The sequence below is a fragment of the Caenibius sp. WL genome (genome assembly GCF_019803445.1).
Classification (GTDB): Bacteria; Pseudomonadota; Alphaproteobacteria; order Sphingomonadales; family Sphingomonadaceae; genus Caenibius.
Genome location: NZ_CP081844.1, coordinates 1002966 through 1118308 on the forward strand (window position 1 = coordinate 1002966; position 115343 = coordinate 1118308).

The following is a 115343-nucleotide window of genomic DNA, read 5'->3' on the forward strand; positions in this document are numbered from 1 at the left end:
TCGATATGGCGGGTTTCCTTGGTCGATCCCCGGCCGACGATGGCGATATTGTTGACCACGGTTGCCGGGAACGGATTGCGCTTGTCATAAGCGGAGGGCGGGGCGGCGGAGGCCACCTGTCCGGCGCTGGCCACCGCGGGCGTGGGGGCGGCTTCGGCTTCGGCCGCCAATTGCGCGACGATGGCCTCGATCCAGGCTTCGGCCGGTTCTTCGTAATCGACATCGCAATCGACCCGCTCGGCCAGCCGCGCGGCGCCAAGCTCCTCCAGCCGCCGGTCGAGCCGCTTGCCCGCCTGGCAATAGTATTCATACGTGGAATCGCCCAGCGCCAGCACGGCAAACCGCGCATCGCCGAGCTTGGGTGCCTTGCGGCCTTCGATGAATTCGAAAAAGCCGGTCGCAGGCTGTGGCGGATCGCCTTCACCATACGTGCTGACAACGATCAGCACATCCTGTTCCTGGCCCAGTTGGCGAACCTTGTAGTCCGCCATATCAGCCATAACGGGGGTCAGCCCTTTGGCCTTGGCCACCGCTTCGAGCGCGCGCGCCAGTTCCGCGGCATTGCCGGTTTCGGTGCCGTAAAGGATGGCCAGCGATCGGGTGGCAGCGGGGGAGGAGGGCGCCGGTAGCGGTAGGGGGGACTGCATACCGGCGCCGATCCCGGCGAAATAGCCGCTGAGCCACTGCGCCTGCATTGGTGTCAGAGAACGGGAAATCTCTTCTATCAATCGCCACTGTTCCGGGGCGAAAGGACCTCCCGGCGATACCAAAGCCGTCATGCGCGTTTTTCCTCGGCGTTTAGCTCCCTTTCCTGTGCTCCGGCCTGATGGATGGGATCCATCAGCATCCTCTCCGGGCACCGTTGTCATGAAGCACGTTTCACTCTTCGGGCAGTGTGCGATTTCCCTCTTTGCAAGGCAAATGCATATTATTGCGCCTTAATATGAAAAAATATGGTCTTAATAGCCGAGCGGGCAAGGGTGCCCTGCCGATAGCCGTTCATAGCCCTGAATGAAGTTCTGGCCGGGAGCAGGAACTGCCCCCGGCCAGCGGAGAACCCGGTAGAGATGGTCTATGTGTTACCCGTTGAGATCGACAATCCGCAGATAGGGTTTCAGCGTCTTGTAGCCTTGGGGGAACTGCCGCGATGCTTCCTCGTCCGAAAGCTTGGGCGAAATGACTACAGGTTCGCCCGCTTCCCAATTCACTGGTGTGGCGATGCTGCGCGTGTCGGTAAGCTGGAGGCTGTCGATCGCACGGAGGATTTCGGCGAAGTTGCGGCCGGTGCTGGGCGGATAGGTGAGGATCAGCCGTACCTTGCGCGTCGGATCGATCACGAAGACCGAACGAACGGTGACAGTGGGATCGCATTCGGGATGTACCATCCCGTAAAGCGTGGACACTTTCCCATCGGGATCGGCCAGCATCGGAAAATCGAGCGCCTGGCCCTGCGTTTCCTGGATGTCCTCTTCCCATTTGTGGTGCGCTTCCACCGGATCGATCGACAGGCCGATCGGCTTCACGTTCCGCTTGTCCCACTCGGGCCGCAGCCGGGCGACTTCACCCAGTTCGGTGGTGCAAACCGGGGTGAAATTCTTGGGATGACTGAACAGGATCGCCCAGTCCGAGCCGATCCATTCATGGAAACGGATGCGGCCGTGAGTGCTATCCTGTTCGAAATCGGGGGCGATTTGGCCCAGTTGGATGGTCATGGTAACTCCTCAGCGATGGCGGTTACTATGCCGCAGGGATTTACAGCGAACAAATGAATGTTATTGATGGTTATCTATCGTTATTTTGCTTGAAGATGCGATCAAGCGAATGCCGAGAGACAGGATGGAAACGTGCTGACGAGCCGGTCATAATTCCTCTGGAGGTGCCTCGCGGTATCGCTTTTCTCGCAAAACGACGCATAAATAAGATAGTTATAATTTGGGATTGAGCGGAAATATCTTGCTATGGATATCAATGTTGCGCGGACTTTTCTCGAAGTGGTCAAGACCGGCAGTTTCGTCAGTGCCGCCGCCAATCTCAATCTCACGCAAACGGCGGTAAGCGCCCGTATTCGTGTGCTGGAAGACCAGTTGGATCGCCCGGTGTTCGTACGCAACAAGGCGGGGGCCAGGCTGACTCCGGCGGGTGAGCAGTTCCTGCGCTTTGCGACCAGTCTGGTACAGGTGTGGGATCGCGCGCGGCAGGCGGTTGCTCTGCCGCCCGGCCGCGAATCCGTGGTGACGGTTGGCGCCGAACTCAGCCTCTGGAGCCCGCTGCTGCGCCACTGGCTGTTGTGGATGCGGCGCGAATGCCCGGAAATCGCCGTCGACACACAGATCGACAATTCCGAACGCCTGATGGAACGGGTGCAGGATGGTTCGCTCGATGTCGCTGTCCTTTATGCCGCGCCGCGCCGTCCAGGGGTGATTGCCGAACTGCTGTTCGAGGAAAAGCTCGTGCTGGCCCGCACCACTCCGTCCACCCAGCCGCTCGCACCGGAAGATCATGTGCAGATCGATTGGGGGGAGGATTTCGCTGCCAGCTATCAGGCTGCGTTCCCCGATCAGCCGAATCCGGTCGTCTCGATCAGCTATGGCCCACTGGCACTCGAATACATTCTCGCCACGGGCGGTAGCGGCTATTTCCGGCAGGGTTTCATTCGGCCCTATCTGGAAGAAGGGCGGATGACCGTGGTGCCGGACAGTCCGGAATTTTCCTATTCGGCTTACGCCGTGCACTCGACCAAGGCCGACCCGGGCGTGATGGCCCGCATTCGCAGCGGGTTGCGCGTCGCAGCGGCCATCACTGCCTGAGCGAGATGCGCGGGATCAACCACGTTTCATTGGGCTTGCACCGGCCTCTATGACCCTTTGCACTGGGATCGCGCAGGTGGTTCAGAACATTCCATGGCTGCCGCCGACTGCGCCGATCACGGCCACGAGGGAGGCGGCAAGAAGCACCCGGTGCATGCGTTCGATGCGGGCAAAATCTTCCGTCGGGCTGACGGAATCGGCCATTCGCCGATGAAGGAACAGCGGCTCGATCACGAACAGCATGGCGGCAAACACCAGCCAGACGGCCACCATGGCATGCATCCACCAGAAATGAGCATCGGCAAAGCGATGCCACATCTGTCCCTGCCAGATCATCCAAAACCCGCTGATCCCTGCCAGAGCCACCCACAGGCGTGCTTGCGGGGCAAACCGATGTTCGATCTTATGGAAAGCTGCCAGCCGTTCGGCGGGGGGATGCGTCAGGCGGACGGACGGCATCACCACCAGCGTGACGAACGCCACGCCGCCGATCCAGAACAGGATCGCAACGATGTGGACGATCCGTGCGATAGTGATGCCGTCCATAGCCGCTCCTATGCCGCCAGCAGTTCGTCGGCCGGGCCGAAGAATTCATAGTGAATGCGGTCCGACGAAACCCCCGCCAGCGACAGCGCGGAGACCGCGTGGCGCAGGAAGGGGCGCGGGCCGCAGATATAGTAATCGGCTTCCGCGACCGGAGTCTCGGACACCAGCCATTCGTCGGTGATGATGCCGGCGATATCGTAGTCACGGCCAGCCACTTCATCCGCCAGCGGGGTCTGATGGAAATCGGTCACCCTCACGGCCTTGCCCCGGGCGGCCAAGGCGCGGACATGATCGCGCATCGCATGCGTTTCGCGATCGTGCGTACCGTGGATGTAATACACCGGCCCTGCGTTGTCCTGCGCGACCAGCGTTTCGAGCATCGCCACCATCGGGGTGAGGCCGACGCCGCCCGAAAGCAGGACCACCGGGCGCTCGGGGCGGTCGGCAAGGAAGAACTCGCCTGCCGGGGCCGCAACCTTGAGCACGGTTCCGGCTGCCTGGTCGTGAAGCCAGCCGGATGCCAATCCATGCTCTTCACGTTTCACCGAAATGCGATAGCTCTGGCCATCGGCGGCGGAGGAGATGGAATAGTTCCGTTTCACCGGCGGCTGGCCCGGGATTTCGAGCCAGAAGGTCAGGTATTGGCCGGGCTTGTGGATCATGACCGCTTCGCCATCGACCGGGCGCAGGACGAAGGATTTGATGACGCTGCTTTCCTGCACGACCTCTTCGATGCGGAAATTGCGCCATCCGTTCCAGCCGCCGGCCGTTTCCTTCTGCTCCGTATAGATACGGTCTTCGCGCGCGATCAGGATGTTGGCGAGGAACCAGTAGGCCTCACCCCAGGCGGCCAGAATCTCGTCTGTGGCGGCATCGCCCAGAACGGCCTTGATCGCCCCAAGCAGCGCTTCGGCGACATAAGGGTAGTGCTCGGGGAGGATTTGCAGGCCGACATGCTTCTGCGCAATCCGCTCCACCGCAGGGGCCAGGGCGCCGAGATTGTCGATATTGCTGGCATAGGCAAGAATTGCCCCGGTCAGCGCGCGCGGCTGCGATCCGGCATCGCCGTGATGCGACTGGTTGAACAGGTCGCGGATATGCGGATTCTGGAACATGCGCGAATACATTTCGTGCACGATATCGAGACCGTGGGCTTCGAGGGCAGGAACGGTCGCTTTGACAAGTGCAATGGTCTGGTCGCTGAGAGGTTGCGCCATAGAGAACTCCTGTAGATGGACGGATGGTGGTGAAAAGGATGCCGCGATTCAGACAGTGGGCGGCTGATCGTAGAAATCGACCTGCATCTTCATGGGGCCGAGCGGGGTGACGAAGTGCGGTTGCTGCGGGCGAATGAGGCCGGGCTGGCCTGGCGTTAGAAGAACTTCCGACGGAGGATCTTCGAGGTAAGTCAGACGGAGTTCGCCTTCGAGCACCCGGATTACACCCCACACGCCCGCTTTGGTGTTATGGCCCGCGCGCAGGGCCTGCGGCAGGGTGTCCTCATCGAAGATGGGCGTCGAACGATAGGGTTGCACGGGCAAAGCCATATCAGGCAGCGATCCTGATATCGTCGGGATAGGGGGGCCGCTGGCTGACAAGGGGTACCTCGATCATGGCAAGACACTCCTTGGAGCAAGGTCCGCCGCCGCGGCGGGCCGGGGGACCGGCTGATCGTCCAGCCGGAAAAACATCGCGAGTTGGAGGCTCTGGGCGATACGCGCAGCTTTCGCTTGGAGAATTGTGGCGGCTTCGGGCACCATCAGTTCGTCCGTCGTGCGCGCCCAGAGGGCGAGCCATCTGTCGAACAGTTCGGGCGTGATCCGGGCACGGTGCCGCATATGAGCGGGCACGGGTTGACCCTTGTAGCGGCCACTGGTGAGCATGACGGATGACCAGAAGGCCGTCAGTTTATCGAGATGTTCCGGCCAGTCGTCGATCGCATCGTTGAAAATGGGGCCGAGCCGCGCATCCACGCGGATGCGGGCGTAGAATGCGGCAACGAGCAGTTTCAGCCCTTCCTCATCTATCGCAAGACCCGCCATCGCGCCGACTCCTAAACATGTATTATTGATGCATCTATACGGGCCGCAAAAAACATGCAAGAATAATGCATCATTTAAGGACGAGCTATGCGGCTGACGCGCTACACCGATTATGCGATGCGGGTGCTGCTCTATCTCGGGCAGAAGCCCGGGCGGCTATGTGCGATAGCCGAGATCGCGCGGGCCTATGCCATTTCGCAGAATCATTTGATGAAAGTGGTCAACGACTTGGTCAACGCGGGCTATCTGGAAAGCGTGCGTGGCCGCAATGGGGGCATTCGTCTGGCCCGCCCCGCTGCGGAGATCAACGTGGGAGCGCTTATCCGCCATACCGAAGACGATTTCGATCTCGTCGGTTGCGGCTCGTGTATCATCGCGCCAGCCTGCGGTCTGACCTGCGTGCTCGACGAAGCGCTCCGGGCTTTCATGGCAGTGTTGGACCAGTACTCCTTGGCCGACCTTCTCGCGCGCAAGGGCGATTTCTCCCATCTGTTGAACTTTACCGCTCCGGCTGTAACATCGGGGCGGCAGACGGACGCGTAGATTGCGCAAATTGTTGGGAGGGGCAGGGGCGTCTCGACAGAAGAAGACGATACCGCCGCTGCCGCAATAAGCGGATCAGCGGCGGTACGGCGGCCGGGGTAATGGGCTCAGAAGCTGATCTTGGCTTCAAGCCCATAAGTCCGGGGCTCGTTCATAAATGTGGACAGCACATTCGCGAGGCCGGGGCCGGTCAAGGGGAACTGGAAGACTTTCCATTGCGTATTGGTGAGATTCTTTCCCCATAGCGAAATCGCCAGCTTGGCCCCGTCAGCGCCGATATCGAGATCGCCCAACGTCAGCCGGCCATTGACCATGGCGTACGAGCCCGTCGGGGGGGCGGTGATGCCGCCGGTGTAGAAACTGCTTGAATAGACCGCATCCAGGTGGGTGGACAAAGTTGCGCCGTCGAAAGGCGAAAACTCATGATCGAGAGCAACCGATGCCGAATGCTTCGGCGTATAGTTCACCACGCCTAGCTGGATTACACCGCTGAACGGATTGCGATCCTTCACAGCCTGCCATTCGGTATAGGAATAGCTGCCCGTCAGGGTCAGTCCGGCAGCCAGCTTGGCCGTGAGATCGAATTCCAATCCCTTGATCGTCGCCTTGCCCGGTGCATTCAGCGTTTCGACGTTCGAAGGATTCGCCGGATTGGTGAAATCGACCTGGCGATGGCTATAATTCGTGTGGAATGCAGCGACGTTGAACCGGACACGCCGGTCGAACAGTTCCGTCTTGGCACCGATTTCCCAAGTGGATACCTGCTCTTCGCCGAAAGGAACAAAATTCACCGATCGCGCGTTCGAACCGCCGGCGCGATAGGCCCTGCCCCATTTTACGTAAGTATTGACCGTGTCGGTCCAGTCAAACGCCACCGTGAAGGCCGGATCCACTCTTTTCGAGGAGAAATCGGACGGCTTGTTGATCGCTACCCCCCGGGCCAGCGTCAACGCGCCGTACTTGTGATCATGCGTCCAGCGGAGACCCGCTGTCAGATGCAGGCGCTCGTCCAGGATCGGCGGTGTATAGGTGGCTTGGCCGAAGATCGCCTTCGAACGGGTATGTATCTCGCTGCCGCGATCCGGGAAACGCGGCCCCGAAAGCACTATGGGAAGCAAGGTGTAACCAGTGCCGTCGCTGGTGAACTGAGCGGAGAAGGGGCTATGCGCAAGGTCGTGCGCATCTTCCTTGAAGTAGAAGCCGCCGAGAACAAACTTCAGATGATCGAAGTTTCCAAGGACCTGGATTTCCTGGCTGAACTGGTCCTGATGGACATCGGCATAGCTCACCCGGCCGAAAACGCCGTTCGGCGCATAAGGCGTAAGCAGGCCCCCGCTGTTTTCGAACTGCTCTTGCGAAAGTTTGCGATAAGCGGTGATCGAGCGCAGGGTCAGATGTTCGGAAATGTCCCAATTGGCGTGCAAGCTGTGCCCTGAGACCTTACCGACACTCGGCTCCAGCGGCACTCCGACACGCCCCTTGCGAACCCTCTTCTCTTCCACCGAGAAGAAGGGAGGCAAGGGCATGATGGGCTTTTGCAAGGCACCGATCTGTCCATATCCCGCAACCGAAGCATCGCGCGACGTGTCGAAAGCATACAGCAATTCGATATTGCTCGCCGGCTGCCATAGCACGCTGATCCGCGCGCCGCGGCGATTGATGGCATTCCAATCCTTCGCTCCGGCGAGCGAGTTCTCGATCCAGCCGTCGCGCTTGTTCCACACCCCGTCCAGCTTGATGCTGAAGCCCGCGAATTCGGGGAGATTGAGATGGGCCCGCACGCTGCGCCCATTCCAGTTCGAGATTCCCGCGGTGAGATCCAGGCCGAGTTCGCCAGTCGGGCGCTTGGCCACCATGCTGATCGCACCGCCGACGGCGTTGCGCCCGAACAGCGTGCCTTGCGGCCCGCGCAATACCTCCATCCGTTCGAGATCGAGCAATTCCGCACTCAACCCCTGCGCACGCCCCAGATAGACGCCATCGAGATAGATCCCCACTGTGGAGTCCCGGCTGATCTGCGTTGGGTCGCCCGGATTGATGCCACGCATCGTGATGTTCATTGTCGAAGGCCGGGAGCCGCTGAACGGCACGACGCGCAACGAAGGGACGGAGCCGCTCGTAAAGTCGCCCAGTGTCGTTATGCCCCGCTTCTCCAGGTCCTCACTCCCCAGGACCGCGATGGCGATCGGCGTGCTTTGCAGCGATTCCTCGCGCTTCTGGGCCGTGACGATGATTTCATCGAGCCGCGCCGAGGCCCCGGCTGATGCGGTATCTTGCGCAAAAACGGCTGCGGGCGTCAGCAGGCTGCTCCCGGCAAGCAAACCCAATCCCCATGACAAATGGCGGTGCATTTTTCCCTCCCCTTACTTTCTTAGAACGGACGGTAGGTAAAATTGAACGTTCGTTCTGAGTAATGTTATTTTTATTACTAAAATATAACAGATATTAATCTGTTATGGAAATTGCATTCGATCAATCTTGTACACTCGTTCTGTATTGCGTCAAGCGGGGTTTTTCTGCATGTACATGGCCATGGCAGCCGTTCGAAAAGCCTCGACGGAAAGAATTCTCGATGTCGCTTGCGATATCGGTGTTCGCATGGGAATCGATGCAATCGGCGTGCGTGCCGTCGCGCGGCAAGCGGATATCAGTCCCTCCTTGATCAGCTATCATTTCAAGGGGCGTGATGTGCTTCTGGCAGCGCTGCACGAGGCCATTATGCGGGATCACTATGCGGACTTGTTGCAGCAGCTCGACAAGGTGAGGGCGCTGCCGGGCCATATGCGTTCGCCCTCCAGTTTCCTGACCGCAAGCATCAGCCGCCATGTGCACAAGTTCAAGCCGCTGACTCTTCTGCTTCTGGAACTGCGCATGCATGCCTTCCTGCTGGACGATCTGGTTGACGTTGTCATGGCTTGGGATTTCTGGCGGGAGTTCGGCGTTGTTTTCGACCTGCCGGACCGGATGATCCACCTATGGGCGGTTATCGCCGATGCCATGCTCTGGTATGCGATTCTCGATGACGATCCGCTTGTAAGCCAGACATGGATAGGGCGCGCATTAGGGCGATTTGCCGCTCGGCTTGAAGGCTTGCCGGATCATCCCGTCTCAACCGTCCCAGCCTTGCCGGATGTCGCCGCAGTTTCGTCTGAGGATGGGAAGCAAGCCGACGATACGCGGGTTTCGTCGCGTCCTCAGGAAATCACGCAAGCAGCGATCCGCCTGATCGCACGTGGGGAAAAAATCTCCCATCGTACTATTGCCAAGGAAGCTGGCCTTCCGCTTGCCGCGACTGTCTATTTCTTCGCCAGTAAGGATGACATTCTGGCGGATGCGTACAAGATGATATATGAAATGATGATCGGCGATCTCAGAGTGGTCGTGGGCAAATCGTCGCAGATTTCGATCCTGTCCGACGGACGGGTGGCGCCGATCCCGGCCCTGTTCGGCAAATTGATCCTGCATACCGCACGCAACGGAGAGGGCGGCGCGTTGGCCCGGCGCATGAGGGATGCACGGGGCACGTCTTCGCTCAAAGTTCTCCGGCAACAGGGTGTCGATGCCGATCGGCTGGATGCCTTGGTTTGGTCGCTGAGCCACGGCCCCTATTCGCCACTCATATTCGGCCTGCCCGCATCGGAGAGGATGGCCCGGTTCGATGCGCATATCGCCGATGTGTCGAACAAGGTGTTCGGTTTGTTCTAAGGCGCTTTTATCCGCCGTTTTATCCGCCGTTTGAGATGCTAACGCACTGTATCTGCGCCCCATCAGCGTGCAGTTCGATCGTTTTCCCGTCAATGGAAAGGGTGAGGAGCCAGGACGCATGCCAGTGCCGGGGCAGATCGGTGCCGGTAATATCGGCGCTGCCATTGGCAAGGTCGGTGACGGCCATGTGCCGATCATGCGGAATATCCCAGCCGCGAAGACCCATGAGGCGCGCGCCGGACAGAAGATTGCGTCTCGCGGCCCGATCAGGAGGCAGCGCGATTGCGCGCCCGATCGGCTGAAAGCGCAAGGATGTGTTTTGGGTTCCGTGGACGGTCGGCAGGCGTGAAGACTGGCAATCTTCGACGATGCCGGGTGGTGTGCCGGGGTGAGGGGGCACGAGCCAATGAAGTAGCCGCACACGCCCGGCGAACGGGATCGTGGTGTCACTACGGAGCCCTAGCCCCCAATGTGTCCCCCGTCCGAAGACCACGGAGAGCGGGGCAAACCGGCTGGGTGCATCCTCGGGCAAAGCGCGCGCCCATTCACACAGCAGGGCATCCAGGGATGAAGCGGGCATAAGGGCGCAAGTCCAATGCGGGAGGTGCCCTGTGTAGCGCAAGGCGGCTATCCGGTCACTCGTCCGGGCGGGCCATGCCTGACAGCAGCTTGATGAGCCATTGAGTGTTTTCGTGATAGAAATCGGGAGAGGCGGTTTTGGCGGCAATTTGCGTACGCGTACCGAAGACCCAGTTGGAAAACAGCGCCTTGTCGGTCTGGGTAGGGGTTACGCCGGCAGGCAGCAGGCATTCGAGAAAGCGCTTGGACATATGGCCGCCGCGATAGCGCAGTTGTGGGTCAATGGCCTTGAAAGACGAATCGCGCGCCACTGCCAGATGGAATTCCAGCCAGCCGATGACTGACCACCAATCCGGTCCTGGCGGATTGAACACGGTCATCAGCGAAAGCATTTTTCTGTCGGATGGGGACGCGCCGACCGCATTCCGCGCGCGGGTGAGCGACTGCCAGTAGATGACCGCAAACGCCCCCTGCATCAGATCGTTGGCCGTACGAAAATAATGGGCCACGGCCCCGGTCGAAACTCCGGCTTTTTGCGCAACGCTGCGATGCGTGACTTCGCCGCCGCCTTTCTCGATCAGCAATTGCGCCGCGGCTTCGGCCAGTGGCAGGGCCTTTCCGTCAGGTCGTTCGATAGGAATGCTTTCGCGCTCTGTGGTGTGGAGCGCGAAATGGTGCCACTGCTCGTCCCCCGCCTGCTTGCCCTGAACCCAGTTTACCCATCCACGGCAGGCCTCTTCGACGCAACACCGGTCGATTGTCGGGCGCACGCGGATAAGATGGGACAGGCTGAGCCCGGCGGCGACCGCACCCGTTCCCTGGCCTGCGGCGCCCATGCCGCAGTGTGCGGCAATCGTTTGCCAGGCATCGCGCCAGAGATATTCCCACCGCGTGGCCCGGTCCGTAGGCTGTCCTTGTCGTGTGGCGTCAAGCAGGCATTCGAAGCGGACAAAGGCAAGATGGCGGCACTCGTTGCACCACCGGTCTATCAGTTCCGCCATCAATGCGGGCAGCGCGTGAGGACCCAGTACCGGGCCCGCGAGCAGTTCGTCCAGCCGTGCGCCGAACCAGGCCCCGGCGCTGGCCAAGGCATGCTCGTGCGCTTCGGCGTAGAGGTGCTGAAGCGAGTCGAAATGATGATAGAGCGCCGGTGCGGTTATCGCGCTTTTTTTAAGGATAGCCCGCATTGATGGGCCGGACGCATGCGGCTCGGCCCACAGGGCGATCGTATTTTCGATGATGGAATTGCGTGTACTCATGAGGCTGGCCTGCAACTTCGCGGCGCTTCTAGGCCGATTGGTGGGCCGCCGCTAGAGGCCTCCAGTGCAATCCCCCGGTATAACAGCGAGCAGATGCGGTAGGGTGAAGCTTCCACACGTTCTGGCGTCCATTCCGCCGTCATCGTGTTCGGTATAGGTCCAATGCATGGTCTCCGAAATTTAAATACTAGCGATACATAATATCTTGCACGGCCGGTCTGTGAAGGGGAAAATCGGGTCTGCCTTCATTTGCGCCATCGGCATGTAAGCACCCTATCCAGATGGTTTCTGTAAAATTTCCCATTGATATATAACAAAAAATAGAAATATTTCCGAAATATTTCTTCGGTTGCACTGAGGAGGGTGGCCCGCATCCATACCCGCCGTGCGATAGTTCGCAAGGCAGTTTGGTTGGGCCGTACAAACGATATATTTGTTGATCGCTCTCCGCTTTTTGGATAGCGTCGCAGGAAACAATAGAAGGCCGTGGATGCGAGTAATACGCGTGGCGGTTTCAGGGGGAATTGCGTGAGCGAAGCATTCAGCGGAAGTTCTTATGGCAGATCGGCGCCATGCGTTGGCGCGCGGTCTATCCGCTTGGCAGAAGCGTGCGGCCTCCACGTCATTCGATAATGTTTCTTTACTCCGTCAAAAAGGGGCGGAGGTAATCTCGTTTCCGATAATCGCAATAAAATCAAATTACTATATAAGGAGGGAGTATATGCAAACTCGATCGCTTCAGGGGAAATGGCCTGCGCGTTATCGGGCGATGGCCTTGGCGACGACGCTGTTATCCGTTGCCATCGTGCCGGGCCAGGCGCTGGCTCAGGAAAGCGCGCCTGCCAATGAAGGCGGTATCGCCGATATCGTCGTTACCGCGCAGAAACGCGAAGAATCGCTTCAGAAAACGCCGATCTCGATTGTTGCCTTCACGGGTGACGATCTGGCCAAGGCGGGGATCAACGAAATCAGCGATCTGCGCAGCCAGGTGCCTTCGCTGCAGATCGTACCGCATCCCAACAGCGGCACGACCACGCGTATCTTCATGCGCGGCGTCGGCAACAATGACGATCAGATTACCCAGGATCCCTCGGTCGCGGTCTATGTCGATGGCGTCTATCTCGCCCGTACGCAAGGTTTGGTGACCGAAGTCGCCGAACTGGAACGGGTCGAAGTGCTGCGCGGGCCGCAAGGTTCGCTTTACGGCCGCAATGCGACCGGTGGCGCGATCAACTTTATCACCCGTGCGCCGGATCTCGATGATCTGCGGATCAAGCAGACGTTTTCCGTCGGGAACGACAACTATTTCCGTTCGCGCACCAACATCAACGTGCCGATCGGTGAAACGCTCGCGGTGGAAGCGGGCTACATGTACATGCAGCGCGATGGCTATGTGAAGAATCGCGGCACGGGCGTGAAGCGCTTTGGCGATCAGCGCCGTCAGGCATGGCGCGGTGCGTTGCTGTGGCAGCCGAGCGACAGTTTCAATATCCGCTACAGCTACGACCGTTCGGAATTGAAAGATACGCCAGTCTTCATGGCGGCGGTTCCGCTTTACGGTCAGAAACCCACTCCGCCCACTTCGCCCAATCTGTATCCCGTTTCGGACAAACGGCCCACGGAAGGTTCGAAATACGTCAACAATCTGCGCCGGAACGATGCCGTTTCTCAAGGTCATAATCTGACAATCACTCTGGATGTGTCAGATGCGCTTACTTTGAAATCCATCACCGGATATCGCAAGCTCAACAGCTGGACCACCCAGAACTACCTTGCTGGCGTGCGTGGGCCATTCGCTCTTATTGAAAGCGATGGATCGCTAAAACAGAAGCAGTTCAGCCAGGAATTCCAGGCCATCGGGAATATCGGCGATAGGCTGCAATATGTCCTGGGGCTGTATTATTTCGAAGAGAAGGGCAACGGGTACAGCATTAGCAACAGCCCGCCGCAGTCGAAGCGCGACGATCGCGAACTGCATATCAAAAACAAGGCCTATGCGGCCTACGGCCAAGCGACATTCACACCCGCGATTCTGGATGATCGCCTGCATATCACGGGTGGTTTGCGCTGGTCGCAGGACAAGCGGCGCGCGCGAATGCAGGACACAGTCATCACGCCGGGGAGCACGGTTATCGGCCCGATGACACCGGCGGCAACCTCGTTCGATAACGTGAGCCCCAGCCTGATTATCGCTTTTGACGTCAATCCGGATGTCAATCTCTACGCCAAGATGGTGCGCGGTTACAAATCAGGCGGTTTCAACGTCCGGGCAAGCTCGCTCGAACGTTTTTCTGCTGGCTTCAAGCCAGAAACCATCACCTCTTATGAGGCCGGGTTGAAATCGATGCTGTTCGACCGACGTCTGCGTTTCAATATTGCCGGGTTCATCTCGGATTATCGCGATATTCAGATCAACACGCGTTCGGATCCCAACAATGTCGGCATTACCGATGTGCTCAATGCCGGCAAGGCACGGGTTAAGGGGATCGAACTGGATGTGACGGCAGAGCCGGTCGACGGGCTGAACTTGAATGTCACCTATTCGTATCTCACGGGCAAATATCTTGAAGTCGTTGGTGCTGACGGTGTGGACCGGGCGGGGACCATGAAATTCATCAATATGCCGCACCATACGGTGAGCGCGAAGGCGGAATATCAGTTCCCGCCGATGGCCATCGGGCAGTTGAGCGCTGGTATCGACTACTATTATCAAGGCCTTGTCCAGACATCGTCGTCCGATTTGCGTTACAAGGCAGCAGGCTATGGGTTGCTGGATGCGCGGATAAGCCTGTCCGATATCCCGATCGGCGTCGGCAAATGGCGCTTGTCGGCCTATGGCCGAAATCTCACCGACAAGGAATATTATGTCGCGCACTTCAGCGCGGGGTCGCCGGCCGCATTCTATGGCCAGCCCCGTTCCTATGGACTTGAATTGTCGTTTGAATACTGAGGGGGGGCGGCACGCCGCATCTCTCAGGAGATAGCGGCGTGCCGCGGTGCTGCGGGCAGGTGCGGTGCGCGCCGCCTGCAGCACTCATGCATCGCCGTCACGAGGCGGCTTTTGCGCTCACGGGCAATCTGACATACGGGGTGCTAGTATGCTGAGCCGCCGACCGTTGTTTTGATCGGCGTGGGTTACTGCCGATCACGATATGGTTAAGTGGCCTGGCTGGTCAGATCAGGAGTGGAAGCGTTTCAAGAGCGTTCCACATCCACGGCAAACATATAACCGAAGCCGCGTACGGTCCTGATGATTTGTGAATCGCGATCGTCGCCCAATTTCCTGCGCAGTCGGCTGACCAGCACGTCGATGCTGCGATCCGATGAGCCGGGAAGGCGGAAACGTGCCAGTTCCAGCAGCCGTTCGCGAGCGATGATCTGTTGGGGATGCTCAATCAGATTGGCAAGCAGATCGAATTCTGCGGCAGAGAGCGTGACGGTTGCCCCCGAGGGGGCGAACAACTCTCTGCGACGGAGATCCATGGTCCAGCCCGCGAAGCGGATCGTGCTCGTCTTGGCTCTGCGCTTGCCGTCCTCCAGCGGCGGGCGGCGCAGCACCGCTCTGATGCGCGCCAGCACTTCGCTGTGGCTGAAGGGTTTGGCGATATAATCGTCCGCACCTAGCTCAAGCCCTGCAACCAGATCGGCCTCCCCGCCGCGTGCGCTGATCATGATGATGGGAATGTCGCCCCAGCCTCCTCCTCTAATTTCCCGGCATATATCCATGCCGGTGACGCAGGGAAGCATGACGTCGAGCAGGATCAGGCGGATGCTCCTGGTTTCGAGTTCCTGAATCATCTCATCATAGTCAGCCGCCGTGGTGACCTCAAACCCGTTCCTGCGCAGAAGATTGGAAAGAAGCACACGTATCCCAGGGTCGTCGTCGACGACGAGAATGAACGGCGCAGATATCTGGGAAGGCTCCCCAATATTTCTCTTTTGTGTCTCATCCATATCAAAAGTTTTCCCTGAACTTTTCAATAAGTTAGCCATTGACAGCCCACTGATTTCGCCGCCAAGCGCTATTGCGAGTGGTTATCATTAGATTCAGGGAGGCGTAACAATGCAAGAAATCCATCATGACGAACAGATTGAGGTTGGGCAAGGAAGTAGCCGGCGCCGATCGAGTACATTCCTGGCATTAAGCTGCGTTGGCCTGATCGCTGCGCCCACCGTCGCTCAGGAAGCTGCTTCGGAAGAACCCGGGTCTCGGCGGCTGGGCGGTGTTACCGTCACCGATACCGCGATCGATGAAAGCTATGATCGTAAGGAATCTTCGTCGGTCAAATTCACGCAACCGCTGCTCGATACGCCCAAGAGCGTGACCGTCATTCCGCGGGAAGTGATCGAGGATCGCGGTTTCACATCGCTGGTCGACATTCTGCGCACCACTCCCGGGATTACGCTCGGTTCGGGTGAAGGCGGCACGCCGATGGGCGACCGTCCTCTCGTACGCGGTTATGAATCGGCAACCGATATGCAGATCGATGGTTTGCGCAGTGTCGGCCGTTTCAGCCACGAAGTTTACAATCTGGAATCCGTTGAAGTCGTCAAGGGCCCGGGCGGCGCGCTTAATGGCCGTGGATCAACCGGCGGTGCGATCAATCTGGTGACGAAAACACCGCATGCGGACGATTTCGTCGTGCTTCGGGCGACGCTGGGCACCGACGAAACCAAACGGATCACGGCAGACATCAACCACCAGCTTTCCGAGGGGATAGCGGTGCGTCTCAACGTGATGGGGCATGATGCGGACGTTGCCGGACGCGACGCTCTGAAAGTGAGCCGCTGGGGCTTTTCTCCGTCGATCGCTTTCGGTCTGGGCAGTCCCTTGCGCGCTACGCTGGCTTATTCCTATCTGAAGACAGACGATATTCCCGATTTTGGTCATCCGTTCCAGAACTCGGGAACGACGAGCCCGCTCAAGCTGAAGCGCAACAATTTCTATGGTTTTGCCAATCGTGATTTTCGCGAGACGGAAGGGCATTTCGGCTCCGCCATTCTCGAATATGATCTGACCGAAAGCATCACGCTGCGCAATGCGACGCGTCTCGTCCGTACGACCAACGAGTATATTGTCAGCCGCCCGAGCTTCAACACGACCACGGCCACGCCAGAGACCGGCCGTGTGCTGATTGATTTCCGTTCCGCGAATATCCTGACCGAGGGCTTTCTCAACCAAACGGATCTACGCGGCAAATTCAATACCGGCGGTATCGAGCACAGCTTCATTGCGGGTGTCGAATACAGCAAGGAAAAGCAGAGAAGCCGCCCGGCATGGGCCCAGGCCGCCGGGGCGGTGCCATTGCTGCAATCGCTCCACGACCCCGATCCCTATGCCGCGTTCAACCCGCTGGTGAAGACTCCGTTTACGACCCCAGCTGTCCCGATCAAGCATAAAACCATGGCCGCATTCCTGTTCGACACCTTGTCTCTTTCCGAACAGTTCCAGATCAATCTCGGCATCCGCTACGATGATTATAAGGTGTCGGATGGGACGCGCACGGCGAAGAATGATTTCTGGAACTATCAGGCCGGACTGGTTTACAAGCCGCTACCCAATGGCAGCATCTATCTGTCTTACGGCACGTCATCCAATCCCTCGGGTGAGTGCGCGGGTATGGCCGGCGGTGCGGAGGGCGCCGGTGCCTGCACACTCAACAACAACAACGTGAATCTCAAGCCGGAGCGGGCCAGGAGCTGGGAACTGGGAACCAAGTGGGACCTGTTCGACGAGCAGCTTTCGCTGACGGCAGCGGTGTTCCAGACCAAGAAGAGTAACGCCCGTGCAACCGATCCCATTACTGGAACGGTGCAGTTGATCGGTAACAACCGTGTTCGGGGCTTCGAATTCGGCGTGTCGGGCAACATCACTCCTGAATGGAACATTTTCGGGGGCTATACCTACCTCAACGCGAAGCTCATCGACGATGGAACCGGGGCGAATGCGGGCAACAAGATCAAATTTGTGGCACCGCACAGCTTCAGCGTCTGGACCACGTACAAGATCACGCCGGAATTCGACATCGGTGGCGGCGTCAACTACACCGGGAAGCGTTATGTGAACGACGCCAATACCCAGTGGTTCAAACCTTATGCCCGTATCGATGCCACGATCGGCTATAAGGTGAGCGACAATCTGGATCTTCGCCTCAACGTTCAGAACCTGACCAACAAGCTGTACTACGACGCATCGCATGTCGGCATTTTTGCCAATGTTGCGCCCGGGCGTTCGGCTCTGTTGACGGCAAACCTGCACTACTGATCGCATAGAAATGTTCTTGCGGAGGGCCTGTGGGGATACCCCTACAGGCCCTTTTTGTTGCCCAAAAGACACAGGAACAGATCGGGGAGGCAAAAAGCAGCAATAAATGGGAAAGCTTCTTGCAATTATCGCGATCCATTCTCATTAGCTGGAGAAACTTGAAACTCATTCTCAATAAGGGGGTCAAATGTCTCGGCTACGTCAGAATACCGTTACCGCAGTTCCAGCCTATCTTGCTCTGAGTTGCGTCGGTCTGATCGCTTCACCCGCGCTGGCGCAGGACAATTCCTCCACTCAGGCCAGTTCCAACCGGCTTGGGGGCGTGACGGTCACCGACACGGTTATCGACGAACAGGGATACAAGGTCGACAAGGCGGATTCGCCAAAATACACCGCGCCGCTGCTCGATACGCCGAAAACTGTCATCGTCCTCCCTTCGCAGGTGATACAGGAAAGCGGGTCGACCACTTTCGTCGAAGCGCTGCGCACTGTGCCTGGAATCACCTTCGGCGCCGGTGAAGGCGGTAATCCGCAAGGGGACCGGCCGTTTATTCGTGGCTTCGATGCGCAGGGCAGCACCTATCTGGATGGTATCCGCAGTATAGGCGGCCAATCGCGTGAGATTTTCGCGATCGAGCAGATCGAAGTCGTCAAGGGCGGCGATTCCACGATGGGCGGGCGTGGCAGCGCCGGTGGCAGCCTGAATCTTGTGAGCAAGATGGCGCATCTGGGCACGGAAGCGCGCGCGGACTTGAGCTACGGCACGGACGACTACAAGCGTGCGACGCTGGATGCGAACTATCAGATCGGTACAACGGCGGCCGTTCGCCTCAATGCCATGTGGCACGATGCCGATGTGGCGGGCCGCGATGTCGTTACGTACAATCGTTGGGGGATCTCGCCGTCTTTCGCGATCGGTCTGGATACACCGACCCGCGCTTTCGTGAATTACTACCATCTCGAAAGCGACGATATCCCCGATCCGGGCATGCCGTTCGAGCGCCAGGGCAATGCCAACCAGGTGAAGACCGCCGATCAGCTTCATATCGGGCCGGCGGAAGTGATCAACGGGCGCAAGATCAAGCGCTCAACCTTTTACGGTCTGGCCGATCGCGATTTCCGCAAGACCAACATAGACGAAGTGTTGTTTCGCGTTGAACACGATCTCAGCGATACCATCCGCATCCGGAACACGGCCAAGTACGCCAATGTGAAGCAGGCCTATATCCTTACGCAGCCGGATGACAGCCAGGGCAACGTCGCGAACGGCAAGCTTTGGCGCCGTGTGAACAGCCGCCACAGCAGCGTCGATTCGGTGGTCGATCAGATCGACCTTTCCGGCACTTTCGAAACCGGGTCGATCAAGCACAGCTTCTCGGTCGGCTTCGAAGGAAGTTGGGAGCGCTCGAAGCGCGGCAACTATAATGTCAACACATCGCCGCGCTGTGTGAACAGCGGTGCCGGGGCAACCGGTATGAGCGAAGTGGGCGCTGGTTCCAATTATAACTGCACGGATCTGTTCAATCCCAATCCGCATGATCCCTGGGTCAATTATGCGGCCGATGGTGTGACGCCTGAGCCCATCGTGAAAAGCGGTATCACCGGCATCACCAAGGCGACGACCTACGCGCTCTATGCCGCCGACACGATTACCATCACCGATGCACTGCTGCTGAATCTGGGTCTGCGCTATGATTGGTATAAGACGACCAGCAAATCGATCGCGGCGGCCGGCACCACGTCGCTGAAGGTCAAGGATAACTTCCTGAATTATCAGGTGGGCTTGGTGTTCAAGCCCCGGCCGAACGGGAGCCTGTATATTTCCTATGCCAAGTCGACCACGCCTCCGGGCAGCCTGGTGGGCGAAGGTTCGGAAGGCAATGCTATCGCAATCACCACGCTGAACGACCTGAAGGCCGAAGAAACCAAATCCTATGAAATCGGCACCAAGTGGGAGTTCTTCGATGCGGCGCTGGCTCTGAACCTGGCGCTGTTCCGCACCGAAACCACCAATGCCCGCACGACCGGTTCGACCGGGCTGCCTGAATATGTCGGTGAGCGTCGTATCGATGGCTTCGAGATCGGGTTCAACGGCAAACCGCTGCCCTTCTGGAGTATTTTCGGCGGTTACACCTACATGGATTCCGAGGTCAAGAATGCGGGCCTCAATCACGCCAACAATGGCAAGCCGTTTCCGAATACGCCCAAGCACAGCTTCACGGCCTGGACGACTTTCGACATCGCTGATCGTTTCCAGATCGGCGGCGGGGCTATCTACAACTCCAAGCAATATGGCAACTTTGCTACGGTTGCCGGTGTGGGCACGGTCGAGCGGACCATTCCCGGTTACTGGCGCTTCGATGCAACGGCGGCGGTCGATATTACCGAGAACGTGGCACTGCGGATCAACGTCCAGAACCTGACCAACAAGCGCTACTATGACCGGACCTACACGACGCATTTCGTGTCGCTCGCTCCGGGGCGCTCGGCATTTGCGACGCTCAGCCTGAAGTATTGAACTGATCGCGAAAAGGCAGCCCGTCCCCTTGGGGGCGGGTTTTGCCATGTCGGTTACATGGAACGGTCCCCCAAGCACGCTGCGGCAAACGGTGTGGCTGCTGCGCGTATGCCGGGCTTTGATTCGGGAAATCAGGAGCAGCGATACGCTCCGGGCAATTTCATCTCGACCCATCGTCAGGTCTTGGCTATGCGAATGCCTCGCAACAATGGCATAGGGACCATATCTGATCGGGCGCGCGGGAATTGAAGGACGGGCCAGCTACAATTCTTCGTGTGTCCGACGTAAAGCCGTGGCCGCTATATGCCCTGTCGTTCGTAATGGATCACCCCGCGCATGATGCTCAAGATACCGGCGCTGCTTTCCAGCGATGATGTGCGGCAATGCCGTGAAGCGTTGGACCAGGCTGCATGGCAGGATGGCCGAGTGACGGCGGGGCATCAGGCAGCCCATGTCAAAAGCAATCTTCAGTTGCCACTCGATAGCCAGGTGGCAAGACAACTGGGCAGTCTGGTTCTGGATCGGCTTGGCCAATGCCCGCTGTTCATTGCCGCGGCCCTGCCGCTGCGTGTCCTGCCGCCGCGGTTCAACCGTTATGAAGGCGGTGGCGCCTATGGCAATCACATCGACAATGCGCTGTTTCGCATGCCTGATGCCGATGCCTACGTCCGCACCGATATTTCCTGCACCGTGTTCTTCAGCGATCCGGACGAATACGAAGGGGGCGAACTGGTGATCGAGGACAACTATGGCGATCATCGCGTCAAGCTTCCTGCGGGTGATATGGTGATCTACCCGGGGACCAGCCAGCACCGCGTCACGCCAGTATCGAAAGGCGTTCGTCTGGCTTCCTTTTTCTGGACTCAGAGCCTTGTGCCATCCGATATCCAGCGCCGGACATTGTTTGAATTGGACGGCGCGATTCAACGGCTGGTGGCGGACCATCCGCACCATGCGTCGATCAATCCGCTAACAGGCGTCTATCACAATTTGCTGCGGCAATGGTCGGTGACATGAGCGGGACGGGCGCGGATGACACGCAGACTGCGTTGCCGCCTTTGACAGCCATTCCGAACGATATCCGAAGCTTGCCGGATTACGAGCGCCGGGCAGAGGCTCATTTTCCCCCCGCTACCTGGCGTCATATCCAATCCGGTGCGGGTCCAGAAACCTCGCTGGCGGCCAACAGGGCGCAGTTCGACCGCTATCGTCTGGTCCCACGGATGTTGGCGGATATGCGCGGGGCAACGACAGAGCTGGAGATGTTCGGCCTGCGGCATGCCGCCCCGGTCCTGCTGGCGCCTGTCGCCTATCACCGCCTTGCGCATCCGCACGGCGAACTGGCAGCGGTGAGTGCCGCAACCGCGCTCGATACCACTATGGTGGTGAGCACGCTGTCCAGTATCCCGCTGGAAGACATTGCCGCCGCGGCTCGCGCTGCCGCAACGGAATTGCGCATGCAGGCGCCTCCACTTTGGTTTCAGCTCTATTTCCAGTCGGACCGGGGATACACTGCCGAACTGGTCAACAGAGCCGAAGCCGCCGGTTATCAGGTCCTGGTCTTTACCGTGGATGCGTCGGTAAAAAGAAGCGAGTTTGCTTTGCCGCGCGGGGTTGAGGCTGCAAATCTTCAAGGGATGCCGAGGCTTTCGCAGAATGCCGATGTCGCAGGCGGAAAGATCGTATTCGGGACAGCCCTGCTGGATGCGGCGCCGACCTGGGAAAGTCTTGCCTGGCTGCGGTCGCAGACCCGCCTGCCTATTGTGGTGAAAGGGTTGCTTTCGCCGGAGGATGCACGTCTGGCGCTTGAGCATGGCGCTGACGGGATCATCGTATCCAATCATGGCGGCCGGGTGCTCGATGGCCTTGCTTGCCCTCTCGATATGCTGCCTGCGATGGTCGATGCGGTGGAGGATAAGCTGCCTCTCCTGCTCGACAGCGGGGTGCGTCATGGGACGGATGTTCTCAAGGCGCTTGCCCTCGGCGCACGGGCGACGCTGGTCGGCCGTCCGCAGTTGCATGCGCTCGCCGTCGGCGGAATGCAGGGCATTGCGCACATGCTGCATATTCTTCGCGCCGAACTGGAACTGGCCATGTCGCATGTCGGATGTGCGTCACTCGCCGCGATCGAAAAATCGATACTGCTTGAACAAAGTCGCGGATAGATCAGGCTTGACCCATCGATGCGTTGTTCCGGGCTATGCAGAACAGAAGTACGCTACCAAAATCAGAAACCGCCTCGCCCGCGCGGGTGAAGGTGCCCGAAGGCAATGATTGGTTTTGTTGCTGCTTTGATTGGTGCGGTCGAGAAGACTCGAACTTCCACGGGCTTTCGCCCACAACGACCTCAACGTTGCGCGTCTACCAGTTCCGCCACGACCGCATAATCGATAAGGGCCCCTTTTTCCGGGGCCCCGCAGGGTAGGAGCGGGCCATTAGCAAAGGCATTTGCGCCCTGCAAGCGCCCTTGAGCACCTGAATGAAAGATTTCTTGGCTTATCCCGGTTTACCCGGTGCTTGCAGGGGTTATCAGCTTGGTTTCCAGCCGATTTCCGCGAATTTGGCCGAGCGGGGGACATCGGTGACTGCTTCGTTGATCGTCACGCTTTCACCGGGGGCCAGCTTGCTTTTCGGCGGTGGCACTTCCCAACTGTAGACGATCCGTTCCTGCCCATCGCGTAGCACGATGAGAATCGGCGGCACCGTCTGCACTGTGGTGCCGATATTGGTCACCACACCGCTGGCTCCGAAAAATTCCGTGCCATTGGGCAGAGTGCGGCGATCCTGTTTCTGCGGCGGAAATTCGAGACGGAGATCGGGTTTCGCCTGGGCGAAGACCGGCCGGTTCACCGGCACCCAATCGGGCAGGCCGCGATAGCTGACCGCTGCGATGATGCCCCCTGCGGCCAGTGCGAACAGGACCGCCCCGGCGGTCCACAGGCGCAGGCGATGACGGCGTGGGCGGAACGGTGGGCCATGATCGAACTGGGACACCGTTTCATCCCCCAGTCCACCGCTCGCCGCGTCGGTGACGGTAGCTTGCGTACGCGGGCTGGCTTGCGGTTCGGAAACGGGCGGTGCATCCTGCGCCGGAGGAGGGGCGGCTGGAGCGGGCGCTTCCTGCGCGGGGGTTGGCGGCACGGCAACAGGCGCGGAAGCGGTCGCATCTTGAGCCGCTGCGGCAACGGTAGGCGGGGTGAGTTCGGGACCTTCCTGAAACCAGCTATGGTGGCATTTCGCACACCGCACAGTGCGGCCTTCCACGCCGATCGCGTTGTCGGGGACAACATATCGCGTCGCGCACGCAGGGCAGGATATGATCATGATCCATGTAAAGCATGAGCCATCGCGGCCAACAAGTGTCCCACTGTGAAGTGGTGTTGGCAGATGCCTTTTTTCCACATCGATTGGCGGCTATAGCCCCCGCACGATGCTTAGTTCGTTTGCAGCCAGACCCCGATGAACGACACGGGGGGGAATATCGTCCAGTTCGACAATGTCGGGCTGCGTTACGGCACGGGCAAGGAGATATTGAGCGACATGTCGTTCACGCTCCATCCCGGCCGCTTCTATTTCCTGACCGGGGCGAGCGGGGCGGGCAAGACATCGCTGCTGCGCCTGCTCTATCTGGCCCAGCGCCCTTCGCGCGGAATGATCCGGATGTTCGGCACCGATGTCATCACCATGCCGCGCGACGATCTGCCTGCCTTCCGCCGCAGATTAGGGGTGGTGTTCCAGGATTTCCGGCTGGTGCCGCATCTGTCGGCTTTCGATAACGTGGCTCTGCCATTGCGTGTGGCAGGCTTGCCGGAGCAGGAAATCGCCAAGCCGGTGTCCGATATGCTCGACTGGGTCGGGTTGGCCGACCGGGCGGCAGCGCGCCCGGCGACGCTTTCGGGCGGGGAGCAGCAGCGCGTGGCGATTGCCCGCGCGGTGATCGGCAGGCCCGATATGCTGGTGGCGGACGAGCCGACCGGCAACGTCGACCCGGAAATGGCGTTGAAGCTGCTGCGGTTGTTCGAAGCGCTCAACCGCTTGGGAACGACGGTGGTGGTGGCCACGCACGATCTGCATCTCCTCCAGAAAGTGACCGATCCGTTGATCATGCGGCTCGACAGGGGGCGGCTCAGCGATCCCACCGGGGCGCTGCGTTATCCCCCCCGGGGCAAGGGCGGGCCATCATGAGCGCATTTGCCGCCATTGCCGCTGCCGCAAGGCGCGGATTGCCTGTGGTGAACCGGATGAGGGGCGAGCAGTTGCTGACTCAGGCCCGGCTCGCGGGGCCGATGCCGTGGGTGATCGCGATCATGATCGCGCTGACGACTATCGCGGCAGGCGGTGCCCTGGCGCTGAACAATGTGGCCAATGCGGCGCGGGCCGAACTGGCGGGGGGAATAACCGTCCAGATCGTCGAAGCGTCTCCAGCGGAGCGGGATCGGCAGGCACGGGCCGCGCTGCGGTTCCTGAACGCGACCCCCGGTGTGGAGAATGCGGCGCTGGTGCCCAAGGAGCAGGTCGACAGATTGATGGAACCCTGGCTCGGCGCGCAGGGTGAAGGCGACGAGGCGATTCCCCTGCCGGCCCTGATCGATGCCAGCCTCGATGGGCAAGCGACGCAGGACAGGCTGGCGCAATTGCGCCCGCGCCTGCTGGCTGTGGCGCCCGCGGCACGGATCGATGCGCAGGCGAGCTGGCTTCGCCCGGTGGTTTCGGCCATTCGTTCGCTGCAATACCTTGCACTGGCGCTGATCCTGCTCCTGGCGGCGGCGAGCACAGCGGCGGTGTGGCTGGCCGCGCGTACCGCGCTGGGCGTCAACCGCGATACGATCGAGATCGTGCATCATCTGGGGGGGACGGATGCGCAGATTGCCCGGATATTCCAGCGGTCTGTCGCTCGTGATGCGGTGCTCGGCGGAATTGCCGGGCTTGCGGCGGGGTTGATTGCTATTGTCGGGCTGACGCGGCAATTTGCAGCGCTGGATTCGGGCATGCTTGCAGGCGGGGGACTGACAGTGATGGACTGGCTGCTGCTGGTGTTTATTCCGCTTGTCGGGGTGATACTGGCAACATTGACGGCGCGTTTCACAGTGCTTTCGGCGCTGCGGAGAATGCTATGATCCGTCGCATTCTGGCAGCCGGTTTCCTCCTGTGGATTTTCGGTTTCATATGGTTCGCCAATTTCCTGCCGGGCCCGGCGGGCGCGCAGCGAACCGATGCGGTGGTGGTCCCCACGGGTAGCGGGGGCCGGATCATGCGCGGCCTGCAGGTGCTGCGGGCGGGCCATGCGAAAAAGATGCTGGTGACCGGGGTCGACCCCGAGGTGAAACCGCGCGAGTTCGCGGTGGCTTATAAGGTCGAACCGCGCCTGATGCAGTGCTGTATCACTTTAGGGCGCGATGCGGTCGATACACGGGGTAACGCGCAAGAAACCGCCAATTGGGTCACCGCGAACAAGGTTCGTTCGATCCGTCTGGTCACGGCGGACTGGCACATGCGGCGGGCGGCGGCGGAACTGGGCTACGATTTGCCCGGGCAGGTCAGTGTGCTGCGCGATGCGGTGCCTTCGCCTTTGCCGCTGCGCAGGCTGTTCCTGGAGTACAACAAGTTTCTCGCCAGCCAGCTTCTCCGTCTATGGAACGCGGTGGCTTGATCGTGGCGATCGTGCGCAGCTTGCTGTTCTATGTGGTTTTCTACAGTGTGACGGCGGTTCTGGTGACAGGCGGGCTGCTCTCTCTGCTGTTCGGCGGCAGGGGCGTGGTTCCGATCACGCATGCATGGGCGCGGTGGCATCGCTGGTGCGTGCATCATCTGCTGGGCATTTCCCTGCGTGAGGAAGGCAGCCCCATGGCAGAGCCCGCGCTTTATGCGATCAAGCATGAAAGCTTTTTCGAAGCGATCGAGACTCCCAATCTGTTTTCGCGCCCGGCGGTTTTCGCCAAGGCCGAACTGTTTCGCATTCCCGGTTGGGGCCGCCTTGCGCAGCTTTACGGGCTGGTTCCCGTCGAACGCAGCCAGGGCGCCAGGACGCTGCGCGCGATGATCGCCGGGGCGAAGAAACGCATCGAAGAGGGCCGCCCGCTGGTGATCTTTCCCGAAGGGACCCGGGTTCCCCATGGGCAGAAGGCGCCGCTGCAATCGGGCTTTGCCGGGCTTTACAAGTTGCTGGGCCTGCCGGTGATCCCGGTCGCCGTGGACAGCGGGCCGCTATATCACCGGCTCTGGAAACGGCGCGGGACGATAACCGTGCGATTTGGCGAACCGATCCCGCCCGGGCTCCCGCGTGAGGAGATCGAAACGCGCGTGAAAGCTGCGATCAACGCGCTGAATGGCTAGGCAGGCCCACACTGACGGGCCTCACCACCTGTGGTTCAGGCGGGGCGTTCGTGGTCGCTGCGGCCGAAATCGGGCCGATCATCATCCTGGCCTTCTTCGATGATCGAACGGCGGATGGCGCGCGTGCGGGTGAAATGATCGAACAACTGTTCGCCATCGCCCACGCGGATCGCGCGCTGCAACGCGGTCAGATCCTCGGTGAAGCGCTGTAGCATCTGCAATACGGCTTCCTTGTTGTTGAGGAAGACGTCGCGCCACATCGTCGGGTCAGACGCGGCGATGCGGGTAAAATCGCGGAACCCCCCGGCCGAGTACTTGATCACTTCGCTGCGGGTCACGTTTTCGAGATCGGACGCGGTGCCGACGATAGTGTAGGCAATCAGGTGCGGCAGGTGGCTGGTGACGGCAAGCACAAGATCGTGATGGCGCGGGTCCATCACTTCCACATTCGCGCCCAACGCGCTCCAGAACGCGGACAGCGCCTCGACTTGTGCCGGGTCGGCACCTTCGGGTGGGGTTATGATGCACCAACGTTGGCGGAACAGGGCAGCGAACCCCGCGTCGGGCCCGCTGTGCTCCGTCCCGGCGACGGGGTGTGCGGGGATGATTGCCGTGCCTTCGGGCAGGGCTGCGCTGAGAGCGGTGAGGACGCTCTGCTTGGACGAGCCGACATCGCTGATCACGCAGCCGGGCTTGAGCGCCGCGGCAATCTCCGCGGCAGCGGTACCCATGGCCCCCACCGGCACGCACAGGATGACGAGATCGGCATCGGCCACGGCATCGGCCGCGCTGTCGCAGATCGTATTGGCAAGACCGCGTTCGGTCGCGCGCTGGCGCACGGCGGGATCGGCATCATAGCCGGCGGTGGCTGTGCCGGGCAAATCCTGTGCCACGGCAAGGCCGATAGACCCGCCGAGCAGGCCAAGCCCGATGATCGCGACTTTGTCGAAACTCATCCGGCCGCCTCGGCCATATCTCGCAGCCCGGCGATGATATCGTTCATCTGTTCGGCCGTGCCGATCGTGATCCGCAGGCCCTGGGCCAGATCCTGCCCCGGCAACCAGCGCGTGGCATAGCCGCGCTGAGCCAGGCCTTCCTGCGCGGCTTCGGCGGTCAGCGCACCTTCGAACAGCACGAGCACGAAATTGGCCTCGCTCGGCAGCGGGCGCAGTCCGTGATTGCTCATGCCACGGATCGCTTCGATGAAGCGGGCGCGTTCGGCACGGTTGTGTTCGCGCGAGCGGGTGACGAAAGCCTGATCGTCCAGTGCGGCCACAGCCATGGCCTGTCCGCTGTTGGTGACATTGAACGGCAGACGGATGCGGTTCAGCATCGCCACGAGATGCGGCGCACCGGTCGCCCAGCCGATCCGCTGCCCGGCCAGCCCATAAATCTTGGAGAATGTGCGGGTAACGAGCACGTTTTCGTGTGCGGCGGCCAGCGCCAGCCCGCCATCGTCATTCTCGGTGCTGACATATTCGCCATAAGCCTGATCGAGCACGAACAGCACGTCGCCCGGCAGCGCGGCGTGCAGGCGGGCGATTTCGCCGCGCGGCAGGAAGCTGCCGGTGGGGTTGTTGGGATTGGCGATGAAAACCGCGCGGGTTTTTTCGTTCACCAGCGCTAGCAGGGCATCGACATCGGTGCCGAAATCCTTGTCGGGGGCGACAACCGGGGTCGCGCCGCAACGCCGGGCGGCGATGTCATACACGGAGAAGCCATAGCGGACGTAGATCACTTCGTCCCCCGGCCCGGCATAAGCCTGCGCGGCGAGATTGAGCAGTTCGTCCGAGCCTGCGCCGCAGACGATACGCGCCGGATCGAGGCCGTGGACCGCGCCGATCTTTTCCCGCAGAGCGAGGGAATCGGGATCGGGATAGAGGAAAGTCGGCTGGGCGTGATCCGCCGCCGCCAGCGCCGCGGGGCTGGTGCCCAGCGGGTTTTCGTTGGCGGACAGCTTGATCAGCGGACGGCCATCCGCGGTCTTGCTCTTGCCGGGGACATAGGCATGGATCGCTTCGATCCACGGTTTGGCTATGGGGCGCATGTCAGTCACGGGCGCGCGCATAGCCTTGTTCGGGGCGAATTGACAGCCATTGTATCGCCCATGGCAAGCCACGCTTCGATTTTTCGGTACCGGGTGTTGCGGGAAATTCCCGCCAAACGCGCGCGCCGCAATTGACAGCGCGGGGCATGTCCCCCAATTCGCGATCACCATGGCAGGCTCTGCGACCATTACCGCCAGCAAAGTGCTGGAATTGCCCGACCCGTTGCCGCTCGATGGGGGGCAACGGCTGGAAGGCGTGCGGATCGCGTATGAAGCCTATGGCACGCTGAACGCGGCGCGGGACAATGCGATTTTCGTCGCCCATGCGACCACCGGCGATCAGCATGTCGCCAGCCCGCATCCGATCACCGGCAAGCCGGGATGGTGGGATCGCTCGGTGGGGCCGGGCAAACCGATCGATACCGACAGGTTCTATGTCCTGTGCGCCAATGTGATCGGCGGCTGCATGGGTTCCACCGGGCCGAGCAGCATCGCCCCCGACGGCAAGCCTTATGGCATGCGTTTTCCCGTCATCACCATTCGCGATATGGTGCGCGCGCATGTCGCGCTGTTCGAACAGCTGGGAATCGAAACGCTCCATGCCATCGTCGGCGGGTCGATGGGCGGGATGCAGGCGCTCAGCCTGGCCGCCAACTGGCCGCATATTCCCCGGCGGGTGCTGGCCATCGCCAGCACCGCGACCATGGCGGCCCAGAACATCGCCTTTCAGGAAGTGGGGCGGCAGGCGATCATGGCCGATCCGGATTGGCAGGGCGGCAATTACTACGGCACTGGCAAGGCCCCCGATGCGGGGCTGGCGGTGGCGCGCATGGGCGCGCATATCACTTATCTTTCGGAAGAAAGCCTGACCGAGAAATTCGGCCGCCGGCTGCAGAATCGCGATGCGAAAAGCTTCGGCTTCGATGCGGATTTTCAGATCGAAAGCTATCTGCGCCATCAGGGGTTGAGCTTCACCACCCGGTTCGACGCCAATTCCTATCTCTATATCACCCGCGCGATGAGCTATTTCGATCTGGAGGAAGAACACGGCGGCAAGCTGGCCGAAGCTTTCGGCCGGACGGAGGCGCGTTTCTGCGTGGTCAGCTTCGATACCGATTGGCTCTATCCCACCGAACAGTCGCGCAGGCTGGTCCATACGCTCAACGCTTCGGGTGCGCCGGTCAGCTTCGTCGAACTGTCCGCGCCTTTCGGGCATGACAGTTTCCTGCTTGATGTGCCCGCGCTCGACCGGGTCATGGCCGGGTTCCTCAGCCAATGAGCGGCCTTTCCCCCGGTTATGAACTGATCGACGATCAGGCTCGGATCGATCCGGCGGCCGCGCATGCCTTCCTCACCCGCAGTTATTGGGCGAAAGGTATCGCGCGGGAAACAGTGGCCAGGGCGCTCCGCAACAGCTTTTGCGTCGCCGTGATCCATGAAGGGCAACAGGTCGCCATGGCCCGGGTCATCACGGACTATGCCTCGATGGCCTATCTGCTCGATGTCTATGTGCTGGAGGCGCATCGCGGGCAGGGCCTGTCGAAAGCCATGGTGGCGCATTTGCAGGACCATCCCGATTTACGGGCAGTGCGTGCCTGGCTGCTGCGCACGGCGGACGCACACGGGCTTTATCGCAAGCTGGGCTGGGCTGCCGTTGCCGAACCGGGCAAGATAATGGAACGGTTCTCCGCGGATATCTCGTCATGAAAGCGCTTCGCCCCGATCTTGCCCTGATTGCCGATCATGTCACGCCCGGTTCGCGCGTGCTCGATATCGGATGCGGCGATGGTGCGTTGATGGCCGCCCTGCGCGACCGGAAAGGCGTGGATGCGCGCGGAATGGAGATCGATCCGGCCAAAGTCGAACAGTGCGTAAGCAAAGGCCTGCCGGTGATTCAGGGCGATGCGAACAGCGATCTGGCGTTCTATCCCGACGATGCGTTCGACTATGCCATCCTCAGCCAGACCTTGCAGACCACCGCGCGCCCCGATCTGATGCTGGACGAGCTGCTGCGCGTTGGCCGCAAGGCGTTCGTCAGCTTTCCCAATTTTGCCCATTGGCGCGTGCGGATGGCGTTGCTCTGGCGCGGGCGCATGCCAGTGACCCGGCAATTGACTTACAGCTGGTACGATACACCCAATATCCATCACCTGACGATTGCAGATTTCCGCGATATGCTGGCGGCCAAGGGTGTAAATGTCGAACGGTGCTGGTTCGTGTCCGATGGCCGGGTGGTCGGCGCGGGCATGGCCAATTGGCTGGCCCAGCACGCGGTGTTCGAAATCGCACGCTAGCCACCCGTCCTTGCGGACGCATCGGCCGGATCGGTGGCGGTGTAATTTGCAGGGCTGCGGTTCAGCGCCCCTCTGTTATAGGGGCGGGATGAATTTCAGGACCACGTCTCTCGCCACCGTTCTGTTGTGCGCCACGCTTGCCGCCTCGTCTGCGGCCGTTGCGGCGGGCTCCCTAACGCCCGCCCAGCAGTTCAAGCTGCGCTGTGCCACCGCCTTTGCCTTCGTCGCCGCGGCGCAGGAACGCAACGATCCGCGCGGGGCCAGCTATCCCCCGATGGAAGAGCGGGGACGCGAATATTTCCTCCGCGCGGTCCATGGCGCCATGAAAAGCGCGGGGATGACCGAAGAAGAAGCCAGAGCAGCATTGACCGCCGAAGCAAAAGCCCTGGCCGAGCCGGAAGCTTTGGGCAAGACCATGCCGCTGTGCCTCAAATCGCTGGAAGCCTCGGGGCTCTAGGCCGCTCCCCGCGATAAATTCCTGCTTGCCAGTGGACTGGCGCAGCCGCTTGCGGCAAGAGTTGCCGCCATGTGGCAAATCTATCAATTCCCGCTCTGTCCGTTCAGCCGCAAAGTGCGCCTGCTGCTCAGCGAAAAGGGCGTCAGCTATGAACTGAAGCGTGAAAATCCGTGGGACGGGCGGGACGAATTCTTTCATCTGAACCCGGCGGGCCGGACCCCGGTGATGGTCGAGGCCGACAAGGGTACGGTGCTGGTCGATAGCCAGGCGATCTGCGAATATTTCGAGGAAACGGTCGACAAGAACCCGATGATCAACGGGTCGGCCGCCAATCGCGCCGAAATCCGCCGTTTGGTGGCGCTGTTCGATGAGAATTTCTTTGTCGATGTTACCGCCCCGCTGCTGCACGAACGGATGAAGAAGCGGCTGGTTTATCGCGCGGCCCCGGATTCGCGCATGCTGCGCGAAGCGATGAAGCTGGCGCACGATCATCTCGATTATGTGGATTACCTGATCGACAATCGCCCGTGGTTGGCCGGGGCGCAGATGAGCCTTGCCGATCTGGCGGCCGCGGCACAGATTTCGGTGGCGGACTATCTCGGCGGGATCGACTGGAAAGGGCACGAACAGTCGAAAGGCTGGTATTCCCTGTTCAAGAGCAGGCCGAGCTTCCGCCCCCTGCTGGCCGAACGGATGGACGTGATTCAGCCGCCGGCGCACTATGCCGACCCCAATGCCTGAGCAGGCGGCCCTTGCGCGCTGACCGGCCGACGCCATATTCGCACCACCAGAAGGAGACGCACACATGGCTGACAAGCTGGAGTTGAGCGAAGCGCAATGGCGTGAAAGGCTGACGCCGGAACAATACCGCATCCTGCGCGAAGCGGGGACGGAACGGGCTTTCACCGGCGCTTACGAGAAGAACAAGGCGGCGGGCGAATATCGCTGTGCCGGGTGCGGGCAACCATTGTTCGCGTCGGACACCAAGTACGACAGCGGATCGGGCTGGCCGAGCTTCTATCAGCCGGTGGACGAGAGCGCGGTGGATGAACATCGCGATAACTCGCATGGCATGGTGCGCGTCGAAGTGCGTTGCTCCGCCTGCGAAGGCCATCTGGGGCACGTGTTCCCGGATGGGCCGCAACCCACGGGCCTGCGCTATTGCATCAACAGCGCTTCGCTCGATTTCCGGCCGCAGGAATAGGACGTGCGGCAGCGTGCGCCGATCGGATGGTGTTGGGGCGTTAACGCTGTGTTACAGATCGGCGAGGCAGGACAGCCCCGCCGGTGCGGGCCTTTCCCCGCGATGTTTTTGAGGTAAGCGCGCTAGATGGCAAGACGGGATGTGCGCCGCGAGCCTGGCAAGTCCGATGCGCAGCCGCCACGGAAGAAAAGCCGCTGGCTGCGCCGCGTGCTTGTCTGGGGTGCCGCGTTTGCACTGCTGGTGGTGTTGGCGTTGGGCATTGCAGTGGCGATGGCCGCGCGGTCGATGCCGGGCTTCAGTGAACTGAAGGAAACCGCAGCCGGGCAGACCATCGTGGTCCGCGCCCGCGATGGCAGCGAAATCCTCACCATGGGGCCCAGTCCGGGCACCTGGCTGCGATCCGATGAAATTCCGCAAGTGATGAAGGATGCGATGGTTTCGGTCGAAGACCGGCGCTTCTATTCGCATTTCGGCGTCGATCCGCTGGGGCTGGCCCGCGCGTTGTGGGTGTCGTTCACCGATGACAAGCGGATCGCGGCAACATCCACGATCACGCAGCAGTTGGCGCGCAACGTCTTCCTCAACAACAGCCGCAGTTTCGACCGCAAGGCGCGCGAGGCGGTGCTGGCCATGGCGCTGGAAGCGAAATTCACCAAGGAACAGATTCTCGAACTGTACCTCAACAAGGTCTATTTCGGCGGCGGCGCTTATGGCGTGGATGCGGCCAGCCGCAAATTCTTCAGCCATTCGGCGCGCGATCTCAACATCGGCGAAGCGGCGATCATCGCCGGGCTGGTGAAAGCGCCGTCGCGCTATTCGCCCACGGCCGATGTCCAGGCGGCGGTGCAGCGCGCCAATATCGTGCTGCAACTGATGAAGCGGGAAGGGGCGATCGGCGCGGCGGAAGCGGATGCGATTGACGTGTCCACCGTGCGGCTCAAGCCTGAAGCCGGGCAGAATTCCGCCCGCTATTTCACTGACTGGGTTTTGCCGCAGCTCGATATCCTGTTGCCGGAAACGCGCGAACCGATCGAAGTGTGGACCACGCTCGACCCTGACATGCAGCGTTCGGCCGCCACCGCCATCCAGGCCAACGTGCCCAGGGGCGCACAGGGCGCGCTGGTCAGCCTGGACCGGGACGGGGCGGTGCTCGCCATGGTGGGCGGCACGGATTACGTGTCGAGCAATTACAACCGGGCGATCCGCGCCGTGCGCCAGCCAGGTTCGGCGTGGAAACTGTTCGTTTATATGGCAGCGCTCGAAGCCGGCTATCTGCCCGATGACCGGGTGGTGGACGAGCCGGTGACGATCGGTGGCTGGAGCCCGCGCAATTCGGGCGGCAGCTATGCCGGGCCGATCGATGTGCGCACCGCTTTCGCCTATTCGAAGAACACCGTTGCCGCGCAACTGGGCAACGAAGTCGGCTTTGGCACGGTGGCGTCCATGGCGCGGCGTTTCGGCATCACCACACCCATCGCCACCAACCCCTCGATGGTGCTGGGCACATCCGATGTGCGGCTGATGGACATGACCCGGGCTTTCGCCTCGGTTTCGGCCAAGGGGCTGTCGGTCGAACCCTACGGCATTGTGAAAGTAACGACGGCGCAAGGCGCGGTGCTGTATCAGCATCAGGGGACGACAGCGCAGCAGCTCGTGCCCGATTATGTGGCGGCGGGCATTACCGACCTGCTGCAAACGGCGGTCAATGTCGGCACCGGCAAGGCGGCGCAGATCGGCCGCCCCGTCGCGGGCAAGACCGGCACGACCAGTTCAAACAAGGACGGCTGGTTCCTTGGCTTTTCCAGCGGCATCACCACCGGCGTGTGGATGGGGCGCGACGATGCGCGGGCGGTTCCCGGCCTGCAGGGCGGGGCCGCGCCCGCACGCGCCTTTGCCGCTTATATGAGAGTGGCGGTGGCCAAGCGGCCGGTGGAACAGTTCGATACCGATCTGAAACTGCCCGAATGGCAGCTCGAACCGGACGAGGAACACCTCTACGGCGATCCCAGCGAATATTATTATGTGGACGAGCAGGGCAATCTGGTGGACCAGAACCGCCGGAACGACTGGCGCGACGATCCCTATCCCCCGCCCGATCAGCAACCGGCCGACAAACCCACGCCGCCTGCCGCCAGCCCCGACTTCCTCGAACGGGCCATCGGCGGCGCGATGGAGCAGCGCGGCGGGGATAAAGGCCCGCAGGGCGGTGGACAGCAAGGCGCACTCGCCGGACGGGGAGGCCGCCCGGCGCCTCTGCTAAAGCCGGAAGATATCGCCCTTCCTCCGGGCCCGGCCCGCTGATCGGATCGTTGCTTGCATCGGGGCGTGCCCCGTTTATCTCGCAGTCCCCTGACCTTGCCTGAGGATTCAATCGGGCTTCACTGATGGGGGAAATGGATGCTGAGACGCGTTCAGCATGGCGCAGAAGGATGACGCTGCATCGTCCCGCCTGATCCGCAACACAAAAGGCGCGATCCGCTCGGGACCGCGCCTTTTTTGTCGTTCCGCTGCTGTCAGCGCAGGCGGATCGGGAGATAGGTGGCCGGGCCGCCGCGCCGCTGCACTCTGAGAAGCAGCGCTTCGCGCTTCGCGCTCTTGGCTGCGGTAACGGCCTGTTGCAGGTCCGCCGGGCTGGTGAGCGGCTTGTAATTGGCGGTGAGGATGATGTCCCCGCGTTGCAGCCCCTTGGCGCCCGCATCGGAACTGGGATCGACCCCGGCGATGACGACGCCCTGCGTGCCTTCGGGCATGCCGAGCTGGCGCGCGATCTGCGGCGTCAACGGGATGACCTGAATGCCGAGGCTCTTTTCGACCACACCGCTGGAATCGGCCCCACGGCTGTCATCCCCCGGCGGGGCGGTGTCCGGATCGAACATCTGCTGGCGGGCCAGTTCTTCTTCGCTCGGGCGCTTGCTGACAACGGCAGTGACCGTGCGCGGCCTGCCATCGCGGATCAGGTCGATTGCGATCCGGCTGCCAGGCGTGATGTTCGCCACCAGATAGGATAGCGTCTGATCCGGCGTGACATCCTTGCCGTTGACTTTCAGCACCACATCGCCCGCTTGCAGGCCTGCCTTGTCGGCCGCGCCGCCCGGTTCGACCGCCTGGACGAATTCGCCGCGATTGTGCGCGATGCCGAGCGATGCCGCGAGGTCTTCGTTGACCGGCTGGATGCGGATGCCGAGATAACCGCGCTCGATCGCCTGGCCCTTCATCAGCTTTTGCACGATCGGCTGGGCGATTTCGGCCGGAATGGCGAAACCGATACCGACGCTGCCGCCGGAGGGCGAGAAGATCGCATTGTTGATGCCGATCACTTGGCCCTGCATGTCGAACATCGGGCCGCCCGAGTTGCCGCGATTGATGCTGGCGTCGGTCTGGATATAGCGGTCATAGGCGCCGCCCGATCCCGTGTTGCGGTACACGGCCGAAACGATGCCCGAGGTGACCGTGCCGCCGAGGCCGAAGGGATTGCCGATGGCGATGATCCAGTCACCCACCCGCGCGCGCGACGAATCCCCGAACTTGACGAAGGGGAAGGGCTTGGATCGCGCGATCTTGAGCACGGCGAGATCGGAGGCTGCATCGCGCCCGATGAGTTCCGCCGGATATTCGCTGCCATCGGGCATGGTGACAGTGATCGATTCGACCTGTCCCTGTCCTTCGGCGGTGATCACGTGGTTGTTGGTGACGACATAGCCATCGGCGGTGATGATGAAACCGGAGCCGAGCGATTGCGCCTCACGCGTCTGCGGTCCATCTGCGCCGGGCATGCCGAAAAGCTGCGCCAGCGGATTGTTCGGCACTTTGAGCCGTTGCCGCGTGGAAATGTTGACCACGGCGGGGGCGAGTTGATCGGTCAGATCGGCAAAGCTGGCCGGGGCTCCGGCCCGGGGCACGACATCGCGCATTTCGCTGGCGTCGTTCTGCGCCACCTGCGCACCGGCAGGGACCCCGGTGACCAAGGAAACCATGGCGCCGCCGAGCAGCAGCGCACTTGTCACTCCATAAGCATAACGCACGGGTCTCAAATCCTCTTCGTTGGTCCGGCCGCCGCATGTGGCGGCCGGGGTAAGCAGTAGCCGTGCCGATTCAGGCCGTGCGGCCTTAACCGGAATTGAATGGTTACCGCGATCCGCGGAACTGGTGGAGATACTCGTTGTCCGGCGAGAGGACCATCGTGCTTTCGCCTTCACCGGTTTCGAATGTCGTCAGATAGCTCTGCATGGCGCGGTAGAAATCATAGAACTGCGGGTCCTTGCCGAAGCTGGCGGCATAGGTCTTGGCGGCCTGTGCTTCCGCTTCGGCGCGGATGATCTGGGCATCCTTGCGGCCTTGGGCCCGGATCGTGGCGGCTTCGCGTTCACGATCGGTCTGCATGCGGGTGTAGGCTGCTTCCAGCGGCGTGCCGTCTGGCAGGTCGGTGCGCTTGATCCGCACATCGATGACCTGCGCGCCGTATCTGCGGGCCTGCCGGTCGAGATTGGTGCGGATATTGCTCATCGCCGAGCCGCGTTCCGCGGTGAGCAGCGAAGTGAACGAGCGCCGCCCGAGTTCCTGCCGCAGGACGGAGTTCAGGATCGGCTGCAACTGCGTCACCACCTGGTCTTCCGTACCGGCGGTTTCCACCATCAACACGGGATCGATAATGCGGATGCGGGCATAGGCATCGACCTGAAGCCGCTGCTGATCGGCCGAAAGTACCTGCTGACGTTCCATGTCCAGCGGGATCACCCGCTTGTTCACCCGTTGCACGGTTTCGAGGAAGGGGATGCGCAGCACCATGCCCGCCCCGGTCTTGCCATAAGGCACGTCCGGGCGGAACCGGTTGATGACACGCACCGGTTCACCCGTGCGGACGATGACCGCCTGTTGCGTTTCCGGCACGACGATGACGCTCGACATCAAGGCCACCACAATCACGGCGAGCGCGATCAGGGGAAGCTTGTAGTTTTCCCAGATACGTTCCATCGCCTATTGCCCTTCCGCTGCTTTCTTGGCCGCGCGCTGCTTCACTTCGGGCAGCGGCAGATAGGGCGTAACACCCGGGGCCTCGATGATGGTCTTGTTGGTCTTGGCCAGAACACGTTCCATGGTTTCGTAATACATGCGGCGCTTGGTCACATCGGGGGCGAGGCGGTATTCCGCGTACACCTTGTCGAAAGCCGCCGCTTCACCTTCCGCTTGGGCGCGAAGCTGCTGGGCCCAGGCGCGCGCGCGGTTGATATCCGCGTCGGCATCCTGCTGCGCGGCCGATACGTCCTTGAATGCTTCCACCACGCGTTCGGGCGGGTCGGTCTTGTCGATTTCGACACCCTGCACGGCGATCCCCGCGCGATAGGCGTCGAGAATGCCCTGCATCCGGTCGCGCACCCGTTGTTCGATTGTCGCGCGCCCCGCGCCCGAGAAAGTATCGTCCAGCGTCTGTTCGGCGACAGAGGCGCGCATGGCGGCTTCGGCCACTTCCTGAATGGTTTCTTCCGGCTGGCTTATCTGGAACTTGTACTGTTTCAGATCCTTGATGTTCCAGCGGATGAGATAGCTGAGATCGACCAGATTCTGGTCGCCGGTCAGAATCAGCCTCTCCTGCCCGCCTGCCGGCATGCGGAACGAACGGATCGTGCTGACCGGTTCGATATCCACCTGCTGTATGGGCCAGGGGAGCGTGAAATTCAGGCCGGGCTGCAATGTGCGGGAATATTTGCCGATGGTGGTGACGATGCCCTGTTCCTTGGGCCCGACCTGATGGATCATGCTGATGCCAAGGCCGACGAGCACGATCGCGCCCGCCGCCAGCGGGAACCAGCTTCCACCGCCGGGGCGTTCGGGCAGCCGCAGATTGGGGCCGCCCGGTCCGCCGGAGCGGCGGCGCGGCCCTTCGGGGCCCCGCGTGCGGAACAGGTCTTCCAGACTGGTCGGGCGGCGCGGGCCATCCTTGCCCGGTTTGCCGTCATCTCCGCTCCCCCCGCCGGGAAGCCAGGGGTTGCGCGGGCCGCGCGGGGGCGGATTGTTACCGCCGCCCTGGCCGTCTTCCGCGCCATCGCCTGCGCTGGGCGGCTTCGAGCCGCCCTGATCGTCATCGTTTCCGCCGCCGGAGCTTCCGCCCCAGGGGCTGCGTCTGCCGGACATGGCCAGCGCTATCTGGTCAAAAAAACCGCCCATTCGTCTCATGGGTCCCTTTATAGGTATCGAGAGCGACAAAAACAGTGCCTTGCACGCGAATTTCGCTAGGGAGGCGATGTGATGGACGAAACCGAACTGAAATCGAAGCTGCCAGAACCGGTGGCACAGCGCCTCCAGTCACTGCGCTTGACGGATGCCAGCGCCACCTTGGTGCTGGATGCGGCGGGACTGGGCCGGGCGGAAGCCGCTGCCTTGGAAGATCTCGCGCGGCAGGCGGTGATCGATGCGGGCGGGCCGCAGGAAGTGCGCGTCGCGCTGATGGCCAACAAGGTGCACCGCCGGATCATCGCCGTCGCTTCGGGCAAGGGCGGGGTCGGCAAATCGACGCTGACCACCAATCTTGCCGTCGCGCTGGCGCGGCTGGGGCATAAAGTCGGGCTGGTCGATGCCGATATCTACGGGCCGTCGCAGCCGCGTCTGCTGGCCAACGAAGGGCAGCGGCCCGAAGCGGTGGACAAGAAACTGGTCCCGGTGCCCAGCCAATATGGCGTGCCGGTGTTGTCTATGGGCCATCTGGCGAAACCCGGGCAGGCGATTGCCTGGCGCGGGCCGATGGCGGGCAACGCGCTGGGGCAATTGATCGATGCCGAATGGGGCCCGGTCGATACGTTGCTGGTCGACATGCCGCCGGGCACGGGTGATATCCAGCTCACCATGATGCAGAAATTCCGCCCCGATGGCGTGGTGGTGGTGTCGACCCCGCAGGATCTGGCGCTGATCGATGCGATGCGCGCCATCGATCTGTTCGGGCAGGTCGATGTGCCGATCATCGGGCTGGTGGAAAATATGGCGGGCTATCTATGCCCGCATTGCGGCAAGGGCAGCGATCCGTTCGGGCAGGGCGGGGCGGAACAGGCCGCCGCGCAGAAAGGTCTGCCTTTCCTCGGCCGGGTGCCGCTGGCGCTGGAAATCCGGGAAGCGAGCGATGCGGGCGTTCCGCCGGCGGCAGGCGATGGCCCACAGGCGGAAAGTTTCGCCGCGATCGCGCGCCGGCTTGCGCAGTGGCTGGCGGCACAGGGGCACGGCTAGGCATGGCCATCACGCGGCGCGGATTGTTGATCGGCGGCGCGCTGGGCGGCGGGCTTCTTGTTGCCTGGGGGCTGGGAAACAACCCAGAGCCTGCTCCGCTGGCGCCGGGCAAGGGCGAATATGCCTTCGATGCCTGGCTCAGGATCGCGCGCGATGGCGTGGTAACGGTTGCCGTGCCGCAACTGGAAATGGGGCAGGGGATCACCACTCTGCTGCCGCAGATCGTGGCCGTGGAACTGGGGGCGGACTGGCGGATGATCGCGGTCGAACCCGCCCCGCCCGGTGCGGCTTATCCCAATGTGCCGCTGGCCGCGCGCTGGGCGCCGCTGTGGATGCCGCTGGGCGCGGGGCTGGCGGACAGTCCGGATAGCTGGCTGGCGCGCCGTTTCGCGCAGAGCAGCCATTTCAATACCACTGCCGAAGGGATGTCATTGGCCGCCTACGAGGCCCCGGCACGGGCGGCCGCGGCCTGTGCCCGGGCGATGTTGGCGATGGCCGCGGCGGCGCGGTGGGATGTGCCATGGGATGCATGCGACGTATCGGGCGGAACGGTGCGCCATGGGGGCAAATCTCTCCGTTTCGGCGAACTGGCGGAAGCGGCAGCGGGCTTTGCCCCACCCGACCCGCCGCCGCTGCGCAATGCGCCGGCGGAGGAAGAACCGGTCGATCCAGTGCGCGCCGCGCCGCGCCCATTCCCCCGGCTGGACCTGCCTGCGAAAGTCGACGGCAGCTTCGTCTTCGCGGGCGATGTCCGCCTGCCCGATATGGTCTATGCGGCGATCCGCCATGGCCCTCTACCCGAGGCGGAACTGAGTGAATTCGATGCGCAGGCCGCGGCCGGTACACCCGGCCTGATCCGCACCGTGCGCGGGCAAGGCTGGCTGGCGGCGGTAGGGGCGAACTGGTGGGCGGCAGAGCAGGCGCTGGCGGCGCTCGATCCCCATTTCTGCGTGAAGCGGCCGTTCGGTAGCGAGGCGATCGACGATGCGCTCGATCGCGGGGTGCGGCAGGAGCAGGGGGAACGCATCGTCGAACAGGGCGATGGCGATGTCGGGCTCGACAAGCCAAGTCTGGCGCTGCGCTACGATGTCGCGCCTGTCACCCACGCCACGCTGGAAACCGCCAGCGCCACGGCGCGGCTGCGCGATGGCAGGCTGGAATTGTGGATTGCTAGCCAGGCGCCGCAGCAAGCCCGCCGCGCGGCGGCGCGGGCGCTGGGCATGGCGGAACGCGACGTGGTGATCTATCCGATGCCCGCCGGGGGCAGTTTCGACCGGCGGCTGGAAAACGATCAAGCCGTCGAAGCGGCCCTGATCGCAAGGGCGGTGGACCGGCCGGTGCAGCTGGTCTGGTCGCGCTGGCAGGAATTCCTTGCCGGGCGGCCGCGTACCCCTGTGGCCGCCGTGCTGGCCGCTCGCACCGATGCCAGCGGCGCCATCGCCACCTTTCGGGCCCGGCTGGCGTTGCCCGCCACGGCGCGGGAATTCGGCCATCGGATGTTCGACGATGCCACCAGCACGGTGGCGATCGCCGATGCGGCGGGCAAAGCCGATCCGCTGGCGGTGGAAGGGGCCGCGCCGACTTATGCCATTCCCAATATCGCGGTGGACCATGTGCCGGTGGCATTGCCGCTGGCCACCGGGCGGATGCGCGGCAATGCCCATGGCTACACCGCGTTTTTCGTCGAAAGCTTCATCGATGAACTGGCGCGCCGGCATAAGCGTGAACCGCTGTCCTATCGCATCGCCATGCTGGAAAACGATTTGCGCCTTGCCGCTTGCCTGCAAAGGGTGGCCCAATTGGCGCAGTGGGATGGGGGCAACGACCAGAGCGGACAGGGCCTTGCCTGCCATCGGATCGGTGACGGCTGCATCGCTGTGATCGCTACCGCATCGCGCGGGGAAGGCGGTGTGCGGGTGGACCGGTTGACGGCGGTTGCCGACATCGGGCGGATCGTCAATCTCGATATCGCGCGTCAGCAGATCGAAGGCGGGCTGATTTTCGGGATCGGTTGCGCATTGGGTTCGGCGCTGTTCTATGGGCAGGGGATACCCCACACCGCGCGTCTGGCCGGGCTCGATCTGCCGCTCCTGGCCGATTGCCCGCAGATTACGGTCGATTTCCTGGCAAGCGATGCCGATCCTTTCGATCCGGGCGAACTGGGCATGGTGGCCGTGGCCCCGGCCATCGCCAATGCGCTCTATTCCGCCACCGGCTTGCGGTTCCGCCGCCTGCCGCTGCTGTCGGACGGATTGTGACCATGGCGGCGGGCGATCAGAACAAGGGGGCGAGCGGGATTGGCGTGCTGCTGGTCAATCTGGGCACGCCCGATGCGCCGACTCCGGCGGCGGTGCGCCGCTATCTGGCGGAATTCCTGTCCGATCCGCGCGTGGTGGAAATTCCCCGGCTTATCTGGTGGCCGATCCTGCACGGGATCATTCTCAACACCCGGCCAAGGAAATCGGCCCATGCCTATCGGCAGGTGTGGACCGAACAGGGTTCCCCCCTGGCCGCCATCACCGCGGCGCAGACAAAGGCCCTGCAACATCGGCTGGGCGATGGGGTGCGGGTGGACTGGGCGATGCGCTATGGTAGCCCGTCCATCGCCAGCCGGATTGTGGCAATGAAAGCGGCGGGGTGCGAACGGATCGTGCTGGCCCCGCTCTATCCCCAATACTGCGGCGCGACGACGGCCACGGTGGTGGATGCGGCGGGGGCCGCGCTCCAGGCAATGCGTTGGCAGCCTGCCCTGCGCACGATGCCTGCGTACCATGACGATCCGGCCTATATCGCGGCGCTGGCGCAGGATATCGGCGCACAACTCGATCACCTCGATTTTCTGCCCGAGGTGCTCCTGTTGAGTTTCCACGGCATGCCGGAACGAACCCGGGTGCTGGGCGATCCCTACTTCGATCAATGTCACCGTACGGCGCACCTGTTGAAAACGGCGCTGGCACGGCCGGATCTGCGGATCGAAACCACATTCCAGTCGCGGTTCGGCCGTGCCAGATGGCTGGAACCGGCCACCGATGTGGTCCTGATAGCGGAAGCGCGCCAGGGCACGCGGCGGATTGCCGTGGCCGCCCCCGGCTTTGCCGCTGATTGCCTCGAAACATTGGAGGAATTGGCGATCCGGGGGCGGGAACAATTCAGCGAGGCCGGAGGCGAACGGTTCGCCGCGCTGACCTGCCTCAACGCGGGCGATGCGGGGATGGCCATGCTGGAAATGCTGGTGCGCCGCGAATTGGCGGGCTGGGTCTGAAGCGGCCCGGCGGATCAACGCGCGCCGGTGAACATGGCATGGATATAGGCCATGGCCAGGATAAGCAGAAACAGCACCAGCAGCACGATCACGAACAGCACCGCCAGCGGCAGATAGGTGCCGGCGCCATTCTCGTAAGCTGCAACCAGCAGTAGAAATCCTGCGATCAATCCGATGATGCCCACCAGCGGGGCGATCCATACCAGCCCGGCCGCCGACAGCAGCATTCCCAGAGCGAACCGCTTAAGGCGAAAGGACGGACCGGATATGGCGTTGCCTCAGAAATCGATGGCGATTCCGTCCTTCACCCAGTCGCCATAGCGGGTGGGGGAAAGGCCATCGGGGTCTTTCTCGCCCTTTTCGTTGGGTTCGGGCTTGGGCGCGGGCGCATTGTTCCAATAGGCCGGTTTGGTGAAGCCTTCGGGACGTTGGGTGGCACGCTTGGTCATGCCGCTATTGTGAGCCGTACGCCGCACGATTGCAATTGCCGGTTTGCGCAGGGTGCGGCGGGGTGGGAAAAAGCCGTTACCACTTGCTCCGAAATCGCTCCAATTCCTTGTTGCCGCATCGTTTGATGCGGAAACCGGTTCCCACTTTTCTGCGCGATGCTCTAAGGCCGGGCGATGAACGATATTCCCGGACTTCCCGCCCGCCGTGCCGCGCTCAAGATGGGCGATGCCGTGCTGCGCCGGGGCGAAACGCTGGATCAGGGGGCTGGGGCGGCGATGCAGCACCTGCGCGCGCCCGCGGATCGTGCGTTGGCCCGTGCGATTGCGGCGGAAGTGCTGCGCTGGTTGCCCGATCTCGATGCGCTGATCGATTCTGCCACACGCCAGATTCTGCCCGAAGACGCCAAGCCGCGTGCGGTGCTGCGGCTAATGCTGGCGCAATGGCTGCGGCTGGAAACACCGCCCCATGCGGTCATCGCCACGGCTTTGCCACTGCTCACCGGCGGCCCCCGCAGGCTGGCACACGGGGTGTTTTCCGCACTGGTCAAGCGCAAGGCGGCATTGCCCGCCGTGCCTACTCTGCCTGCCGGGGTGCTGGGCCGCTGGGGCGAACGGGCCGTGGCGATTGCTGCCGGGCTGGCCTTGCCGCCGCCGCTCGACCTTACGTTGCGCGATCCTGCCGCGACGGCGCAATGGGCGGAAAAGCTGGGCGGCCTGTCGCTGATGCCCGGTCATGTCCGGCTGCCGCGCGGCACGGCGGTGGAAGATCTGCCCGGCTTCGCCGAAGGGGCATGGTGGGTGCAGGATCTCGCTGCCAGCCTGCCCGCGCGACTGCTTGGTGCCGGGGAAGGGCGTAGAGTGCTTGATCTGTGCGCGGCGCCGGGGGGCAAGACGTTGCAACTCGCGGCCTCTGGCTGGGCGGTCACCGCGCTCGACCTTAGCGCCAAGCGGCTGGCGCGGCTGCAGGAGAACTGCGCCCGCACCGGCCTGCCGGCGGATGTGGTGGCCGCCGATGCCCTGGAGTGGGAGGCAGAGGCGCCGTTCGATGCGATCCTGCTCGATGCGCCGTGCACGGCCACCGGCACCTGCCGCCGTCATCCGGATGTGCTGCACCGGATCGGGCCGCGACAGATTGCGGAAATGGCGGATTTGCAAGCCACTCTGCTGGCGCGCGCGGCCGCGTGGCTCAAGCCGGGCGGGCAACTGGTCTATGCGGTCTGTTCGCTGGAACCGGAAGAAGGCGAAGCACAGGCCGCGCGCGTCCCGCTTCGCCCGGTGCCGATTCTGGCAGAGGATCTACCCGCCGGTGTCGTGCCCAACGCGGCGGGGCAATTGCGCACCGACCCGGCCATGCTGGCTGCATCAGGCGGGATGGACGGGTTTTTCGTCGGGCGCTGGATCAAGGATTGAGCACGGCGAGGAAGCGGCTGCTCTCTTGCTTCAGTCCTGCCGGACCTTGTTCTGGAAACTCTTGCGCAATTTCATCAATTTGGGCGGGATCGTGGCGAGGCAATAAGGATTGCGCTGGCCTTCGCCCTCCCAATATTCCTGATGATACTCTTCCGCCGGATACCACGGGGCCGGGCCTTCGATAGTGGTGACGACCCGTCCGCCATGGTCGGCGTTGGCCCGCGCGATGGCCGCTTCGGCCTCGGCGCGTTGCGCATCGTCGAGCGGGAAAATGGCTGAACGGTACTGGGTGCCGACATCGTTGCCCTGGCGATTGAGCTGCGTCGGATCGTGCGTGCCGAGGAACACGTCGAGAATCTCGGCATAGGAAATCACGGCCGGATCGAATTCCACCTTGATTGCTTCGGCATGGCCGGTCTGGCCGGAACAGACCGCGCGATACGTGGGATCGGGGACAGAGCCGCCGATATAGCCGCTTTCGACGCCGCTTACCCCAATAACATCGCGAAACACCGCTTCCGTGCACCAGAAGCATCCGCCCGCCACAATTGCCGTTTCCATGCCGTTCATCCGTGGTTTGCCAATCGCCGCATCCGCAGCCCGCCCTAGATAGGCATCCGCCTTGCGCTTGTCATGCTCTCTTGCCACTCTCATACTCATGCGCACTTGCCGGGAGAATGGAAAATGCGCCGTGTTCTTGTGATGATTGCCGCGATTTTCGGCCTTTCCGGCCCGACATGGGCCGCGGAGGAAGCCGCCGATCCGGCCGCTGCGGATGCCTCCGTCTGCTCAGCCTGCGAAGCGGCGCTCGAACTGGCCTTGGCCAATCCCCGCCGCGCGGAAGACAGGCAGCGCGATGCCTATCGCCATCCGGCGCAGACGCTGGCGTTCTTCCGCGTCAGGCCAGGCATGACCGTGGTCGACTATGCCCCCTCCGGCGGGTGGTACACACGTATCCTCGTGCCCTATCTCGGCACCGATGGCCGCTATATCGGGCTCAATCCCGATGTCCGGCAGGGCGACGAACAGCAGAAGCGCTATTTCGCCGGGCTTGGGGAAACGTTCCCGGCAAAGGCTGCCGAATGGACCGGTGTTTCGGCCAGCACTATCGGGGCCTACAATTCGGACGATCTGCCCGCCGCGCTCTATGGCACAGTGGACCGGGTGGTGGTTTTCCGGATGATGCACAACCTGCTGCGCATGGGCATGCTCGACCGTGAGCTTGATGTGATTCACCGTCTTCTCAAGGATGACGGGCTTCTGGGGATCGAGCAGCATCGTTCCAGGGCGGATGCACCCGCGGCCTATGTCGATGGCAGCAAGGGCTATTTGCGGCAGGCCGATGTGGTCCGTCTGCTCGAAGCGCACGGCTTCACGCTCGTCGGCACGAGCGAGATCAACGCCAATCCCGCCGACAGCGCCGACCATCCGGAAGGTGTGTGGGAACTGCCGCCTACCTTGCGGACGAAGCGGGAAGAATTGAAAGCCGTGGGCGAAAGCGACCGGATGACTCTTCTGTTCCGCAAACGGACCTGATAGAGCGCCGCCCATGCCCGAAATCACCGTTGCCGCATTGCAGCTCGCCCTTGGCTCGGACGATGAACAGACGAATATCGCTGCCGTCTCCGCGCTGGTGGAGGAAGCGGTCGGGAAAGGTGCGCAGATCATTCTCCCGCCGGAGCTGTTTTCCGGCCCCTATTTCTGCAAGGTGGAGGATGAAGCGCTGTTCGCGCTGGCCCGCCCGACGGTGGAGCATCCCTCCGTCGTCGCGATGCAGGCCTTGGCCGCGAAATTCGGCGTGGCGATTCCGACCAGCTTTTTCGAGCGGGATGGGCATCACTACTACAACACGCTGGCGATGATCGGGCCCGATGGGGCGATCATGGGCACCTATCGCAAGAGCCATATTCCCGATGGCCCGGGGTATGAGGAAAAGTACTATTTCCGCCCCGGCAACGACGGATTTAAGGTGTGGGACGTGTTCGGGACGCGGATCGGGGTCGGCATCTGCTGGGACCAGTGGTATCCCGAATGCGCCCGCGTAATGGCGCTGATGGGGGCGGAACTTCTGTTCTATCCCACCGCTATCGGTTCCGAACCCTACGATGCGGATCTCGACACCAGCCGCATGTGGCGCCGCGCCATGCTGGGCCATGCGGTGTCGAACTGCATGCCGGTGATTGCGGCCAACCGCATTGGCAGCGAGCAGGGCCAGCGGTTCTACGGTCACAGTTTCATCGCCGATGAATGGGGCGATTTCGTCTGCGATTACGGGGCTGAGGAAACCGGTGTGCTGATCGCGACGATCGACCTCGCGCGCGCCGCAACGCACCGGGCGGGCATGGGGTTCTTCCGTGACCGGCGACCGCAGCTTTATGGGCGGATCGCGCAGGATATCTGATCGCTTGGGCGCGCAGACCTATCTCGTCGCGCTGGGTTCCAACATGCGGCATCCGCGCCATGGGCCGCCGCGCCGGGTGCTGAAAGCGGCGATGGCCGCGCTCCACGGCAATGGCCTGGATTGCGCAGCGGCATCGCCCATTATTGAAACCGCGCCGATCGGCCCATCGCAGCGCCGATTCGCCAACGCGGCCTGCCTCGTCCGCACCGATCTCGTGCCAGAAGCCATGCTTGAACGGCTGCATGCGATTGAAAGCGCTTTCGGCCGCCGCCGCATGGGAATACGCTGGCGGGCGCGGGTGCTCGATCTCGATATCATCCTGTGGAGCGGCGGTTTCCACGCGGGGCCAGGGCTGACCATCCCCCATATCGCCTTTCGCGAACGGGCTTTCGTGCTGGCCCCGGCCCGCCGCATTGCCGGGACCTGGCGCGATCCAATCGGTGGATTGACGGTGCAACAGCTTTTTGCCCGCTTGACCAAGCCCCATCCGCTCCGTAGGGGCAGCAACGTGGTGGGGCCCTTAGCTCAGTCGGTAGAGCAACTGACTTTTAATCAGTAGGTCGCTGGTTCGAACCCAGCAGGGCTCACCACGCAAATAACTGAATTTGCAGGATTTTTAATCTTGCATAGAACGGTGAAGTTCTCCCCGAGTTTCCGGGACTTTGCGCAAGCTATCATCGCAAGGTGCAGGACAAGAGACATTTTGCCCTCGTGGGACACTCGAATTTGGGGGCACGTGTCTCCCTAGTCGAAAACGTGACCTATTTTTGGTGACGGGATGGAGGGCGCCTTCAGAGCTAATCCGGTCCACCATATCTGATAGCAATCGTATGGCATTCCCGCTGCTTTGTGGGTCACTCCGGGGCGGCAGGTTTCACTTCGCGATGGCCCGCGCTATGTCCAGACCGTAGCGGTTTAGCAGTGCTTTTCGGTGTTCTTGTTGAGGTATGGTTATCTCTGGCCTAAAGCCCCACATTTTATCGCGTAAATTCCGTGCCTTAAAGACAACCATCTAGCGCAGGTCAAAAGTTCGCATTCAGTAGTGCTCACCACTCAGTCCGCCGATATCCGCGGATAATGCGGCCTCTGCGGCGAACCTCCCAAATCCCCCGCATTTCCCGCAGTTTTGTGCCACGCCTGAGCATAAATCGTGGCCCAGAGACACTTTGGCACCTGCCTGAACCGGAAAACGGCGGCATTTTCTCTGCCACCGTTTTCGTGTCTTAAAAGTGTGATGGGATTTATGTTGCCGGGAAGCCCAGCATGGCGCGTTGCTTGGTCCAGCAAAGCGGAAGCGACCCAATACGCGAGAGATAGCGTCTAGTGATCTGCCGGGGGTGCTTCCCGTCCATGATGGCTCGAACAATGTCCGGTGCAAGATAAGCGAGTCGAGCCGTCCGCTCGATGTGCCGCAAGCGTGTGGTTGGCATGGCGATCACATCTTCGTGCGTCATCGCCAGAAGTTGGTCGCGTGCTGCAAAGCTCCTTGCAATGAGCTCCATCAGACTAGTGTCTCTTGGTGTGATAGTACCTTGGGGAGGATCGAGCCGCAGCCGCGTCTCATGCCCCCAAGTGGCCGAACTGGTCCTGATGGATAGCGTTACCATTTGATTGGGCTCGGACTTGGTATCGAGATTGAACTGCTTCAGCAGATTGGTGATGTTCAGAACGATAGATATCTCGCCCTTGCTGACGGTAACCATCAAATCGAGCTTTTGCAGCAGCCCACGAAATTCCGCGGTGCTCATGGCCTCAATGCTGTGGGCCAAAGCGGAGCAAGACGTGATGAATTTGACCTGCTGCGATGCTGGGAGATGGTGTCCCAGTTCTCTGATGCGGGGAAGGTCGATCAACAAGGAGCGTAGTTCTGTTTTGACTGCATCGTCCAGATTTACTGCTGGCAATCTGAAGGCTGGTTCGGATGAACCATCACCCTTGTGTGAAGCGTAATAGCTGTAGCGCTTTCCCTGCTTGAGCGTGTGCGTCGGAGACATCGGACGACCTTGCTCATCCTGTATCATGCCTGCAAGGAGACTGATGCAACGCCGGGCATATTGTGGATTGCGCGGGTTGGTCCGTTCGGCAAGCCTTGCCTGCACGGCATCGAACAGCTCGCGATCGACTATCGCTTCATGCTCTCCGGCATAAATCTTCCCATGATGAACGATCTCGCCAACATAAACGCGATTGGCCAGCAAGTGATACACTGCACCGCGGCTGAATGGAACACCACCTCTGGTCCCGCCGTTGCGTTTGAGAACTCTCTTGCTGACCACACCATCACGCCTCAGTTCGACGAGTAGCTCGCGTACGCTGCTGCTTGCCAAGTAGCGGCCCATGATATGCCGAACAGTGGCTGCTTCGTCGGGAACGATGACCAACTTCTTGTCGATGGCGGTATAACCAAGAGGAAGGGAGCCTCCCATCCACATCCCTCTGGCCTTGGAAGCGGCGACCTTGTCGCGAATGCGTTCTGCAATTACCTCGCGTTCGAACTGGGCAAAGGAAAGCAGAACATTGAGCGTCAAACGCCCCATCGAATTGGTGGTGTTGAAGGCCTGCGTCACACTCACAAAGGAGGCGCCCGATGCATCGAGCACCTCAACGATCTTGGCAAAGTCGGCAAGACTGCGGGTGAGACGATCGACCTTGTAGACGACGATCACATCGATTTTGCCATTGCGCACATCGGCCAGCAACTGCTGTAGTCCAGGTCGGTCCATATTGCTGCCGGTATAGCCGCCATCATCATATAGGTCTGGCAATAGCATCCAGCCTTCATGACGCTGTGACAGCACATAGGCTGCACACGCTTCCCGCTGGGCATCAAGGCTGTTGAAGGCCTGCTCCAAACCCTCTTCAGTCGATTTGCGGGTGTAGACTGCGCAACGACGCCTGGCGGGGCTACTGGCCATTGGCGCTCACCACGAGTTTGCCGAGGCGGGGACTCTTCAGGCCAAAGAAGCGCGGGCCTGACCATTGGGTGCCCGTGATGTACCGGGCAATCTCGCTCAGCGACGTGTAGAGGGCTCCCCGATATTCGAACCCATTCTCCAGCACCACGACCTGATGAACTTCGCCATGCCATGTGCGTGACAGCCAGGTTCCGGGTTTCAGGTCGGTTGCCGGTGTGCTTCCCTTTCCCGATCCCAGCGTTTTGATCCGCTTGATATCCGCCTTGCTCAACGCGCCCATGGCTTTGGTTTGCAATTCATGGGCGAGGGCCCGGGCCAACAGGCCCGAGCCGAATGCAGGAGGAGCAATAGTACCAATCCGGCGATGCCATTCGGCTTTACGCTCCCTTGCAGACATTCCCTCGATAGCAGCAATCTGATCTTCGAGGGCCATCATGCGGATTCCGCGACCTTGCCCGTAACCCGATAGATACGTGGACCATCTGTCGGCTTCTCGCTGGCCAGGATGTAGCCCTTCTTCTTCAGACCGGTGAGAGCCGCCCGTGTCGAGTGCGGCAGCCAGCCAGTAGCTTCCACCAGTTGGTCTAGGGTGGCGCCGTCCGGGCGCTGCAACAATTCCAGTGCCAGAGTGGATTTGCGCTGGGACTGCGATGTGGGTGTTGCCGGCGCTTCCGTTTTTACGACATCCACAGCGGGAGCTGACTTCGCAACTGTCGGATTTGGGTCGCGAACCATTCGGCGTGGACGCTTGGCAGTGTTCGTGGCTTTAATCTTTGGCTTGGCTGGCGTGGTCATCAGGTGGTTCTCCATTGCGGAGCAGTCCTGTGCTGCTCCCACCACCCACAGCCCTGCGGATTGTATCGGTCAGGGCAGCGGCTTGCTTGTCGGCCGCGATTCACTGAACACACCAATGCTTGCCGAGCACCGGAAGTCGAGCGGAATATGCAAATCCGGCAAAAAGCTGGTTCTGGACTTCACCGGCGTGTCACGGCTTCCTTGCTGCATATCAAAAGAAGAGAAAGCCTGCCCCCAACTCATCCGCCCTGATCACCGTTGCCGAGGATGCAACTGCAATGGCAACCGATGGGCAGTCGGCTGAAATCGATCCCTGCAAAGCTAGAGCCATGACGATTGATCTATGAGAGTTCGGGGAAAGGATCGAAATCCTTCTGCCGTGATCGAGGAACTAAACTAGGCAAGCATGAGTGAGTATGTTTGTGACAACTTGTAGGGACTATCCGGAATGGCAGCTTGCGGGGAACCTGCTTGGGGATAGCGGACGTTCCCGCTAGCGAGTTCGCGAGCACGGTTAGCTATTGCAGGCACTGGGAAATGTTGCCTAACTGCGCATGGACGAAAATAGCAGCTGGGGGGCTGGCAAGGTATGCAAAGTGTGAAGCCATCGCAAAAGAAGTCTGTGATCGCCATAAATCGCGAAGACTTTATGAAGCGTTGGTTCGCTATCGCGCTGAGTGTCGGATTTGCTACGGCTTTAGCCAACATGCCATGGCTCAAATACGGAGTGATCTTCGAACCGTCTCTCCCAGTCGATTGGGAGCAAATTGAGCAGCTTGCGCGGCTGTTCGTCGCCGCGTTTGCGACAGTGCTTAGCTGGGATGGGTACTTTAGATCTATTGAAAACAAGCCAATCGAAGATTCTGCAAGATTTTTTATCGATGTTTTCTTAGTTTTTCTTTACCTGTTTTTACTTCTCACTTCAAAATTTTCCTATTTCTGGCTATGGATACACGCAACTGCTTTCCTGTTTTATGTGGCATGGGATTTTTTCTCGATTAGGAAATATCGAGACGCATACATAAACCCCGGCGCTGCTGAGGATTTCGCCCCGAGCATCAAGGGCGTCTACGTCGGCAGTCTTGGAGATGATCCTCAAGTCTATCGGGGCCCAGCTGTGACGCTGATGTGGCCGATCTTCTTCTGGGTATTGCCGCTTTCCTATCACTTTGCTCTGACTGAACTGGAGCGAGCGAAGCCGATCACGACGTTCGTATACGCTTTTTGGGTATTATGCGGGCTGGTGGCGTATCGTCACGACAAGAACGTGAGATTGCCCTTTTGGTCGAGGTTTAAGGTGATATTTCTAAGCGTGTTAGGTGTTCTCGGCAGTGGCCTCATCCTCCGACTGATCGGCTAGGACATAACCTGATGAGGTTGGCACAATGTATCGCACGGGCTTGCCCGCGTCTCGAAAGAAGCGCGCTTCACGCGCTATTCCGCGGCTCTCGCGCCATCCGGGAATGGTGAGAATGATCATCTCGCTGCACACCCGCATGAATGCCTCATCGAAGTCGCACCAATAGTCTGACCCCATTGTTTCGCCCTCTTCTACCATCACGAGATCGATCGGGTGGGTCATAGTGATCGGGCTGTACACGAATTTGCCCCGATGAATCAGGTCAGCCGCTGCATGCGCTGACGCCTCAAATCGGGACAGGCGCACGTCCATGCTTGGATGAGAGTATGGGCAGGCGAGATATACGATTTCGGTCATAAGTCCTCATTATCTGTAACAATCCGCCGCATTAGTCTGAACGTTTCGTACGCGCCGATCCTATTGGCTGGCGCTGCCGTGCATCGGCGAGTGAACGTGGGGATGGTTTTGCGAGCGGAAGCGGCAACGCCGGATCGGTCTCGTCTAGCATGCCACGCAGATAGTTCTGCATCCAGATTGGCAACGTGGGCAGCCCGTCGCGTAGATCCTCGCGCAACGCCTGTCCACGTACAAGTTCGCGCAACCTGTTGGTCGCCTCCCGGGCTTGGCCGGCCTGAATCATGTCCTGCAGCCAGTGCAGTGCTTGGACAATGCGCATTGCAGGCCGGCCCGCCCAGAAGAGTTTGCTCGGAGCTGCCTGCTTGAAACGGATTGCCTGATTACCGAGATGGATCGATCGTAGGCGCGCGTCGGTAAGCACTACGACCTGGGACGGGGCGGCAGTCGTGAAACCGAGATCGTTCGCCGCCGTCGCCTCATCGATTAGCAGGCGTGCTTGATCGCGCCGACCCACCGCGTCGATGACCGCGCGGATGTCAGGCATGCCGATCCGGCCTGTCAGGCTGTCCTTCTGCGGCAGATAATATAGGCCGCGGTCAAGTCGTGCGATACTGTCATTTTTGGCTAAGCGCTGCAGCACCTTGTCGACGGCGGCGCGCACGCCAAGGTCGAGAAAGTCGATAGGCGTCCACACAACTGCTGGCGTCGCCGTCACCCGGTCTAAGATTTGCGCTTTGAGATCGGTGGTCGGCCCACGCATTTTTTTTGCACCTCGTTGTCCGAAAAATACGGTAAGTTTCGGACAAGAGCAATGCGCGCTTTATTTTGTCCGAAAAACGCTGTAAGTTTCGGACAAATGAGCCGGATAGGGAGGCTGAACGTGATCCGCTCCATTCATCCGTTCCCAGCGCGCATGGCACCCGAACTGGCCCTCGAGAAACTCCAGGACCTCAAGTTCAAAGGCTTAGTGCTCGACCCTATGGCGGGGTCGGGAACGGTTCTTCGCCAAGCAACTGACCTCGGCCATCGCGCCGTTGGCTTTGACATGGACCCGCTGGCCGTGCTGATGACACGCGTCTGGACCACTGCAGTGGACGAGAAGCTCGTTGAAAGCATGGCGGACCGAGTGACCAGGCGGATCGCGGCAATTCAGCCCGACGAGATCAAGTTGCCCTGGATGGACGACGATAACGAGACGTCCGACTTCGTAGACTTTTGGTTCGCCGAACCGCAGAAAGGCGACCTGCGCCGGATCGCCTTCGTCCTCGACGAGCTTGGCCACGAACTCGCCGATCCGGCGGAGCAGCTTGCCATTGATCTCTTGCGGATCTCGCTTAGCCGGCTGATCATCACTAAAGACAAAGGCGCTTCCCTGGCGCGTGATGTGTCGCACAGCCGGCCCCACAAAGTCGCCGAGCAAAACAACTTCGATGTGCAGTCGATGTTCGCGCGGTCGATCAAGGCCGTCCAGAAGCGCCTTAAGGATGCTCCGCCTGCCGGCGGCGCCGCTATCGAGCTTGGTGACGCGCGCACGCTTACTGCAGTCGAAGATCGCAGCATCGACGCGGTGATCACATCGCCGCCATATCTCAACGCCATCGATTACATGCGGGGGCACCGTCTGTCTCTGATCTGGCTCGGCCATCGCCTGGGCGACCTGCGTACCATCCGGTCAAGCAGCATTGGCGCCGAACGCGCGCCGGATGCCATCGACGAAGCGGCCATCCTGATGCAGATGCAGCAGGCGATGGGCACAATCGACCAGCTGCCCAACAAATTCCAGTTGATGATCAAACGCTATGTTCAGGACATCAAGCGAATGGTTAGCGAGGTCGCCCGCGTACTCAAGGCCGGCGCCCACGCAACCTTCGTCATGGGCAATTCCTGCCTTCGCGGGACCTTCATCCGCAATTCGGACGCGGTCGCTACAGCCGCGCGTAATGCCGGCCTGTCTCTGGTCAGCGAGACCGAACGTCCACTTCCACAGCGCAGCCGTTATCTGCCGATGACCAGCGACTCGCTTGGCAAGCGTATGCGCACCGAGACGATTCTGACCTTCGCGCAAGCCTGATCAGGTCACCGCTGTGTTTAGGTTTTGGATGAACTGCAGGCTGCCGCCATATTTGTAGAAGACGCGCGCGCGGTTCTCGTCGTTAAAGAAGATCTTCACATGATGCGCCGCCGTCGGGAATTTCTTCGCCTCGAGCTGGGGCTTACCCATGAAGCCTTTGTCGCGAGAGATAGCGGTATGATTGGCGCTATCGCCGTATCCGGCGATACTTGACGCTGTATGAACAGCGAGCGTTCCTCCGCCGCCAGCCATGACCGCCGCGATATAGTCGATTAGGAATTGAGGCAGCGCGTCATTGCCAAGCTTTGTGCGCAAAGTGTGGAGCGTAGCTATGTCGGTCTGAGCGCCCAGTACGATCTTATCGAGCTCGGCATCGAAATCGAAGATTCCGAATGACATCTCGCCCTTGTCGAGCACCACCGTCGCCTTATCGATGCTCGAATCCGACGCGACCGCCACCTTGCTGTCACCAATCCACACCGGTGAACCGAGGCTGCTTTTGACGGTTTGCAAGGCGAGGCGGTGAAACACAAAACACCGATGCCAATCGGCGTAGAGCTGCGTCGGGATGGTGAGTTCGAAATTTTTGAGATAGGCGCCGCGAGCGCCAAACATGCGCGCGCGCTGGATGTACGTGTCTTGCTGCAGCTTGTGCTTCACGTCGCGGGTGAAAAACATCGACAGCAGATTGGGAAAGGTCACGCCGCGCGAGACGATGTTGCCGCCGATGATGATCGTGAACGGCGAGCTGGGCTCGGTTGCACTGTCGCCAGCAGCCTTGCGATCACGCTCGCTGTTCAGCACCACCAGGCTCGCACGCGATGCATTCTCTACTACATAAGAGGTGAGCTGATCGGCATCGACTGCGGGATAAAGGTCCTGCGCGGCAGCATGGACGCGCGTGACGAGGTCGTCGAAGGCATCGCTATCGGTCTCGGTGAGCGCGTGCACTGCTTCCTCGATCGTGATCCGATCAATTTCGTGATCGAGCTTCCGCCCGCTGGTGTGGACCAGCATGGTAAAGTTCTCTTCCTTGTCGTTGACAACTGTATTCATATAAGCGGCGGTGACGAGAAAGCGGACCAGTGCGCCCCGCGCATCCTGCGGATTGCCGCCCTGCTGCAGATAGACGAGCCGATAGGGCGCCTTCTTGTCGAGCGGGAAGAACACATCCTGGCCGGTATATTTTGCGTGCGGTGGAAAGTTTACCCACTTCTCAGTGTCGTTCTGAAAAGTGTTGTTGAGGTCCAACCGGGCGGGCGTCGCAGTGACTCCGACGTACATCCCGCCATTGCCGATCAGTTGACCGACGAGATTGTTTATCGTGGTCTTAGTACCCTGGTTCACCTTCGCATTGGGAGTCGCATAATCAGCCTCGTCGTCAATCACGACCACCTTGCCCATATCCTTGATCCGCTCGATTAGCTTCTCAAGGTCGCGCGCATTCTTTTTGCAGAACACTACAAGCTCGGGCGGGTTTTGCGCCGGGGCGATCTGCAAAAGTTCGGACAGGTTTTTTGGCGCCGGTGCTAGCCCGGATGCCTTAAAACGCCGCAGGTTCTGCGACAGCAAATCAACGCTGTCGTTCATGAGGTGAACGATGATCTTATGCCCGGCGTCGAGCAGCTTGGCGGTCAGGCAGATCATCATCTCGGTCTTGCCGCTCTGCGGCTCCCCGTAGATCACTAGTGCGCCATTCGCCGCTGTGGTCAGGTTTTGGATCGCTCCCTCGACCGCCGCCTCGATGCTGCCGGTTGCGATGTCATAACCCTTCAGACGTTCCAGCTGTTTCTCGTAGCGATTGGCGAGCTTCGCCTTTGCCTTGTACTTGGCAAGATCCAACAAGTTCGACACCCCCGTCCCCTCGATGCGCTTCACCGCCGAAGATAGGACCTCAGGCGCAGAAATCGAGCATCAACTTTATCCAATTCGCCTAGTTCAATCCGATCGATAGATGTGGCCTTCCTCTGGGACGCCTCCGACGTGCGTGCCGCCGGTCAAGTCGACATGGACGCGTACAGGCGAATCGCTTGGGTCGCGCTTGTCGAACTTCACGGCCAGAGTCACCGAGCGCTGTCCGCTCAGAATCGCGTTAACAATGTCACCGAGAACGGTCGACTGCGCAGTGTTGCTGCCAATCCAGCCTTTCGATACGAGATAGATGAAGCCAGTATTGTCTAGATGACGTCCCGCATTATCGAAAGTCAGCTGCCGGCCCTGACGAGGCCCGAGCGTCGTGGGGTGTTGTTCCAAAATCCGCCAATAGTCGATCGGGAGATACATGCCGCGAATAAGCTCAGGCTTGTCAGGCTCGAACACAACGCGTGGACAGAATTTGAGAAAGAAAGGGTTCTCGCTGAGCCGGAAGCCGTGCGGCTCGGCGTTTCGCGCGATCGTGCCTAACAGCTTCAGCGCGGAGTCCATCCGCGCGATTTCCTTGGTGAGATCGTCCTTGGGAAAGCGGAATACCGCCCCGGAATGTTCCTGCTCCATCGCCTTGTACTGGACGCACACGAAGGAATGGAAGCTATGATTATAGTAGATGAGGTCGACCCCGAGCGTCTCCTCGAGCCGCTGGTGATTGGCGTGCAAGAGGATGAGCCGCGTGTCGTCATTTTCGAAGCGCACCGCGCCGAATTTGGTCTGGTCGAGGCGCTCGAATCCCGGAACGACCTGCATATCGTTCTGGATCATCGTGTCTTCGCGAAGCGGCACCGCATTGAGCCCATCTAGGAAAGAGGCTGTTCGAGCCCGCTCGGAGGGGTCCCAGGTGAGGCTGGCTTCGCGTTCGCCTTCGTCGAAGCCGGCCAACCTTAAGGCGGCGGCGACGGCTTCATGCTCGAGCGCCATCGTCTCGCGCTCGTTTGCCGACATCTCATCGATCATTCGTTCGCGGTAGGGTACCAAGCGCTCAATGGCGTCGCGAACCTCATCGAACGCGTTGACCAAGATGTCCTGAACAACCGACCACTGTTTGGCGGTAATAAGCCCGCCACCCTCGAACGCACTGCGTAGCCGATCACGCAGTGCGACGGGAAACAGGTTTAGAAGGTCCTCGGTGGTGATCGGCGCCTTCAGCGCCACCGTGCGCATCATGTTCAACCGGCGCCGACTGGTCGCCGAAGTTCGCCCACGCTTTGCTCGAGAAACGTGCGTGATGAAGCCAGGAGATAGTGACAGTAAGGTAATCAGTCGATCACGCGATAGCACGCTGAACGACGGGACGGATTCCGCAAACTCCATGTCGCCGTCGGCATAGGCAGCGAGTTCGTCCGCGCGAGACGACTCGGTGATGATCAAAACGTAGCCCGCAGTTTGGATCATATAGCGTTGGCATCCCCAATTCGAGACCACATACCATAGCGACGCCATCCCTTAGCGCTACCTCCGTCGTCGCTTCCCCGATCTTTCTCATATGCAGGCTCGCGGCCGCGCATTCAGCGCACCCTTCTTCTGATCGATCCCGCCCACACCTCCTGCTCACTACCCTAACTGCTGACCAATCCACATGGCCGAGCGTCCGCTTTCAGGGAAGCAGTGCGATCACTCGAACGGCGGCTATGTCGGCGAAGCCGGATAGGTAGAGCATCTCGTTTACACCGAGAGGGTGTACCAAACTCAAGGTGAGCAATCGGCAGGTTTTAGGCTTCGCAATCGAGCCGCGATGCAGCGGCTATGTCAGTGAGATCGGCTTGGTCTTGCGCTCAGTGAGTGGCTGCAGATCCCGATGAAATCCAGTAATTCGATCGACCTTCAATCACAAGGTCTTGCTCGACCCATGAGGTGGAGCGATGAGCGTTCACCATGAAACGAATCGACGTCAACAGGCTGCTGAAGCCTATGAGCTACATCGGAGGGGCAATATCGGAGTGGCGTCTGCTGCAGCAACTCGAAGGACACATCACTCCGGCAGTAATTCCGTTCGACACGCGGGTTGGATTTATGAAAAGCGTAGAGCTCCTGAAAGAGGCAGCTTCGGATCTATCGATGAGGACCTCGCTGGGCGTCATAGAGGCAGAATGGGACGATGCCTTAGCGCAGATCGCGGTCAACCGACCACTTTCGGCCCACGAGTTGCAGCGACTGGCGAGTTACGGCGAGAGAGTTTCAACCGTGTTCGCTACTGAAGCTTGCTCACTGGCATTGATGACGCTCGCGCCCGTGCATGCAGGCTATGCCGCGCCAGAGCGACCGCTATTTGGCGATCAGGTTGAGGAGGCATTCCCAACCGCATCTGCCGAAATAGCGGATGCGGGCCGATGCCGGGCAGCGGGTCTCTGGACGGCTTGCGTTACCCATCTCATGCGCGCGCTAGAGCCCGGGCTCGACGCACTCGCCGCCTGGGCTGGCGCTACGCCGGAACCTAACTGGAACGCCACTCTGAATCAGATTGAAGCACGCCTGCGAGAAATCCGCAAAGGCGTAGACGGGGACGAGGCGGAACGCTGGGCGTCAGAGGCAGCGCTTCAACTGCGCGCCGTTAAGAATGCTTGGCGCAATCACGCGATGCACGGCCGCGTCCGATACGGGGAGGACGATGCCGTAAGGGTATTCGATTCGACCAAGTACCTAATGCAGACTTTAGCTGGACGGCTCACTGAGTAACCATCACGCAGCTTGCTGAACAGACGTCGGCTTTCAGGGAATCTCTTTGGGATGTCAGATGTCTCCTTTGTCGGCGGGGGTCGTCATCGGCTTTGCGCCCTGCTGCCAGCCGTTCAAGATCGGCCGGGCCGTTCCCGAAGCTAAGGTCCGTTCGTGTAGAGGTTGGACGTAGGCGCTGGAAACAGAGCACCGTGCAGCCTACTGCGAGTTCTCTAAAAGGCGTTTAAGGCGGGTGTACGACTATGATGACTTTCGGCCGGCAGGCAAAGCTCGGCGGGTTCCTGATCACGAAGCGCGATGAGACGCTCAAGTCGCTAACGACGGGTCGGGATTATCTTGCTTCTGTGGGCACAGGGGGTCTCAAGCCGGATCAGGCGACATTTCATTTCCGCTCCTATGTCAGTGGCATCTATAGCCTGTTCGAAGGGTACCTGCTGGATCTCGCGTCGGAGATGCTGCTCTGTTTTCCCGACAAGCTTCGGGACAGCGAATATCGACTTAAAGATTTTGTCGCCGAGCCCGGTGATTTCCTAGAATCCACGGTCGAGAAGCAGACGGATGCCCTTGGATACAAGCGGTTCGACGTAATCGTAGAGAAGGTGATGGCCCTATTCCAGAGTAAGCCGTTCAGCAGTCCCGCAGTTGAGTTGGTGCAGGAGTTTAAAGCAACCCGCGATCTCTATGTACATAATCGCGGCGAGTGGAACGCCACTTACGCGGGCAAGGCCGGGCCTGCGGCACGGCGCGATCCGGGTCGCGGCAAGCCCATGCCACTCGACCGAGCCTACACCGAAGCGGGGACCGACGCTATGATAGCATTCGTTACCGACTTCCATGCTCAGGGACCACGTCAATATGAGCGCTTCACTAAGGCGCGGGCCCTCGAAGGGATGTGGACCGCGTCGGCTCTCTCCGCGATAATGCCCTTCTCAGATGCTTGGTCGGTAGAGTCCGGGTTGGACATTGCGCGGCCCACGCCTCGAGCAACCGATTGGGCTTGGTCCCATTCTGAGCGATGCCTTTACGACTTCTTCTTGAGAATATACTCAGACAGCTATCCTGGCGCATCGAATGACATGCATCTTGCAATTGAGCGGTGGCCTGTCAATTCCAATTCTGGTCAAGTCATTCTTAGTTGGTTGCGTGATCCTTTCTTCTTCTGAGAACGGATTTACTCCTCAAGTTAGGTTGAGAGCCACCGTGAGCAAATTCGTCCTGCCGATGTCCGACTTCAACCGCGTTCATCAGGTCATCCACGGCACCATCAAAGATGAGGGCAATCCGGGAAAGGCATGCACCCTCTTCGCCTGCATCGGAGCGTTGATCTTGAACAAGCATTACAAGATTCCGGCTCGAGCGGTGGCGGGGGGCTTCGCTATGTGCGTGGCGCCTGAGAAAAACATGTTCTTTGGACGTGACGGCGGCGGCACCGTCGAGTTCGATGAAGATGGATTCCACATGTGGGTGCAAACCGAAACGCACATCATCGATTTTATGTCACCATTGTATGAGGAGGCGTTCGAGGATGTGCAGCAGGAGATGGTCATCCCTCGACGCATGTTTCAGAAGCGTCTCGCCGATGAAGCGCTGAGCCTGGATGATCTCAACGAGGTAGGCGACTTCTACGCGATGCCCGATCCCGACCTCGGTGAGCGACTGATCGATAGCATTCTGAAAAGGCCGCTCAATACCGACATCATCCAGATTGCTGACACTTGGTTCGGGACGCGCCGCGGAAAGCAGAGGCCATCTCTGACTATTGGAAGCAATGACGGGCTTGTCCGCGAACTCCGACTACCGAATACGCTCGCTCGGGGCTCATGGTAACAACCGATGAATAATGCTCAGTCCTCTCCATCCGACCCGATGGTGGCGAGATGGCGCTGATCGGCAACATCGATCCGTCCTGGAAGGACATGTCGAAATTCGTGGTCCACTTCGCGAAGGCGACCCCTGCGAAATCGGCTTACAATAATGCGATCTCGATCCTGTACGAGCGGCGCATTATCGCGAAAAACATCTTCGGCGCCGGCCGGCACCTCGCGCCGGCGAGGAAGTCGGTATGCTTCAGCGAGGTGCCGCTTCACCACCTGAAGCGGCCTGCAGATGTTCGAGGGCAGCACGGCATCGGCTTCCGGAAGGAGTATGTCGTCGAACGTGGAGGTGGTCCTATCCTCTACGCCTACAAGGACACGATGCAGGCAAAGGCGGTCAACGCGATGGTGCATGAAGCGGTGAACAATCCAGGTTCGCCCATCTGGGACGTCGCGCCGTTCGTGGACTTGCCGGGCACCTACGGCAAGTCGACATACCTCTATGAATGGGAAAGGGAATGGCGTCACGTCGACGACCTCCACTTCGCCGAGACGGACCCCGCGTTCCTGATCATCCCGGAGGACCTCCATGAAGCGGCGAGAGATTTTTTCGCGTCCGCCAAGCTGGAAAATGTGGGGCCTAGCTACGCATGTCCTTTCGTCGATCCTTACTGGGGAGAGGACAGGATAGAAGCAGCCTTGCATCCTTAAAACTCGTCCGGAATCCCCTGTTCACACCGTTTGCGGGCCATGAATGTACGGCGGCTTTTGACGGGCTAATCCGAGGCAGGGAATGGCGGCTATGTCAGCGGGAGCAGCATCCGACCAAAAAAGCCGTCCCGAATGCGGGCGGCATTACGAAACCGCCCTTGGTTGGACCGGCAAGATTGACCCGAGCCTCCTAGCTTGGCAATACCGATGCGGGATGATGGTGTAATGGAAACACGCCCCTCGGGGAGTCTATCCGGGTTCGATTCCCGGTCATCAAAGGGCATTCACTGAGTGCCCTTTGATGACCGGGGATGAATTGAATGCCAGCGACGCCAGAAAATCTCTACAAAGCTCACGTGAAGAATCTGCGTGCGGTTGATACTGCGCTTGAGCGAATGTTGCGTGAGCTGAACGCTGCTCTCTCACGATGCGACGAGACCACCTCCGACGCATTGCTTAAAACAACAATGCTTCTGCTCGGAGCGTGGGCCGAAGATCGCTTAAGAAAGATGCTGTTCGAGCCCAATGGGTTCACCCCTGCCGAGCGGCAGCAAATAACAAGCGCAGGATCACAAATTGAAATTTGGAAGGCCGCTTTGGAACGAGGGTTCAGGAAGCGATATCAAATTCCGTTGGCCGATCTTTCACAGACACTCCCGCTTACTCCACGAGCCCGTTATGCAGCGCTCCTGAGCGTCATCGAAGATGATCTGAGGCCGATAATCGAGGTGCGAAATAAGCTTGCCCACGGGCAGTGGATAAGGCCGCTTAATTCCGAAAACGATGATTACTCACCGGTCCATATGCAGCAAATTAACGGAGAGAACGCTCATTCGGTGAAATGTAAGCATCGGCTTCTCGAGTATCTTTCGCAGATTATCCATGATTTGGCCGCCGGAGGCCAGGCATTTGAGCGGGACTTCGATGGGCATTATTCTAAATTGGAACACGCTAAGCGCGAAACCACCTCTCGCTCTTACCAAAAATGGCTCGCGGCGATGCGTGCCAAATACCAGCGAGGTCGGGCCCGGCGAACCGGGCAAGCGTGAGGCGACGTACTCGCGTCAGGAGGGCGCTTGGATGCTCATCGGCGCCCTTGTCATCCAAGCAGAACGTCTTAAATGTTGCCGGAGAGCGGCTGCACCGGAGATCGTGAACGAACGACCGCTTTCAGGGAATTCCGTACAACCGTGGAACGACGGCTATGTCGGCGGCTGCAGTCGTGCAGCAGGTGGCCCGTGGCTATGGCAGCTATCGAAGTGTTCGACCGCAAACCTGCCTGATCAGACACCGCCAACATTGCGGACGCAGGCGGCATCGGCATAATGCTTCATACCCTTGTTCGCGCACAGCTTCCTATAAGGATGCGAGTAATCTCAAGGGAAGAGGAAATGGCGGCGGTCAGTCGGGCATGTGGACCCTATCGCCGACAGGAAGCTTATCTGCGGGCGAAATGCGCAGAACTGGATTTTCCGTTCCTCGAGTTCGCCGATCGGCTTCGTCCCTGCAGCTTACGGGAGTTGGGTGTTGCCCATTAAGGGCGTTATTTTTCGAGAACGGGCCTTCGCGCTGGATACTATTGGCTAAAGAGAGTGAGTTGCCGGTCGGAATCGGCACGCTCCGCCAGATAGTTTTCTACAACTACGGAGGTCAGTTGTCTCAGATTGTGTCCGGTATAGGGAAATTTCTCGCGTTCGCGCTCGTATTCCTCCTCCTCTTCATCCAAGTCATCGAGCAGGTGGAATTGGGGGTGCATTTCCCATTCACGGGGTAGATAGGCTGGGTCGGCGGTCATCGTGCGAAAGGTTCGATAGACGCTTTCAACGAGTTGTCGCCGATCAACTCTTGTTCCCCGGATGCGCAGAATGCCGCCATCCGATGATTGCATATGCAAAAGGAGATTGCCTGGCTCTTTCCCGAAAGTTTGCGGGGCAGCGTAGAACTGCAAATGGCTGGTTTGTCCTTCTTCATCGATCTCCCAAGTCGCGGTTCTGGCTCCGCTGGCAATTTGCTCGAGCCATTCGATCATTTCGGGAAAAGGGTCGAAGACGTAGCTGCAATCGATCCCGCGCGTTTTGTGTAATGGCTTGATCATAAGGCGTACCCATCCAGCGTTGGGGCACGTGAACTTCACGTCTAACTCTTCTAAAGTGGTTTCGATGTCAGTCGTATGATCAAAGATATAGGTCATGGTTTCCTTAATGGAGGCGATACCGTGCTTTACCTGCGGAAGACCAGTGGAATTCAGGGAATGGGCGAACCTTCGGCTTCGTGACCTTTCCAGTCGATGTGTGACACGCGGCGCCGGCCATCCCTTCGCTCCAGCTGGACAAACACGTCGACAGCGCTTTCGACATAGGCCGTCACGTCCTCTCGTTTCAGCTGGGTTCGCGATTGCAGCACCATCAGGGCGAGTTGCTCGATTGCGCGCGAAGGAGAATCTGCGTGGATCGTGGTGAGGGATCCTGGATGACCGGTGTTGATGGCGCGGAGAAACGAAAAGGCTTCCACGCCGCGAAGCTCGCCCAAAATGATCCTGTCAGGCCGCATGCGAAGCGACGCGAGCAGGAGGTCGTCTGTCGTTACGGAAGCCTCACCCAGAGCGCTGCGGGAGGCGATTAGCCCCACGGCATTCTCGTTTTGTATTTCAAGTTCAGGGGTGTCTTCGATCAGTATGAGGCGCTCTGCTGGGTCGATTTCGCGCAAAAGAGCATTGAGGAAAGTGGTCTTGCCGCTGGACGTGCCGCCCGACACAATGATGGTCTTTCGGGCGCGTACTGCAGCGCCGAGAAAGGCTATCCAATCTTTGGCCTGGTATAACTTTCTGAGTTCGGCTTCGCGAGAATCCTGGGCATGAGACGGGCGAACATCGTCCAAAGCACCGCTGCTATGATAGTCGGTCAGGCTGAGATTGGCCGATACCTGTTTGCGGATCGCAAGCGCCATGGGGCCACGAGTTGCTGGCGGCGCGACGACCTGGACGCGGGCGCCGTCCGGCAGGGATGCGGCAAGAAGGGGATTTTCTCTGCTTATGCCTTGATGGGTGATGCTAGCGATCTGGCGGGCAAGGCGTCCAAGGAGTGCCTCGGAAAGCTCTGAAACATCGTAGCGCTCTATCTGGCCACCCAAGGTCTCGACCCAGATTTCGCCTGGCCGATTGACGTAGACATCGGTCACATCGGCGCGCTCCAGATGCCTGGCGAGTGGTTCAAGGTAAATTGCGAGGTATGAGACTGCGTTATTGGCCATTGATGGTGGCCTGAGAGCGATCGGACACTCCTGAAAAATCCAAATCACGCGCAACAAAGATATTGACCACTGCACCTTGCTTTACCGTGATCTTTGGCTGCGGCCCCTGGCCAATTAAACCTGTCCCGGTCTGCCCTGCGACATTGGTAACGGCGGTGTTTGGAATGCCGATGAGAACCGGTGAATGGGAAGAATAAGCGGCATAACTGCCGCCAAGGTTAATGGCTGTTTGCAACAGCGCGTTCGTGAAACGCTGGAAAAAGAAGGAGTGTACGCGTCCGGGCACGCCCGCTCCGCCCATGGCATCGGCGGCCGGGGAATCGAGCCTGATCATCGATCCATCCGGACGAAGCAGATGAGTCCAGTTGAGCAACACGCGGTTCTGGCCGGCACGCACGTCGGATGCATATTCACCGACCAGGCGTGACCCTCGCGGGATCAGGATGCGTCTGCCTTTGAACCCCCGAACATCCTTGGATATGATCGCTCTCGCGAACCCCGAACGCGAGGTGTCGACTGGCGTTTCCAGGGTCGCGCGAATGAGTGTGCCGGTTGGCACTGTCGTTTCGGGGTTTCGAATTCTTTCAAGGCGCGCCTGTTGAGCAGGTTTGCTCGAGGGTTCCTGGTCGCCCTTGGCTGAAGGGGCGCGAGGCTCACCTTGCTGCTGGTTCGTGCTTCCATCAACGGCTCCAGCTCCGGCGTCAAACACGATTGCCGGTTCGGTAAATGTCGGGGGTGGAGGCCGATTGTCGGTTATGAAGGGGAGAGGAGGAGGTGCGGGATAGGGCATTGGCTCAGCGACGTGAATTGCCTCACGAGGAGCAGTCATGACCGGATGGGATTGCTGGAGCTGAGGCTGCGCCTGACGGACGACGGGATATTGCGGTTGGAGCGGTGCAATCGGCTGTGCGAGCACCGGGCTTGGGAATATCTCGGGAGGAATGACCAGGGGAGGGGGAGCAGGCGCGAGTAGCCCGACATCGGTGTCACGCAGAGATCCCGCTTCTTCAGGAGCTTTGCGCTGGGCATTGAGCACGAGGAACAAGGCAATTGCGCACAGTCCGGCGATGATTGCGATGACGAACCCTGGAAGCCCTTGCCTGGGTAAGGCAACCACGGGATGCCGAGTGCCCGGCGCATCTGCGGTTGCATCGCGCCGCGATGGGACGTGAAGGTTCATCGTTTGGCCTTGGCCGTTTTGCGGCTAGCGATGGCCTGTGCATCGCCTAGCCGAAGCACATATTTTGGTGCCACGCCCTCGATCACATAGTTGGGGCCGATCATACGGCCGTTGACGATGCCTTCCTTGCCGTCCTCAACTGCGAACACCGCGGGCAAGACAGTTTGGTTGTTCCAGGTGATCGTCGTGTATCTTCCGTCGTCGTACATCGAGGCGGGAAATAATGTTTTCGATCCGCTTAATTTATATGTCGCTACTTTTGCTGGCTGCGCTGATGTCTGGCCATTTGGATAGGAGAAGTGGACGACGAAAAGGTCGTTGGTTTGGCTTCCATTTGCGCTGAGCAGGAAAGTGTAGCGCCGCGCTTGCGTGAGGATGATCATGTTCGTCGTTGAGGCGCCGGCAGTAGGTTTGACGACGACGCGCCTTCCACTGCTGTCAGGCGTTACCTGCCAGCCAATGCTATTTCCAACGACGATGCTGTCTACCGCTTCGTCATTGGCCAATTCGACGATTGCCGCATAACCCGGGCTGACAGGCAATTCCTCAACCTGATCAGGGTTATACTGGATAAGCCGAATCCGTTCTTGCGCTGACGCGCTCTGGCTGATCAGGGCGGCGATCAGGAAAAAGATGGCTCGCTTGGTCACCGTGGCTGGTTTCCGTTATTGGGCATGGTTTCTAATGCAGGCGCGGACCCTGAGATAATCTGACCGGACGAGACCCCGCGGCCCTGATCGGGCATGCCGCTCACAGCTGGCCTCGCGGCAGGGTAGGGGAGTGCTGTGGGTATTTGCCCATCAGTCAGAGTGGGCTGAGGTGCTTCAGGATCGCGGCGATAGCCTGTAACCTGAAAACCGAGCGGATTGATCAGCCGGTCTTCGAATTTCATCGGCGCATCGATGAAGCGATAGCGAACCACAGAAATCCACGGCTCTTCTATCACAGTCCCGCGATTGAGGTCCTGGCGCTGAGTGTCGAAGCGAACGAGTGCCATCCCCTTGTTGACTGGCGAAACGCTCGTCACCCGGGCAACGATCACGGTGCCGGGGGGATAACGCTTGAACGGGCTGTCAGGGTTAGTCGCAGGCATCTGTGTTAGATAGTCTTTACGGGCGCTGCCACTCGACCATAGGGCAACTCGGCGATAATCGGCCGAGATCGTCGCCCGGTCGAATCCTTCCCGCGCGGCGACATATTGGGCAAGTAAAGCTTGAAGCAGCGCTGCATCGGCGGTGATCCGCTTCGGACGATACGGATCTACCGCTTGAACGAATCCCGTTTGCCGATCGACAAGCAAAGTGACCGGTTGGACGGTTTTTAAGGGCGTCAGCATTGCCAGGGCGACTGCTTCGAGCATGGCGAGCCCGACTGCGCAGCCGGCAATTGTCCAGGCGATCTTCTGTGAGCGGGTACTGGCGGCCTGATGGTCGACAGCCCAGCTCTCGGCTTTTGAAAAATATTCGTTTCTGTTCACTGCCCCGTCCTATCGCGCCGGACTGATGAGCGGGTACGACGCGAAGTCGTGCGCCTGCTCGCGGTTCCAAGCCCTTGCCCAATCCTGGAGGAACCGTTTGAAATGTTTCTGTCGCGCACATCTGCGTGTGATGACAGGAGTGTGGTGCGGCTATCAGCAACCGTAAGCGCCTCGCGCCGTATTGACGAACTGATCGCCCCTGCAATGATGGCCGCGCGCGATTGCTCGTCTACCTGCGTGCGCACTGAGATTGCGTTTTGAGGGCTGCGTACAAGCCTATCTGACATGAGTGGCCGCTCGCCGTGTAAGCGTTCGATGCCCGACGAGACGCGGGGTGAGCGAGTTTGTAGACGGAAGGCCGATGCAACACGTATCGCTGCAAGGCTTGCCACCAATGTCGTGAGCAAGAAGATCAGCACGATTGTGGTCAGTCCCTGAGGATCTATCACGCGGTCTGCACTGCCAAGCCGGATTGATTGCAGGTGCGCGAGTTCGCTTTCCAAGGCCAGAAGATGGGTGGCCGTAACGATATTAGCCGACAGAACTGCCAAGGCTGCGCCTGCAAGCGCGCGTATCCAGCCAATGAAGATGCCCAGCGTTGCATCAAACAAAAGCGCCATGATCGGCAGCGGTGCGATAGCGAGCAGAAAACCGATGGCGATCTGAAAAGCGCCAACGACACCGGATGTGCTGAGCACGAACAGACTTGCCGTCTGCGGTAAGGCCGATTGGTACATCGCCGCCTGCACGACGGCGCCAGTCGCCGCTGGATCGCCTTGTCCCGGTTCAGCAGGGAGGGATGCCCCGAGTCTGAGCGTGTCATAGGCCCTTTGGACGCGCGCCTGGAGGTCATCGGCGGGAATGCCACTAGCCGGCAGCAGAGTACCAGCAAGCTCATTAGGTCCGTCGATGACAACCTGAAATACCAGGGTCTGAAATGCAGGCCAACTGGTGACGAGCGCGAGGGTGAAGCCAACGCGAACCATCCAGTTGACGCCATCCTTGAGGTCCGGTGTGTGCCCCAGAATAAAGCGGTAGCCGATAAGCGCGACGAAGATCGTCAGGAGGCCGGAGAGGAGACTGACCCCGACCGGGCCTCCGGCGAGAGCCTGAAAGCCGTTCTCTCCCAAAGCCCGGCTTTCGCATGCCATGAAATTGGATAGGCGGACCGCTATACCCAAACTTGGGTCTGGTGCAGGGCAGAGGTAAGTCATTCGGCTGCTTCCTCAAGGCGGTGCAACCAGTCTTCGGGGGCATCACCCGTCTCTGCCCTGATCGCATCGAGCAGGCGTACAGTTTGTTCGCGCCCGGACAGGATCATCATGAGCTTCTTGTTGCCGGACAAATCGAGACGCGCGACAACGCTTTCCTTGCCATGCTTGATGAGAAAGGCGTGCGCGCTGTCTGGCAAACTCCGAACAAGATCATATTCATGTTGTGTGAGGCCAAAACCGGTCATGTAGTCGCGGGCCTGGGCCTTGGGATTGGCCATGAAAATCTGCGTTGCGGCCTGCTCGACGATCGCCGATGCAATCCGGCTTTCCAGCGCGTCTTCGGCGCTCTGCGTCACAAAGCCGACGATACCGTTGCGTTTGCGGATCGTCTTTTCCCAATCGCGGATACGCGCGGTGAAGACTTCGTCATCGAGCGCTTTCCAACCCTCATCCACGACAATGATGGAGGGTGTTCCATCGAGACGTTGCTCGACGCGGTGGAACAGATACATCATGGCGGGCGTGCGAACGATCGCATCATCGAGGATCCGGGTCATGTCGAAGCCGACGACCGATTGTGTGAGATCGACAAGGTCGTCCGCATTGTCGAACAGCCAGGCGCGTTCCCCTGTTCCCCACCAGGGGGCCAGTCGTGCGGCAAGATCACCGGCGCGGGGGCGCTCTTCACCCCTTAACAATTGCGCGAAATGTCCCAGGCGCCGATAAGCAAGCGGCGCTTCCATATTGGCGTCGACGGCGTCCTTGATCCGCGCTGCTTCTTCTGCGCTTAAGGGAATCCCCGGCTCGGTCACCAGAAGGCTCAGCCAGTCGACAAGGAAGCGCCGGTTTTCTGGGTTGTCTTCCAGAAGTAAGGGATTGAGGCCTGAAGGTTCACCTACTCGCAACACGTTGTAGCGGCCGCCGATGGCCCGCAAGAACAGCTCTGCGCCGCGATCCTTGTCAAACAGGACGATGCGGGGATTGAACTTGCGTGCCTGCGCGATCAGGAAGTTCACGACTACGGTCTTGCCCGAACCAGACGGGCCGATGACCGTGAAGTTGCCGAGATCGCCATGATGGAAGTTGAAATAATAGGGGCCGCCCGCGGTGGTTTCCAGGACGGTGACGGCCTGGCCCCAATGATTGTCCTCACGGCGGCCAACGGGGAAGTTATGCATGCTGGCAAAGCTTGCGAAGTTTCTGCTGGCGACCATTCCGCGGCGTGGGATGTAGGAGAAATTCCCTGGAAACTGGGCCCAGAAGGAAGGCTCGAGTGCCATCTCCTCACGTACGGCTATGATGCCGAGGTCGGTAAGCGCGGCTTGCACCTCCGCCACACCGTCATCGACCTCTTCCTCGCTATCGCCGCGCACAGCTATGGTAAGGTGATGTTCGCCAAAGGCAGCGCGGCTAGCGGCCAATTCATCGCGCGCAACGACGAGTTCGTCTCGAAGGCTCAGCGCTTCGTCATCGGCCGCGCGCATGCGCCGAAGGGCCAGATTCATGCGTCCCAGCGCCGTCTGCCGATCCACGAAGGCAAAGCTTTGCGTCATGACAAGCTCGAATGGCAGGCGCATCAGGTCATCAAGCATGCCAGGGCTCGATTGACCCGGGTACTCCTTGATGGCGATGATGCCGAGGAAATCACGCTTCCGTTCATCCGTGGGCCCCAGTTCGACTGTCCGCGCCCCAAAGCTCACCCGGCGATAGGGGAGATGGTGACCGACGTCTCCGCTGGGCGCGAGTACTGGACGGAATTCGCCGTTATAGAGTGCGGATAGATATTCGATGGGTTCGGAGCAGAGGCCTCCTTTGCCCTCATAAGCTCCTAGCCGCCTGGCGCCGTATTCGCTGAGGGCTGCCAGCAGCGCATCGCACGCGGCATCGAGTGCTCGTCGTTCAGAGGCAAGGTCGGCGATGCGTCCAGCCTGTGTCGCTTTGCCGAACATGCGGGCGAGGCGATCTACCGCTTTGCCGCGTCCCTGTAGCGGACGGCGGATGATACAGAGAAAAAGATCGTTCGTAAAAAGCTGCTTGGCCGAGAGGCGGGCTTGCCAAACGCTATCGAGCTCCTGGCTGAAGGGATCGGGAAAGCTCGCATCAAGTCGCGGCTCTACCCGGCGGCGGATAATATGGTGATACAGCGCGAAGCGCGACGATCCGATCGCCTGGATCATCGCCTCTCGCAGTGCTTTGCGATAGTTGAGTTCGCTCGTGTCGGCGGTTTCGAACAACAATCCTTCGATGGCAATGACCTGCATCAGCCGGCCATCGCGAAGCATCACCGTATGGTCGTCGATCTGCGCGAGATAAGGCAGGTGATTGCCTGCGGGTTTCTCTCGCTGCCAATTCTGCTGCGTGTGATTTAGGGGCGATAGGAATTGCATCGCCACACGCGAAAATTGGGGACACGCGGACAGCGCTGCGCCTTGATAAGCCACAAATCGAAGAAGCGCGGATCGCGAAGGCACCCCAGCCAACTGATGAGGTGTATCAATGCGGCGACGGCGAGAACCCAGATGGACTTGAAAACGAGGAACAATTCCGTCGATACGATCGCATTGCCGATCACGAGGCCGTAAGTTACGCCAAACAGCATCTGCGGACGGGTCAGCGCAACGAACAGAATATCACGATCAGGCGTTTCCACCTCAATAGCCTGCAGCTGATGATTGAATCCCGCCGACGATACTGGCAGCGCCAAACAGGATGAAACAGCCGAGGATTACCGTAGCGCCGTAGCGCCAATTCATTCGGCCGGTGAGCATCAGAAAACCGACCGAGGCGACCGCTATGACGGCAACGACCGTAGCAACAGTGCCGAGCAAGGTGCCCTGCAGCCAGCCAAGCGCGCCGACGATTGGTCCCGAGCCAGCGGGATCGGCATAGCTGTCTTGTGCCAGTGCCCGTGCGTGCCAGATCACTGTCATGAAAATGGCAGATGCCAGCTGTCGAACTCTCACTTATCAATCCCCCAAATAATCTGTCAAAGTTCAGGTGTATTTGCCTTAGGCCCGCCCATCGATCTTGCGAACAACGCTCACTGTAGGATGTCGCGCTGCGGGCGTACCGGTACGGCTGCCCCTTCAAAAGGGTCGTAAGGAGCAGGTGTGGGTATAGTGGCCGTGTAGGCTGGCGCTTCCGGCGCAACGACCACGGTATTGGTCATTGGTTCCCATTGATTTATGAGGCCTCCCGCGATCGTCCCGGCGGAAAAAAGAATGAAACAGCCAAGGATTGCCGTGACGCCGCGCCTGATTGGCAGGCGCCCGCTCAACATCAGCAATCCAATGCCGGCAATTGCAAGGACGGCGATCATCGTTCCGATCGAGCCGAGGAGTAAATCTCTCAGCCAGTTTACGGCGTCCGTTAGCGATTGATCGCCGCTGCTTGCATAATTTCCTAAGCCCATACCTCCCCCCGAGGAATGCCTAAATATAGCTGAGCCATGGTCGCTTATCAGGCAAAAATATGAGTGGCAACGTCACCGGCAAAAAAGATTTTTTCCATAGTGTGTTGACTTAGTTTCGATAACGAACAAATTTCGCTGGTAACGAATCAGGCGAAGGCAACGTTTTGTTTCAAAGTGTTGCTGGCGCTCAGCGTTATTGGGGGGCATTTTGATGAAACGCGACTATGCGGTGTTTCGTGGCAGGTTTGTCTTTGGCTCGCGCGAGAGTTTCAGGGGCTTTCGGGTGCGTGAGGGCGTGCAGGCTGTGCGTGCAAAATCGCAGGGGGCGATGCTAAATCTGGCATGCCTGGGAGTATTTCCGGCAGCCGCATCACACAATTTCCTAAAATCTACCGCTCAGGCTTGAGTGCCGCACTTTCCGGTTCGCAGCCGGATTGATGCGGGGGGGGGCTAATGTCCACTCGCAAATAAGCCGGGATCTCGGAAGTGAATTGGCCGCGGATATCCGCTCGTGGCCTTACATCGCCGCGGTCTGCGCGCGGGTAATTTAAGTGAAATGGGGAAGTCATGAGATCAGTTGCGGGGCACAGGGGAATCGCAATGTGGGCGCGGAAATATCTGGCGGCCCTATTGCTGTTGTTGCCTGCGGTTGCGGCGGCGCAGGAGGGCCCTGTTGAGGAGGCTCCCACCGAGGAACAGCTCAGTCAGGACGCGCCTGGAAACATAAATGCGCCGGCTATCCCTTTCACTCCGGCCGAACGGGCGCTGCATGACGCGGCAGTGCAGGCCGAGACTGAGGCAGGTGAGGGCGCTGGCACTCCCGGGCCGATGGCGATGCGGAGCGCCGGGGGCTCGAGCGCCCAGGGGCCGCTTTCGATCGTGGAACTGGCCCGCTCGCTCAAAAATGATCCTGACCTGATCTATGAATATGTGCGCGACAATATCGAGACCTATCCCATCTGGGGCGCACAGAAGGGTGCCTTCGGCGCGCTGATCGACAATGCCGGGACGGCCTGGGACCAGGCTGACCTGATGGTGAAGCTGCTGATTCAGGCGAACAACACTACGGCTAAGTATGTGGAAGGCCGGGTGGATCTGACACCGGCGCAGATTACAAGCTTTTACGGTATCCCAACAACCAACGCCTGCGCGGTAGCAAACTACTTCATTCGAGGTGGCAACAATGCCGAGGTCACGACGACTGCCGGGACGTTCGATACGACGAATATAAGCAATTGCACCGGGACCCTGCAAAAGGTGACGATCGATCACGTTTGGGTGAAGGTGAATATTGGCGGCACTGATTATGTCTTCGATCCGGCGCATAAACCGCATGAGGTGAAAGCGGGCATCGATCTTGCCGCTGCCACGGGTTATAATGCCACGGCGTTCCTCGCCAATGCGACATCTAATGCGACGGTAACCGCCGACTACGTGAAGGATATCAATCGGGCGAATATTCGCGCGGATCTTACCACGTACGCCAACAACCTCATTAGCCACATTCGGACCAACGCTCCGGCAGCCGATCTCGATGATGTGATCGGGGGTAAGGTTATTACGCAGGCATATGGCGGGGCTCCGCTGCGACAAACAGCGATTTCCTACAAAACTACTGGCTCCGCTGAAAAGATTTATACTGATAGTAGTAAGCTTCCGAACGAGCGCCGGACGCAGCTCAGTATTATGATTCCTAATCAGTACGGAGGAGGTGCCGCGGCTCTATTTTGGACGGATCAAATTTACGGCCGCCGCCTTGCAATCAATCCTATATCTACTGAGAATATGTTTGTTATTCTTGATGGCGCGGTGACCCATAATTTGGGATCTACCAACACTACATCTGCCAATGTTAGAATGACAATTACGCATAATGCGTTCGCGGTAAACAAGACGCAGACATTTACGCAATCAGCAAATATTGGTGGCCTGTTCATTGTTTCTAATGGATGGGGCCCAACAAGCCGTGGGCTGGTTCAGAAATTCTACAAAGATCTGGAAGATGCGAGAGCCTCTGGAGCCGCAGACAATTCGGAAGCGGTTCTCGGATCGAGTCTGGCTGTGCTCAGCGCCAACTGGCTCGCCAAGGCCGATATGGCTACCTATTTGGCCGATAGACTGGCCGGCACAGACACGCTTATATTTCAGAGGGTGGGTCTCGCCGGTTACAATGGTTCGCCGTACGTCGATTTGCCGATGAATTGGACAAGCACGACGGCGCATGACGGCGATACCAATAAAGAAGCGGCGGTTTTCAATGCCAGCGCGATGCACCTTAGCATCTTTGAATCGAATGCGGTGCAGGAAACAGCGGGTGTCAGCGCGGTCTCGACCGTCAAGCTGATCGATATGGCAGTGGCTGCTGGTCAGAAGATATTTGACGCGACCTCGAGCAATTACAGCAGCGCAGTGGCTCCCAATCTGCTCGCCTGCAATACGTATAAAGCGGGCTTCCAGAGCGAGATAACCGCTGGATATCGTCTTATTCTCCCGCAACGCTGCGATCTCACGGAAGGTAGCTGGACCGGAGAGGGGCATTTCCGGATCAAAACCGGTCAGCTTGGATCCATTATCAGTGGTGGGTTGCACGGAGGCTTCGCTAGCGCGCCACAGACTCCGACTGCAATGATCAATTTGACCTATAATCTCGCCGAACTTGATACCAAGGCTGCCGTTAATATCTTCGGCCCCGGCACGTACGTCGTCAATGATCCGATCGACTTTTTCAAAGGTAATTATCTTTACTCACACGATGATATGAATGTTGGAGTCGGCGACTTTCCTTATGCTTTGAAGTTTCAGTCGCTCTACAATTCCGGTGCTGCGCGGATCGATGGGCCTCTGGGCAAGGGCTGGACACATAACCTGGCGATGTCTGTCGAGACCGGCGTAGATGGCTTCCAGGGCATGGGTGAGGATTCGCCGATCGATGCGGCAACCACGATCACTGAGCTGATGGTTTCGCTCGACCTTCTGTCGGACGCATCCAGACCGCTGACCAAGATGGTGACGGCAACGCTCGCACAGCGCTGGTTTGCCGATCAGTTGCTCGACAACACGGTCGTGGTCAAACAGGGGGTAACGAAGGATCTTTTCGTCAAGCTGCCAGACGGCAGCTACAACGCGCCGCAGGCATCTTCCGCCAAGCTGGTCAAGAATAGCAATGGGACTTTCAGCCTTACCAGCTCCGACAAGAGCCAACTCGACTTCGATGCGTCCGGCAACGCTAGCAACTGGAGCAGTGCCAATGGCGCGCGCGTCAACTTCATCTACACCGGGGGCAAGCTCACCAGCGTTACCAACAGTCTCGGCCGCACGCTCACGCTCGGCTATACCGGTACGCGTATCTCCAGCGTGTCCGATGGCACCCGCAGCATCGGCTATGGTTATGACGGATCGGGCAACCTCACCAGCGCCACCGATGCGACGTCGAAGGTGAGAACGTTCCAATACAACCAGTCCGGCCAGCCTGGGCGGATGACCAAATTTTTCCTGCCGGCCAATCCTACCAGCCCGGGCGCGATCAACACATACGACAGCCTTGGGCGCGTGAAGACGCAGACCAGCTCGACCGGCAAGGTGTGGAACTATTATTTCGCGGGAAGCCGGTCGGAGGAAGTCGCGCCGGACAATGCGACGTTGATCCACTATTTCAATGCGACCGGCGATACGCTCGCCACAATCGACAACCTGCTGGTCAGCGATCCGCTATCCAGCGGGCGCAAGGTGGTCAACAAACTGGATGGCCGCACCCGCATCATTGAGACCATCTTGCCAGAAGGCAACAAGGTCAAACTCACCTATGACGATGCCTCGTGCAGTTCGGTGGATAAAAGGTGCACGCACAATGTGCTGGAGCAGCGTCTGGTCGCCAAACCGGGCGGAGGCGCCGATATTGTCACCAGCTTCACCTACGAGCCCACTTTCAACAAGGTGCTGAGCGCAACCGATGCGCGCGGCAATGTGACCGATTATGCCTATGATCCGGTCACCGGCGATCTGACCTCGGTCACTGCACCGGCGGCTACGTCCGGCGGTACACGCCCGCAGACGACTGTCGGCTACACCAGCTTTGCCGGTATCGGGGGCCTTCCGTCCTTCACTCTGCCGACGTCGGTCACCCAGAAAATCGATGCGACAAATAGCGTTACGACGACAGGGGCCTACAATGCGGCCAACAAGTACGTCCCGCAGTCGGGCACGGTGGATCCCACGGGTCTCAACCTGACCTCGTCCTTCACGTATGATGCGGTGGGCAATCTGATCCAGGTCGATGGCCCGCGCACCGATGTCGTCGACGTGATGCAAGCGACTTATGATAGCGAGCGCCGTCCGACCCAGGTCACCGATGCGGCGGGCAAACTGACCCGCGTGTTCTACGATGCCAACGGTAACCTCACGCGCACAGCGAAGCAGGCGCCGGGCGGTATGTGGCTCGCAGACTGCAAGGTCTATAATCTGGCTGACAAGATCAGCCAGGCGCGCGGCCCGACGCTGGTCGCCAGTGACACGATCTGTCCCGGTACGACCACCGACATTGCCATCAGCGACTATGTCTATGACGACCAGGACCGGCTGATGCGCGTGACGCAGAACCAGCCAGCGGCACAGGGTGGCAACCGGGTAACCGAGACGACGTATTATCCTAATGACCAGGTGAAGCAGGTGAAGCGCGCCGTTGGTACTGCCCTTGCGCAGAACTATGCGACCTATACCTATACCGCGAACGGTAAGCCGATGACGCTGACCGATGCCAAAGGGCAGGTCACCACCTATGTCTACGACGCGTTCGACCGGCTTCAGGCGCTGCGCCATCCGGCGAAGACCGGCACCGGCACCTCTGCGGCATGCAATATCACGGCCTACGCCGCAGGGGACGACTGCGAAGTCTATACCTACGATAATAACGGCAATCTGACGTCGAAGCGCACGCGTGCGGGACAGGTCATCGCCTTTACCTATGACGATCTCAACCGGAAGACGCAGAAGGTGCGGCCTGACGCTGCCAACAGTGTCACCTATGCCTACGATCTGCTCGGCCGTGTCACCTCGCTCTATCAGGACAGCGCAGCGGTGCAGCGCCATCCGCTTGCCTACACTTACGACAAGGCGGGCCGGGTCACCCAGTTGGTCGAAGATGGCTGGTCGAGTGAGTATGAATATGACCAGGCGGGCAACCGTACCCTGTTCCGGTATCCGCACCAGGGTCTGCTCGGCAGCCCGACAAACGATGGCTTCTATCTTACCTATGACTATGACCTGCTTGGCCGGGTCACCAGGGTCCGTGAGAATGGCACCGCCGCGGGGCTCGGCGTTCTCGCTTCCTATACCTATGACGAGCTGTCGCGGCCGACTGTCATTGCGCTGGGCAACGGCACCAGCCGGACGGTGACCTACAAACCGAATTCGAGCCTCGGCACGCTGGCGCTGGATCTCGATGGTGCAGGCACCGCCAACGACAATCTCTATACGCTTGCCTACAATCAGATCCCGCAGATAGCGTCAGTGACGACAACAAAGGCGGCGTTCGACTGGAACGGCTATAACGATGTCAATCGCGGCTACGTCGCGAACGGCCTCAACCAGTATACCCAGTCGGGCACCAAGACGCTCGGCTATGACGACAACGGCAATCTGATCAGCGATCAGATCTGGGCGTTCGGCTACAGCGCGGAGAATGAGCTTACCAGTGCTACCGCCGCTTCAATGGGTACGGCGCTGACCTATCGCTACGACGGCCTCGGTCGGATGGACCGGCGCCAACTCAACAGCGGGACAGCGACTAACTATCTCTATGATGGGCAGAGCCTGATTGCCGAGCATGCCGCAGGGGCCAATCCGCAGGGCAAGCGCTATGTCCATGGTGCCGGGGTCGACAATCCGATAGTCGAATATACGCGTCAGGGCGACGGGACCTACACGCGCCTGTGGTATGCGGCCGACTTCAAAGGCTCAATCGTTGCCACCACCAACGATGCGGGGACGACGACTGCCATCTACGCCTATGGCGATTATGGCGAGATCAACAGCCTCAGCGGCCCCGCGTTTCGCTACACCGGGCAGCGGCTTGATGCTGATAGTGGCCTCTACTATTACAAGGCGCGCTGGTACTCGCCCAACCTCGGCAGGTTCCTCCAGACCGATCCCGTGGGGACCGAAGACCAGATCAACCTCTATGCCTATGTCGCAAACGATCCGGTCAACCTTAGCGATCCCACAGGAAGGACAACGACGCATGATGGGGTGTGGATACCGCAAGCGATAGTCGTAACCGCAAAACCAACCGGCCGGGTGCCTCTCCAGGAGTTGCCAGTTCTCCCGGGCGCGCCAGCTAATGAAGGTGGATGGTATGCCAACTTTGGCTTAGGTCTAGGAGGTGGATTTAACCTACACTTCGACAAGAACGGTGTCACTGGCAGTGTGGGTGCGGGCGTGTTTGGCCGGGCAAATGTGGGTTATGCATTCACCGAGCGAGCCTTGGATGAGGCGCGTGTCGAGGATAAGTATTTCGCTGAAGTGAAACTCAGTGAAATGGTTGGTGTGGGGTTTGAAGCTTCTGAGGACCTCGGTACGAAATCCATTTCTGTCGGGCCAGTGGGGGTTGTGCACGACAGTAAATCCGGTTTTGACGTGAATTCATCATTTAGCACGATTAAGAACGGGCCAAAGGCTAACGTTGATGGCCTTCTGTCACCTGATAAGGCGATTTCGTTTGGTATTGATGGTGGGTTTGGTTGGTTGCATACTGGCCGAACATTGTCAGGTCGCTAAGGTGGTTTCATGTATAAAATAAAAATTAATCGAATAGTTTATATAATTTCTATATATATATCATTGAATTTATTTATGTTTGGGGTTGTTTATAGCAAATATTATTTATTAATGATAGCATCTGTAATATTATTTATATTTGCTACATTAAATAGGGCAAATTCAATTGGAATGATAAAAACCGGAAGGTTGTCGGTATTATCATACATTTATGGGGTTTTTTCGTTTGGTGTCGGATTTGCAAATTCGGATGTACTTTTGGTGACTCTGCTTGTGAAAGTGTGGATGGTTTCCGGGATTATGTCTTTGGGTATTTGTCTTTACACAATTGCAGCTCTCTTTAACCGTGGATGGTACGTAAAGTGATTGTGGTTTGCTCAGGATGTCCATTCGGTGCAAATTGTGAACTGCGGTGGCAGTGCACTTAGCTGAGGTAGTTCGGTTGATTTTTCCTGTGCTGGAGCGTGCGGGTGGAAGTCTGATGTCGCACCTGCGGGGTGACCGAACCTGTCGTAAGAGGCCGACTGGGCGGCTAATCATATGAACACGAGATGGGGTTTGTAAGGTGAAGCGTACGAGGCGGGCATCGCTGGCATTCTTTCTGGCCTCGACTGTGTTGGCAGGACCTGCCTATGCGGGCACGGTCACCTACACTTACGACGCGCTTGGGCGCTTGGTTCGATCGGTGAGCAACGGCACCAGCACTGCCGATAGCACCTATACCCTCGATCCCGCGGGCAACCGGACCAATGTCACCGTCACCGGCTCGCCGATCCCGTCCTTTTCGATCGACAGCGTTAGCGTTACCGAGGGCGGCACAGCGACTCTGACCGTCACCAAGAGCGGTGCTGCGAGCGGCACGCTCAGCGTCAATTACGCCAGCGCCGATGGCACTGCGACCGCAGGCTCGGATTATACCGCAAGCGGTACCCAGACGCTGACTTTCCTCGCCACGGAAAACAGCAAGACGATCGCCATCCCCACTATCGACGATGCGGTGATCGAAAGCGCCGAGAGCTTCACCGTGACCCTGTCCGGTAATAGCGCAGGATCAGTCATCGCTCAGGCCACCGGCACGGTCACGATCAACGACAACGATGCGACCAGCTTCGCCATTTCCGATGCGCCTGCGGTGACCGAAGGGGGCAACCTTGTCTACACCGTCACCAAGACGGGCGGCGTTGCGGCGAGTGTGACTTATGCCAGTGCCGATGGCACGGCGGCCGCAGGGTCCGATTACACCGCGACCGGTACGCAGACGCTGACCTTCCTGGCTTCGGATACCACCAAGACGATAACGGTTGCGACCATCGATGATAGCGCGATCGAATCCGCGGAGACGGTTCTCGTCAATCTCAGCGGTGCAACCAATGGCGCGACGATTTCCCGGGCGCAGGGTTCGGGCACGATCAACGATAACGATGCGCCTCCGGTTAGCTTTGCTATTGCCGATGCCAGCGTGACCGAGGGTGGAAATGTCGTCTTCACGGTGACGCGTTCCGGGGACACGAGCGGAGCTGTAACGGTTGCTTATGCCTCTTCCGATGGCACGGCGACAGCCGGAAGCGATTATACCGCTACCTCTGGCACGCTAAGCTTTGCAGCGAACGAGACGAGCAAGACGATCACGGTTGCCACAACTGCTGATACCACCATTGAAAGCGATGAAACGTTTACGATGACCCTGTCGAACCCATCGACAGGAAGCATCACGACAGCGACCGCCACAGGGACGATCATCAACGATGATGTGGCGCCGGCCAACCTGGCCATCGACAGCGTCAGTGCAACGGAAGGCGGCAGCCTTGTCTTTACCGTCACCCGCTCTGGCAACACGGCAACCGCTGTCTCGGTAAACTATGCCTCTGCCAGCGGCACGGCGACTTCTGGCACCGACTTTACGGCAGTCTCGGGCACACTGAACTTTGCGGCCAACGAGACAACCAAGACGATCACGGTTGCCACAACCGATGACACCAGCGTTGAAGGGACTGAGACGTTTACCGTGACCCTCTCGGGTGCATCGGCGAATGCGGCAATCACTACCGCTTCCGGCACGGGCACCATCAACGATAACGATGTGGCGAGCGTCAACTTCTCGATCGCCAATGCGGACAGTGTCGAGGAGGGTGGCTATGCGGGATTCAAGGTGACAAAGACGGGCTCTGCATCAGGATCGACTACCGTCAACTACACTACGGTCAGTGGCACGGCGATCTCTGGTTCAGATTTCACCCCAACTTCTGGCACGCTTACCTTTACAAAAACTCAAACTAGCAAATATATTTCGGTTCTCACGATAGATGATAACACTCTGGAGAGTACGGAGAACTTCACAGTTGTCCTGTCCGATCCCTCGACAGGAACGGGCATCACCAACTCGACTGCCACGGGCACCATTACGGATAACGATTCCATTGCCAGATTTGCAATCAACAGCGTCAGTGCAGCGGAGGGGAGTCCCATTGTTTTCACGGTCACGCGCTCTGGCAAAATGACGAATGCAGTCAGTGTGAACTACGCAACTTCTGCGGGGACCGCAACATCAGGCATCGATTTTACGGCAGCTTCAGGGGCGCTCAACTTCGCCGCCAACGAGACCAGTAAGACAATCAGTGTCTCGACGGTGGATGATATGCTTCACGAAGAAGATGAAATACTTCAGATGACTCTTTCTGGCGCATCTTCTGGATCTACTATTATCGCTTCAACTGGTATCGGAACCATTGTCGATAATGAGCCTGCTTGGACGTCGACGCTCACTGCCGCAACATGGACGACAACGAGCGCTGGCTCAACTGCTTCTTTCAGTGGCTATGAAAGCTCAGTTTACAAAAAGGGAAGTCTTTCCAATAAGAATTGGAATGGATATCAGGTAAAGGGCCTTTACACCATGTCTAATAATGGTGTCTCTTATAATTTAACATTAGAGATTACAACGCCTTCTAATTCTGGGTGGACATATATTGATGTTCCTGGGCTTGGGAGGTTTAATAGGGATGGTGCTGTTCAGTCATTTTGTGTTTCACAAGGGTGTTCTTGGCATTGGAATGAGGTTGGTTTTAGTTATATCTCTAATCACCTATCAAGCGGAACTGTAACAATTAAATAAACCAGGGGGATATAATTTAATTTAACAATAAAGGTAAATTATCTAATTAATAAAATTATATTATATACCTTGAGTAAACTGTTATTTGTTGGGGGTTTGTAAGGTGAAGCGTACGAGGCGGGCATCGCTGGCATTCTTTCTGGCCTCGACTGTGTTGGCAGGACCTGCCTATGCGGGCACGGTCACCTACACTTACGACGCGCTTGGGCGCTTGGTTCGATCGGTGAGCAACGGCACCAGCACTGCCGATAGCACCTATACCCTCGATCCCGCGGGCAACCGGACCAATGTCACCGTCACCGGCTCGCCGATCCCGTCCTTTTCGATCGACAGCGTTAGCGTTACCGAGGGCGGCACAGCGACTCTGACCGTCACCAAGAGCGGTGCTGCGAGCGGCACGCTCAGCGTCAATTACGCCAGCGCCGATGGCACCGCGACCGCAGGCTCGGATTATACCGCGACCGGTACCCAGACGCTGACTTTCCTCGCCGCTGAAAACAGCAAGACGATCACCATCCCCACTATCGACGATGCGGTGATCGAAAGCGCCGAGAGCTTCACCGTGACCCTGTCCGGTAATAGCGCAGGATCAGTCATCGCTCAGGCCACCGGCACGGTCACGATCAACGACAACGATGCGACCAGCTTCGCCATTTCCGATGCGCCTGCGGTGACCGAAGGGGGCAACCTCGTCTACACCGTCACCAAGACGGGCGGCGTCGCGGCGAACGTGACTTATGCCAGTGCCGATGGCACAGCGACCGCAGGGGCCGATTACACGGCGACCGGCACGCAGACGCTGACCTTCCTGGCTGCGGACACGACCAAGACGATAACCGTTCCGACCATCGACGATAGCGCGATCGAATCCGCGGAGACGGTTCTCGTCAATCTTAGCGGTGCGACCAATGGTGCGACGATTTCCCGGGCGCAGGGTTCGGGCACGATCAACGATAACGATGCGCCTCCGGTTAGTTTTGCGATTGCCGATGCCAGCGTGACCGAGGGCGGGAATGTCGTCTTTACGGTGACGCGTTCCGGGGACACGAGCGGAGCTGTAACGGTTGCTTATGCCTCTTCCGATGGCACAGCGACGGCCGGAAGCGATTATACCGCTGTCTCTGGCACGCTAAGCTTTGCAGCGAACGAGACGAGCAAGACGATCACGGTTGCGACAACTGCTGATACCACCATTGAAAGCGATGAGACGTTTACGATGACCCTGTCGAACCCATCGACAGGAAGCATTACGACGGCGACCGCCACTGGGACGATCATCAACGATGATGTGGCGCCTGCCAATCTGGCCATCGACAGCGTCAGCGCAACGGAAGGCGGCAGCCTTGTCTTTACCGTCACCCGCTCTGGCAACACGGCAACCGCAGTCTCGGTAAACTATGCCTCCGCCAGCGGCACGGCGACCTCTGGCGCCGACTTTACGGCAGTCTCGGGCACGCTGAACTTTGCGGCGAACGAGACGACCAAGATCATCACGGTCGCCACAACCGATGACACCAGCGTTGAAGGGACTGAGATGTTTACCGTGACCCTCTCGGGGGCATCGGCGAATGCCACGATCACCACCGCTTCTGGCACGGGCACCATCAACGATAACGATGTGGCGAGCGTCAACTTCTCGATTGCCAATGCAGCGAGTGTCGAGGAGGGCAATTCTGCCACGTTCACGGTCACGAAGACGGGCTCTGCGTCCGGCACAACGACAGTCCAATATACCACAGCCAGTGGCACAGCCACCTCTGGCTCTGACTTTACGCCCACCTCTGGGACGCTGTCATTCAGCAGGTACCAGACGAGTAAGACGATCACGGTTCCCACTATCGATGATGCGGCTCAGGAGAGCACGGAGAACTTCACGGTTGTCTTGTCCAATCCGTCGACAGGAACGGGCATCACCAACTCGACTGCCACTGGCACCATTACGGATAATGATTCCGAGCCCCGGCTGAAAATCAACAGCGCCAGTGCGACGGAGGGTAGCCCGATTGTGTTCACGGTGACGCGTTCAGGCCTCACCACAACTGCGGTTAGCGTGAACTACGCAACCTCTTCAGGGACGGCCGCGTCGGGTACCGACTTCACGGCAGCCTCAGGGACGCTTAACTTCGCTGCCAACGAGACCAGCAAGACGATCAGTGTCTCGACCGTCAATGATAGCCTGACCGAGAGCAATGAGACATTCAATGTTACACTCTCTGGCGCAACGGGTGGGGCTATCATCAGCACCGCAACAGGCACCGGTACTATCATCGATAATGATCAAGCTTGGACCGCAAACCTTACTGTGGGCAGTACTAGCTGCAGTAGTCAATTTTGCTCTATATCGAGAGGGTACTCCCAGACGTCAGCCATTGGTAGTTTATCCAATACAACGTTCGGGGCTTATACAATAACTGCTATCAGTCAGACCGTTTCTAGCGGCTCACCTACAGGTCCATACCTAACCACTCTTCAAATGACAGGAAGCACCTCTCCACCAAACTCCGGATGGTCAACAATTACAATTCCGGGAATTGGAACGCTTAATAGAAGCGGTGCAAGTTATTCTGGCGGTAGTGGTACTGGAGCATCGTGGATGTGGTATAGTGTGCCCGGAGCCATCGCCAGTGGTGCAGTGATAATACAGTGATTGGGTTGACCCGCGAACGTGAATTTTACGTACGCCAAGGCAAGATCGGTGCGGGTGCTATCAAAGCAATTGCACCGATTGGCTGAGTGATGATTGCGGGGTGGGGTGGTGTCCCGGGCAATGTCAGAAATTGTACTGATTGCTGGAATGAGGGGGATGCGTAGGGCGGGGAGATGCCCCGTCCTCGCAAACCAATCAGTCCGTTCCGGTATTTCCACTCCTCACCAGAGGTGATCCGAATAGCGGTGATGGTCTATGTGCGATTTTTTTCTCTCTGTGCGAAATGTCAGGATCTGCTATTTGAAGCGGCCAAGGATTGCCGGAGGCCGTTCAGCTTAAATTTTGCGGCCATATGAGCGTCGTCCAGCATGGCGTAATAGCGTTTCGGCTTCGGCAGGTGGCGATGGTGGCAAGGAACTGGTGGTTGTTGAACCTGTCGACCGTTCGAGCGGTGGTGACCAGCCCTCACCGAGCGGTCCTGAGGGATTGTTAGAGGATGGAACGGCCTCCGGAGCCGGTGGTCGAGACCCGAGCGTGCTGTGCGGCCGGACGGTGTTGTAATGTCGTCGCCAAGCTTCGATCAGGATCCGAGCCTCGGCGAGTGAGTAGAAGATTTCGCCGTTCAGCAGCTCATCGCGCAGCGACCCATTGAAGCTTTCGTTACAGCCAATCGACAATCCAGTGAGCGAGCGTTTGACTTGAATGGTATGCCCAAAGCCATTAACGCTGCACTCTGACACGAACATTGAGCCGCCCGGCCTGTAACCGGGAGCGGTTTCGGACGTTGGGCTTGGGGGGCGTGTCGCTATTTTCTAGCTTTGCTCCCTATCCTTTTGATGTCAGGCTATTGCCCCAGCGCTTCTGGCTTTGGCCAGGGTGGGTTGCCATTGGTCTCCTCGTAGGCCCGTTCAAATTCCGCCAGCGAGCGATACCCATAGGGAGCAAGCAAGGGCTTCATCATATCGTTGGTGATCTTATACACTTCCTTCCGATACTTTTTCTCATCGATGGCGATAATTCTCCATCTGTTGGCTGTCGCTTGGAAGCTTTCATGCTTGGCCCTCAGGGTTCGCATGGGTAGGAACGCATAGTCCCACAAATGATGTCTGCAGTCCTCGAGAACCTGCCATCGCTTGGGCAATTGGAGATCGAAGAAAACCCATATGTAGCTGAAAATTTCTCCCAGCAGCTTGCCCCTTCTCTTTGAGCTTCGGCGATAAAGGATGGACTGCACAAAGTGCGTATCGCGTTCGGCACGGCAGTATTCCGCGTAAGGAATATCCTCCGAGAACATCGGTCCGCGAATGCGCCATTTGTAGCTGTACGGATCGATGAGCAGGATGTCGTCTGGGTGAGGCCAGGGATAATCCGGCTCGGCTTTGCCTTCCGTTTGGGCCTGCGCCCAGAGCTGCGCGCGCACTTGCTTAAACTTCACCATAGATTCGTATCCACGTCGTGCCTGTTGCTCGTCCTGGGCTTGTTGTTGGGCTTCGATCTGCGCGCGTTGATAAGTCCGTTCGGCATCACGCAATTCAAGCTCACGCGCTTGCTTGAGGATATCGCGTTGGGCGATCGGGTTGCCATTGGCGGCGCTTTTGAGCTGGGCGCGGGCGACCAATTGGCGGCCGGTCAGCGATGTCTTGCCATTGGCGTCTTTGACGGCAATTTTGCGATCCAGCTCTTGACGTAAAGCATCATCCGTTGCGCTTCCTTCAAGCGGAAGAGCGTATTTCTCTCGGATCTTGCGGGGCCGTCCTTTGGGATTGCCGGAGTGCCCCTTTTGAAAGCGCGTATACTTAGGAGGATTTTTGTACCCGATCCGCTCATCGTCGTTCCAATCACTCATGGCCAACTCCTTGCGGGGCAGTGTCGCGTGCGATTTCCTCCCGATCGTCGAAATGGGATCGGGTGGGTAAGTGGATGGCGCTCTTGCCTGTAAGCTGTTGCCAGCGGCGAATGATCGTGTCGCAATAGAGTGGATCGTATTCGACGAGCCTGGCTCGCCGCCCTGTCTTCTCTGCCGCGATCAAGGTCGAGCCAGACCCGCCAAAGCAATCGAGGATGATTTCGCCGCGCTTTGAACAATCCTTGATCGCGTCTGCAATCAGTTCGACGGGTTTGACGGTCGGGTGCATGGCGAGCTCTTCGTCTCTTTGTGCACCGACACTGCTGATCCCGGCGTAGTCCCAAACATTCGTGCGGTAACGCCCTGTCTCGCCCAGCCCGAAGCTGTTCGTGTGAGGAGCGTCACCCTGTTTGAAGACGAAGATTAGCTCATGCTTGGAACGGTAGAAAGTACCCATGCCACCATTGGTTTTGTTCCATACGACCAAGTTTTTGAGTTCACTAAAGCACTGGCGTCCGGCGGTCAGAAGTTCGCTCATATGCCGCCAGTCCATGCAAATGAACGCGATTCCTCCATTGCGCATGGATGCGGCCACATTGCCGAGGGTAGTTGCCAGGAACGTCGTGAATTGTTCGGCCGACATCTCGCCGCTGGCAAAGGCAAACTCACGATGCTTGATCGAACCGAGGCCGCAGACGTTGCCATCGATCTTCACATTGTAAGGAGGATCGGTGAACACAAGATCGGCTTGCTCATTGCCAAGGAGCGCAGAAAAGACGCTCGCTTCCCGTGCATCGCCACAAACCAGGCGATGATTGCCCAGTTGCCAGAGATCCTTGGGCTGTGTGACCGGAATCGGGTGAACCGGAGGCACTATGTTTTCAGGCGCATCACACCCATTCACTTTTGCCTCTTCCGCCTCGCCGATTACTAAGTCGACTTCAGCCAAGCTAAAGCCGGTCAGCTCGATGTCGAATTCAAGGTCGACAAGGCCTTGGAGTTCGAGGGCAAGGAGCTCCTTGTCCCACCCCGCATTCAGCGCGAGCTTGTTGTCCGCCAATATATAGGCACGGCGTTCGGCCTCGCTCAAATGTGAGATTTCCAGGGTCGGAACCGATGTTAGCCCGAGTAGCTTGGCAGCCTCTGCCCTGCCGTGACCGGCGATGATTTCATTATCCGCGCTGATGAGGATGGGATTTATAAATCCAAATCGTTCGATACTCGCGGCAATCTGCCGCACCTGCTTTTTGGAATGGGTACGCGCATTGCGTGCATATGGTTTAAGGGACGTCGTGTTGCGTTCAACAATCGCCTTCGATGCACGTTGCGAAATACTGAATTCGGAAGTGGACAAGATCTGTCTCCATGAAAATGTGGGATGCTTGTGAGCAACATGCAGACATGATTGATCTCCTTGTTTTGCGCTTGATGAGGTTAGCCGTGATGCGGCGCGCCATGGCAGAATTAGCAGCTTAAGTTCTGTCTTGGGAACACGCTAAACCCATGGTCGATTGTGGATATCGGGGATTACTTTGATGACCCACTCCATGGAATCCGCTTCCTGTGGGCCACTGTGAGAACGGTAGGACTGCCATTTATTTCGCTGTTATCGGACAACCAATTCCCTGTTACGCAAATTGGAATTCCCTGTTTTGGATCGAGCCTATTCTCGTTGAGAGAAGGGGCAAAGCATCTGATTTTACCGGATTTTTTCGTCGATATTCGGCGGATTCAATCGGGAAATGGAAGTATTTCGACCAAAAACAGGGAATTTACCTGAGACCGATTAGCCATGGACTGACACATTCACCACATTCTGATCGTGGCCCGCGACACGCGGAGCTGGTCCGCCCAACCTTGTGGCGGGGCGCCCAGCGTGTTGCGGGATAGCGGTTTATTGCAGCATATTGGCGCGCAGCTTTTCCAGATCGGTGGGGGTGAAGCCGAGTTCCTGCTGAAAATAGGCGGCCGAGCCGCCATAACGGGCATCGAGATAAGCGAAGAATTGCGCCAGATGCGATTGACCGCTCGGCGTGTAGAGAGGTTCGGCTTTGACGGCGGAGCCTTTCGCCTGGCTGGCGACATAATACTGGACTATCGGATTGTTCGGGTAATCGGCCGCATTGATCGGCGGCATCTCGAATTCGACGCGGCGGAAGCCGGTTGAAAGATGATAGTCTTTCAGGATCGTTGCGCGATCCATGCCAAGAATGTCGTAGATCAGCGCCGTTGCAACCCCGGTCCGGTCCTGACCCGCCGAGCAATGGTAAACGACGGCGCCATCGTCGGCGAGCAACCGTTTGAACAGCGACCGCAGTTGCGGTGCGATCCTGTCTTCCATCCCCTCGTAGATATTTTCCCGGTCGCTTGAACCGAATTTGGCCAGAAGCGGCTTGATCGAATAGTCGTTGGCGATGAACAGCGCCCCGGTGCGATCATCCAGCAGATCGGGAGCGACTTCCCGTTCTTCGAGCGACCGGAAATCGACCACTGTTCCGATGGCAAGCTGATCCAGCAGGGCATAGTCGGCTTCGGTCAGCATCGGCATGGCACCCGAACGGTAGGCCTTGCCCCATCGGACGATCTTGCCATCCTTGGTTTGATAGCCGCCCAGATCGCGGAAATTGCTGCCCTGCTCCAAGGGCAGCACACGCTCGGCCACGGCCACGGTGGTGCCATCGGCCCGCTGCATGATGACATAATCGCGTTCGGCCACCGGAAGCTTCACCGCCACGCGCTTCGCCTTGCTGTCACGGGCGATCTGCACGTCGTTGTCGTCGAGCACAGGATCCTTGCTCAACCAGAAGCTCGCCGGTGCGCTATCGTCGCGCACGACGAACGCATTTTGCGCATCCTGCCGTTCGATGCGGAGCGGTTCAGCTGCGCTGGCGGGAATGACGAAAACCGCGGCCAGTACGGCGGCAGACAGGGAAAGGGCGGATTTCTTCATAAATACCGTGCCTCATGCAAATTGTGTCTGACAGACACGCCGGCGGGGGATCGACAGCTCTTCCCGGAACAATCCCCCACTGGCGCCTCGTTTACGCAATTATTTCCAATTCCAAATTTGAACCGCATCTTCAGAAAGTGAGCCGAGCTTCGACCCCGTAAGTTCGCGGTTCATTGAAGTAGCCGGAAACGACATTCGCCACCCCGGCACCGGCCAGCGCATACTGGAAAGTTTCCCACTGGGTGTTGGTGAGGTTCTTGCCCCATAGGGACACGGCGACTTTGGAGCCGTTGCTTATTTCGAGATCGCCCAAGGTGATCCGGCCATTGAGCATGAAATAGGAGTCCGTCTTGGGGGAGCTGGCGCTGCCGGTGTAGAAGCTGCCCGAATAAACGGCATCGACATGAGTCGACAGCGTTGCGCCGTCAAACGGCGAAAAGACATGATCGAGAGCGATCGATGCGGAATTTTTAGGTGTGTAGAGCACCACGCCCTCTTCGATCAGCTTACTGTACGGATTGCGGTCTCCCGTAGCTTTCCATGACGTGTAGGCATAACTGCCCGTCAGAGTCAGTTCCCGTGTGAGACGTGCGGTGAGATCGACTTCCACGCCCTTAATTTTGGCAGGATCGGGGGCGTTCACCGTGGTTATGACCGAAGGTGAAGCCGGATTGGAGAAGTCCACCTGACGATCGTTGTATTTCGTGTGATAGGCGGCAATGTTGAGCCGCACACGGCGATCGAACAGTTCCGTTTTCGCGCCGATTTCCCAGCTCGACACTTCTTCCGCCCCAAATTTTTCGAAGTTGGGCGCGCGCGAGTTTGCGCCGCCCGCGCGATAGGCCCGGCCCCATTTTACGTAGGTGTTGATGGTGTCAGTCCAATCGAACGCGGCGGTGAAGGCCGGGTCCACCCGTTTCGAGGAGAAAGAAAAGGGAATGTTGATCACCGCGCCGGCAGCCCGGGTCCGTGCGCCGTGCTTGCTGTCATGCGTCCAGCGCAATCCGCCGGTCAGGTGCAGACGTTCGCCAAGGATCGGCGGCGTATAAGTGGCCTGGCCGAAGATTGCCCTTGATTTGGCGTGGAGCACACTTGCCCGTTCGGGAAAGTTGGCGGCGCTGAAGGATACCGGCAGCAACGTATACCCCGTGCCGTCCGAGTTGAAACGGGCGGAGAAGGGGGAATACGCCAGATCGTCGGCGTCTTCCTTGAAATAAAACCCACCAACGACGAATTTCAAATTCTCGAAACTGCCGAGCAGTTGGATTTCCTGGCTGAACTGATCCTGATGCATATCGGCATAACTGATGCGCGAGAATACGCTGCCGGGAGCATAGGCAAGGGTCAGGCCCCCACTGTTCGTATATTGATCCTGCGAGGTTTTGCGATAGGCCGAAATGGATCGCAGCGTCAGTTGATCGGTGACATTCCATGTCGCCTGAAGGCTATGACCGGACACTTTGCCGACGCTGGGTTCCATTGGGACACCAATCCGCGCGTCCCGCACCCTCTTCTTCTCAAGTGAGAACATTGGGGGCAGCTTGCCACCCGGCAGGAGAGACATGGTCTGATTATAACCGGCTGTCGAAGCATCGCGCGAAATATCGTAGGAATAGAGGACATTCAGGTTTGGTGCGGGTTCCCACATCACGCTCACCCGGACGCCACGACGATTGACCTCAGAGTAGTCCGAAGCGCCTGGAAGGGGGTTATCAACCCAACCGTCGCGTTTGGTCCACACGCCATCCAGCTTGATGCTGAAGCCTGCGAATTCCGGCAGATTCAGATGCGCCTTGACGCTCCGGCCATTGAAATTGCTGATACCTGCCGTGAGATCGAGGCCCAGTTCCCCCGTGGGCTTCTTCGACACCATGCTGATCGCGCCGCCAACTGCGTTGCGCCCGAACAGCGTGCCCTGCGGGCCGCGCAACACTTCCATCCGTTCGAGATCGAACATTTCGGAGCCCAAGCCTTGAGAGCGGCCCAAATAGACCCCGTCGACGTAGATACCCACGGTTGGATCGCGGCTGATCATCGCCGCATCGCCCGGGTAGATGCCGCGCATAGTGACGGTGAGCGATGACGGGCGCGCCTGAAGCGGAATGATGCGCAACGATGGCACGGCGCCGCTGGCAAAATCGCTCAACGTGGCCACGCCGCGTTTTTCGAGATCACCCGCACCAAGCACTGCAATGGAAATCGGTGTGCCCTGTAGCGATTCCTCGCGTTTTTGGGCCGTGACGATGATTTCCGCCAGTTGACCGGCGTCGCGGTCTGCGGGTTCGCTGGCGGTTATGGGCGCGGCGCTGCTGGTCGGTGTCGGCGGCGGAGTCTCGCTGGAAATCCGGCTGAGGCCCTCCGGCCGTTCGATCAGGATGACATTGTTTTGATGCCGGTACCTTAGCCCGGTATTCTGCAACAGCCTGTCGAGCGCGCCGTCCACGGTCATCGATCCGCGCACACCGCGTGCCGTGCGGCCCGCAACCATGTCCGGACTGAACAGAATCTGGCTGCGTGTCTGGACCGCCACGCGATTGAGCGCGCTGGCCAGGGGTTGCGGATCGATTTCGATGTGCACCGCCTGCGCGTAGGCCGCCGGTGCAACGCAGCACGCCATGGCCACCGCGATCGCGCTCAAACTTGTCTTATGACTGATATGCATATGTCCCCTCCGTCTTCTGAAGGGTATGATGCGGCCGGGGAATTTCCCCTCACCTCCTGACGCGACTTTATTTTGCGGTCGGGCCGATCAGGCGAATCTGCTTCTCATCCTGGCTTTCTATCCGGGCGATGCCATAGGCTTCGAGCGCGCGGGAGAAATCTTCGGCCATGCCGGAGCGGAAAGTGCCGCTGATCCTCTGCTGGCCGAGGCCAGGCCCGAGAACAAGAGTCCGCCTGGAAACCGCGTTGAACTCGGCCACCGCATCGGCCAGCCTGGTATCGTCGAAAACGATGAACCCCTCGGTCCAGGCGAGCGCATGGTCAACAGGCGCGCGCTGGACGGCCCAGCCTTTCCGGTCCGCTGACAGCTCGGTTCCCGGGAGCATGTCGATGGTTTTGCGCGCCGCCAGCGTATGCGCCGGTTCAAGTTTTACGCGGACTTTCCCTTCGGTGAGCAGGACTTTCATGCCTTCCTTGCGCCCGTCGACGGAAAAGGCGGTGCCCACGGCATAGACCGATCCCAGGCCCGTATGGACGACGAAAGGCCGGGCGGGGTCCTTGGCTACGGCAAAATAGGCCCGCCCCTGACGCAGGAACACTTGCCGCTTGTCCTTATTGAAGCGGACGGCAATCTTCGTGTTCCCGTCCAGAACCAACTGGCTGCCATCTTCCAGCGTGGCATATTGCCGCTGGTTCGCAGCTGTCGTCAGGATTTTCTCTGGCTGTGGGCCGTTGTTGACCATGCCGGGCATGGTGAAAAGCAGCAGCGCAACCGCAACGGCGGCAACAATTGCGGCGGCGATAGGCAAAAGTGTGCGGAGAGGGGGTTTGCTTGCCCTTTGCAGCGCCGCCGTTCTGGCTTTGAACACCACCGGATCGTCCGCCCAATGGCTAAGGCCTTCGTAAGCGTGGGACAGGGCTTGGAAATCCGCGCGATTGGCCGGGTTTTCCAGCCACGCATCAAACTGGCGCTGGTCCGCAGCCGTCATCCGGCCCGAGCGCAGTCTGGCCAGCCATGCGGATGAATCCCGATCCGTGATCACGTCCAAATCCATCATCAGCGGGTGCTCGCTGCGCGCGACAGCAGGCGTAGCGCCTTTATCATGTGTTTTTCTACCGCGCTTAACGAAATGTCAAAATGCTGCGCGATCTCCGTATAAGTCATGTCTTCGAAGCGGTGGAGCAGGAACACGTCGCGGGTACGCCGCGGCAGCCCCATGATATCCTGCATGACCGCGCGCAGTTCCTCCTGCGACGCCAGAATGCGGTCGGGCGGGAACGCGGTATGGTCCGGCACTTCCAGCGCGGCGTCGTCGGGGTAGGATTGCCACCGCTGTTGCCGGCCACGTGCCAGAACGAGATTGGAAGCGATCCGGAAAACGTAGGCGGACAGATTGCCGATCGAGGTCTGCGGTTGCGATTTCGCAAGATTCAGGAAGACATCCTGCAGCAGGTCGTCGACATCGCCGGCAGGCACCTTGCGCGCCACATAACGCCGCAGCGCCATGCGAAGCCTTACCGCTTCGGGCGCCATCTTGGCGATATTATCGACTGGCCTTTCCGCCATGCCATGCTTCCTGCCCGCTATGGCCGCCCGCTGCCCCGATTGCCCGGTCACCTGGCGGCGTGGCGATCTGGGGCGGGTGCGACCTACGGGCTGGCGATCAGCCCGCCGAACGGGCGGAGCGGGCCGCCAGCTTCTTGCCGCCGAACACGAGCGCGCCCGTATATGCGGCGGCCACGATTACCGCGCAGGCCATGGCCCACAGCGTCGTGTCATTGTGTAGAGCGGGAATGCTGCCGACAGTCAGGAACAGCATGAATGCATAGTTTATCAGGACCGGAAGCCATTTCATGATGATGGCGTAAATGGCCAGCAACACCAGCAGCGCGGCGATAGCCACGCCCGCCGTTTCTCCCAGCGACGCCGGAAGTGCGGTGAGAGCGTAGGCCAGCGCCAGACCGCCAAGCGAACCTATCAGCGAGGGCAGGAACTTGTCCGCTTCCGCATGGAACAGGCCTGTCCAGTAGAGTGCGAACAGGAACCCGGCATAAAGTGCGGGCAATTGCAGCAGGATGCCGATTCCGACCAGCACGGCAACCACCCCGACAACCCCGGCGAGAACGAACAGACCTTTGAGCGGAGTCAGCCGTGCGTTTTCAGCATCCATGAACCTATATCTCCCAAGCTGCCGATATCCTATCCATCCGGTGCTGTCCGCGCTGGCTGAATGATCGGGCTTTATGATGTTTTTCTTATTCGTGGACTTCGATCTATAAATGGCCGGGATACCGCGTCAAGCGCGCCGGCGTGTCATGGGTGTTGTCCTGCCGGGCGGGGCGTCTCTATTATTGGTTCCGGGAGAGCGTGAGACGTGGCGATGGCACTGTTTGAGATGCCTTTGACGGTTCCGGCCAACTTGTTGCAGCCCATGCTGCGCGACCTTCACGCCTATGCTCCGTCAATTGCGCGCCAGATCGATTTTCCAGGGGGCGAGCGGCAATTTCTTGCTTTGCTGCGAGGCGATATCCTGGCGCTTGCGCGCGCGGATTTCGTGCATGTTTATGGCCTGTGCACGCGCCTGCTCGAACAGGTGGCCCGGCGGGACTGGTCGCGGACGGGCAACCGGGAAAAGGCGCTTGAAGCGTTTCTGTCCTATGTGATCGCCGCAAGTACGGTGGGCGATGCATGCCGCAGAGCGATCGATTTCAACGAATTTCTGGAGGATCGGGGCTATTCGCTGGCGCTCGAAACGATTGGGGCTACCGCGCGTCTCAAGCTCGACCTGACGCCTCTGGTCGAACAGGCTCCGCCATCGCTCGTGGTGGCCAATGTGCTGTTCTATCACAATATCCTGTCTTGGCTGGGGGCGGAACCGATCGATCTGGTGGAGATCGGCCTTGCCCTGCCCGAGCCGCAATGCCCGGATCCGGGAATAGCCGTTCTCAAAGCGCCGGTGCGTTACGGCGGTGGTGAAAGCTATCTCGCGTTCAGAGCGGACAATCTTGCGCGCAAAGTGCGGCATTCGCAGCGCGATCTGGACGGTGTCATGGAGTTGATTGCTTACGATCCGCTCCTTTTCATGCGCGGAGCGGGATCGATGGCGGCATCCATCCGGGCCTGGTTCGAGCAGCTGGCACAGGAAGGGCATCGCCTGCCCGATAGCGGAGCGACGGCCCACCATTTCGGCATCAGCGCGTCTACCCTTTCGCGGCGGCTGCGGGACGAGGATACGTCGTTCCTCACCGTGAAATCCGAATGCCGGAAGGAAATCGCGAAAACGCTGCTGGGCAGGAGCGGGATGAGCATGGCCGAGATCGCCCGCCGGCTGGGTTTCCACGATGCGCGCAGTTTCCGCCGGGCCTTCGCGCAATGGACAGGGCTGTTACCGTCCGATTTCCGGGAGCAGGCCCGGCGTCCGGGCAACGGATAATCAGCTATCCAGCGTCTTGGGTGCGTCGCCAGCCGTTTGTTTGACCTGAAATGTCCCCCTGTGGGTGAAATCATGCTCTCCCCCATACAGCCATAAGGCTGCATTCTGTGTCGGATAATGAGGAATGCGCCTGCAATTCCGGGAGAGCGAAATGACCGAATTTCAGATCAAGCGTGACATCAACGTCGGGTCCGCACGCAGCATGGGTCTCCCGCCGGTGGACTTCAAGGCGATGCATGAAATCGTCCTACCCTATCGGCTGCGGCGGGGTGTCAGCGACAAGATCGCCTGGGACGTGGCGCATGCGGCGCCGATTGCCATCCAGACACCGGAAGGGCTGGCCTACAGTTATGTCTGCCAGGGAAACGGGGTGCGTATCGTTCCGGGTGTGGTGGCCGATGCGGAACTGGTGATCGAAATGTCCGCCGACAGCTGGCAGAATTATTACTACGAGCTGCGCACCCGCTTCGGCCTGCTTTACGAAGAAGCTGTCCGGTTTGTGCGCGGCAATTTCCGCCAGTGGGACGCGTGGGAACCGGCCCTGCGCTGCCTTTACAGCGGCACTCCTATTTATGATCCCAAATCGCTGGATTTGCGTGATCTTGACGGTTCGCCGCTCGATATCCGCAAATCGTTCAACCGCGATGACGATCCGCGGGCCATGTCGCATTTCCTGCGCACGGCAGGCTACCTGCATGTGCGATCCGCCTTTTCGGCCGACGAGATCGCGCGCCTTTCGGATGAGACCGACCGGCTGCGCGACAATTCGGTGGAGGGCGACGTCTTTTCCCGCTGGTCGGCTGACGAGAAAGGCGTCAAAAAAGTCTGGGATTTGCACTATATGGCGCTCCAGTCGACGCTGATCGCGGAGCTGGATCGGCACCCGATGGTGACATTCCTCAACGGCCTGTCGGAGGAGGATCTGATCCCATCCTACGATCGGGACAACGGCACTCATGCCATTATCAGGGAATTCACCGGCGGGGAGAATTCGGATTCCACTTATATGCTGGGCTGGCATCAGGATTGTGGGCTTGGCGGTTGCCCGATCACCTGCCCGCGCATTCAGATCGGTATTCAGCTCGATGCGGCGACATCGGAAAGCTCACAGCTCTATTTCCTCGCCGGAAGCGCGGGCCGGACGTGCCATGACCAGTTTTCGGAAGCGGAATGGGAACGATTGCCGGTGGTCACATTCGAAACGCAGCCCGGAGATGTCACGGTGCATTTCGGCTGTATTCTGCATGCGGCGCCCAAGGCCAATGGCCCGCTGCGCCGCCGCACGATCTACACCCGCTTCATGAATCCCATGTCGCGGACTTTGCTGGACCGGTTCATGACGTTCGATCAGGTTATCCCGCATATGGACCGCATGCCCAGCGTCGACGAGATGGCGGGGAAAGTGGAAGCGCAGGGGTAGGCGGGCCCCGGCTGGCGGCTTCCCGAAGGCTTCTGGGAGAGCATGGGGGGCCGCGATGCAGGGATGGTTCAGGCCATGTGCAACGGCCTTTCATCCCCGCATCGCGGATGGTTCTAGCAGGTGGGAACGCGCGATTTGCCCGCCACTTTGTACGTGCCGTCCGCGCCCCGGACGTAGCGTTCGCTGAAAGTCCGCGTACCGGTATAAGTCACTGTGAAGCTGCGGCCTTTTTCCGCTGCGGTGATCTGGCCTTTCACCACGGTGCTGTTGGTTTCCCTGGCCCCCTCGTCAGTGTAATAGATGGGGATGCTGGCGATTTCGGCCGGGCCGGTGGCGGCCAGTTCGGTCAGGACCGCGAAGGCGCAGCTATAGCCCTGCCAGGTGCCGCCGCCTTCGGTGTAGAGGACGGGGGCGGCTGCGATCGCCTCGCTCCATCCCCAATACAGCGCCGGATTGCCGAACGTTCCGCTGGTACCCACGTCGAGCCATTCGCCGGTGACGGTATAACGGGCGCCCTTGCGTTCAAGATAATGCACCGAATTGAGGCCCGAACAGGCATGGCCCGTGCATTCGCTGGCCCCGGTGCTGACCAGCGCGGTCTTGCCGCCGGGCAGGGGGATGAGAGCCAGGGGGACATACGTATAAGTCGTTTCGTCCACCGTGCGATCGGCTTCGTTCTTGAGATTCTCACCGAAAGCGGCCCAGAATGCTTCCGGCGTTCCAGCGGGCACGGTGTCACGGTCGACATCCTGCACTTCGATGATGGAGGCGGGGGCGGTTTGCTCCGCACCCGCTGCCGGGGTGGCAAAAGCCAGAACTGTGCATGAAACGCCGACGAATCTTTTCATCATGTCTTCCCATCCGCTGAACCGGAGCCGCGCAGTAGCGTGGACCGTTTCGCTGCTAGATGAACGAAGCGATTGCCGCAAGAATCGGTTGGCAAACAGCCTGTTGAGAGCAAGAAATTGCCGATTCCGGGGTGCTTGAACAAGCAACCGTAACATCCGGCCCGACAACGTTCTGTTTGTGAGGCTGTGCGGTTCGCAAAGCTGTCGATCCGGTTCAGGTTTTGCGCGACAGTCTCGATGAGCATGAGCAAGGCGGATGCCAAAATACTTGCGTTGCGGATAGGCTGCGTTTCTAAGGGCGGCGAAACGGAGGTTTGGGATGGCGGCTGGACGGATTGGCCTGTGGGCCCTGGGCGGATTTCTGGTGCTGGTGGGGCTGGTGCTCGGCCTTGGCGGAGCCTGGTTGGCCAGCCTCGGCGGCTCGCTCTACTATGTGCTGACAGGGCTTGGCTGCCTCGTCTCCGGCGTGCTGATATGCCGTGGGCGGCGGCTGGGAACGTGGGTCTATCTGGCCGTTTTCCTGCTCACTTTGCTTTGGGCCTTGTGGGAAGTGCGTGCGGATTTCTGGCAGCTCCTGCCGCGCATTGGCGGGCCGCTGTTCATTCTTGTCTATATGCTGATGCCGTGGGTGCAGCGCGCCTTTGCGGCGCAGCCTGCCCGCAAGACCCCGGCCCGGTTCCTGCCGCTCGCGGTGGCGGCAGGCGGCGTGGCGGTCCTCGCGAGCGCGGGGCTGACTTCGCAGGGCAGCGTGTCGGCCATGCCCGCCAGCACCAGCGCACTGCCCCAATCGACGGCGGTGGAACTGGACGACAACTGGGAACACTACGGGCGCACGCTTTCGGGCACCCGCTATTCCCCCGCCAGCGCGATCACGCCTGCAAACGCTAGCAATCTCGAAGTGGCGTGGACATATCGCACCGGCGATATCGCGGCCAATTATCCGAAGACCACGTCGGCCTTCATGTTCCAGGCGACACCGATCAAGGTCGGCGATACGCTCTATTTCTGCACGCCGCACGATATCGTGGTCGCGCTCGATGCCGATACCGGCAAGGAAAAGTGGCGCCACGATCCCAAGACGGATGACACGGGCGTGGCCATGCTGGTCTGCCGTGGCGTATCCTATTTCCAGACGCAGGAGGCGGTCAGCGATTGTCCGCGCCGCATCCTGGTGGGCACGATCGACGGACGGATGATCGCGCTCGACGCGCAAACCGGCAAACGCTGCCAGAGCTTCGGCACCAATGGCGAGATATCGCTGCGCGATGGTTTGGGACCGATGAAGCCGGGCCATCAGTATTCAACCTCGCCTGCCACCATCATCGGAAATGCCGCGGTCGTTGGTGGTTTCGTGCTCGATGGTGTGGCGACCAATCTGCCCTCGGGCGTTGTCCGCGCGTTCGACGCGCGCGACGGCAAATTGCTCTGGGCATGGGATATCGGCCGGCCGGAAGGGGCGCAACTCAAGCCGGACGAGATTTTCACCACCGGCACGCCCAACGCGTGGACGCTGTTCAGTGCCGATCCGGAACTCGGGCTGGTTTATGTGCCGACGGGCAACAGCACCCCCGATTTCTTCGGCGGCAACCGCACGCCGGTGTCGGACAAGTATTCCAGTTCGGTGGTAGCGCTGGACGCGAAGACCGGGCAGGCCCGCTGGCATTTCCAGACCGTGCATCACGATCTGTGGGATTACGATATCGGATCGCAGCCGGTGCTGATCGATCTGCCGACGCCGGGCGGCACAGTGCCGACACTGATCCAGCCGACCAAGCATGGTGAAATCTATCTGCTCGACCGGCGCGATGGCAAGCCGCTGGCCACGGTGGAAGAACGGGCGGTGCCCAAGGGCGATATCCCGGAAGAACGCTATGCGCCGACGCAGCCCTGGTCCACTGGCATGCACAGCTTCACCCCGGCGCCGCTGGTCGAAAAGGACATGTGGGGGGCGACCCCGCTGGATCAGATGTGGTGCCGTATCCAGTTCCGCCAGATGCGCTATCAGGGCAAGTTCACTCCGCCTTCGACGCATCGCACCTTGCAGTATCCGGGCAATTTCGGCGTGATCGACTGGGGCAGCGTGGCCGTGGACGAAGCGCGCGGGCTGATGATCGTCAACACGTCGGGCATGCCGCTGACGGTACGCCTCGTCCCTCGTAAGGAAGCGGACAAGCAGCTGGTCGCCAGCGCGGGCAACGGGCACAAGGGGCTGTCGCCGCAATACGGCACGCCCTATGCGGTGGATTTCGCGCCGTTCCTTTCGCCGCTGGGGCTGCCCTGCAATGCTCCGCCGTGGGGTACGCTGGCGGCGGTGGATCTCAAGACGAAGAAACTCGTCTGGGAAAAGCCACTGGGCACGACCCGCGATCACGCGCCACTGGGTATTGCCGTGCCGGGGGTGTTCAATCTAGGCGGCGCGGTGGTGACGAAGGGTGGGGTGACGTTCATCGCTGCCACGATCGACAACTACCTGCGCGCATTCGACACCACGACCGGCAAATTGCTGTGGGAAGGCCGCCTGCCCGCTGGTGGACAGGCGAATCCGATGACTTACACTTCGAGCCGGAGCGGCAAGCAATATGTGGTGATCGCAGCGGGCGGCCATGGCTTCATGGGGACGACACCCGGCGACTATGTCATCGCTTACGCTTTGCCTGATTGACGCCGTGCGATAAGTTCCTCCCGCCGGGCATAACGGGGCCGGGCGGGAGATGGACAATGGCCGCTTTGGGCCCGGATGATACGGTTCTGTGCACGGCGACGATGGGTTTCGGCGCCCTGCGCGAATTTGCCGAGGCTGCGGGTAGTGCCGGTTTTTCTGCGATTTCCCTGTCCGGCGGGGATTACAAATCGGCGCGGGCGGCGGGCCTTTCGGACGCGGATATCCGTTCGCTGCTGGCGGACAATAATCTGCGTGTGGCCGAACTGGATGGCGTGGTGGACTGGCTGTTCCCGCTGCCTGACAGGCAGGGCGCAGGCTACGATCTGGATATTCCCTTTTTCGGCCATTCGCAGGACGCATTCTTTGCCATCGCGGAAGTGCTGGACGCGCGTTCGATCAGCGCGGTCGATCCGTTCCTGCGCACCGCGCCGCTGGAGCAGATGGCGGAAGCTTTTGCCCGCTTGTGCAATCGAGCGGCCGAGCATGGCTTGCTGGTTCATCTCGAATTCCTGTCATGGGGGCCGGTGCCCGATCTTGCGGCCGCCTGGGACATCGTTCGGCTGGCGGGGCGAGACAACGGCGGCATCATGCTCGATGTGCTGCATCTGATGCGCAGCGGCGGGCGGGATATGTTGTCCCGCATTCCGGGCGAACGCATTCTTGCCACCCAGTTCTGCGATGGCCGCCTGACAAGGCAGGGCGATTGCTTTGCCGATGCCGCCAATCGTGAATGGCCGGGGGAAGGCGAATTCGCTCTACCCGCGCTGCTGCGGGAATTGCGGGCGGCTGGATGCATGGCGCCGCTGGGAGTGGAAGTGATGGGCGAAGCGACGGCGGGCCTCTCCCCACAGGCAATTGCCCGGCGCGCCCGTGAAGCGCTGGAGCAAACGCGCGAAGCCAGCCGGTCGAGCCAGCCGCCTGCCGCAGCATAATCGCGAAACAGCCCTGTTTATTTCAAAAGGACATGAAGTGAACGGGACGCAGCGATAGCCATTGCGCGTGCAACCTGACTGATCATTATCGCCTGCCCGGGCCACCCAGCATATGGGCGCCTGCATAAACCAAAAATACCGTGGGAGACGGGCATGACGGGTACGGCAGCCTGGCGTCGAAATTGCGCACAAATTGCTGCGCGCCGCGTTTGCACGCCGCCGTCCCGTTTGCCCGCTATCCTGCCATCGATCTGATCCGGATTGACCGAAAACAGACAATTTGAGGGGGTTCACATGCAAGGACACTATTCCATCAGGACGGCGCTGTTCGCCAGTTGCGCATTGGGTGCCATGCCGTTTGTCGTCTCACCGGCATCGGCGGCCGATGGTTTGGGCGGGGTGGCGTCGCTGGCGGCGCCACGTCCCGTATTGTCGCGTATCGATGGCAAGCCCGCTGGCGGATTCCCGCAACAGGCCGCGCCCGAACAGGCCCGGCAGCACCAGGCCGACGCTTCGAACGCCGATATCGTCGTCACGGCGCGGCGCCGCGCGGAAAGCGCGCAGGATGTGCCGATTGCGGTAACCGCGCTCAACAACGAACAAGTGGCTGTGCCGGGGGCTATCGGCCTGACACAGGTCGCGCAACTGGCGCCCAGTCTGCAAATAACCGCTACCAATGCCCGCCAGACGAACATCAATATTCGCGGGCTGGGGGCAACGCCTGCTTTTGCCAGCCTTGGGCTGGAATACGGTGTCGGGGTCTATGTCGATCAGGTCTATTACAGCCGCCCCGCGCAGGCGGCGTTCGACCTTTACGATCTGCAACAGGTCGAAGTGCTGCGCGGCCCGCAGGGCACCTTATTCGGCAAGAACACCACCGCAGGCGCCATTCATATCACTTCGCAAGCCCCGACTTTCGATCCCGAATTCCGGGGTGAAGTCAGCGTCGGCAATTACCAGACGCTGCAGGTGCGCGCGACCGGATCGGCACCGATCACCGACAAGCTGGCTGTTCGCCTTACCGTGTCCGATACGGAACGGGACAAGGGCTTCCTGAAGAATGTCCACGACGGCAGCCGCAAGTCGGACCTGCACACGTTTTCGATCCGGGGGCAGGTGCTGTTCCAACCGACCGAGGAATTCTCGCTGCGCGTGATCGGTGATTACAGCAAATACAAGCAGGACTGCTGCATCGGCACCACCACCGGTGTGCGCACCACGAGGGTGGACGGCACGGCCTTGCCCAACGATTTCTACACCCGGGCGAAGCGCTTCGGCTACACGCCGTTGCCGGTCGATCCGTTCAATCGGGAAATCGATATCAATCGCCCGCTCCGCCTCGATCTCAAGACCCACGGCATCACCGCCATTGCCGATTACGATTTCGGCCCGGCTACGCTGACTTCGGTCACCGCATGGCGCAAGCTCTCCTACCGCCCGATGATCGACGCCGATCTGCTGCCGCTGGATATCTTCGTCGATGCCGGGATTTATGAAAAGCAGCGCCAGTTCAGCCAGGAACTGCGGCTTGCCTCCAACGGTAAGAACGATGTCGATTATGTGGTCGGCCTCTATTATTTCAATCAGCGGATCGATGACAAACTGTTCACCAAGTACGGTTCGGATGCCGCCTTGTGGATTCTCGGGCCCGCGCAGGGCAGCACACAGGCATCGGCAGGCGGGCAGGCGGCGCTGAACGGATTGTTCGTGGATGGCACCGCGCGGGCCGACACCAAGAGTTACGCGGCTTTCGGCCAGGTGATCTGGCATGCGACCGACCGGCTCGATCTCACTGTGGGCCTGCGCTACACCAAGGAGAAGAAGACCGGCTTCTTCGAACAGGTCCAGCGCGGCCCGGCACTGACGCCGGATCAGATCGCCCTTGGCGCGCAGGCGATCCGCAATTCGTTCGGGGCCACGATCCCGCGCTACGACGCCCGCACCAAGGAGGATAATCTTTCGGGCGGGGTCACGCTATCGTACAAGATCACGCCCGATATCATGATCTACGGCACATACGCCAAAGGCTACAAATCGGGCGGTCTCAATCTCAATGCCGTGCATGCCGATCCGGTCATCGCGCCCGAAAAGGTCGACAATTTCGAAGCGGGGATCAAGACCGCGCTGTTCGACCGGGCGCTCACGCTCAATCTCGCGGCGTTCCACACCCGTATCAAGAACTACCAGAGCCAGCAGGTCGACAACAACGGTGCTCCCACCGCTTATATCGCCAATGTCGGTACGGTGCGCACGCAAGGGATCGAACTGGACGCGACTCTGCGCCCGGTCCGCAATCTCAGCCTGTTCGCATCGGCAAGCTACGTCGATGCGATCTACAAATCGTTCCGCAACGCACCTTGCCCGCTGGAATACCTGGGATTGCAGACGGCCTGCGATCTTAGCGGGCGCAGTCTGCCCGGCGTGTCGAAGTATTCCGTATCGCTCGGCGGGGAATATGCGGTGGATGTGTCCTCGTCGGCGCAGGTCTATGCCAACGCGAACTACAGCTACCGGTCCAAATTCAACGGGACATACAACCTGGCCGAAGACGCGGTGATCAAGGGATACGGGCTTACCAATCTCAGCGTCGGTTTCCGCCATCCCGATGGGCGCTGGGATATCTCCGTCTATGCGCGGAATCTGTTCAACACCAAATATTTCAACACGATGGGCTCGGCGGCTTTCAATACCGGTCAGTATAGCGGCGGCCCCGGAGACCCGCGCACCTACGGCGTGACTTTGCGCACATCGCTGTAATCAAACACCAATCGGAGAGATAGACCATGAACAGGTTACAAATGCTGCTGGCGGCGACGGCGATGACCGCCGTATCCGCTGCTTCGGCCTCTGCACAGGAAAGCCGCCCCAATATCATCGTCATTCTGGTGGACGACATGGGGTTTTCCGATTTGGGGGCTTTCGGGGGTGAAATCCGGACGCCGAATCTCGATGCGTTGGCCAACAAGGGGGTGAAGTTCACGAACTTTCACGCCACGCCGGTGTGCGCGCCGACGCGGGCCGAACTGCTCACCGGGGTGGATCACCACCAAACCGGGCTCGGCAATTTTCCCGAACTGCGGCAGGACAACCAGATCGATAAGCCGGGATACGAAGGCTATCTGAACGATCGCGTCGCCACGATTGCCGAACGGCTGAAGGATGCGGGCTACTATACGTTCCAGTCGGGCAAATGGCATCTGGGCTATGACCCGCACGCCAATCCGGCGGCGCGCGGTTTCGATCGGTCCTTCACTCTCTTGGGCGGTGGCCACAATCATTTCGGCGCCGATCAGGATCGCCAACGGCCTGACATGCCCAATGTCGGCCTGGTCTATACGCTGGACGGCAAGCAAGTGCCGATCCCAGCGAACTTCTATTCGAGCGATTATTTCACCGGGCAGTTCCTGTCGTTCCTGCCCGCCGCAAAGGACAAGCGACCGTTCTTCGGCTACCTTGCCTTCACCGCGCCCCACTATCCGATCCAGGCCCCGCCCGAGGATATCAAACGCTATGCGGGCAAATATGATGCGGGTTACGATGTCTTGCGCCAGCAGCGGTTGCAGCGGCTCAAATCCCTGCGCATGATCCCGGAAAACGTCGTCGCCCACGACCAGTCTTCTTCCAGGCGTTGGGCCGATCTGACGCCGGAGGAACAGCGGATCGAAGCGCGGACGATGGAAGCCTACGCAGGGATGGTCGACAGGCTCGATCAGAATGTGGGCAAGCTGGTCGCCGAGCTTAAGAAGCGGGGTCAGTACGACAACACCGTGATCATGTTCCTGTCGGACAACGGCCCGGAAGGGCACGAGCTGGATCAGTCCTTTATCATTCCGGAAGCGGGCAAGGCCATGCTGGCCGGGGCCGACAACAGCCTGGAGGCCATCGGTTCGGCCAAGTCCTACGTCTGGTACAAGGCGAACTGGGCCGAAGCGGGCTCCGCCCCGTTCCGCCGCTACAAGTCCTTCCCGACGGAAGGGGGGACCCGTGTCGTCTCGTTCCTCAGCTATCCGAGGCAGGCCCGCACGGGGATCGAGCCGAGCTATCTGTCGGTGCGTGACGTGGTGCCCACACTGCTCGATCTGGCGCAGGTGAAGCTGGACAAGCCTGCCGAGTTCAGAGGTAAGCCGGTAATCGCACCGCAGGGTATTTCCTTCGCCCAGCGGATCAAGCCCGGTGCTCCGCCGCCGCAACTGTCGCCTACTTTCGCCGCTGGGGAAATGTTCGGCCGCCGCTATGTCCGCGAAGGGCGCTGGAAAGCCGTGCATATCCCGCCGCCGACCGGCAGCGGCCATTGGGAACTGTTCGATATCGAAGCCGATCCGGGTGAAGTGAACGATCTGGCGCGCAGCAATCCCGAACAGCTCGCCGGGATGATCAAGGGGTGGAACCGCTACGCCACCGAAAAGGGCGTCGTGCTGCCGGTCATTCCGGGGAATTGATGCAAAGGGCGGTGGGCAGACACCTGCTCCCGTGACGTTTCAAAAAAGAGGCGCGCCACGAAAGTGGCGCGCCATAAAAGGGGGGAGAGGGCAGATGAAGATTGCTCTCAATCTGCGCGGGGCCTCCTATAGAGGCTGAATCCGAACCCCAGATGAACATAGCTTCATAAACCGGAGCATTCTGTCGGAATTCTGTTGGAAAATTGCGCTCTGTGAGCATCTTGCGTGTAAGAGGCGATTTAATCGTGCATCCGACGCAGAATTTTATCCCATCCTAAGGATTCACGCAAAACCGTGGGTTGAATGGTTGCGCTCTGGCGCTTAGGCGTTTTGGAGCCGTTCCGTAATTCGGTGCGGATTCGAAGAATCACGGCCAAGTGATTTGGCAATGCCGCGTAATGATGAAGGAAATGCCCTTGCAACCAGATGCACAGGCTCGCGAGACGTTAATTACTCTGACGTCCGATATTGTCGCTGCACATGTCAGCAACAACAACGTAGCCATTGATGAGGTTCCGGCTCTTATCGAGAACGTATTTCAGGCGCTGGCGGGCCTCGGTGAAGAACATGTCGAGGAAGAAGCCCCGCTGGAGCCGGCCGTTTCGATCCGCGCGTCGGTTCGCCCCGATCATGTCACCTGTCTTGAATGCGGCAAGAAACTGACTTTGCTCAAGCGTCACCTGATGACCGATCACGGTCTGACGCCGGATGAATATCGGCAACGCTGGAATCTGGCGGGGGATCATCCGCTGGTTGCTCCCAACTATGCGATGCAGCGCCGCGATCTGGCAGTGAAGATCGGCCTCGGCCACACCGACCGCCCAACCGGCGGTTCCAAGGCTGCGCCCGCACCCGCAGCACCTGCCCCCGCAAAGGCGAAGGCCAAGCGCGGACGCAAGCTGGGCTTGCGTTTCAACGGCGGGGATGGCGGGAAAGCGTGACTCTGCCGGGCTAGGCCCGGACACAGTTTCGCACATCCGAAGAGGGGGTGCCGGCTATGCCGCGCCCCCTTTTGCATTGCTGCTGCAACGGCCGTGTATGCATGGATCATGGCGGGACAGGCCAATGTGGCCATAACGATCGCATCACACCGGTTGACAGCGCATCACGGGCGTTGATGAATAGCGCAGCCGGGCGTGGCCGAACGGAACGCACCCGGATGGGTAGAGAAACGGACAAGACCTGCAGGCGGGCGCGTTTCGTAATCGGGAGGGAACGGCTCTTGCGCACGGCTTTCATAGGACTGGGCAATATCGGCGCCCCCATGGCGCACCGTCTGGCTGCGGCTGCCCCGCAAACCATCGTGCACGATGCCGTGTCCGCGGCGATGACGGGGTTCGAAGGCGTGGCGACCCTCGCATCCAGCCCGGCCGCCGTGGGGGAAATGGCTGAACTGGTTGGTGTCTGCGTGCGCGACGATGCCGATATCCGTGCGGTGGTGGACGGCCAACAGGGCCTGTTGCGCACCATGCGGACAGGGATCATCGCAGTCCACAGCACGGTGCGCCCGTCCACCGTGGTCGATCTGGCCGCTCGCGCGGCCGATCACGGGGTGAGCGTGATCGATGTGGCGGTTTCCGGCGGCGCGGATGGTGCGGCCAAGGGGACGCTGACGGGGCTGGCCGGCGGGGACGCCGCATTGATCGCCAAAGCGCGCCCTATGCTGGACACCTATTGTTCCGATATCATCCATGCCGGAGAAACCGGCAGCGGCATGGCGTTGAAGCTGTGCAACAATCTGGTGACCTACATCGAATTGAGCGCAGCCCTGGAAGCTTATCGGCTGGCCGAAGCGCTCGATCTCGATCCCGATATGCTCACCGGGGTGATGACCAACAACGGCAATCTCACCCCGGCGATGCGCCAATATATTGCCTTTCGCCGTACCGGTCCGGCGCAGATCGGTGGCGAGGCTTTCATGGCGACGCAGAAGGCGCTGATCGCACTCGGCAGCAAGGATCTGGAACTCGCCGGAGAAGCGGCTGCGGAAACGGGCACGACGATAGAAGTGACCACCCATGTTCGCGCGCATTTCGAACGAATTGTGATGGAGGGTTTGCAGTCATGACCGGGTTTGCCGATTCCCTGCTTTACATTGATGGCGCACTCCGCCCGGGCGGACAGGGGCGGATGTACGACAATGTCGCCCCGACCGCAGGCCGCCCCGTGGGCCGGGCAGCCGATGCCGGTGCGGAAGATATGGAAGCCGCCATCGCCGCGGCCCGCCGGGCGTTCGATGAGAGCGACTGGGCGCACGATCATGCTGTTCGCATGCAATGGATGGACCGGTTACAGGCCAGGCTCGCCGACCTGATCCCCGCCTATCGGGAGCGGATATCGGCGGAAACCGGGGCGACGCTGGCGGTGGTCGATTCGGTCGGCCTCGCCGTGCCGGTCGAAATGATGAAATGGACTATCGATCTGGCGCGCAATTACAGATTCGAGCGCGATATCGGAATCAGTACGACCATGGGCGTGCCCAGCCGCCGCCTGGTGTTCAAGGAAGCGGCTGGTGTGGTCGGCGCGATCACGCCGTGGAACATGCCGGTGCAGATCAATCTGGCGAAGCTGACGGCAGCGTTGGCCGCAGGTTGCACCGTGGTGCTGAAACCCGCCCCTGATACGCCATGGTCGGCGATGATGATAGGCGAAGCGGCGGCTGCCATCGGCCTGCCCAGGGGTGTGCTCAATGTGGTGACGAGTGCGGACAAATCGGCACTGGGCGAACAATTGGTGCGGGACCCGCGCGTCGATGTGATTTCCTTCACCGGTTCCACCGCGGTCGGCAAGCGGATCATGGCGGCGGCTTCCGCCACGCTGAAGCGGGTGTTTCTGGAACTGGGCGGAAAATCGGCCAATATCGTGCTCGACGATGCGCAATTCCCCGATGCGCTTTATGGCGCGATGACCGTCTGTTTCCATGCCGGGCAGGGCTGTTCGCTGCCGACCCGCATTCTCCTGCCGCGTGCGCGGTATGAGGAAGCGGTGGCAATCATCCGCCAGATGTACGAGGCGATGCCATTCGGCGATCCGGCCAATCCGCAACAGTTCATGGGACCGGTCGTCTCCAAGGCGCAGTTCGAGCGGGTGGCGGGCTACATCAAGCTGGGGCAGGACGAAGGGGCCCGGCTGGTAACCGGCGGCGTGGCCGAAGGCATGGATGGCTATTACATCCGCCCGACGCTGTTCGCCGATGTGACGAACGACATGCGTATCGCGCAGGAGGAGATTTTCGGCCCCGTCCTTGTCGCCATCCCCCACGATGGGGATGACGATGCGGTGCGGATCGCAAACGATTCCGTCTATGGCCTTGGCGGTGCGGTGCAGTCGTCCGATCCCGACCGCGCGCTGGCAGTGGCGCGGCGCATCCGAACCGGATCGCTCAACATCAACAGTGCCAACATGTTCGGCGCCGATGCCCCGTTCGGCGGTTACAAGCAGAGCGGGATCGGCCGCGAAATGGGCGTGGAAGGGTTCGAGGAGTACCTGGAAACCAAGACCGTGGCGGTGGAGGCGCAAGGGGCATGAGCGCTGAAGGCAAAGTCGTGCTGGTGACGGGCGGTGCGCGCAACATGGGTTTCCATGCGGCGGCGGGGCTGGTCCGGCGCGGGGCGAAAGTGGCGATCCTCGCACGCGGACGCGAAGCGGTGGAAGAAGCGGCGCAGGCGCTGGGCGGCGATGTGCTGCCGATCGCGGCGGAGGTGACCGACCCGGCGCAGATCGCCGAGGCGCTACGTCAGACGGCGGAGCGTTTCGGCGGGATCGATGGTATCGTCAACAACGCCGGTGTCGCCTATCCCAACGCGATCGAGAAGCTCGACGAAGCGCAAGTGCGTGAGCAGACGGCGGTCAACTTTCTCGCCCCGATCTTCGCCGCGCGGGCGGTGATTCCCTATCTGCGCCAGCGCGGCGGTGGGCGGATCGTCAATATCTCCTCCGCCACCACGCGGGCGCCGGGTTCGTTCGGGCACCTTTCGATCTATGGCGCGACCAAGGCGGGGCTGGAATATTTCACCGAACAACTGCGCCACGAAGTGCAGAAGGACAATATTGCTGTCACCTGCTTCATTCCGGGCGATACCAGCACCGGTTTCGGCCGTGCATGGGCACCGGAAGCGGTGCAGGCCGCCTATGCCGACTGGCTCGACCAAGGGCCGTACTGGAACGGCATGATGCCGGTGGAAGTGGTGGGGGAAGAAATCGCCCATATGTTCGATCTGCCGAACAATGTGACATTCGAAGTCACGATGCTCCGCCCGGTCGGGCAACTCCCGAAGACACTGGAGGGGGAATGAACACACGCTTCGGCCTGAATGGGGAGGGGCGCCAATGCCTCTCTGCCTGACATATCCCGAAGGGGCTGCGTTGATTGCTGGCGGGACAGGCCGTGTCGGCGAAGGGACGATGCGGCGGCTGGTCGAAGCCGGGGTGCCGGTGGTCTTTACGTACAACCGCAGCGCGGACCGGGCGCAAGCATTGGAAAGGGAGCTGTGCGGGGCCGGACATGCTGTTCATGCCGTGCCGATGTCTTTGACCGACGGGGCCAGCATCGATGCGGCTATCGCAAAGGCGGAGGAAGTGGGTGGCGGGCGTATGCACACCGTGATCTCCGCCGGCGGGCCGCTGATGCCTTTCGCCAAGATCGCCGATGTGGACGAGGCGGCGCTGGAGCGGTTCATCGCCGAAGATGCAATGGGCGCATTCCGCCTGTTTTCGCGCTGTGTGGCGGCCATGCGGAAAAGCGGGGGCGGCTCGCTCACCGCCTGCACTACCATCGCCAATTTCCGCGTGGTCGATTACGATGGCGTATCGCCCGTCTCCAAAGGGACAGTGGAGGCTCTGGTGCGTCAGATCGCGGCGGAGGAAGCGGATGCGGGCATCCGCTGCAATGCGGTGCCGGTTTCGTGGGTGTTCGATGCCACCGCAGAGGAGCAGATCGCGCAGATGGAGGGCTTGCCCGAGCCGGGGCGCAGCCACGTTATCGCGTTGATCCGCCAACTGGATACGCAGACCCGCCTGCGCCGCCCGGCCACCATGCTGGAAGCAGGAAACCTGTTCGCTTTCCTCGCTTCCGATCAGGCAAGCTATATCACGGGGCAGAGCATCCGCCTCGACGGCGGCTTCAGTCTGTAGAGCATGCCTTTCCGCAGGGCCGCGCAGCTATCGCAGTGCGCGGCCTTGCGCGGGCGTTATTGGGCGGATTGACCGAAAGCGGTTTGCGTCTGTTCGCCGAGGCCCACGACCTTGCGCACGCCTTCTTCGCTCACTTCGTCCATCAGGAACGAGAGGCGGCGCGATTTGCTGCTGGAGAGCAGCCATTCGCCGTTCACTTTGCGGAACGTGTCCTCATAAGCGGTGGCGAGTTGGATCAGCGTGCGGGCCTGCTTGTCGATCTGGAAGAAATAGAGATCGAACAGGCCGGTGGCGGTGTCCGGCCCGGTCAGCGTGATGATCGGGTTCTGCATGTGATGCATGTCCAGCACATGCGGCACGCAACCGAACTGCGTGTAAAGCGCGACGAAGTCTTCCGGATTGTCGAACACCGGGAAGCCTTCGAAATCGATCGTGGCGTCGTCGGTGAAACACTTGCGCACTTCGGCGGGCTGTTTGCGGTCGCAGGCGCGCAGATACCGGACCTTGACATCGGTGATCGCCGCAAGGTCTTCCATCGCCTGGACACGCCGTGCGAGATCGTTCAGGTCAACGCTCATTCTTGTCATCTCCTTGTTTCCCGCTCCGCTCATACGCTGCGTCGGTGAGAAATCCACCGTGGTGCGCATGGAACGCGGCAGGGGCAGGGGATTTTCATGCCGCTTCGCGGTGGATGCCAAGCCTTCCCGCTTGAGAAAATGGCCGCACTTTCGAAATATGGCCATCGTCTGCTGCTATCTGGCCGGATAGCGGGCACGGGCAGCGACTGCACGCGCCATTTGATCTCGACACCGCTTCTCCGGGCGGCATAAGAATAGCCGTCAAACAAAATCGGGTTAGGATGTGTGATGGATTTTGCCAGACATGAAAGTCTGGTCAGGGTCGACACCGCACATGTGGTTGCGGAACTGATCAGGCACCCTGAAGAAACGAAGCCGGGCGAAGTGTTCCGCGAACCGATGCACGTGGTCGCGCTGCAGCATCGGCAGCCGTCCTACACTTGCCAGGGCCGCTATCGCGTGCCGAACGTGCGCCCCGATTTCCAAAGCATCGGCCGCCTGCTGGTGCTGCCGGCGGAAGTGCCGCTGGAAGTGTGCACGCTGGAACGCCCGGATGAGGTGGTACGCTGCATGTTCACGCAGGAAGTGCTGGAGGAATATGGCGGTGACGGCCATATCTTCGACGGCAATGTGTTGTCGTCGCTGCTCAATTTCCGCCATCGCGGGATCGAGGATATTCTCGGTATTCTGGGCAACGAATTGCGTGCCCCCGGTTTCGCCAGCAATGCGCTGGTCGAATCGCTGGGGATGACGCTGCTGATCCAGTTCGCACGCTATGTCCGCGAATTCCCCAAGGGCGATATCGTCTATCGCGGCGGGCTGTCGCGCCGCCATATGCGGATCATCACCGAAGCGGTGGAAGGCGGCACGCGTTGCCCGTCCTTGTCCGAACTCAGCGATCTCGCCGGGGTCAGCTTGCGCCATCTGACGCGCAGTTTCAAGGAATCCACCGGCATGACGGTCTATGCCTATATCGAACAGGTACGGTTCGAAAAGGCGCGGGCGCTGCTTGCTGATACCGATCTGCTGGTGAAGGATATCGCCTATCGCCTGGGCTTTTCCTGCGCCAGCAGTCTTTCGGTCGCTTTCCGCAAGCTCGCCGGGGAAACGCCGCAGGATTACCGCCGGCGGGTGGGACGTTCGGCGAAAAGCAGGGCGGCGCACTGACGGGTGAAAGAACCGCAGACTGGGAGAAAGATAGCATGACAGGTCTGGCCGTTTCCGATCGCGACCGCCCGCTTTACGATCCGTTCGATTACAGCCTGCATGACGATCCCTATCCCACTTACCGGCGGCTGCGGGATGAGGCACCCGTCTATCACAACGCGAAATTCGATTTCTATGTTCTGTCGCGTTACGAGGATTGCAGCGCGGCGGTGCGCGATTTCAAGACTTTCTCCAGCGCGCAGGGAACGACGCTGGAAAGCCTGAAAGCGCAGGTCCAACTGCTCATCAATACCGATCCGCCGGTGCACAGCCGCATGCGGCATCTCATCGCGGGCATGTTCACCCCGGCCAAGGTCGCCCCGCTGGAACAGGCGGTGCGGACCATGGCGCGCGAATTGCTCGCCCCGCATCTGGCCGATGGGCGGATCGACATTATCGGCGATTTCGCAGCCAAGCTGCCGATGGCGATCATCTGCAAACTGCTGGGCTTTCCGCGCGAGGATGAGGATCGACTGCGCAATCTGACCGATACCGTGGTGCATCGCGATGAAGGCGTGTTCGCCATGCCCGACGAAGGGATGCGGGCGACGCTTGCGCTCTATGAATATTTCAACGCCGATATCGCGGAGCGGGCACGCGGCGCCCGGCGGGAAGATATCGTCGCTTCGCTGATGGATGCGCAGGCGGCTGGCAAGCTGACGCACGAGGAACTGATCGGCTATATCTACATCCTGTCCATCGCCGGAAACGAGACCACGACCAAGCTGATCGGCAACATCTGCTATCAATTGCACAGGCATCCAGATCAGGCGGCGCTGCTGCGCGCCGATCCTACGCTGATCGAATCCACGGTGGAAGAAACCATGCGGTTCGACGGCCCCACGCAGATGATGGCGCGAACCACCACCCGCGATGTCACTCTGCATGGGGTGACGATCCCGGCCCATGCCAAAGTCGCGTTGCTGTTCACCAGCGCCAACCGGGACGAACGCAAGTTCGAACGGGCGGAAGAATACGACGTGCGGCGCAATCCGCGCGATCACCTGGGCTTCGGCGGCGGATTGCATGCCTGCCTTGGCGCGGCGCTGGCTCGGCTGGAAGCCCGTGTGGCAATGGAGGAAATCTTTGCCGCGCTGGGCGAATTCACTGTCGATGAAACCACGCTGGAACGGATGCATTCGCCCAATGTGCGCGGGCTGACCCGCGAAATCCTGACTTTCACCCCCAAGGAAAAGTGACCGCCGCATGCCCAAGGTAACCTATCGCCCCGCATCGGGCGATCCGATCACTGTCGATGCCTTCGCCGATATGACGCTGATGGAAGTGGCGCTGTGCAACGATGTGCCCGGTATTGTCGGGCTCTGCGGCGGCATCTGTTCCTGCGCCACCTGTCATGTCTATGTGGACGAGGAATGGGCCGACCGCCTCCCCGCGCCGAGCGGGGAGGAGCAGGATATGGTGGAAGGGCTGGACAAGCGCCGGGCGAATAGCCGCCTGGGGTGCCAGGTCATGGTGACCGACGCGCTCGACGGGCTGGTGGTGACGGTCGCGGAGGCCGAGTAACCCCGGCTATTCGCCCGATGTCCCTCGATGCGCAGCAAGGGCGCGGCCCAGTGCGGCCGAGAAGCCCGCCATCCGGGGGTGGCCGACATAGTTGACCATGAATACGCGGATTTCCTCCACCTGTTCGACAGTCAATTCCCCCTTTGCCAGAGCGGCGCGAATCTGGATTTCGGCGATATCGGTTTCGCCCAGGGCAATCACCGCGCCAAGGATCAGCAGGCGGCGCTGGGCAATGGTCAGCACATCGCGGGTCCAGACTTCACCGAACAGATGGTCAATCGTGTTCTGGACATAGGCACCTCGGCTTTCGCGCGGGGGTAGGGGGACAACGCCGCCATAGACAGCGTCGAACAGGGCTTCGCCCCGGGCGGTGCGATCCTCTTCCCCGCTCATGCAGAAGCGGCCTTCTGCAGCAGGGAATCGAGATCGATCATGCCCATGGCCATGCCTGCGGTGAAGCCGCCATCGGCAATGAAATTGGTGCCGTTGACGTAGCTTGCGCCGTCCGAATTGAGGAAGATCAGCGGATAGGCCTGCTCCGCTGAGGAGGAGCGGCGGTTGATCGGTGCGGTATAGACGTCGATAATCGCCGGGCTGGATACGGCTTCGAAATCCTTGGTCATGCCGGACTGGGTCGGGCCGGGGCTCAGCAGATTGAGGCGGATGCCCTGCCCGATCAGCGTTTGC

At 60.0% G+C, this 115343-nt stretch carries 98 protein-coding genes, 2 tRNA genes and 1 pseudogene (2 of these 101 cut by a window edge); 51 read left to right on the forward strand and 50 right to left on the reverse strand.

Annotated elements, in window-relative coordinates; all coding sequences use genetic code 11:
* On the reverse strand, positions 1 to 779 hold the 5' portion of the coding sequence (locus tag K5X80_RS04765; RefSeq protein ID WP_222559705.1) for an assimilatory sulfite reductase (NADPH) flavoprotein subunit. The gene continues 1027 nt to the left of window position 1, outside the view; only the first 779 of its 1806 coding nucleotides appear in the window; the start codon lies at positions 777 to 779; its stop codon lies beyond the left edge, outside the window.
* A 300-nt stretch (positions 780 to 1079) separates the two neighbouring features.
* Complete coding sequence (locus K5X80_RS04770; RefSeq protein ID WP_222559706.1) at positions 1080 to 1712, reverse strand: peroxiredoxin; 633 nt, start codon at positions 1710 to 1712, stop codon at positions 1080 to 1082.
* A 246-nt stretch (positions 1713 to 1958) separates the two neighbouring features.
* On the opposite strand from K5X80_RS04770, the gene K5X80_RS04775 reads away from it, so the two are divergent.
* The gene (locus K5X80_RS04775) at positions 1959 to 2807 is read left to right on the forward strand and encodes a LysR family transcriptional regulator (RefSeq protein WP_222559707.1); all 849 of its coding nucleotides are present in this window, start codon (positions 1959 to 1961) and stop codon (positions 2805 to 2807) included.
* An 81-nt stretch (positions 2808 to 2888) separates the two neighbouring features.
* On the opposite strand, the gene K5X80_RS04780 is transcribed toward K5X80_RS04775, so the two are convergent.
* The 4 genes from K5X80_RS04780 to K5X80_RS04795 form a co-directional block, all read right to left on the reverse strand.
* Positions 2889 to 3353 carry a hypothetical protein gene (locus K5X80_RS04780; RefSeq protein ID WP_222559708.1) on the reverse strand — a complete coding sequence of 155 codons (465 nt, stop codon included), beginning with the start codon at positions 3351 to 3353 and terminating at the stop codon, positions 2889 to 2891.
* A gap of 8 nt (positions 3354 to 3361) precedes the next feature.
* On the reverse strand, positions 3362 to 4570 hold the full coding sequence (gene hmpA, locus K5X80_RS04785) for an NO-inducible flavohemoprotein (protein ID WP_222559709.1): 1209 nt from the start codon (positions 4568 to 4570) through the stop codon (positions 3362 to 3364).
* A gap of 48 nt (positions 4571 to 4618) precedes the next feature.
* On the reverse strand, positions 4619 to 4900 hold the full coding sequence (locus K5X80_RS04790; protein ID WP_222559710.1) for a TehB family protein: 282 nt from the start codon (positions 4898 to 4900) through the stop codon (positions 4619 to 4621).
* A 63-nt stretch (positions 4901 to 4963) separates the two neighbouring features.
* Positions 4964 to 5395 (reverse strand): group III truncated hemoglobin, encoded by a 432-nt coding sequence (locus K5X80_RS04795; RefSeq protein ID WP_222559711.1) that lies wholly within the window; start codon positions 5393 to 5395, stop codon positions 4964 to 4966.
* Between the two features lie 87 nt (positions 5396 to 5482).
* Here K5X80_RS04795 and K5X80_RS04800 point away from each other — a divergent pair, with 87 nt between their 5' ends.
* Positions 5483 to 5938: an RrF2 family transcriptional regulator gene (locus K5X80_RS04800; RefSeq protein WP_222559712.1), complete on the forward strand. Its 456-nt coding sequence runs from the start codon at positions 5483 to 5485 to the stop codon at positions 5936 to 5938.
* Between the two features lie 107 nt (positions 5939 to 6045).
* Here the strand turns inward: K5X80_RS04800 and K5X80_RS04805 are convergent, their stop codons facing one another.
* Positions 6046 to 8289 (reverse strand): TonB-dependent receptor, encoded by a 2244-nt coding sequence (locus tag K5X80_RS04805; protein WP_222559713.1) that lies wholly within the window; start codon positions 8287 to 8289, stop codon positions 6046 to 6048.
* Between the two features lie 181 nt (positions 8290 to 8470).
* Between K5X80_RS04805 and K5X80_RS04810 the strand changes: the two genes are divergently transcribed.
* Positions 8471 to 9643: a TetR family transcriptional regulator gene (locus K5X80_RS04810; RefSeq protein WP_222559714.1), complete on the forward strand. Its 1173-nt coding sequence runs from the start codon at positions 8471 to 8473 to the stop codon at positions 9641 to 9643.
* 19 nt (positions 9644 to 9662) lie between these two features.
* Here K5X80_RS04810 and K5X80_RS04815 read toward each other — a convergent pair whose 3' ends face one another.
* Entirely contained in the window at positions 9663 to 10223 is a 561-nt protein-coding gene (locus tag K5X80_RS04815; RefSeq protein WP_222559715.1) for a hypothetical protein, read from the reverse strand.
* Between the two features lie 55 nt (positions 10224 to 10278).
* On the reverse strand, positions 10279 to 11481 hold the full coding sequence (locus tag K5X80_RS04820) for a TetR/AcrR family transcriptional regulator (RefSeq protein ID WP_222559716.1): 1203 nt from the start codon (positions 11479 to 11481) through the stop codon (positions 10279 to 10281).
* A gap of 721 nt (positions 11482 to 12202) precedes the next feature.
* Between K5X80_RS04820 and K5X80_RS04825 the strand changes: the two genes are divergently transcribed.
* The gene (locus K5X80_RS04825; RefSeq protein ID WP_222559717.1) at positions 12203 to 14431 is read left to right on the forward strand and encodes a TonB-dependent receptor; all 2229 of its coding nucleotides are present in this window, start codon (positions 12203 to 12205) and stop codon (positions 14429 to 14431) included.
* 245 nt (positions 14432 to 14676) lie between these two features.
* On the opposite strand, the gene K5X80_RS04830 is transcribed toward K5X80_RS04825, so the two are convergent.
* Positions 14677 to 15393 carry a response regulator gene (locus K5X80_RS04830; protein WP_283249280.1) on the reverse strand — a complete coding sequence of 239 codons (717 nt, stop codon included), beginning with the start codon at positions 15391 to 15393 and terminating at the stop codon, positions 14677 to 14679.
* Between the two features lie 151 nt (positions 15394 to 15544).
* On the opposite strand from K5X80_RS04830, the gene K5X80_RS04835 reads away from it, so the two are divergent.
* From K5X80_RS04835 to K5X80_RS04850, 4 genes are all read left to right on the forward strand, one after another.
* On the forward strand, positions 15545 to 17746 hold the full coding sequence (locus K5X80_RS04835; RefSeq protein WP_222559719.1) for a TonB-dependent receptor: 2202 nt from the start codon (positions 15545 to 15547) through the stop codon (positions 17744 to 17746).
* 187 nt (positions 17747 to 17933) lie between these two features.
* Positions 17934 to 20264: a TonB-dependent receptor gene (locus tag K5X80_RS04840; protein WP_222559720.1), complete on the forward strand. Its 2331-nt coding sequence runs from the start codon at positions 17934 to 17936 to the stop codon at positions 20262 to 20264.
* Between the two features lie 336 nt (positions 20265 to 20600).
* Positions 20601 to 21281, forward strand: a complete 681-nt coding sequence (locus K5X80_RS04845; RefSeq protein ID WP_222559721.1) for a Fe2+-dependent dioxygenase — start codon at positions 20601 to 20603, stop codon at positions 21279 to 21281.
* A complete protein-coding gene (locus K5X80_RS04850) occupies positions 21278 to 22429 on the forward strand; it encodes an alpha-hydroxy acid oxidase (protein WP_222559722.1) in 1152 nt (383 codons plus the stop codon). The genes K5X80_RS04845 and K5X80_RS04850 overlap by 4 nt, the downstream gene beginning before the upstream one ends.
* Positions 22430 to 22560: 131 nt before the next feature.
* On the opposite strand, the gene K5X80_RS04855 is transcribed toward K5X80_RS04850, so the two are convergent.
* Both K5X80_RS04855 and K5X80_RS04860 read right to left on the reverse strand, forming a co-directional pair.
* Positions 22561 to 22647: transfer RNA gene (locus tag K5X80_RS04855), tRNA-Leu, on the reverse strand.
* Positions 22648 to 22793: 146 nt separating this feature from the next.
* A complete protein-coding gene (locus K5X80_RS04860) occupies positions 22794 to 23588 on the reverse strand; it encodes a zinc-ribbon domain-containing protein (protein WP_222559723.1) in 795 nt (264 codons plus the stop codon).
* A 135-nt stretch (positions 23589 to 23723) separates the two neighbouring features.
* Between K5X80_RS04860 and ftsE the strand changes: the two genes are divergently transcribed.
* From ftsE to K5X80_RS04880, 4 genes are read left to right on the forward strand one after another with little or no spacing between them, the layout of a single operon-like run.
* Complete coding sequence (ftsE, locus tag K5X80_RS04865; RefSeq protein ID WP_261390638.1) at positions 23724 to 24449, forward strand: cell division ATP-binding protein FtsE; 726 nt, start codon at positions 23724 to 23726, stop codon at positions 24447 to 24449.
* Positions 24446 to 25381 carry a cell division protein FtsX gene (locus tag K5X80_RS04870; RefSeq protein WP_222559724.1) on the forward strand — a complete coding sequence of 312 codons (936 nt, stop codon included), beginning with the start codon at positions 24446 to 24448 and terminating at the stop codon, positions 25379 to 25381. Before ftsE ends, K5X80_RS04870 begins: the two co-directional genes overlap by 4 nt.
* Positions 25378 to 25914: a YdcF family protein gene (locus K5X80_RS04875; RefSeq protein WP_222559725.1), complete on the forward strand. Its 537-nt coding sequence runs from the start codon at positions 25378 to 25380 to the stop codon at positions 25912 to 25914. The genes K5X80_RS04870 and K5X80_RS04875 overlap by 4 nt, the downstream gene beginning before the upstream one ends.
* Positions 25896 to 26597, forward strand: a complete 702-nt coding sequence (locus K5X80_RS04880; protein ID WP_222559726.1) for a lysophospholipid acyltransferase family protein — start codon at positions 25896 to 25898, stop codon at positions 26595 to 26597. Before K5X80_RS04875 ends, K5X80_RS04880 begins: the two co-directional genes overlap by 19 nt.
* 35 nt (positions 26598 to 26632) lie before the next feature.
* On the opposite strand, the gene K5X80_RS04885 is transcribed toward K5X80_RS04880, so the two are convergent.
* Together K5X80_RS04885 and hisC are read right to left on the reverse strand one after the other, a co-directional pair.
* Complete coding sequence (locus tag K5X80_RS04885) at positions 26633 to 27553, reverse strand: prephenate/arogenate dehydrogenase family protein (RefSeq protein WP_222559727.1); 921 nt, start codon at positions 27551 to 27553, stop codon at positions 26633 to 26635.
* Complete coding sequence (gene hisC, locus K5X80_RS04890) at positions 27550 to 28644, reverse strand: histidinol-phosphate transaminase (protein ID WP_222560380.1); 1095 nt, start codon at positions 28642 to 28644, stop codon at positions 27550 to 27552. The genes K5X80_RS04885 and hisC overlap by 4 nt, the downstream gene beginning before the upstream one ends.
* Positions 28645 to 28813: 169 nt before the next feature.
* Between hisC and metX the strand changes: the two genes are divergently transcribed.
* The 7 genes from metX to K5X80_RS04925 all read left to right on the forward strand — a co-directional run bounded on the left by metX (position 28814) and on the right by K5X80_RS04925 (position 34900).
* On the forward strand, positions 28814 to 29923 hold the full coding sequence (gene metX, locus K5X80_RS04895) for a homoserine O-acetyltransferase MetX (RefSeq protein ID WP_222559728.1): 1110 nt from the start codon (positions 28814 to 28816) through the stop codon (positions 29921 to 29923).
* Positions 29920 to 30351, forward strand: coding sequence for a GNAT family N-acetyltransferase (locus K5X80_RS04900; RefSeq protein ID WP_222559729.1), 432 nt, complete (start codon positions 29920 to 29922; stop codon positions 30349 to 30351). The genes metX and K5X80_RS04900 overlap by 4 nt, the downstream gene beginning before the upstream one ends.
* Positions 30348 to 30938, forward strand: coding sequence for a methionine biosynthesis protein MetW (metW, locus tag K5X80_RS04905; protein ID WP_222559730.1), 591 nt, complete (start codon positions 30348 to 30350; stop codon positions 30936 to 30938). Before K5X80_RS04900 ends, metW begins: the two co-directional genes overlap by 4 nt.
* Positions 30939 to 31026: 88 nt before the next feature.
* A complete protein-coding gene (locus K5X80_RS04910; RefSeq protein ID WP_222559731.1) occupies positions 31027 to 31395 on the forward strand; it encodes a hypothetical protein in 369 nt (122 codons plus the stop codon).
* A gap of 69 nt (positions 31396 to 31464) precedes the next feature.
* Positions 31465 to 32136: a glutathione S-transferase family protein gene (locus K5X80_RS04915; RefSeq protein ID WP_222559732.1), complete on the forward strand. Its 672-nt coding sequence runs from the start codon at positions 31465 to 31467 to the stop codon at positions 32134 to 32136.
* 64 nt (positions 32137 to 32200) lie between these two features.
* Positions 32201 to 32599, forward strand: coding sequence for a peptide-methionine (R)-S-oxide reductase MsrB (gene msrB, locus K5X80_RS04920; RefSeq protein ID WP_222559733.1), 399 nt, complete (start codon positions 32201 to 32203; stop codon positions 32597 to 32599).
* Positions 32600 to 32725: 126 nt separating this feature from the next.
* The gene (locus K5X80_RS04925; RefSeq protein WP_283249232.1) at positions 32726 to 34900 is read left to right on the forward strand and encodes a transglycosylase domain-containing protein; all 2175 of its coding nucleotides are present in this window, start codon (positions 32726 to 32728) and stop codon (positions 34898 to 34900) included.
* A gap of 212 nt (positions 34901 to 35112) precedes the next feature.
* Here K5X80_RS04925 and K5X80_RS04930 read toward each other — a convergent pair whose 3' ends face one another.
* From K5X80_RS04930 to hflK, 3 genes are all read right to left on the reverse strand, one after another.
* Complete coding sequence (locus tag K5X80_RS04930; protein ID WP_222559735.1) at positions 35113 to 36621, reverse strand: Do family serine endopeptidase; 1509 nt, start codon at positions 36619 to 36621, stop codon at positions 35113 to 35115.
* Between the two features lie 103 nt (positions 36622 to 36724).
* A complete protein-coding gene (hflC, locus tag K5X80_RS04935; protein WP_222559736.1) occupies positions 36725 to 37570 on the reverse strand; it encodes a protease modulator HflC in 846 nt (281 codons plus the stop codon).
* A 3-nt stretch (positions 37571 to 37573) separates the two neighbouring features.
* Positions 37574 to 38761, reverse strand: coding sequence for an FtsH protease activity modulator HflK (gene hflK, locus K5X80_RS04940; protein ID WP_222559737.1), 1188 nt, complete (start codon positions 38759 to 38761; stop codon positions 37574 to 37576).
* Positions 38762 to 38842: 81 nt separating this feature from the next.
* Between hflK and K5X80_RS04945 the strand changes: the two genes are divergently transcribed.
* The 3 genes from K5X80_RS04945 to hemH are packed head-to-tail and all read left to right on the forward strand — an operon-like array spanning position 38843 to position 43073.
* A complete protein-coding gene (locus K5X80_RS04945) occupies positions 38843 to 39811 on the forward strand; it encodes an Mrp/NBP35 family ATP-binding protein (RefSeq protein WP_222559738.1) in 969 nt (322 codons plus the stop codon).
* 2 nt (positions 39812 to 39813) lie between these two features.
* Positions 39814 to 42069 carry a xanthine dehydrogenase family protein molybdopterin-binding subunit gene (locus K5X80_RS04950; protein ID WP_222559739.1) on the forward strand — a complete coding sequence of 752 codons (2256 nt, stop codon included), beginning with the start codon at positions 39814 to 39816 and terminating at the stop codon, positions 42067 to 42069.
* Between the two features lie 2 nt (positions 42070 to 42071).
* On the forward strand, positions 42072 to 43073 hold the full coding sequence (gene hemH, locus K5X80_RS04955) for a ferrochelatase (protein WP_222559740.1): 1002 nt from the start codon (positions 42072 to 42074) through the stop codon (positions 43071 to 43073).
* 14 nt (positions 43074 to 43087) lie between these two features.
* Here hemH and K5X80_RS04960 read toward each other — a convergent pair whose 3' ends face one another.
* Together K5X80_RS04960 and K5X80_RS04965 are read right to left on the reverse strand one after the other, a co-directional pair.
* Positions 43088 to 43300 carry a hypothetical protein gene (locus tag K5X80_RS04960; protein WP_222559741.1) on the reverse strand — a complete coding sequence of 71 codons (213 nt, stop codon included), beginning with the start codon at positions 43298 to 43300 and terminating at the stop codon, positions 43088 to 43090.
* Between the two features lie 51 nt (positions 43301 to 43351).
* On the reverse strand, positions 43352 to 43522 hold the full coding sequence (locus tag K5X80_RS04965) for a DUF1674 domain-containing protein (RefSeq protein WP_222559742.1): 171 nt from the start codon (positions 43520 to 43522) through the stop codon (positions 43352 to 43354).
* Between the two features lie 174 nt (positions 43523 to 43696).
* Here K5X80_RS04965 and K5X80_RS04970 point away from each other — a divergent pair, with 174 nt between their 5' ends.
* Positions 43697 to 44932, forward strand: a complete 1236-nt coding sequence (locus K5X80_RS04970; RefSeq protein ID WP_222559743.1) for an RsmB/NOP family class I SAM-dependent RNA methyltransferase — start codon at positions 43697 to 43699, stop codon at positions 44930 to 44932.
* Positions 44933 to 44962: 30 nt separating this feature from the next.
* On the opposite strand, the gene msrA is transcribed toward K5X80_RS04970, so the two are convergent.
* A complete protein-coding gene (gene msrA, locus K5X80_RS04975; RefSeq protein ID WP_222560381.1) occupies positions 44963 to 45493 on the reverse strand; it encodes a peptide-methionine (S)-S-oxide reductase MsrA in 531 nt (176 codons plus the stop codon).
* 123 nt (positions 45494 to 45616) lie between these two features.
* On the opposite strand from msrA, the gene K5X80_RS04980 reads away from it, so the two are divergent.
* The 4 genes from K5X80_RS04980 (at position 45617) to K5X80_RS04995 (ending at position 47923) form a co-directional block, all read left to right on the forward strand.
* The gene (locus K5X80_RS04980; protein WP_222559744.1) at positions 45617 to 46468 is read left to right on the forward strand and encodes a class I SAM-dependent methyltransferase; all 852 of its coding nucleotides are present in this window, start codon (positions 45617 to 45619) and stop codon (positions 46466 to 46468) included.
* Between the two features lie 13 nt (positions 46469 to 46481).
* Entirely contained in the window at positions 46482 to 47333 is an 852-nt protein-coding gene (aguB, locus tag K5X80_RS04985; protein ID WP_222559745.1) for an N-carbamoylputrescine amidase, read from the forward strand.
* 43 nt (positions 47334 to 47376) lie between these two features.
* Positions 47377 to 47892, forward strand: coding sequence for a 2-amino-4-hydroxy-6-hydroxymethyldihydropteridine diphosphokinase (gene folK / locus K5X80_RS17185; RefSeq protein ID WP_349306074.1), 516 nt, complete (start codon positions 47377 to 47379; stop codon positions 47890 to 47892).
* Positions 47848 to 47923: transfer RNA gene (locus K5X80_RS04995), tRNA-Lys, on the forward strand. Before folK ends, K5X80_RS04995 begins: the two co-directional genes overlap by 45 nt.
* 651 nt (positions 47924 to 48574) lie before the next feature.
* On the opposite strand, the gene K5X80_RS05000 is transcribed toward K5X80_RS04995, so the two are convergent.
* The 4 genes from K5X80_RS05000 to K5X80_RS05015 all read right to left on the reverse strand — a co-directional run bounded on the left by K5X80_RS05000 (position 48575) and on the right by K5X80_RS05015 (position 51286).
* Entirely contained in the window at positions 48575 to 50185 is a 1611-nt protein-coding gene (locus tag K5X80_RS05000) for a recombinase family protein (RefSeq protein ID WP_283249234.1), read from the reverse strand.
* 52 nt (positions 50186 to 50237) lie between these two features.
* Complete coding sequence (locus tag K5X80_RS05005; RefSeq protein WP_222559747.1) at positions 50238 to 50684, reverse strand: DUF2924 domain-containing protein; 447 nt, start codon at positions 50682 to 50684, stop codon at positions 50238 to 50240.
* Complete coding sequence (locus K5X80_RS05010) at positions 50681 to 51043, reverse strand: DUF3489 domain-containing protein (protein ID WP_222559748.1); 363 nt, start codon at positions 51041 to 51043, stop codon at positions 50681 to 50683. Before K5X80_RS05010 ends, K5X80_RS05005 begins: the two co-directional genes overlap by 4 nt.
* 69 nt (positions 51044 to 51112) lie before the next feature.
* Positions 51113 to 51286, reverse strand: coding sequence for a hypothetical protein (locus K5X80_RS05015; protein WP_222559749.1), 174 nt, complete (start codon positions 51284 to 51286; stop codon positions 51113 to 51115).
* 346 nt (positions 51287 to 51632) lie between these two features.
* On the opposite strand from K5X80_RS05015, the gene K5X80_RS05020 reads away from it, so the two are divergent.
* A complete protein-coding gene (locus tag K5X80_RS05020) occupies positions 51633 to 52403 on the forward strand; it encodes a hypothetical protein (RefSeq protein ID WP_222559750.1) in 771 nt (256 codons plus the stop codon).
* Here K5X80_RS05020 and K5X80_RS05025 read toward each other — a convergent pair.
* Entirely contained in the window at positions 52359 to 52760 is a 402-nt protein-coding gene (locus tag K5X80_RS05025) for a DUF1937 family protein (RefSeq protein ID WP_222559751.1), read from the reverse strand. The genes K5X80_RS05020 and K5X80_RS05025 overlap by 45 nt on opposite strands.
* Before the next feature lie 31 nt (positions 52761 to 52791).
* On the reverse strand, positions 52792 to 53520 hold the full coding sequence (locus tag K5X80_RS05030; RefSeq protein ID WP_222559752.1) for a DUF6088 family protein: 729 nt from the start codon (positions 53518 to 53520) through the stop codon (positions 52792 to 52794).
* Positions 53521 to 53640: 120 nt separating this feature from the next.
* On the opposite strand from K5X80_RS05030, the gene K5X80_RS05035 reads away from it, so the two are divergent.
* On the forward strand, positions 53641 to 54831 hold the full coding sequence (locus K5X80_RS05035) for a class I SAM-dependent methyltransferase (protein WP_222559753.1): 1191 nt from the start codon (positions 53641 to 53643) through the stop codon (positions 54829 to 54831).
* Here the strand turns inward: K5X80_RS05035 and K5X80_RS05040 are convergent, their stop codons facing one another.
* Complete coding sequence (locus K5X80_RS05040; RefSeq protein WP_261390640.1) at positions 54832 to 56709, reverse strand: Z1 domain-containing protein; 1878 nt, start codon at positions 56707 to 56709, stop codon at positions 54832 to 54834.
* Between the two features lie 60 nt (positions 56710 to 56769).
* Positions 56770 to 58155 carry a hypothetical protein gene (locus K5X80_RS05045; protein WP_222559754.1) on the reverse strand — a complete coding sequence of 462 codons (1386 nt, stop codon included), beginning with the start codon at positions 58153 to 58155 and terminating at the stop codon, positions 56770 to 56772.
* 480 nt (positions 58156 to 58635) lie between these two features.
* Between K5X80_RS05045 and K5X80_RS05050 the strand changes: the two genes are divergently transcribed.
* The 5 genes from K5X80_RS05050 to K5X80_RS05070 all read left to right on the forward strand — a co-directional run bounded on the left by K5X80_RS05050 (position 58636) and on the right by K5X80_RS05070 (position 63010).
* Positions 58636 to 59436: a hypothetical protein gene (locus K5X80_RS05050; RefSeq protein WP_222559755.1), complete on the forward strand. Its 801-nt coding sequence runs from the start codon at positions 58636 to 58638 to the stop codon at positions 59434 to 59436.
* Between the two features lie 242 nt (positions 59437 to 59678).
* Complete coding sequence (locus K5X80_RS05055) at positions 59679 to 60599, forward strand: hypothetical protein (protein WP_222559756.1); 921 nt, start codon at positions 59679 to 59681, stop codon at positions 60597 to 60599.
* A gap of 37 nt (positions 60600 to 60636) precedes the next feature.
* The gene (locus K5X80_RS05060) at positions 60637 to 61263 is read left to right on the forward strand and encodes a DUF2026 family protein (protein WP_222559757.1); all 627 of its coding nucleotides are present in this window, start codon (positions 60637 to 60639) and stop codon (positions 61261 to 61263) included.
* A gap of 50 nt (positions 61264 to 61313) precedes the next feature.
* Positions 61314 to 61961: an abortive infection system antitoxin AbiGi family protein gene (locus tag K5X80_RS05065; protein WP_222559758.1), complete on the forward strand. Its 648-nt coding sequence runs from the start codon at positions 61314 to 61316 to the stop codon at positions 61959 to 61961.
* Between the two features lie 356 nt (positions 61962 to 62317).
* On the forward strand, positions 62318 to 63010 hold the full coding sequence (locus tag K5X80_RS05070) for a hypothetical protein (RefSeq protein ID WP_222559759.1): 693 nt from the start codon (positions 62318 to 62320) through the stop codon (positions 63008 to 63010).
* 527 nt (positions 63011 to 63537) lie between these two features.
* Here the strand turns inward: K5X80_RS05070 and K5X80_RS05075 are convergent.
* From K5X80_RS05075 to K5X80_RS05120, 10 genes are all read right to left on the reverse strand, one after another.
* Positions 63538 to 64152 (reverse strand): hypothetical protein, encoded by a 615-nt coding sequence (locus K5X80_RS05075; protein ID WP_222559760.1) that lies wholly within the window; start codon positions 64150 to 64152, stop codon positions 63538 to 63540.
* A gap of 53 nt (positions 64153 to 64205) precedes the next feature.
* On the reverse strand, positions 64206 to 65210 hold the full coding sequence (virB11, locus tag K5X80_RS05080) for a P-type DNA transfer ATPase VirB11 (RefSeq protein ID WP_261390641.1): 1005 nt from the start codon (positions 65208 to 65210) through the stop codon (positions 64206 to 64208).
* Positions 65200 to 66390, reverse strand: coding sequence for a TraB/TrbI/VirB10 family type IV secretion system protein (locus tag K5X80_RS05085; protein ID WP_222559762.1), 1191 nt, complete (start codon positions 66388 to 66390; stop codon positions 65200 to 65202). The genes virB11 and K5X80_RS05085 overlap by 11 nt, the downstream gene beginning before the upstream one ends.
* A complete protein-coding gene (locus K5X80_RS05090) occupies positions 66387 to 67040 on the reverse strand; it encodes a TrbG/VirB9 family P-type conjugative transfer protein (RefSeq protein ID WP_222559763.1) in 654 nt (217 codons plus the stop codon). The genes K5X80_RS05085 and K5X80_RS05090 overlap by 4 nt, the downstream gene beginning before the upstream one ends.
* Complete coding sequence (locus tag K5X80_RS05095; protein WP_222559764.1) at positions 67037 to 67867, reverse strand: VirB8 family type IV secretion system protein; 831 nt, start codon at positions 67865 to 67867, stop codon at positions 67037 to 67039. The genes K5X80_RS05090 and K5X80_RS05095 overlap by 4 nt, the downstream gene beginning before the upstream one ends.
* Entirely contained in the window at positions 67864 to 69081 is a 1218-nt protein-coding gene (locus K5X80_RS05100) for a type IV secretion system protein (protein WP_222559765.1), read from the reverse strand. Before K5X80_RS05100 ends, K5X80_RS05095 begins: the two co-directional genes overlap by 4 nt.
* Positions 69078 to 71468, reverse strand: a complete 2391-nt coding sequence (locus K5X80_RS05105; RefSeq protein ID WP_261390689.1) for a VirB4 family type IV secretion/conjugal transfer ATPase — start codon at positions 71466 to 71468, stop codon at positions 69078 to 69080. The genes K5X80_RS05100 and K5X80_RS05105 overlap by 4 nt, the downstream gene beginning before the upstream one ends.
* The gene (locus K5X80_RS05110; protein WP_222559767.1) at positions 71447 to 71731 is read right to left on the reverse strand and encodes a VirB3 family type IV secretion system protein; all 285 of its coding nucleotides are present in this window, start codon (positions 71729 to 71731) and stop codon (positions 71447 to 71449) included. Before K5X80_RS05110 ends, K5X80_RS05105 begins: the two co-directional genes overlap by 22 nt.
* A 1-nt stretch (position 71732) precedes the next feature.
* A complete protein-coding gene (locus K5X80_RS05115) occupies positions 71733 to 72011 on the reverse strand; it encodes a TrbC/VirB2 family protein (RefSeq protein WP_222559768.1) in 279 nt (92 codons plus the stop codon).
* Positions 72012 to 72121: 110 nt separating this feature from the next.
* Positions 72122 to 72493, reverse strand: coding sequence for a TrbC/VirB2 family protein (locus tag K5X80_RS05120; RefSeq protein WP_222559769.1), 372 nt, complete (start codon positions 72491 to 72493; stop codon positions 72122 to 72124).
* A 600-nt stretch (positions 72494 to 73093) separates the two neighbouring features.
* Here K5X80_RS05120 and K5X80_RS05125 point away from each other — a divergent pair.
* The 3 genes from K5X80_RS05125 (at position 73094) to K5X80_RS05135 (ending at position 85023) form a co-directional block, all read left to right on the forward strand.
* Complete coding sequence (locus K5X80_RS05125; RefSeq protein ID WP_222559770.1) at positions 73094 to 79264, forward strand: RHS repeat-associated core domain-containing protein; 6171 nt, start codon at positions 73094 to 73096, stop codon at positions 79262 to 79264.
* A 565-nt stretch (positions 79265 to 79829) separates the two neighbouring features.
* Positions 79830 to 82376: a Calx-beta domain-containing protein gene (locus K5X80_RS05130; RefSeq protein ID WP_222559771.1), complete on the forward strand. Its 2547-nt coding sequence runs from the start codon at positions 79830 to 79832 to the stop codon at positions 82374 to 82376.
* A gap of 103 nt (positions 82377 to 82479) precedes the next feature.
* Positions 82480 to 85023: a beta strand repeat-containing protein gene (locus K5X80_RS05135; RefSeq protein WP_222559772.1), complete on the forward strand. Its 2544-nt coding sequence runs from the start codon at positions 82480 to 82482 to the stop codon at positions 85021 to 85023.
* A gap of 335 nt (positions 85024 to 85358) precedes the next feature.
* Here K5X80_RS05135 and K5X80_RS17050 read toward each other — a convergent pair.
* The 8 genes and pseudogenes from K5X80_RS17050 to K5X80_RS05175 all read right to left on the reverse strand — a co-directional run.
* Positions 85359 to 85691, reverse strand: a pseudogene (locus tag K5X80_RS17050) (integrase core domain-containing protein); the annotation flags it as partial.
* Positions 85692 to 85867: 176 nt separating this feature from the next.
* Positions 85868 to 86869 carry a DUF5681 domain-containing protein gene (locus K5X80_RS05145; RefSeq protein WP_222559773.1) on the reverse strand — a complete coding sequence of 334 codons (1002 nt, stop codon included), beginning with the start codon at positions 86867 to 86869 and terminating at the stop codon, positions 85868 to 85870.
* A complete protein-coding gene (locus K5X80_RS05150) occupies positions 86862 to 88223 on the reverse strand; it encodes a site-specific DNA-methyltransferase (RefSeq protein WP_283249235.1) in 1362 nt (453 codons plus the stop codon). Before K5X80_RS05150 ends, K5X80_RS05145 begins: the two co-directional genes overlap by 8 nt.
* A 540-nt stretch (positions 88224 to 88763) precedes the next feature.
* On the reverse strand, positions 88764 to 89819 hold the full coding sequence (locus K5X80_RS05155; protein ID WP_222559774.1) for a tyrosine-protein phosphatase: 1056 nt from the start codon (positions 89817 to 89819) through the stop codon (positions 88764 to 88766).
* Between the two features lie 130 nt (positions 89820 to 89949).
* A complete protein-coding gene (locus tag K5X80_RS05160) occupies positions 89950 to 92481 on the reverse strand; it encodes a TonB-dependent receptor (RefSeq protein WP_222559775.1) in 2532 nt (843 codons plus the stop codon).
* A gap of 67 nt (positions 92482 to 92548) precedes the next feature.
* The gene (locus K5X80_RS05165; RefSeq protein ID WP_222559776.1) at positions 92549 to 93538 is read right to left on the reverse strand and encodes a FecR family protein; all 990 of its coding nucleotides are present in this window, start codon (positions 93536 to 93538) and stop codon (positions 92549 to 92551) included.
* Complete coding sequence (locus K5X80_RS05170) at positions 93538 to 93987, reverse strand: RNA polymerase sigma factor (RefSeq protein ID WP_222559777.1); 450 nt, start codon at positions 93985 to 93987, stop codon at positions 93538 to 93540. Before K5X80_RS05170 ends, K5X80_RS05165 begins: the two co-directional genes overlap by 1 nt.
* 157 nt (positions 93988 to 94144) lie before the next feature.
* Positions 94145 to 94651, reverse strand: a complete 507-nt coding sequence (locus K5X80_RS05175; RefSeq protein WP_222559778.1) for a hypothetical protein — start codon at positions 94649 to 94651, stop codon at positions 94145 to 94147.
* A gap of 210 nt (positions 94652 to 94861) precedes the next feature.
* On the opposite strand from K5X80_RS05175, the gene K5X80_RS05180 reads away from it, so the two are divergent.
* Together K5X80_RS05180 and K5X80_RS05185 are read left to right on the forward strand one after the other, a co-directional pair.
* Positions 94862 to 95914 (forward strand): AraC family transcriptional regulator, encoded by a 1053-nt coding sequence (locus K5X80_RS05180; RefSeq protein WP_222559779.1) that lies wholly within the window; start codon positions 94862 to 94864, stop codon positions 95912 to 95914.
* A gap of 151 nt (positions 95915 to 96065) precedes the next feature.
* The gene (locus K5X80_RS05185; RefSeq protein ID WP_222559780.1) at positions 96066 to 97334 is read left to right on the forward strand and encodes a phytanoyl-CoA dioxygenase family protein; all 1269 of its coding nucleotides are present in this window, start codon (positions 96066 to 96068) and stop codon (positions 97332 to 97334) included.
* 113 nt (positions 97335 to 97447) lie between these two features.
* On the opposite strand, the gene K5X80_RS05190 is transcribed toward K5X80_RS05185, so the two are convergent.
* Positions 97448 to 98182 (reverse strand): hypothetical protein, encoded by a 735-nt coding sequence (locus tag K5X80_RS05190; protein ID WP_222559781.1) that lies wholly within the window; start codon positions 98180 to 98182, stop codon positions 97448 to 97450.
* A 319-nt stretch (positions 98183 to 98501) separates the two neighbouring features.
* Here K5X80_RS05190 and K5X80_RS05195 point away from each other — a divergent pair, with 319 nt between their 5' ends.
* The 9 genes from K5X80_RS05195 to K5X80_RS05235 all read left to right on the forward strand — a co-directional run bounded on the left by K5X80_RS05195 (position 98502) and on the right by K5X80_RS05235 (position 111348).
* A complete protein-coding gene (locus tag K5X80_RS05195) occupies positions 98502 to 100844 on the forward strand; it encodes a membrane-bound PQQ-dependent dehydrogenase, glucose/quinate/shikimate family (RefSeq protein WP_222559782.1) in 2343 nt (780 codons plus the stop codon).
* A gap of 56 nt (positions 100845 to 100900) precedes the next feature.
* On the forward strand, positions 100901 to 101776 hold the full coding sequence (locus tag K5X80_RS05200; RefSeq protein WP_222559783.1) for a sugar phosphate isomerase/epimerase family protein: 876 nt from the start codon (positions 100901 to 100903) through the stop codon (positions 101774 to 101776).
* 294 nt (positions 101777 to 102070) lie between these two features.
* On the forward strand, positions 102071 to 104533 hold the full coding sequence (locus tag K5X80_RS05205) for a TonB-dependent receptor (RefSeq protein ID WP_222559784.1): 2463 nt from the start codon (positions 102071 to 102073) through the stop codon (positions 104531 to 104533).
* Between the two features lie 26 nt (positions 104534 to 104559).
* Positions 104560 to 106215, forward strand: a complete 1656-nt coding sequence (locus K5X80_RS05210; protein ID WP_222559785.1) for an arylsulfatase — start codon at positions 104560 to 104562, stop codon at positions 106213 to 106215.
* Positions 106216 to 106625: 410 nt separating this feature from the next.
* Positions 106626 to 107156: a Ros/MucR family transcriptional regulator gene (locus tag K5X80_RS05215; protein ID WP_222559786.1), complete on the forward strand. Its 531-nt coding sequence runs from the start codon at positions 106626 to 106628 to the stop codon at positions 107154 to 107156.
* A 281-nt stretch (positions 107157 to 107437) separates the two neighbouring features.
* Entirely contained in the window at positions 107438 to 108283 is an 846-nt protein-coding gene (locus K5X80_RS05220; RefSeq protein ID WP_222559787.1) for an NAD(P)-dependent oxidoreductase, read from the forward strand.
* A complete protein-coding gene (locus K5X80_RS05225) occupies positions 108280 to 109743 on the forward strand; it encodes an aldehyde dehydrogenase family protein (protein ID WP_222559788.1) in 1464 nt (487 codons plus the stop codon). The genes K5X80_RS05220 and K5X80_RS05225 overlap by 4 nt, the downstream gene beginning before the upstream one ends.
* Positions 109740 to 110510, forward strand: a complete 771-nt coding sequence (locus K5X80_RS05230) for an SDR family oxidoreductase (protein WP_222559789.1) — start codon at positions 109740 to 109742, stop codon at positions 110508 to 110510. The genes K5X80_RS05225 and K5X80_RS05230 overlap by 4 nt, the downstream gene beginning before the upstream one ends.
* A 34-nt stretch (positions 110511 to 110544) precedes the next feature.
* Complete coding sequence (locus K5X80_RS05235) at positions 110545 to 111348, forward strand: SDR family NAD(P)-dependent oxidoreductase (protein WP_222559790.1); 804 nt, start codon at positions 110545 to 110547, stop codon at positions 111346 to 111348.
* A 56-nt stretch (positions 111349 to 111404) separates the two neighbouring features.
* Here K5X80_RS05235 and K5X80_RS05240 read toward each other — a convergent pair whose 3' ends face one another.
* A complete protein-coding gene (locus tag K5X80_RS05240) occupies positions 111405 to 111926 on the reverse strand; it encodes a nuclear transport factor 2 family protein (protein WP_222559791.1) in 522 nt (173 codons plus the stop codon).
* Positions 111927 to 112214: 288 nt separating this feature from the next.
* Here K5X80_RS05240 and K5X80_RS05245 point away from each other — a divergent pair, with 288 nt between their 5' ends.
* Genes K5X80_RS05245 through K5X80_RS05255 form a run of 3 tightly spaced genes read left to right on the forward strand, consistent with a single transcriptional unit; the run spans position 112215 to position 114656 of the window.
* The gene (locus K5X80_RS05245) at positions 112215 to 113093 is read left to right on the forward strand and encodes a helix-turn-helix domain-containing protein (RefSeq protein WP_222559792.1); all 879 of its coding nucleotides are present in this window, start codon (positions 112215 to 112217) and stop codon (positions 113091 to 113093) included.
* 35 nt (positions 113094 to 113128) lie between these two features.
* Entirely contained in the window at positions 113129 to 114331 is a 1203-nt protein-coding gene (locus K5X80_RS05250; RefSeq protein ID WP_222559793.1) for a cytochrome P450, read from the forward strand.
* Between the two features lie 7 nt (positions 114332 to 114338).
* Positions 114339 to 114656: a 2Fe-2S iron-sulfur cluster-binding protein gene (locus K5X80_RS05255; RefSeq protein ID WP_222559794.1), complete on the forward strand. Its 318-nt coding sequence runs from the start codon at positions 114339 to 114341 to the stop codon at positions 114654 to 114656.
* Positions 114657 to 114662: 6 nt separating this feature from the next.
* On the opposite strand, the gene K5X80_RS05260 is transcribed toward K5X80_RS05255, so the two are convergent.
* On the reverse strand, positions 114663 to 115049 hold the full coding sequence (locus K5X80_RS05260) for a carboxymuconolactone decarboxylase family protein (protein WP_222559795.1): 387 nt from the start codon (positions 115047 to 115049) through the stop codon (positions 114663 to 114665).
* Positions 115046 to 115343, reverse strand: partial view of a coniferyl-alcohol dehydrogenase gene (locus tag K5X80_RS05265; protein ID WP_222559796.1) — the final stretch only. Its footprint extends 524 nt past the window's final position; the window shows 298 of its 822 coding nt (coding positions 525-822); its start codon lies beyond the right edge, outside the window; its stop codon occupies positions 115046 to 115048. The genes K5X80_RS05260 and K5X80_RS05265 overlap by 4 nt, the downstream gene beginning before the upstream one ends.

Excerpts from the sequence above, each read along its gene's own strand:
- K5X80_RS04770 (WP_222559706.1), bottom strand. The coding sequence starts at position 1,712 with ATGACCATCCAACTGGGCCAAATCGCCCCCGATTTCGAACAGGATAGC.
- K5X80_RS04775 (WP_222559707.1), top strand. The coding sequence starts at position 1,959 with ATGGATATCAATGTTGCGCGGACTTTTCTCGAAGTGGTCAAGACCGGC.
- K5X80_RS04780 (WP_222559708.1), bottom strand. The coding sequence starts at position 3,353 with ATGGACGGCATCACTATCGCACGGATCGTCCACATCGTTGCGATCCTG.
- hmpA (WP_222559709.1), bottom strand. The coding sequence starts at position 4,570 with ATGGCGCAACCTCTCAGCGACCAGACCATTGCACTTGTCAAAGCGACC.
- K5X80_RS04790 (WP_222559710.1), bottom strand. The coding sequence starts at position 4,900 with ATGGCTTTGCCCGTGCAACCCTATCGTTCGACGCCCATCTTCGATGAG.
- K5X80_RS04795 (WP_222559711.1), bottom strand. The coding sequence starts at position 5,395 with ATGGCGGGTCTTGCGATAGATGAGGAAGGGCTGAAACTGCTCGTTGCC.
- K5X80_RS04800 (WP_222559712.1), top strand. The coding sequence starts at position 5,483 with ATGCGGCTGACGCGCTACACCGATTATGCGATGCGGGTGCTGCTCTAT.
- K5X80_RS04805 (WP_222559713.1), bottom strand. The coding sequence starts at position 8,289 with ATGCACCGCCATTTGTCATGGGGATTGGGTTTGCTTGCCGGGAGCAGC.
- K5X80_RS04810 (WP_222559714.1), top strand. The coding sequence starts at position 8,471 with ATGGCAGCCGTTCGAAAAGCCTCGACGGAAAGAATTCTCGATGTCGCT.
- K5X80_RS04815 (WP_222559715.1), bottom strand. The coding sequence starts at position 10,223 with ATGCCCGCTTCATCCCTGGATGCCCTGCTGTGTGAATGGGCGCGCGCT.
- K5X80_RS04820 (WP_222559716.1), bottom strand. The coding sequence starts at position 11,481 with ATGAGTACACGCAATTCCATCATCGAAAATACGATCGCCCTGTGGGCC.
- K5X80_RS04825 (WP_222559717.1), top strand. The coding sequence starts at position 12,203 with ATGCAAACTCGATCGCTTCAGGGGAAATGGCCTGCGCGTTATCGGGCG.
- K5X80_RS04835 (WP_222559719.1), top strand. The coding sequence starts at position 15,545 with ATGCAAGAAATCCATCATGACGAACAGATTGAGGTTGGGCAAGGAAGT.
- K5X80_RS04840 (WP_222559720.1), top strand. The coding sequence starts at position 17,934 with ATGTCTCGGCTACGTCAGAATACCGTTACCGCAGTTCCAGCCTATCTT.
- K5X80_RS04845 (WP_222559721.1), top strand. The coding sequence starts at position 20,601 with ATGATGCTCAAGATACCGGCGCTGCTTTCCAGCGATGATGTGCGGCAA.
- K5X80_RS04850 (WP_222559722.1), top strand. The coding sequence starts at position 21,278 with ATGAGCGGGACGGGCGCGGATGACACGCAGACTGCGTTGCCGCCTTTG.
- K5X80_RS04860 (WP_222559723.1), bottom strand. The coding sequence starts at position 23,588 with ATGATCATATCCTGCCCTGCGTGCGCGACGCGATATGTTGTCCCCGAC.
- ftsE (WP_261390638.1), top strand. The coding sequence starts at position 23,724 with ATGAACGACACGGGGGGGAATATCGTCCAGTTCGACAATGTCGGGCTG.
- K5X80_RS04870 (WP_222559724.1), top strand. The coding sequence starts at position 24,446 with ATGAGCGCATTTGCCGCCATTGCCGCTGCCGCAAGGCGCGGATTGCCT.
- K5X80_RS04875 (WP_222559725.1), top strand. The coding sequence starts at position 25,378 with ATGATCCGTCGCATTCTGGCAGCCGGTTTCCTCCTGTGGATTTTCGGT.
- K5X80_RS04880 (WP_222559726.1), top strand. The coding sequence starts at position 25,896 with ATGGAACGCGGTGGCTTGATCGTGGCGATCGTGCGCAGCTTGCTGTTC.
- K5X80_RS04885 (WP_222559727.1), bottom strand. The coding sequence starts at position 27,553 with ATGAGTTTCGACAAAGTCGCGATCATCGGGCTTGGCCTGCTCGGCGGG.
- hisC (WP_222560380.1), bottom strand. The coding sequence starts at position 28,644 with ATGCGCCCCATAGCCAAACCGTGGATCGAAGCGATCCATGCCTATGTC.
- metX (WP_222559728.1), top strand. The coding sequence starts at position 28,814 with ATGGCAGGCTCTGCGACCATTACCGCCAGCAAAGTGCTGGAATTGCCC.
- K5X80_RS04900 (WP_222559729.1), top strand. The coding sequence starts at position 29,920 with ATGAGCGGCCTTTCCCCCGGTTATGAACTGATCGACGATCAGGCTCGG.
- metW (WP_222559730.1), top strand. The coding sequence starts at position 30,348 with ATGAAAGCGCTTCGCCCCGATCTTGCCCTGATTGCCGATCATGTCACG.
- K5X80_RS04910 (WP_222559731.1), top strand. The coding sequence starts at position 31,027 with ATGAATTTCAGGACCACGTCTCTCGCCACCGTTCTGTTGTGCGCCACG.
- K5X80_RS04915 (WP_222559732.1), top strand. The coding sequence starts at position 31,465 with ATGTGGCAAATCTATCAATTCCCGCTCTGTCCGTTCAGCCGCAAAGTG.
- msrB (WP_222559733.1), top strand. The coding sequence starts at position 32,201 with ATGGCTGACAAGCTGGAGTTGAGCGAAGCGCAATGGCGTGAAAGGCTG.
- K5X80_RS04925 (WP_283249232.1), top strand. The coding sequence starts at position 32,726 with ATGGCAAGACGGGATGTGCGCCGCGAGCCTGGCAAGTCCGATGCGCAG.
- hflC (WP_222559736.1), bottom strand. The coding sequence starts at position 37,570 with ATGGAACGTATCTGGGAAAACTACAAGCTTCCCCTGATCGCGCTCGCC.
- hflK (WP_222559737.1), bottom strand. The coding sequence starts at position 38,761 with ATGGGCGGTTTTTTTGACCAGATAGCGCTGGCCATGTCCGGCAGACGC.
- K5X80_RS04945 (WP_222559738.1), top strand. The coding sequence starts at position 38,843 with ATGGACGAAACCGAACTGAAATCGAAGCTGCCAGAACCGGTGGCACAG.
- K5X80_RS04950 (WP_222559739.1), top strand. The coding sequence starts at position 39,814 with ATGGCCATCACGCGGCGCGGATTGTTGATCGGCGGCGCGCTGGGCGGC.
- hemH (WP_222559740.1), top strand. The coding sequence starts at position 42,072 with ATGGCGGCGGGCGATCAGAACAAGGGGGCGAGCGGGATTGGCGTGCTG.
- K5X80_RS04960 (WP_222559741.1), bottom strand. The coding sequence starts at position 43,300 with ATGCTGCTGTCGGCGGCCGGGCTGGTATGGATCGCCCCGCTGGTGGGC.
- K5X80_RS04965 (WP_222559742.1), bottom strand. The coding sequence starts at position 43,522 with ATGACCAAGCGTGCCACCCAACGTCCCGAAGGCTTCACCAAACCGGCC.
- K5X80_RS04970 (WP_222559743.1), top strand. The coding sequence starts at position 43,697 with ATGAACGATATTCCCGGACTTCCCGCCCGCCGTGCCGCGCTCAAGATG.
- msrA (WP_222560381.1), bottom strand. The coding sequence starts at position 45,493 with ATGGAAACGGCAATTGTGGCGGGCGGATGCTTCTGGTGCACGGAAGCG.
- K5X80_RS04980 (WP_222559744.1), top strand. The coding sequence starts at position 45,617 with ATGCGCCGTGTTCTTGTGATGATTGCCGCGATTTTCGGCCTTTCCGGC.
- aguB (WP_222559745.1), top strand. The coding sequence starts at position 46,482 with ATGCCCGAAATCACCGTTGCCGCATTGCAGCTCGCCCTTGGCTCGGAC.
- folK (WP_349306074.1), top strand. The coding sequence starts at position 47,377 with ATGCGGCATCCGCGCCATGGGCCGCCGCGCCGGGTGCTGAAAGCGGCG.
- K5X80_RS05005 (WP_222559747.1), bottom strand. The coding sequence starts at position 50,684 with ATGATGGCCCTCGAAGATCAGATTGCTGCTATCGAGGGAATGTCTGCA.
- K5X80_RS05010 (WP_222559748.1), bottom strand. The coding sequence starts at position 51,043 with ATGACCACGCCAGCCAAGCCAAAGATTAAAGCCACGAACACTGCCAAG.
- K5X80_RS05015 (WP_222559749.1), bottom strand. The coding sequence starts at position 51,286 with ATGAGTTGGGGGCAGGCTTTCTCTTCTTTTGATATGCAGCAAGGAAGC.
- K5X80_RS05020 (WP_222559750.1), top strand. The coding sequence starts at position 51,633 with ATGCAAAGTGTGAAGCCATCGCAAAAGAAGTCTGTGATCGCCATAAAT.
- K5X80_RS05025 (WP_222559751.1), bottom strand. The coding sequence starts at position 52,760 with ATGACCGAAATCGTATATCTCGCCTGCCCATACTCTCATCCAAGCATG.
- K5X80_RS05030 (WP_222559752.1), bottom strand. The coding sequence starts at position 53,520 with ATGCGTGGGCCGACCACCGATCTCAAAGCGCAAATCTTAGACCGGGTG.
- K5X80_RS05045 (WP_222559754.1), bottom strand. The coding sequence starts at position 58,155 with ATGATCCAAACTGCGGGCTACGTTTTGATCATCACCGAGTCGTCTCGC.
- K5X80_RS05050 (WP_222559755.1), top strand. The coding sequence starts at position 58,636 with ATGAAACGAATCGACGTCAACAGGCTGCTGAAGCCTATGAGCTACATC.
- K5X80_RS05055 (WP_222559756.1), top strand. The coding sequence starts at position 59,679 with ATGATGACTTTCGGCCGGCAGGCAAAGCTCGGCGGGTTCCTGATCACG.
- K5X80_RS05065 (WP_222559758.1), top strand. The coding sequence starts at position 61,314 with ATGGCGCTGATCGGCAACATCGATCCGTCCTGGAAGGACATGTCGAAA.
- K5X80_RS05075 (WP_222559760.1), bottom strand. The coding sequence starts at position 64,152 with ATGACCTATATCTTTGATCATACGACTGACATCGAAACCACTTTAGAA.
- virB11 (WP_261390641.1), bottom strand. The coding sequence starts at position 65,210 with ATGGCCAATAACGCAGTCTCATACCTCGCAATTTACCTTGAACCACTC.
- K5X80_RS05085 (WP_222559762.1), bottom strand. The coding sequence starts at position 66,390 with ATGAACCTTCACGTCCCATCGCGGCGCGATGCAACCGCAGATGCGCCG.
- K5X80_RS05100 (WP_222559765.1), bottom strand. The coding sequence starts at position 69,081 with ATGACTTACCTCTGCCCTGCACCAGACCCAAGTTTGGGTATAGCGGTC.
- K5X80_RS05105 (WP_261390689.1), bottom strand. The coding sequence starts at position 71,468 with ATGCAATTCCTATCGCCCCTAAATCACACGCAGCAGAATTGGCAGCGA.
- K5X80_RS05115 (WP_222559768.1), bottom strand. The coding sequence starts at position 72,011 with ATGACAGTGATCTGGCACGCACGGGCACTGGCACAAGACAGCTATGCC.
- K5X80_RS05120 (WP_222559769.1), bottom strand. The coding sequence starts at position 72,493 with ATGGGCTTAGGAAATTATGCAAGCAGCGGCGATCAATCGCTAACGGAC.
- K5X80_RS05125 (WP_222559770.1), top strand. The coding sequence starts at position 73,094 with ATGTGGGCGCGGAAATATCTGGCGGCCCTATTGCTGTTGTTGCCTGCG.
- K5X80_RS05145 (WP_222559773.1), bottom strand. The coding sequence starts at position 86,869 with ATGAGTGATTGGAACGACGATGAGCGGATCGGGTACAAAAATCCTCCT.
- K5X80_RS05155 (WP_222559774.1), bottom strand. The coding sequence starts at position 89,819 with ATGAAGAAATCCGCCCTTTCCCTGTCTGCCGCCGTACTGGCCGCGGTT.
- K5X80_RS05160 (WP_222559775.1), bottom strand. The coding sequence starts at position 92,481 with ATGCATATCAGTCATAAGACAAGTTTGAGCGCGATCGCGGTGGCCATG.
- K5X80_RS05165 (WP_222559776.1), bottom strand. The coding sequence starts at position 93,538 with ATGATGGATTTGGACGTGATCACGGATCGGGATTCATCCGCATGGCTG.
- K5X80_RS05170 (WP_222559777.1), bottom strand. The coding sequence starts at position 93,987 with ATGGCGCTGCGGCGTTATGTGGCGCGCAAGGTGCCTGCCGGCGATGTC.
- K5X80_RS05175 (WP_222559778.1), bottom strand. The coding sequence starts at position 94,651 with ATGGATGCTGAAAACGCACGGCTGACTCCGCTCAAAGGTCTGTTCGTT.
- K5X80_RS05180 (WP_222559779.1), top strand. The coding sequence starts at position 94,862 with ATGGCACTGTTTGAGATGCCTTTGACGGTTCCGGCCAACTTGTTGCAG.
- K5X80_RS05185 (WP_222559780.1), top strand. The coding sequence starts at position 96,066 with ATGACCGAATTTCAGATCAAGCGTGACATCAACGTCGGGTCCGCACGC.
- K5X80_RS05190 (WP_222559781.1), bottom strand. The coding sequence starts at position 98,182 with ATGAAAAGATTCGTCGGCGTTTCATGCACAGTTCTGGCTTTTGCCACC.
- K5X80_RS05195 (WP_222559782.1), top strand. The coding sequence starts at position 98,502 with ATGGCGGCTGGACGGATTGGCCTGTGGGCCCTGGGCGGATTTCTGGTG.
- K5X80_RS05200 (WP_222559783.1), top strand. The coding sequence starts at position 100,901 with ATGGCCGCTTTGGGCCCGGATGATACGGTTCTGTGCACGGCGACGATG.
- K5X80_RS05205 (WP_222559784.1), top strand. The coding sequence starts at position 102,071 with ATGCAAGGACACTATTCCATCAGGACGGCGCTGTTCGCCAGTTGCGCA.
- K5X80_RS05210 (WP_222559785.1), top strand. The coding sequence starts at position 104,560 with ATGAACAGGTTACAAATGCTGCTGGCGGCGACGGCGATGACCGCCGTA.
- K5X80_RS05215 (WP_222559786.1), top strand. The coding sequence starts at position 106,626 with ATGCCCTTGCAACCAGATGCACAGGCTCGCGAGACGTTAATTACTCTG.
- K5X80_RS05225 (WP_222559788.1), top strand. The coding sequence starts at position 108,280 with ATGACCGGGTTTGCCGATTCCCTGCTTTACATTGATGGCGCACTCCGC.
- K5X80_RS05230 (WP_222559789.1), top strand. The coding sequence starts at position 109,740 with ATGAGCGCTGAAGGCAAAGTCGTGCTGGTGACGGGCGGTGCGCGCAAC.
- K5X80_RS05235 (WP_222559790.1), top strand. The coding sequence starts at position 110,545 with ATGCCTCTCTGCCTGACATATCCCGAAGGGGCTGCGTTGATTGCTGGC.
- K5X80_RS05240 (WP_222559791.1), bottom strand. The coding sequence starts at position 111,926 with ATGAGCGTTGACCTGAACGATCTCGCACGGCGTGTCCAGGCGATGGAA.
- K5X80_RS05245 (WP_222559792.1), top strand. The coding sequence starts at position 112,215 with ATGGATTTTGCCAGACATGAAAGTCTGGTCAGGGTCGACACCGCACAT.
- K5X80_RS05250 (WP_222559793.1), top strand. The coding sequence starts at position 113,129 with ATGACAGGTCTGGCCGTTTCCGATCGCGACCGCCCGCTTTACGATCCG.
- K5X80_RS05255 (WP_222559794.1), top strand. The coding sequence starts at position 114,339 with ATGCCCAAGGTAACCTATCGCCCCGCATCGGGCGATCCGATCACTGTC.
- K5X80_RS05260 (WP_222559795.1), bottom strand. The coding sequence starts at position 115,049 with ATGAGCGGGGAAGAGGATCGCACCGCCCGGGGCGAAGCCCTGTTCGAC.